101 protein-coding genes, 1 other RNA gene and 1 pseudogene are annotated in these 115,343 nt (G+C 69.2%); 62 read left to right on the plus strand and 41 right to left on the minus strand.

The window, feature by feature from the left end:
* The first annotated feature begins 27 nt into the window (after nucleotides 1-27).
* The 11 genes from NB3_RS11140 (at nucleotide 28) to NB3_RS11190 (ending at nucleotide 11,045) form a co-directional block, all read left to right on the plus strand.
* Nucleotides 28-1,155 (plus strand): glycosyltransferase family 4 protein, encoded by a 1,128-nt coding sequence (locus NB3_RS11140; RefSeq protein ID WP_067800638.1) that lies wholly within the window; start codon nucleotides 28-30, stop codon nucleotides 1,153-1,155.
* Between the two features lie 29 nt (nucleotides 1,156-1,184).
* The gene (locus NB3_RS11145) at nucleotides 1,185-1,568 is read left to right on the plus strand and encodes a polyketide cyclase / dehydrase and lipid transport (protein WP_067800641.1); all 384 of its coding nucleotides are present in this window, start codon (nucleotides 1,185-1,187) and stop codon (nucleotides 1,566-1,568) included.
* 37 nt (nucleotides 1,569-1,605) lie between these two features.
* A complete protein-coding gene (locus tag NB3_RS11150; protein ID WP_067800644.1) occupies nucleotides 1,606-2,040 on the plus strand; it encodes an SRPBCC family protein in 435 nt (144 codons plus the stop codon).
* A 23-nt stretch (nucleotides 2,041-2,063) separates the two neighbouring features.
* Nucleotides 2,064-3,338, plus strand: a complete 1,275-nt coding sequence (locus NB3_RS11155) for an ArsA family ATPase (RefSeq protein ID WP_084486166.1) — start codon at nucleotides 2,064-2,066, stop codon at nucleotides 3,336-3,338.
* A complete protein-coding gene (locus tag NB3_RS11160; RefSeq protein WP_067800649.1) occupies nucleotides 3,328-3,744 on the plus strand; it encodes a hypothetical protein in 417 nt (138 codons plus the stop codon). Before NB3_RS11155 ends, NB3_RS11160 begins: the two co-directional genes overlap by 11 nt.
* The gene (locus tag NB3_RS11165) at nucleotides 3,741-4,751 is read left to right on the plus strand and encodes an ROK family protein (RefSeq protein ID WP_067800651.1); all 1,011 of its coding nucleotides are present in this window, start codon (nucleotides 3,741-3,743) and stop codon (nucleotides 4,749-4,751) included. The genes NB3_RS11160 and NB3_RS11165 overlap by 4 nt, the downstream gene beginning before the upstream one ends.
* Nucleotides 4,752-4,929: 178 nt before the next feature.
* Nucleotides 4,930-5,661, plus strand: coding sequence for a lysophospholipid acyltransferase family protein (locus NB3_RS11170; RefSeq protein WP_067800654.1), 732 nt, complete (start codon nucleotides 4,930-4,932; stop codon nucleotides 5,659-5,661).
* 316 nt (nucleotides 5,662-5,977) lie between these two features.
* Nucleotides 5,978-6,742, plus strand: coding sequence for a sporulation protein (locus NB3_RS11175; RefSeq protein ID WP_067800657.1), 765 nt, complete (start codon nucleotides 5,978-5,980; stop codon nucleotides 6,740-6,742).
* Nucleotides 6,743-6,812: 70 nt separating this feature from the next.
* Nucleotides 6,813-8,378 carry an alkaline phosphatase D family protein gene (locus tag NB3_RS11180; protein ID WP_067800660.1) on the plus strand — a complete coding sequence of 522 codons (1,566 nt, stop codon included), beginning with the start codon at nucleotides 6,813-6,815 and terminating at the stop codon, nucleotides 8,376-8,378.
* A gap of 52 nt (nucleotides 8,379-8,430) precedes the next feature.
* On the plus strand, nucleotides 8,431-9,708 hold the full coding sequence (locus NB3_RS11185; protein WP_067800664.1) for an FAD-binding oxidoreductase: 1,278 nt from the start codon (nucleotides 8,431-8,433) through the stop codon (nucleotides 9,706-9,708).
* Between the two features lie 239 nt (nucleotides 9,709-9,947).
* Complete coding sequence (locus NB3_RS11190) at nucleotides 9,948-11,045, plus strand: CSLREA domain-containing protein (protein ID WP_067800667.1); 1,098 nt, start codon at nucleotides 9,948-9,950, stop codon at nucleotides 11,043-11,045.
* Here NB3_RS11190 and NB3_RS11195 read toward each other — a convergent pair.
* The 3 genes from NB3_RS11195 to ctaC all read right to left on the minus strand — a co-directional run bounded on the left by NB3_RS11195 (nucleotide 11,042) and on the right by ctaC (nucleotide 13,383).
* The gene (locus NB3_RS11195; protein ID WP_169810673.1) at nucleotides 11,042-11,698 is read right to left on the minus strand and encodes a TetR/AcrR family transcriptional regulator; all 657 of its coding nucleotides are present in this window, start codon (nucleotides 11,696-11,698) and stop codon (nucleotides 11,042-11,044) included. The genes NB3_RS11190 and NB3_RS11195 overlap by 4 nt on opposite strands.
* Before the next feature lie 121 nt (nucleotides 11,699-11,819).
* Nucleotides 11,820-12,236 carry a cytochrome c oxidase subunit 4 gene (locus tag NB3_RS11200; protein ID WP_067800673.1) on the minus strand — a complete coding sequence of 139 codons (417 nt, stop codon included), beginning with the start codon at nucleotides 12,234-12,236 and terminating at the stop codon, nucleotides 11,820-11,822.
* Between the two features lie 13 nt (nucleotides 12,237-12,249).
* Nucleotides 12,250-13,383, minus strand: coding sequence for an aa3-type cytochrome oxidase subunit II (ctaC, locus tag NB3_RS11205; RefSeq protein WP_244891877.1), 1,134 nt, complete (start codon nucleotides 13,381-13,383; stop codon nucleotides 12,250-12,252).
* A gap of 363 nt (nucleotides 13,384-13,746) precedes the next feature.
* Here ctaC and asnB point away from each other — a divergent pair, with 363 nt between their 5' ends.
* The gene (gene asnB, locus NB3_RS11210) at nucleotides 13,747-15,690 is read left to right on the plus strand and encodes an asparagine synthase (glutamine-hydrolyzing) (RefSeq protein WP_067800675.1); all 1,944 of its coding nucleotides are present in this window, start codon (nucleotides 13,747-13,749) and stop codon (nucleotides 15,688-15,690) included.
* A gap of 51 nt (nucleotides 15,691-15,741) precedes the next feature.
* Here asnB and NB3_RS11215 read toward each other — a convergent pair whose 3' ends face one another.
* Nucleotides 15,742-16,710 carry a carbohydrate kinase family protein gene (locus tag NB3_RS11215; protein WP_067800677.1) on the minus strand — a complete coding sequence of 323 codons (969 nt, stop codon included), beginning with the start codon at nucleotides 16,708-16,710 and terminating at the stop codon, nucleotides 15,742-15,744.
* 250 nt (nucleotides 16,711-16,960) lie between these two features.
* Entirely contained in the window at nucleotides 16,961-17,311 is a 351-nt protein-coding gene (locus NB3_RS11220; protein WP_039797033.1) for a HesB/IscA family protein, read from the minus strand.
* A 197-nt stretch (nucleotides 17,312-17,508) separates the two neighbouring features.
* Between NB3_RS11220 and NB3_RS11225 the strand changes: the two genes are divergently transcribed.
* Nucleotides 17,509-18,180, plus strand: a complete 672-nt coding sequence (locus tag NB3_RS11225) for a DUF3043 domain-containing protein (protein ID WP_067800679.1) — start codon at nucleotides 17,509-17,511, stop codon at nucleotides 18,178-18,180.
* A 392-nt stretch (nucleotides 18,181-18,572) separates the two neighbouring features.
* Here the strand turns inward: NB3_RS11225 and NB3_RS34965 are convergent, their stop codons facing one another.
* The gene (locus tag NB3_RS34965) at nucleotides 18,573-18,734 is read right to left on the minus strand and encodes a hypothetical protein (RefSeq protein WP_157111724.1); all 162 of its coding nucleotides are present in this window, start codon (nucleotides 18,732-18,734) and stop codon (nucleotides 18,573-18,575) included.
* Nucleotides 18,735-18,819: 85 nt separating this feature from the next.
* Here NB3_RS34965 and NB3_RS11230 point away from each other — a divergent pair, with 85 nt between their 5' ends.
* The 5 genes from NB3_RS11230 (at nucleotide 18,820) to NB3_RS11250 (ending at nucleotide 23,800) form a co-directional block, all read left to right on the plus strand.
* Nucleotides 18,820-19,788, plus strand: a complete 969-nt coding sequence (locus tag NB3_RS11230) for a helix-turn-helix domain-containing protein (RefSeq protein ID WP_067800682.1) — start codon at nucleotides 18,820-18,822, stop codon at nucleotides 19,786-19,788.
* Between the two features lie 435 nt (nucleotides 19,789-20,223).
* The gene (gene cobU / locus NB3_RS11235) at nucleotides 20,224-20,775 is read left to right on the plus strand and encodes a bifunctional adenosylcobinamide kinase/adenosylcobinamide-phosphate guanylyltransferase (RefSeq protein WP_067800686.1); all 552 of its coding nucleotides are present in this window, start codon (nucleotides 20,224-20,226) and stop codon (nucleotides 20,773-20,775) included.
* Nucleotides 20,776-20,867: 92 nt separating this feature from the next.
* A complete protein-coding gene (cobT, locus tag NB3_RS11240) occupies nucleotides 20,868-21,947 on the plus strand; it encodes a nicotinate-nucleotide--dimethylbenzimidazole phosphoribosyltransferase (RefSeq protein WP_067800689.1) in 1,080 nt (359 codons plus the stop codon).
* Between the two features lie 262 nt (nucleotides 21,948-22,209).
* Entirely contained in the window at nucleotides 22,210-22,965 is a 756-nt protein-coding gene (locus NB3_RS11245; protein WP_067800692.1) for an adenosylcobinamide-GDP ribazoletransferase, read from the plus strand.
* Between the two features lie 121 nt (nucleotides 22,966-23,086).
* Nucleotides 23,087-23,800: an MBL fold metallo-hydrolase gene (locus NB3_RS11250; protein ID WP_067800695.1), complete on the plus strand. Its 714-nt coding sequence runs from the start codon at nucleotides 23,087-23,089 to the stop codon at nucleotides 23,798-23,800.
* Nucleotide 23,801: 1 nt separating this feature from the next.
* Here the strand turns inward: NB3_RS11250 and NB3_RS11255 are convergent, their stop codons facing one another.
* From NB3_RS11255 to NB3_RS11265, 3 genes are all read right to left on the minus strand, one after another.
* Nucleotides 23,802-24,899, minus strand: coding sequence for a branched-chain amino acid aminotransferase (locus NB3_RS11255; protein ID WP_067800698.1), 1,098 nt, complete (start codon nucleotides 24,897-24,899; stop codon nucleotides 23,802-23,804).
* 82 nt (nucleotides 24,900-24,981) lie between these two features.
* Entirely contained in the window at nucleotides 24,982-26,082 is a 1,101-nt protein-coding gene (gcvT, locus tag NB3_RS11260; RefSeq protein WP_067800700.1) for a glycine cleavage system aminomethyltransferase GcvT, read from the minus strand.
* Nucleotides 26,079-26,732 (minus strand): GNAT family N-acetyltransferase, encoded by a 654-nt coding sequence (locus NB3_RS11265; RefSeq protein ID WP_067800703.1) that lies wholly within the window; start codon nucleotides 26,730-26,732, stop codon nucleotides 26,079-26,081. Before NB3_RS11265 ends, gcvT begins: the two co-directional genes overlap by 4 nt.
* A 111-nt stretch (nucleotides 26,733-26,843) precedes the next feature.
* Between NB3_RS11265 and NB3_RS11270 the strand changes: the two genes are divergently transcribed.
* Together NB3_RS11270 and NB3_RS11275 are read left to right on the plus strand one after the other, a co-directional pair.
* Entirely contained in the window at nucleotides 26,844-27,638 is a 795-nt protein-coding gene (locus tag NB3_RS11270) for a TetR/AcrR family transcriptional regulator (protein WP_067800706.1), read from the plus strand.
* A 9-nt stretch (nucleotides 27,639-27,647) separates the two neighbouring features.
* On the plus strand, nucleotides 27,648-29,159 hold the full coding sequence (locus NB3_RS11275) for a leucyl aminopeptidase (protein WP_067800709.1): 1,512 nt from the start codon (nucleotides 27,648-27,650) through the stop codon (nucleotides 29,157-29,159).
* Between the two features lie 196 nt (nucleotides 29,160-29,355).
* On the opposite strand, the gene NB3_RS11280 is transcribed toward NB3_RS11275, so the two are convergent.
* Complete coding sequence (locus NB3_RS11280) at nucleotides 29,356-29,718, minus strand: oxidoreductase (protein ID WP_067800712.1); 363 nt, start codon at nucleotides 29,716-29,718, stop codon at nucleotides 29,356-29,358.
* 260 nt (nucleotides 29,719-29,978) lie between these two features.
* On the opposite strand from NB3_RS11280, the gene sucB reads away from it, so the two are divergent.
* From sucB to NB3_RS11325, 9 genes are all read left to right on the plus strand, one after another.
* Complete coding sequence (gene sucB, locus NB3_RS11285; protein WP_067800714.1) at nucleotides 29,979-31,748, plus strand: 2-oxoglutarate dehydrogenase, E2 component, dihydrolipoamide succinyltransferase; 1,770 nt, start codon at nucleotides 29,979-29,981, stop codon at nucleotides 31,746-31,748.
* Between the two features lie 19 nt (nucleotides 31,749-31,767).
* Entirely contained in the window at nucleotides 31,768-32,676 is a 909-nt protein-coding gene (locus tag NB3_RS11290) for a TIGR01777 family oxidoreductase (RefSeq protein ID WP_067800718.1), read from the plus strand.
* Nucleotides 32,673-33,209 (plus strand): GNAT family N-acetyltransferase, encoded by a 537-nt coding sequence (locus NB3_RS11295; RefSeq protein ID WP_067800721.1) that lies wholly within the window; start codon nucleotides 32,673-32,675, stop codon nucleotides 33,207-33,209. The genes NB3_RS11290 and NB3_RS11295 overlap by 4 nt, the downstream gene beginning before the upstream one ends.
* 566 nt (nucleotides 33,210-33,775) lie before the next feature.
* Nucleotides 33,776-34,522, plus strand: coding sequence for a lipoyl(octanoyl) transferase LipB (gene lipB / locus NB3_RS11300; RefSeq protein ID WP_067800725.1), 747 nt, complete (start codon nucleotides 33,776-33,778; stop codon nucleotides 34,520-34,522).
* Nucleotides 34,523-34,532: 10 nt separating this feature from the next.
* The gene (gene lipA / locus NB3_RS11305; RefSeq protein WP_067800728.1) at nucleotides 34,533-35,573 is read left to right on the plus strand and encodes a lipoyl synthase; all 1,041 of its coding nucleotides are present in this window, start codon (nucleotides 34,533-34,535) and stop codon (nucleotides 35,571-35,573) included.
* A gap of 156 nt (nucleotides 35,574-35,729) precedes the next feature.
* Nucleotides 35,730-36,917: a Fic family protein gene (locus NB3_RS11310; protein WP_067800731.1), complete on the plus strand. Its 1,188-nt coding sequence runs from the start codon at nucleotides 35,730-35,732 to the stop codon at nucleotides 36,915-36,917.
* A gap of 329 nt (nucleotides 36,918-37,246) precedes the next feature.
* Entirely contained in the window at nucleotides 37,247-37,726 is a 480-nt protein-coding gene (locus NB3_RS11315; protein ID WP_084486144.1) for a DUF4365 domain-containing protein, read from the plus strand.
* The gene (locus NB3_RS11320) at nucleotides 37,723-38,904 is read left to right on the plus strand and encodes a hypothetical protein (protein ID WP_067800735.1); all 1,182 of its coding nucleotides are present in this window, start codon (nucleotides 37,723-37,725) and stop codon (nucleotides 38,902-38,904) included. The genes NB3_RS11315 and NB3_RS11320 overlap by 4 nt, the downstream gene beginning before the upstream one ends.
* 736 nt (nucleotides 38,905-39,640) lie before the next feature.
* Entirely contained in the window at nucleotides 39,641-40,216 is a 576-nt protein-coding gene (locus NB3_RS11325) for a transglycosylase SLT domain-containing protein (protein WP_067801322.1), read from the plus strand.
* An 87-nt stretch (nucleotides 40,217-40,303) separates the two neighbouring features.
* Here the strand turns inward: NB3_RS11325 and NB3_RS11330 are convergent, their stop codons facing one another.
* Nucleotides 40,304-40,993, minus strand: a complete 690-nt coding sequence (locus tag NB3_RS11330) for an esterase/lipase family protein (RefSeq protein ID WP_067800738.1) — start codon at nucleotides 40,991-40,993, stop codon at nucleotides 40,304-40,306.
* 403 nt (nucleotides 40,994-41,396) lie between these two features.
* Complete coding sequence (locus NB3_RS11335) at nucleotides 41,397-42,617, minus strand: helix-turn-helix domain-containing protein (protein WP_067800741.1); 1,221 nt, start codon at nucleotides 42,615-42,617, stop codon at nucleotides 41,397-41,399.
* A gap of 277 nt (nucleotides 42,618-42,894) precedes the next feature.
* Between NB3_RS11335 and NB3_RS11340 the strand changes: the two genes are divergently transcribed.
* The 8 genes from NB3_RS11340 to NB3_RS11365 all read left to right on the plus strand — a co-directional run bounded on the left by NB3_RS11340 (nucleotide 42,895) and on the right by NB3_RS11365 (nucleotide 48,134).
* Nucleotides 42,895-43,110, plus strand: a complete 216-nt coding sequence (locus NB3_RS11340) for a hypothetical protein (RefSeq protein WP_067800745.1) — start codon at nucleotides 42,895-42,897, stop codon at nucleotides 43,108-43,110.
* Nucleotides 43,107-43,307: a hypothetical protein gene (locus tag NB3_RS34970; protein WP_157111728.1), complete on the plus strand. Its 201-nt coding sequence runs from the start codon at nucleotides 43,107-43,109 to the stop codon at nucleotides 43,305-43,307. Before NB3_RS11340 ends, NB3_RS34970 begins: the two co-directional genes overlap by 4 nt.
* A gap of 108 nt (nucleotides 43,308-43,415) precedes the next feature.
* A complete protein-coding gene (locus tag NB3_RS11345) occupies nucleotides 43,416-43,925 on the plus strand; it encodes a hypothetical protein (protein ID WP_067800748.1) in 510 nt (169 codons plus the stop codon).
* Between the two features lie 135 nt (nucleotides 43,926-44,060).
* Entirely contained in the window at nucleotides 44,061-44,612 is a 552-nt protein-coding gene (locus NB3_RS34055; RefSeq protein ID WP_084486147.1) for a DUF3558 domain-containing protein, read from the plus strand.
* Nucleotides 44,613-44,628: 16 nt separating this feature from the next.
* A complete protein-coding gene (locus NB3_RS11350) occupies nucleotides 44,629-45,003 on the plus strand; it encodes a hypothetical protein (protein WP_067800752.1) in 375 nt (124 codons plus the stop codon).
* A 13-nt stretch (nucleotides 45,004-45,016) separates the two neighbouring features.
* Nucleotides 45,017-46,303, plus strand: a complete 1,287-nt coding sequence (locus tag NB3_RS36555) for a hypothetical protein (protein ID WP_067800755.1) — start codon at nucleotides 45,017-45,019, stop codon at nucleotides 46,301-46,303.
* A gap of 70 nt (nucleotides 46,304-46,373) precedes the next feature.
* On the plus strand, nucleotides 46,374-47,135 hold the full coding sequence (locus tag NB3_RS11360) for an ESX secretion-associated protein EspG (RefSeq protein WP_157111730.1): 762 nt from the start codon (nucleotides 46,374-46,376) through the stop codon (nucleotides 47,133-47,135).
* Between the two features lie 618 nt (nucleotides 47,136-47,753).
* On the plus strand, nucleotides 47,754-48,134 hold the full coding sequence (locus NB3_RS11365; RefSeq protein WP_157111732.1) for a DUF5666 domain-containing protein: 381 nt from the start codon (nucleotides 47,754-47,756) through the stop codon (nucleotides 48,132-48,134).
* Nucleotides 48,135-48,158: 24 nt separating this feature from the next.
* Here NB3_RS11365 and NB3_RS11370 read toward each other — a convergent pair whose 3' ends face one another.
* Complete coding sequence (locus NB3_RS11370) at nucleotides 48,159-51,605, minus strand: AAA family ATPase (RefSeq protein ID WP_067800764.1); 3,447 nt, start codon at nucleotides 51,603-51,605, stop codon at nucleotides 48,159-48,161.
* Nucleotides 51,606-51,741: 136 nt separating this feature from the next.
* Between NB3_RS11370 and NB3_RS11375 the strand changes: the two genes are divergently transcribed.
* The 3 genes from NB3_RS11375 (at nucleotide 51,742) to NB3_RS11385 (ending at nucleotide 57,075) form a co-directional block, all read left to right on the plus strand.
* A complete protein-coding gene (locus NB3_RS11375; protein ID WP_067800766.1) occupies nucleotides 51,742-53,166 on the plus strand; it encodes a WGR domain-containing protein in 1,425 nt (474 codons plus the stop codon).
* A gap of 127 nt (nucleotides 53,167-53,293) precedes the next feature.
* Complete coding sequence (locus tag NB3_RS11380; protein ID WP_067800769.1) at nucleotides 53,294-54,784, plus strand: serine hydrolase domain-containing protein; 1,491 nt, start codon at nucleotides 53,294-53,296, stop codon at nucleotides 54,782-54,784.
* Nucleotides 54,785-54,879: 95 nt separating this feature from the next.
* Nucleotides 54,880-57,075 (plus strand): elongation factor G-like protein EF-G2, encoded by a 2,196-nt coding sequence (locus NB3_RS11385; RefSeq protein WP_067800774.1) that lies wholly within the window; start codon nucleotides 54,880-54,882, stop codon nucleotides 57,073-57,075.
* 291 nt (nucleotides 57,076-57,366) lie between these two features.
* Here NB3_RS11385 and NB3_RS34975 read toward each other — a convergent pair whose 3' ends face one another.
* The 3 genes from NB3_RS34975 to NB3_RS11400 are packed head-to-tail and all read right to left on the minus strand — an operon-like array spanning nucleotide 57,367 to nucleotide 61,929.
* Nucleotides 57,367-59,550: a hypothetical protein gene (locus tag NB3_RS34975; RefSeq protein ID WP_067800777.1), complete on the minus strand. Its 2,184-nt coding sequence runs from the start codon at nucleotides 59,548-59,550 to the stop codon at nucleotides 57,367-57,369.
* The gene (locus NB3_RS11395; RefSeq protein WP_067800781.1) at nucleotides 59,547-61,553 is read right to left on the minus strand and encodes a type VII secretion target; all 2,007 of its coding nucleotides are present in this window, start codon (nucleotides 61,551-61,553) and stop codon (nucleotides 59,547-59,549) included. The genes NB3_RS34975 and NB3_RS11395 overlap by 4 nt, the downstream gene beginning before the upstream one ends.
* 34 nt (nucleotides 61,554-61,587) lie before the next feature.
* Nucleotides 61,588-61,929 (minus strand): hypothetical protein, encoded by a 342-nt coding sequence (locus NB3_RS11400; protein ID WP_067800784.1) that lies wholly within the window; start codon nucleotides 61,927-61,929, stop codon nucleotides 61,588-61,590.
* A 193-nt stretch (nucleotides 61,930-62,122) separates the two neighbouring features.
* Between NB3_RS11400 and NB3_RS11405 the strand changes: the two genes are divergently transcribed.
* Nucleotides 62,123-63,460, plus strand: a complete 1,338-nt coding sequence (locus tag NB3_RS11405; RefSeq protein WP_067800787.1) for an FAD-binding protein — start codon at nucleotides 62,123-62,125, stop codon at nucleotides 63,458-63,460.
* Between the two features lie 136 nt (nucleotides 63,461-63,596).
* Nucleotides 63,597-64,622 carry a hypothetical protein gene (locus NB3_RS11410; RefSeq protein ID WP_067800790.1) on the plus strand — a complete coding sequence of 342 codons (1,026 nt, stop codon included), beginning with the start codon at nucleotides 63,597-63,599 and terminating at the stop codon, nucleotides 64,620-64,622.
* A 141-nt stretch (nucleotides 64,623-64,763) separates the two neighbouring features.
* Here NB3_RS11410 and glnA (NB3_RS11415) read toward each other — a convergent pair whose 3' ends face one another.
* On the minus strand, nucleotides 64,764-66,200 hold the full coding sequence (gene glnA, locus NB3_RS11415; RefSeq protein WP_067800793.1) for a type I glutamate--ammonia ligase: 1,437 nt from the start codon (nucleotides 66,198-66,200) through the stop codon (nucleotides 64,764-64,766).
* Nucleotides 66,201-66,452: 252 nt separating this feature from the next.
* Between glnA (NB3_RS11415) and NB3_RS11420 the strand changes: the two genes are divergently transcribed.
* Entirely contained in the window at nucleotides 66,453-66,908 is a 456-nt protein-coding gene (locus tag NB3_RS11420; RefSeq protein ID WP_067800795.1) for an RDD family protein, read from the plus strand.
* Nucleotides 66,909-67,040: 132 nt separating this feature from the next.
* Here NB3_RS11420 and NB3_RS11425 read toward each other — a convergent pair whose 3' ends face one another.
* The gene (locus NB3_RS11425; protein WP_067800798.1) at nucleotides 67,041-67,775 is read right to left on the minus strand and encodes a DUF4191 domain-containing protein; all 735 of its coding nucleotides are present in this window, start codon (nucleotides 67,773-67,775) and stop codon (nucleotides 67,041-67,043) included.
* 63 nt (nucleotides 67,776-67,838) lie between these two features.
* Complete coding sequence (locus NB3_RS11430; RefSeq protein WP_067800801.1) at nucleotides 67,839-68,282, minus strand: TY-Chap domain-containing protein; 444 nt, start codon at nucleotides 68,280-68,282, stop codon at nucleotides 67,839-67,841.
* A 261-nt stretch (nucleotides 68,283-68,543) separates the two neighbouring features.
* On the opposite strand from NB3_RS11430, the gene NB3_RS11435 reads away from it, so the two are divergent.
* From NB3_RS11435 to NB3_RS11450, 4 genes are read left to right on the plus strand one after another with little or no spacing between them, the layout of a single operon-like run.
* Complete coding sequence (locus NB3_RS11435; protein ID WP_244891862.1) at nucleotides 68,544-70,334, plus strand: CocE/NonD family hydrolase; 1,791 nt, start codon at nucleotides 68,544-68,546, stop codon at nucleotides 70,332-70,334.
* Nucleotides 70,331-71,701 carry a M20/M25/M40 family metallo-hydrolase gene (locus NB3_RS11440; protein WP_067800804.1) on the plus strand — a complete coding sequence of 457 codons (1,371 nt, stop codon included), beginning with the start codon at nucleotides 70,331-70,333 and terminating at the stop codon, nucleotides 71,699-71,701. The genes NB3_RS11435 and NB3_RS11440 overlap by 4 nt, the downstream gene beginning before the upstream one ends.
* Nucleotides 71,698-72,573, plus strand: a complete 876-nt coding sequence (locus NB3_RS11445) for an alpha/beta hydrolase (protein ID WP_067800806.1) — start codon at nucleotides 71,698-71,700, stop codon at nucleotides 72,571-72,573. Before NB3_RS11440 ends, NB3_RS11445 begins: the two co-directional genes overlap by 4 nt.
* A gap of 9 nt (nucleotides 72,574-72,582) precedes the next feature.
* Complete coding sequence (locus tag NB3_RS11450; protein WP_067800809.1) at nucleotides 72,583-73,035, plus strand: 6,7-dimethyl-8-ribityllumazine synthase; 453 nt, start codon at nucleotides 72,583-72,585, stop codon at nucleotides 73,033-73,035.
* A gap of 4 nt (nucleotides 73,036-73,039) precedes the next feature.
* Here NB3_RS11450 and NB3_RS11455 read toward each other — a convergent pair whose 3' ends face one another.
* The 3 genes from NB3_RS11455 to NB3_RS11465 all read right to left on the minus strand — a co-directional run bounded on the left by NB3_RS11455 (nucleotide 73,040) and on the right by NB3_RS11465 (nucleotide 76,348).
* Nucleotides 73,040-74,476 carry a neutral zinc metallopeptidase gene (locus NB3_RS11455; protein WP_067800813.1) on the minus strand — a complete coding sequence of 479 codons (1,437 nt, stop codon included), beginning with the start codon at nucleotides 74,474-74,476 and terminating at the stop codon, nucleotides 73,040-73,042.
* A gap of 132 nt (nucleotides 74,477-74,608) precedes the next feature.
* A complete protein-coding gene (locus tag NB3_RS11460; protein WP_067800816.1) occupies nucleotides 74,609-75,553 on the minus strand; it encodes an endonuclease/exonuclease/phosphatase family protein in 945 nt (314 codons plus the stop codon).
* 102 nt (nucleotides 75,554-75,655) lie between these two features.
* Nucleotides 75,656-76,348, minus strand: coding sequence for a class I SAM-dependent methyltransferase (locus NB3_RS11465; RefSeq protein ID WP_067800819.1), 693 nt, complete (start codon nucleotides 76,346-76,348; stop codon nucleotides 75,656-75,658).
* 127 nt (nucleotides 76,349-76,475) lie between these two features.
* On the opposite strand from NB3_RS11465, the gene NB3_RS11470 reads away from it, so the two are divergent.
* Nucleotides 76,476-76,787 carry a hypothetical protein gene (locus tag NB3_RS11470; protein WP_067800821.1) on the plus strand — a complete coding sequence of 104 codons (312 nt, stop codon included), beginning with the start codon at nucleotides 76,476-76,478 and terminating at the stop codon, nucleotides 76,785-76,787.
* Nucleotides 76,788-76,956: 169 nt separating this feature from the next.
* Here the strand turns inward: NB3_RS11470 and NB3_RS11475 are convergent, their stop codons facing one another.
* Nucleotides 76,957-77,610, minus strand: a complete 654-nt coding sequence (locus NB3_RS11475; protein WP_067800824.1) for a cysteine hydrolase family protein — start codon at nucleotides 77,608-77,610, stop codon at nucleotides 76,957-76,959.
* A gap of 2 nt (nucleotides 77,611-77,612) precedes the next feature.
* Complete coding sequence (locus NB3_RS11480; RefSeq protein ID WP_067801329.1) at nucleotides 77,613-77,939, minus strand: YciI family protein; 327 nt, start codon at nucleotides 77,937-77,939, stop codon at nucleotides 77,613-77,615.
* 106 nt (nucleotides 77,940-78,045) lie between these two features.
* Here NB3_RS11480 and NB3_RS11485 point away from each other — a divergent pair, with 106 nt between their 5' ends.
* On the plus strand, nucleotides 78,046-78,381 hold the full coding sequence (locus NB3_RS11485; protein WP_067800826.1) for a winged helix-turn-helix transcriptional regulator: 336 nt from the start codon (nucleotides 78,046-78,048) through the stop codon (nucleotides 78,379-78,381).
* 55 nt (nucleotides 78,382-78,436) lie between these two features.
* Here the strand turns inward: NB3_RS11485 and NB3_RS11490 are convergent, their stop codons facing one another.
* The 3 genes from NB3_RS11490 to NB3_RS11500 form a co-directional block, all read right to left on the minus strand.
* Nucleotides 78,437-81,448, minus strand: a complete 3,012-nt coding sequence (locus NB3_RS11490; protein WP_067800829.1) for a bifunctional [glutamine synthetase] adenylyltransferase/[glutamine synthetase]-adenylyl-L-tyrosine phosphorylase — start codon at nucleotides 81,446-81,448, stop codon at nucleotides 78,437-78,439.
* 57 nt (nucleotides 81,449-81,505) lie between these two features.
* Nucleotides 81,506-82,843 carry a type I glutamate--ammonia ligase gene (gene glnA, locus NB3_RS11495; protein ID WP_067800832.1) on the minus strand — a complete coding sequence of 446 codons (1,338 nt, stop codon included), beginning with the start codon at nucleotides 82,841-82,843 and terminating at the stop codon, nucleotides 81,506-81,508.
* Nucleotides 82,844-83,008: 165 nt separating this feature from the next.
* Nucleotides 83,009-84,547: an alpha/beta hydrolase gene (locus NB3_RS11500; protein ID WP_084486169.1), complete on the minus strand. Its 1,539-nt coding sequence runs from the start codon at nucleotides 84,545-84,547 to the stop codon at nucleotides 83,009-83,011.
* A 187-nt stretch (nucleotides 84,548-84,734) separates the two neighbouring features.
* Between NB3_RS11500 and panB the strand changes: the two genes are divergently transcribed.
* The 7 genes and pseudogenes from panB to NB3_RS36145 all read left to right on the plus strand — a co-directional run bounded on the left by panB (nucleotide 84,735) and on the right by NB3_RS36145 (nucleotide 89,612).
* Nucleotides 84,735-85,589, plus strand: coding sequence for a 3-methyl-2-oxobutanoate hydroxymethyltransferase (gene panB / locus NB3_RS11505; protein WP_067801334.1), 855 nt, complete (start codon nucleotides 84,735-84,737; stop codon nucleotides 85,587-85,589).
* A gap of 74 nt (nucleotides 85,590-85,663) precedes the next feature.
* Nucleotides 85,664-86,461 carry a phosphotransferase gene (locus NB3_RS11510; RefSeq protein WP_067800836.1) on the plus strand — a complete coding sequence of 266 codons (798 nt, stop codon included), beginning with the start codon at nucleotides 85,664-85,666 and terminating at the stop codon, nucleotides 86,459-86,461.
* A 50-nt stretch (nucleotides 86,462-86,511) separates the two neighbouring features.
* Entirely contained in the window at nucleotides 86,512-86,730 is a 219-nt protein-coding gene (locus NB3_RS11515; RefSeq protein ID WP_067800839.1) for a hypothetical protein, read from the plus strand.
* On the plus strand, nucleotides 86,727-87,134 hold the full coding sequence (locus tag NB3_RS11520) for a PIN domain nuclease (RefSeq protein ID WP_067800842.1): 408 nt from the start codon (nucleotides 86,727-86,729) through the stop codon (nucleotides 87,132-87,134). Before NB3_RS11515 ends, NB3_RS11520 begins: the two co-directional genes overlap by 4 nt.
* A 161-nt stretch (nucleotides 87,135-87,295) precedes the next feature.
* Nucleotides 87,296-87,745: a hypothetical protein gene (locus tag NB3_RS11525; protein WP_067800845.1), complete on the plus strand. Its 450-nt coding sequence runs from the start codon at nucleotides 87,296-87,298 to the stop codon at nucleotides 87,743-87,745.
* Between the two features lie 13 nt (nucleotides 87,746-87,758).
* Nucleotides 87,759-88,706, plus strand: a pseudogene (gene pip, locus NB3_RS36140) (prolyl aminopeptidase); the annotation flags it as partial.
* A 45-nt stretch (nucleotides 88,707-88,751) separates the two neighbouring features.
* Nucleotides 88,752-89,612 (plus strand): CHAD domain-containing protein, encoded by an 861-nt coding sequence (locus NB3_RS36145; RefSeq protein WP_244891879.1) that lies wholly within the window; start codon nucleotides 88,752-88,754, stop codon nucleotides 89,610-89,612.
* A gap of 195 nt (nucleotides 89,613-89,807) precedes the next feature.
* On the opposite strand, the gene NB3_RS11535 is transcribed toward NB3_RS36145, so the two are convergent.
* Both NB3_RS11535 and NB3_RS11540 read right to left on the minus strand, forming a co-directional pair.
* Nucleotides 89,808-91,259 carry an RNB domain-containing ribonuclease gene (locus NB3_RS11535; RefSeq protein WP_067800848.1) on the minus strand — a complete coding sequence of 484 codons (1,452 nt, stop codon included), beginning with the start codon at nucleotides 91,257-91,259 and terminating at the stop codon, nucleotides 89,808-89,810.
* Between the two features lie 16 nt (nucleotides 91,260-91,275).
* The gene (locus tag NB3_RS11540) at nucleotides 91,276-91,608 is read right to left on the minus strand and encodes a hypothetical protein (RefSeq protein WP_067800851.1); all 333 of its coding nucleotides are present in this window, start codon (nucleotides 91,606-91,608) and stop codon (nucleotides 91,276-91,278) included.
* Nucleotides 91,609-92,043: 435 nt separating this feature from the next.
* Between NB3_RS11540 and NB3_RS11545 the strand changes: the two genes are divergently transcribed.
* Entirely contained in the window at nucleotides 92,044-92,436 is a 393-nt protein-coding gene (locus NB3_RS11545; RefSeq protein WP_067800854.1) for a hypothetical protein, read from the plus strand.
* Nucleotides 92,437-92,455: 19 nt separating this feature from the next.
* Here the strand turns inward: NB3_RS11545 and rnpB are convergent.
* Nucleotides 92,456-92,870: RNase P RNA component class A (gene rnpB, locus NB3_RS11550), an RNA gene on the minus strand.
* 36 nt (nucleotides 92,871-92,906) lie between these two features.
* Between rnpB and NB3_RS11555 the strand changes: the two genes are divergently transcribed.
* A complete protein-coding gene (locus NB3_RS11555; RefSeq protein WP_067800857.1) occupies nucleotides 92,907-93,794 on the plus strand; it encodes an alpha/beta hydrolase in 888 nt (295 codons plus the stop codon).
* Nucleotides 93,795-93,918: 124 nt separating this feature from the next.
* Complete coding sequence (locus tag NB3_RS11560; protein WP_067800858.1) at nucleotides 93,919-94,380, plus strand: GNAT family N-acetyltransferase; 462 nt, start codon at nucleotides 93,919-93,921, stop codon at nucleotides 94,378-94,380.
* A 6-nt stretch (nucleotides 94,381-94,386) separates the two neighbouring features.
* Here the strand turns inward: NB3_RS11560 and NB3_RS11565 are convergent, their stop codons facing one another.
* The 3 genes from NB3_RS11565 to NB3_RS11575 form a co-directional block, all read right to left on the minus strand.
* A complete protein-coding gene (locus NB3_RS11565; protein WP_067800861.1) occupies nucleotides 94,387-95,409 on the minus strand; it encodes a hypothetical protein in 1,023 nt (340 codons plus the stop codon).
* Nucleotides 95,410-95,436: 27 nt separating this feature from the next.
* Nucleotides 95,437-95,985, minus strand: coding sequence for a GNAT family N-acetyltransferase (locus tag NB3_RS11570; protein ID WP_067800864.1), 549 nt, complete (start codon nucleotides 95,983-95,985; stop codon nucleotides 95,437-95,439).
* 235 nt (nucleotides 95,986-96,220) lie between these two features.
* Nucleotides 96,221-96,634: a hypothetical protein gene (locus tag NB3_RS11575; protein ID WP_067800866.1), complete on the minus strand. Its 414-nt coding sequence runs from the start codon at nucleotides 96,632-96,634 to the stop codon at nucleotides 96,221-96,223.
* 129 nt (nucleotides 96,635-96,763) lie between these two features.
* On the opposite strand from NB3_RS11575, the gene NB3_RS11580 reads away from it, so the two are divergent.
* Complete coding sequence (locus NB3_RS11580) at nucleotides 96,764-97,579, plus strand: helix-turn-helix domain-containing protein (RefSeq protein WP_067800869.1); 816 nt, start codon at nucleotides 96,764-96,766, stop codon at nucleotides 97,577-97,579.
* Between the two features lie 7 nt (nucleotides 97,580-97,586).
* Here NB3_RS11580 and NB3_RS11585 read toward each other — a convergent pair whose 3' ends face one another.
* From NB3_RS11585 to cobC, 7 genes are all read right to left on the minus strand, one after another.
* Nucleotides 97,587-104,822, minus strand: coding sequence for a non-ribosomal peptide synthetase (locus NB3_RS11585; protein WP_067800872.1), 7,236 nt, complete (start codon nucleotides 104,820-104,822; stop codon nucleotides 97,587-97,589).
* A gap of 178 nt (nucleotides 104,823-105,000) precedes the next feature.
* A complete protein-coding gene (locus NB3_RS11590; RefSeq protein ID WP_084486149.1) occupies nucleotides 105,001-107,472 on the minus strand; it encodes an FAD-dependent monooxygenase in 2,472 nt (823 codons plus the stop codon).
* A 314-nt stretch (nucleotides 107,473-107,786) separates the two neighbouring features.
* Complete coding sequence (locus NB3_RS11595; RefSeq protein ID WP_067800875.1) at nucleotides 107,787-108,968, minus strand: bifunctional RNase H/acid phosphatase; 1,182 nt, start codon at nucleotides 108,966-108,968, stop codon at nucleotides 107,787-107,789.
* A gap of 31 nt (nucleotides 108,969-108,999) precedes the next feature.
* Nucleotides 109,000-109,737 (minus strand): zinc ribbon domain-containing protein, encoded by a 738-nt coding sequence (locus NB3_RS11600; protein WP_067801336.1) that lies wholly within the window; start codon nucleotides 109,735-109,737, stop codon nucleotides 109,000-109,002.
* A 72-nt stretch (nucleotides 109,738-109,809) separates the two neighbouring features.
* Nucleotides 109,810-110,454, minus strand: coding sequence for a hypothetical protein (locus tag NB3_RS11605; RefSeq protein ID WP_067800878.1), 645 nt, complete (start codon nucleotides 110,452-110,454; stop codon nucleotides 109,810-109,812).
* A 123-nt stretch (nucleotides 110,455-110,577) separates the two neighbouring features.
* Complete coding sequence (locus tag NB3_RS11610) at nucleotides 110,578-111,699, minus strand: Nif3-like dinuclear metal center hexameric protein (protein ID WP_067800881.1); 1,122 nt, start codon at nucleotides 111,697-111,699, stop codon at nucleotides 110,578-110,580.
* A 367-nt stretch (nucleotides 111,700-112,066) separates the two neighbouring features.
* Nucleotides 112,067-113,107 carry an Rv2231c family histidinol phosphate aminotransferase CobC gene (gene cobC / locus NB3_RS11615; RefSeq protein WP_067800884.1) on the minus strand — a complete coding sequence of 347 codons (1,041 nt, stop codon included), beginning with the start codon at nucleotides 113,105-113,107 and terminating at the stop codon, nucleotides 112,067-112,069.
* Nucleotides 113,108-113,151: 44 nt separating this feature from the next.
* On the opposite strand from cobC, the gene NB3_RS11620 reads away from it, so the two are divergent.
* Nucleotides 113,152-113,673 (plus strand): low molecular weight protein-tyrosine-phosphatase, encoded by a 522-nt coding sequence (locus tag NB3_RS11620; protein WP_067800887.1) that lies wholly within the window; start codon nucleotides 113,152-113,154, stop codon nucleotides 113,671-113,673.
* Nucleotides 113,673-114,566 (plus strand): SURF1 family cytochrome oxidase biogenesis protein, encoded by an 894-nt coding sequence (locus NB3_RS11625; protein WP_067800889.1) that lies wholly within the window; start codon nucleotides 113,673-113,675, stop codon nucleotides 114,564-114,566. The genes NB3_RS11620 and NB3_RS11625 overlap by 1 nt, the downstream gene beginning before the upstream one ends.
* A 54-nt stretch (nucleotides 114,567-114,620) precedes the next feature.
* Here the strand turns inward: NB3_RS11625 and NB3_RS11630 are convergent, their stop codons facing one another.
* Nucleotides 114,621-115,010, minus strand: coding sequence for a VOC family protein (locus tag NB3_RS11630; protein ID WP_067800892.1), 390 nt, complete (start codon nucleotides 115,008-115,010; stop codon nucleotides 114,621-114,623).
* Between the last annotated feature and the right edge of the window lie 333 nt (nucleotides 115,011-115,343).

The following is a 115,343-nucleotide window of genomic DNA, read 5'->3' on the forward strand; positions in this document are numbered from 1 at the left end:
CAAATCCAACCCAGTATTTTGTTGCGCATGGCCCGAACTTTGCTGGTTACCAATGATTTCCCGCCGCGGCCGGGAGGTATCCAGTCGTATCTGCAGGCGCTGGCCGGTGAACTGCCGCCGGATGACCTGGTGGTCTACGCGCCGCGCTGGCGCGGCGACAGCCATCTGAAGTTCGATGCCGGGCAGAAGTTCCAGGTCGTTCGTCATCCCACCACGCTGATGCTGCCGACTCCGCTCGTGCTGCGCCGCGCCGCGCGGCTGTTGCGCAGCGAGCAGTGCGACACGGTGTGGTTCGGGGCGGCGGCGCCGTTGGCGCTGATGTCGCCCGCGCTGCGCCGTGCGGGCGCCGATCGCGTTCTGGCCAGCACCCACGGCCACGAGGTCGGCTGGTCGATGCTGCCCGGCGCCAGGCAGGCGCTGCGGGCCATCGGCGAGCACACCGATGTGGTCACCTATGTCAGCCGCTACACCCGCCGCCGGTTCGCGTCCGCGTTCGGCCCGAACGCGGCGCTCGAGTATCTGCCGCCCGGCGTCGACTCCGAGGTCTTCCGCCCGGATCCCGCCGCGCGCGCGGAGCTGCGCGCCCGGTACGGCTTGGGCGATCGGCCGACCATCCTGTGCCTGTCCCGGCTGGTGCCGCGCAAGGGCCAGGACGCGCTGATCCTGGCGATGCGCGATATCCGTGAGCGAGTGCGGGGCGCGGTCCTGGTGATCGCGGGTGGCGGCCCGTTCGAGGACAAGCTGCGTGCCCTCGCGGTCGCCGCGGGCGTCACCGAGGACGTGGTGTTCACCGGCCGCGTCCCGTCCGGCGAGCTGGCCGCGCATCACACGCTGGCGGACGTCTTCGCCATGCCGTGCCGGACCAGGGGCGCGGGGCTGGACGTGGAGGGGCTCGGCATCGTCTACCTGGAGGCGTCGGCGTCCGGCGTCCCGGTGGTCGCGGGCAATTCCGGCGGCGCGCCGGAGACGGTGATCGAGGGCGAGACCGGTCGCGTGGTGGACGGCCGTTCGGTGCAGCAGATCGCCGACGCCCTGGTGGAGATCCTGTCCGACCGGGACGCCGCCGCGCGGATGGGCGCGGCGGGACGCGCGTTCGTCGAGCGGCAGTGGCGGTGGGACGTGCTGGGCGCGCGCCTGCGACAGCTGCTGCGGTGATCCGCGTCGCATCTACTACGCTCAGCGGAGTGAGCAGTATCCAGGTCGCAGACCAGACCTTCGTCGCCGCATCGGGTGCCGCCGTGGCCGAGCTGCTGGCGGGACCGACCAATTGGCGCCGCTGGTGGCCGGACCTGGCCCTGGAGGTCAGGGAGGATCGGGGCGAGAAGGGTATCCGCTGGTCGGTGACGGGTGCGCTGACCGGGACCATGGAAGTGTGGCTGGAACCTTCGCTCGACGGGGTGATCCTGCACTACTTCTTGCACGCCGAGCCGCAGCCCGCGCTGCCCGGGGGCAAGCTGGCCGCCGCCAACCGGGCGCGCCGGGTCGCGGGCAGGAACATGTCGTTCGAGTTGAAGTCCCGGTTGGAGGCGGGCCGTCCCGCCGGTGTCACTCCCGCGCCCCAGCCTTGATCCACCGGCAACGACGCTGAAAGGAACCGCTGTCCGCATGGCCGACAGGACCCAGAGATCGATTGTCATCGAGGCCCCGTCGCAGCAGGTGATGTCCGTCATCGCCGATCTGGAGTCCTACCCGGAGTGGGTGTCCGCGGCGAAGTCGGTGGAGGTGCTGGAGACGGGGCCGGACGGTATGGCAAAGACCGCGCGATTCGTGCTGGACGCCGGGGTGGTCAAGGACACCTACGTGCTGTCCTACGACTGGCGCGCCGACCGCAAGGCGGTCAGCTGGCGGCTGCTCAGCGGCGAGTTGCAGAAGGCGCAGAACGGCACCTACGAGCTGATCGAGCGGCCCGGCGGCACGGAGGTCGTCTACACGCTGACCGTCGATCTGAACATTCCGATGATCGGCATGTTCAAGCGGAAGGCCGAGAAAGTGATCACCGATACCGCGCTGAAGGAACTGAAGAAACGGGTCGAAGGCTGACCGCGCACACGACCCGGGTCGAACTGTTCGTCGGCAAGGGCGGAGTCGGCAAGACCACGCTCGCGTGCGCCACCGCGATGGCCGAGGCGGCGGCGGGCCGTCGCGTGCTGATCGCCTCGCTGGATCAGGCGCATTCGCTGGGCGACGCGCTCGGTTTCCGCTTCCCGCACGATCCCGGCACCGTCACCGGTATCGCCACCGTGCTGCCCGGCCTGGACGTGATCGAGATCGATTCGCTCGCGCTGCTGGAGGACCGGTTCCGCGACGTGGTGCGTCTGGTCTCCACCGGCCGCGGGCACGAGCACGGTTTCGACCTCGCCGCGCTGGATCCGGCGGAGCTGACCGGCTTGCCCGGCGTGCAGGAACTGCTGATGCTGGTGGAGATCGCGCAGTTCGCCGCGGAGGACGACTGGGATCTGATCGTCGTCGACTGCCCGCCCTCGGCGGACATGCTGCGCATCGTCACCGCGCCCGGCACCCTGCTCGGCTACGTGGAACGGATCTGGCCGCCGCACGCGCGGGCGATGAGCGCCGCGGGCACCGACCTGCGGCGCGCCGTGCTCGCGGCCACGGTGGAGCGAATCGTCAAGGCGGTCACCGAAGTTCGCGATCTGCTCGCCGACCACCGGCGCACCGGCGCGCGGCTGGTCACCCTCGCCGAGCGGGTCGCGGTGGCCGAATCGCGGCGGGTGCGTTCCGCCGCGGCGCTGCTGGGCCTGCGGCTGGATGCCGTGGTGGTGAACAAGGTGCTGCCCGATCTCGCCGCGCCCGACGGAGCCGAACATCCGGCGGCGCGGTGGTATTCGGACCGGCGCGGCGAGCAATCGGCCGTCATCGCCGAGTTGCGGAGCATGATGCGGGGTATTCCGGTGGTGATCGCGCAGCACACCGGCGCCGAGCCGATCGGGCTGAATTCGCTGGCCGCGCTGTCACAGGCGATGGACTCGGCGGGCGACACCGGAGACGCTGCGCTTATGCTGAGCGACAATCAGACGGAGGTCGACGCGAGTTCCGGCGAACCGCTGGTTCTCCTGGAATCCGGCACCGGATCGCGGTCGGTGTACGCGCTGCGCATGCACCTGCCGGTGGTCGACGCCGCCACGTTGCGCCTTGGCCGAGTGGAGGACGATTTGATCGTGGGAGCGGACGGTGTCCGGCGCCGGGTACGCCTGGCGCCGGTGTTGCGGCGGTGCACGGTCGACGGCGCCGAACTCGAGGACGGATATCTGGTGGTCCGCTTCCGGCCCGATCCGCGGGTCTGGGCGCACGCGTCCGAAAGTCACGGCCATGAGCGCTGATCCGCACTCGCCCAGGGGCGAGCGAGCAGGCGGCCCGACCGCGCCCGACGGTGTCGCCGAGTTCGCCGAGGAGCTGAAACTGCTGGCCGAAGCGGTGCTGGAGCGGGTCGAGCCGGTGCTGCGGCGCGCGGCCGACGGACAGGTCGAGTGGTCGAGCTGTAGCTGGTGCCCGGTGTGCGCGGCCGCGGCGCTGGTGCGCGGTGAGCATCACGAGGTGCTGGCCGCGATCGCCGATCACGGCACCGCGATCGTCACCGTGCTGCGCGAAGCGCTGGCGGGAGTGCCGGTCGAGCCCGTCATGCCCACCGACGCCGACCCGAAGACCGGCGCGCCGCATCACCACGATCGACGCGGGGACGACGACGGCCCCCGTTACGTCGACATTCCCGTGACGATCAAGGTATGACGCAGCAGATGGCCGGTACGCGATCGCTGACCGTCGGAATAGACGTCGGCGGCACCAACATTCGGGCGTCGGTGATCGACGACAGCGGCGAGGTGCTCGACACGGTCCAGGCGCCGACGCCGCATTCCGCGCGAGCGCTGGAGGACGCGCTGGACCGGGCGGTGCGCGAGCTGTCCGGCAGGCATCCCATCGGCGCGGTCGGCTTGGCGGTCGCCGGGTTCATCAACGGCGACCGCTCCACCGTCCGGTTCGCCCCGCACCTGCCCTGGCAGGACGCCCCGGTCGCCCAGCGCCTCACCGAACGACTGGAACTGCCGGTGATCCTCGAGCACGACGCCAACGCGGCGATGTGGGCCGAGTACCAATTCGGCGCGGCCGCGGGCGGGCACAACGTGGTGCTCGTCGCCATCGGCACCGGTATCGGCGCGGCCCTGCTCATCGACGGCCAGCTGTACCGCGGCTCGCACGGCGTTGCGCCGGAACTGGGTCATCTGCAGGTCGTTCCGCAGGGGCGGGCCTGCCCGTGCGGCAAGCGCGGATGCTGGGAGCGCTACTGCAGCGGAACCGCTTTGGCCGAGACCGCGATCGAGATGCTGGCCAGCGACACCGTGCGCTCCGTGCTGGCCAGGGACGTGGCACGCGATCCAGGCTCGCTGACCGGGCGGCGGGTCGCCGGCGCGGCGCAGGACGGCGACCCACTCGCTGTCCGGGTGATGGCCGACTTCGCGCGCTGGCTCGGGCTTGGGCTGGCGTTCGTCAGCGACATCTTCGATCCGGACCTGGTGGTGATCGCGGGCGGGGTGAGCAGTTCGGCGCCGCTGTTCCTGGACGAGGCGCGCGAGGAGTACGCGCGGGCGATCACGGGCGCGGGGCACCGGCCGCTGGCCCGCATCAGGACCACCCAGCTCGGCGAGGCCGCCGGCATGATCGGCGCCGCCGATCTCGCCAGGGCGGCGCTGCCCTCGGACGCGCGCAAGTCCGCGCGCGTCGCGCGGACCAGCGGTTGACTCCGCCGCCGCGAGCCATCGCGGACCGCCGCGACACGCCGGTGCGCACCATCGGTCGGCGTCGGGGCCGAAGTGTGGTGAGATTCGCCGCTGCGGTTGGATGTGATCTTGCACCAGCGGTAAAGTCGGCAATTGACGCAGGTGCCCGCTACTATCCCGGTCCCGGGGGAAGGACGTCATGTTCTACTGGCTGCTGAAGTTCGTGCTGCTGGGACCGTTCATTCATCTCTACAACCGGCCTACGGTCGAAGGTGTGGAGAACATTCCGGCGGACGGGCCGGCCATCATGGCGGGTAACCACCTCTCCTTCGCCGACTGGCTGTTCGCGCCGCTGCTGAGCCCGCGGCGGATCAACTACCTCGCCAAGGCCGAGTACTTCAACACCCCTGGCATCAAGGGCCGGTTCCAGAAGTTCTTCTTCAGCGCGTCGGGGCAGTATCCCATCGACCGCAGCGGCGCCGACGCCGCCGAGGACGCGCTGAACGCCGCCCGCAAGCTGCTCGACCAGGGCCGTCTGGTCGGCCTCTATCCCGAGGGCACCCGCTCCCCCGACGGCCGCCTGTACAAGGGCAAGACCGGCTTGGCCCGCCTGGCGCTGGAGACCGGCGTCCCCGTCATCCCGGTCGCGGTCATCGGCACCGACGAGGTCAGCCCGCCCGGACCGTTCCGCTGGCGCCGCAGGAAGGTGACCGTCAAGTTCGGCGAGCCCATCGACTTCTCCCGCTACGAAGGCATGGGCGGCAACCGCTTCGTCGAGCGCGCCGTCACCGACGAGGTCATGTACGAGCTGATGCGGCTCACCGGCCAGGAGTACGTCGACGTCTACGCCCACAGCCTGAAGAAGGGCGTCCCCAGCGGCAGCCGCCCGGCGTCCGTCTCCGTCCGCATCCCGGACACCGCCGCGGGCTGACCCGAAGCCTCGCAACGGCCCCGAGACAGTTCTCGGGGCCGTTTTCGTATCGGCTGAATGCCTGCCCAGCGCGGCTCCGCTACCGCGGCACCTCAGGGTGGGCCGCCGCGCCGTCGGGAAGTCCGCCGCCGCTCGAGCCGTGGCGGCCTTCCGTGTACGTCTCGGAACTTGTTGCGACGTCGAGTATTCCGAGTTCGGCAGCGTGACCGACTCCGGACGCGCAAGACGCACCGGAGGAGAGGGGCCGAGATGGCGTTGCCCACAACGTAAGGAAACGCCAAGGTTTTATTCGGCGGAGAAGGGGAGACTGCGGAGCATGTTCAAGAAGTTGCTGGCGGCGGCCGGGGTCGGTGGGGCCGAAGTGGAGACCGAGTTGTTCACGCCGGGGGTGCAGCCCGGGGGCACCGTGGAGGGGGTGATCCGGTTGCGGGGCGGGGCGGTCGCGCAGGACATCACCCAGGTGGCCGTCGAGTTCGTGACCAGGGCCGAGCAGGAGTACGAGGATCACGAAGGCGTGCGCGACATCGCGTTCGGCCGTGCCGGGGTCCACGGGCCGTCGCATCTGCCCGCGGGTGCGCCGCTGGAGTTCCGGTTCGCGGCCCGCGCGCCCATGGAAACACCGATCACGTTCTACAACGGACGGCACCTGCCCGGCACGGTGGTCTCGCTGCGCACGATCGTGGAGATCCACGGCGCGGTGGACGCCGCCGACACCGACCCGATCGGCATCGGCGCGCTGCCCGCCCAGCACGTGCTGCTGGAGGCGGTGGAGCGCTTGGGTTTTCACCTGCGCAGCGCGGACGTCGAATCGGGCCGGGTGCACAACACGCCGCAGACGCTGCCGTTCTACCAGGAGATCGAGTTCACCGGCGCACCGAACTACCCCCGCTTGAACCAGCTCGAGGTGACTTTCGTCCCGACCGACACCGGCATGAGCGTGGTCCTGGAGGCGGACAAACGCGGCGGCTGGCTCTCCGAGGGCCGCGACGTCTTCGACGCCCTGTGGGTGGACTACCAGCAGCTCGGCGGCGTGGACTGGGCGGGCGAACTGCACCACCGTATCGCGCGCCTGGCGCACTGAGCCCTGGTTGTTGTCCGCCCGGACCCGGCCCGTTCACGCGCCGTTGAGGTAGTCGCGGCAAGGTTGCCTCATGACCGGCTCGGACTCGAGACCATCCCGGCGAACCGTACTGCGCGCCTCCGCACTCGGACTGGTGGCGGCCCCCGCGCTGGCGGCATGCGCACGGGACGACGGCCCGGCGCTGGTGCGGCAGCGTCCGGCGCTCACCCACGGAGTCGCGGTGGGCGATCCACGCACGGACGGTGCGCTGATCTGGGCTCGCGCCGATCGCCCCGCCACGTTGCTGGTGGAAACCGCGGCTACCGAATCGTTCCGCGACCCGAAGCGTTTCACCGGGCCGCTGCTCACGCCGGAGTCCGACGGCACCGGCCGGGTACGCGTCAACGGCCTGCCCGCCGGGGAGCAGGTGCACTACCGGGTGACGCTGCGCGGCGAGGACGGCGCCACCTCCGAACCGGTCACCGGCGTCTTCCGCACCGCGCCAACGGCCGCGTCGGATATCCGGCTGCAGTGGTCCGGTGACGTCGCGGGCCAGGGGTACGGCATCAACCCGGAGCTGGGTGGCATGAAGATCTTCGCCGCCATGGCCGCCCGCGACCCGCACCTGTTCCTGCATTCCGGCGACTCGATCTATGCCGACGGACCGCTGCGGGAATCGATCACCCTTCCCGACGGCCGGATCTGGCGCAACGTCGTGAGCGAGGCGAAAAGCGCTGTCGCGCAGACTTTGGACCAGTTCCGCGGCAACTACGCCTACAACCTGACCGACGAGAACTACCGCCGCTTCAACAGTTCGGTCGCGCAGGTGGTGCAGTGGGACGACCACGAGACGGTGAACAACTGGTACCCCGGTGGCTTGGTCGCCGAATCCAAGGGCTACACCGAACGCGCCATGGACACCCTGGCCACCCGCTCCTGGCAGGCCTTCCACGAGTGGATGCCATTGGAACCGAGGGAAGCGGTGGACGGCCGCCTGTACCGCAAGATCGCCTACGGCCCGCTGCTCGACGTCTTCGTGCTGGACATGCGCACGAACAAGGACGCGAACACCGCGAACACCGGACCCGACGGACGCATCTTCGGTCCGGCACAGACGAAGTGGCTCGTCGACAGCCTGCGCGAGTCCACCGCCACCTGGAAGATCATCGCCAACGACCTGCCGCTCGGCCTGGTCGTCGCGGACGGTGAGCAGAAGAACGCCACCGCATTCGAAGGACCAGCCAACGGCGATCCAGGCGCACCGTCGGGCCGGGAGCGCGAGATCGCCCAGGTGCTGTCATCGATCAAGGCGAACAAGGTGACCGGCGTCGTCTGGCTCACCGCCGACGTGCACTACACGGCGGCGCACCGCTATTCGCCCGAGCGCGCGGCCTTCACCGACTTCGACGAGTTCTGGGAGTTCGTCTCCGGCCCGCTCAACGCGGGCGCGTTCGGCCCGAACCAGCTCGACGGGACGTTCGGTCCGGAGGCGGTCTACGTCCACGCTCCGCCGGTGCAGAACAGCTCACCGCTGGACGCCTTCCAGCATTTCGGCGAGGTGCGCATCGACGGAAGATCAAGGGAACTGACCGTCGATCTGTGCGACGCCGCCGGATCCGTCCTGTTCAGCAAGAGCCTTGCGCCCGCGTCGCGATGACACCCGACTTCGGGGAAGCGGCGCGGGCCGCGCTGTGGTTAGCTTTTCTGCCATGAGCACGCCGCACATTGTCTCCAACGCCGAGGAATACCTCCCCCGCGATACCGCCGATGTCGTTCGCACGGTGCGGGATTCACGCGGGCGAACGGAACGGTTGATGGTGCGCGGCGGCGAGCTGATCGACGAGGGGCTCACGCTGCCCGCCCAGCCGACCGTGGTGTCGCTGCGCCGGATGAACCAGGTGCTGGACATCAACCTGGGCCGGCGCACCGTCCGGGTGCAGGCGGGCGCGAAACTGTCCGATGTCGACCGCAGGCTCGGCGCGCACGGACTCGGCCTGCCCATCGTCGGCGACCACCGCGACATCACCGCCGGCGGCTTCGCCTCGGTCGGCGGCGTCAGCGCGGCCTCGCACAAACACGGTCTGTTCATCGACCAGATCGTCGATCTGGAGTACGTCGACACCGACGGGCGCATCGGCACCTGCGGGCGCACCCACCACACCGAGCGGTTCCAGCGCATCCTCGGCGCTGGCGGCCGGGCGGGCATCATCACCGCGCTCACCCTGGACGCCATCGAGATCGACAAGGAACGCACCTGGCTGACCACGCACGCGGACCGGTTCCTCGACTTCGACTCCTTCGTCGAGCACGCCCACGCGGAGATCCTGCGCCCCGGCAACGCCGAACTGCAGGTCGGCCGCTGGGTCGACACGGCGCCGCTGAAGGTCGCGCGCCCGGTGGGCACCGGCCACGTGCAGCTGGGCACCGTGCGCTTCGGGCAGTGGTCGAGCCTGTACCCCACCGCGCCGACCAGAGGACTGCGCGCCCGGCGTGAGGTCGGGTCGCGGGCGCGGAAATCGCTGGGCGCCATCGCCTCCGCCGCGCCGGGCAAAGCGGGCATGCCCGTGCGCAACGCGGCCGCGGGCGCGGTGCTGTTCGCGCCGAAGGTGCAGACCCTCCGCGATGCCGAGTATCTGGCCGACACGGCGCTCAGCTCGTCCGAGCGTGGTCCCGCCTACCGGGTGGGCGTTTTCGCGCCCCTGTCGAGCTACACGTCGGTGTTCTACCGCCTGCACGACCTGTTCTCCGGCCACCGCGAGCGCACCGGCTGCTTCACCGTCATCTCCGCGATGACCTACGGCGTCCGCTCCCGCTACCTGCGCGCCGAATCCGCCGCCCGCGGCCTGCCCGCCGAGGACCACGGCCTGATCACCTTCACCTGCCGCCTGCGCCCCGCCGCGCTCCCGTCGGAGCAGCTGCGCGACATCGTCTCCGGCATCGAGGAGATCTGCCGCTCGGAGAACTCGCTTCGGTACGAAGCGGAGTAGGCGCCGTCCCCCACCGTCCCGTGGATCCGGTGCGCCCGGACCACGGTCGGTGGCTGGAGCAACTCGTCTGTTCGCGGCCATTCACACAACAGCGCCGTGAGCCGAACCAGTAACCATCGGCGGAATTCCGGAAACGCCACCGGTAGCGAGTCCCCGTGCGACATAGTTGTAAACGCTCGCGTTCCCTACTTATACGCGGGCGTACCCTACTCCATGTTCGTGATCGGATCAGAGACTTCATGAGGACGAGCACATCTGCCGCGGCGATCAGCGCATTCGCCATTTCAGCCCTGGTCGCGGGGACCGCGGCCTGCTTTCCGGCAACGGCCTACGCCGACGACGCACCCGCCGCAGACGCACCGGGCGTGATCACGGTGGACACCACCGGCGACGAGGCAGTGGCCGATCCCCGAAGCGGGCAATGCCGCACGGTCTCCGGCGCCTGCACATTGCGCGCCGCGGTGCAGACGGCCAATGCCCATCCCGGTAGCACCATCGCGCTTCCGGCCGGTCGATATGTTCTGACGATAGCCCCCGACCAGCGAAAAGTGCAGGGGCGCAACCCCGATGCGACGACAGGAGACCTGAACCTCACCGCGCCGACGACGGTGCGCGGCGCCGGTCGCGATCGAACGGTGCTGGACGCCGACGGGATCGACCGGGTGCTCAGCGTCTCCGCGCCCGTGACATTGACAGGTTTGACCGTCACCGGCGGAGTCGCCGCCCAGCACGAGATCCCGTTCTACGACACCGGCGGGGGCGGCATCGCGAATTCCTCGGATCTCGTCCTCGATGACGTCGTAGTCCAGGGCAACAGCGCCGGATACGGCGGCGGCATCTTCAACGTGCCGGGCTCGGACCTGAAGACGCGGAACACGGTCATCACCGGCAACTCCGCGGGCGAGGCGGGCGGCGTGCGGTGCGACAACACCTGCGCCTTCACCGACACCACGATCACCGGCAATCGCGTGGTCGACCCCGGGGTCTGGTACCGCCCTGGCGGATTCGCCGGTCGTGGCGGCGGCGTCGACGTCCGAGGCAGGGGCGTGGTGACGTTCGATCGCGCGACGATCACCGGGAACACCGCTTCCGACGGCGGCAGCGGCATCAACGTGGCGCCCGCCTACCTCGACACCCTTCCGCGCCGGCTGACCGACCTGGTCGGCGTCCCGCTCGGCACGGTCGTCCTGCGGGACTCCACCGTTCTCGGGAACAGGTCCGGCGCCGCCGTGGTCAACTGCGTCGAGGTGTTCGCGAGAATCGTCTCCGAAGGCGGCAATACCAGCGACGATGCGTCCTGCAACCTCACCGGGGCCGGCGACAGAGTCCTGCCCTAGCCTGCGGGCGTCGCCGGACCGAGCAAGGCGCGATGGATGTACACGACGGCTTCCTCGAGCTCGAGCAAGTCTCCTCCGGCCCGGAGGGTTCGTCGGATGGCCTCGTTGGTCGCATCGGTCACCGCGAGGTACGCGTGGTCCGGAACGGAGGGATCGACCGGGCCCGCCGTCGCACGCCACGATCGGATGAAACCGGCGAACCAGTGCTGGCACCGTTCGAACGACTCGATCGCGCGCGGTCCGGCCACGGCGGTCTCCAGATAGAAGGCACGGGCGAACGACGGCTCGTCCCGCAGCAGAGTGAGGTATTCGCGTATGCCGCGGTGAAGCGCTTCGAGCGGCTCGACGGGTTCGGCCCGGATCTGTTTCATCACTTGCCGCAGATGATCGATCATCAGATCGCGGCCGGTCTCGGCCGCCGCGAGGAAGCAGGCTTCCTTGTCCGGGAAGTGCTGGTAGAAGGTCCGGCGCGAAACCTTCGCCGTCGCGGCGATGTCCGCGACCGTCGCATCGAGGTAGCCGCGCTCGGCGACCACGACCGTCACGCCGAACAGCAGACGCTGACGTTGCGACCCCGTCACCAGCTCGCGAGCCAGTCCGTGCGGCCCGTGCGGTAGGGCCTTCAGGGTCGGCTCCAGCAACTTCTCTCCCACCCACACCTTCATATCAGGTGCGGGCCGCGCAGCCATACGAACTCCACTGCTGCGGCAGCTCATCACACACGAAAACGGCCCCACCGGATAACCGGTGAGGCCGTTTCGGTGCGATATCGGCTCAGTGCTTCTCGGGCCCGAGGTAGTACTCGAACACCAGGCCCGCGGCGGCGGTCAGGATGCACACGACGCCGATGCCGATCAACCAGAACTGGAAGAAGGCCAGGCCGAGGGCGGTCACCGAACCGGCGGCGGCCAGGGTGATCGGCCAGAAGCTGCCGGGCGAGAAGAAGCCGAGGTCACCGGCGCCGTCCACGATCTCGGCATCTTCGTAGTCCTCCGGGCGCAGGTCGAGACGACGGGCGACGAACCGGAAGTAGGTGCCGATGATCAGCGACAGACCCGCGGTCAGCACCATGGCCGTGGTGCCCGCCCACTCGACACCCGTGCGCGACTGACCGGTGAAGAAGCCGTAGACGCCCGCGATGATGACGAAGAACACCGTGAGCAGTTCGAAAATCCGCGCTTCGATCTTCATGTCAGATCAATCCTCACTTGCTCTCGGCCGAGGCGGCGCTCTTGGTGTCGCGCCTGGTGTTGAACGGCGCGGTGGACGTGGCGACCGGGGACTCCCCGATGGACTCGAGCGCCTCGGCGTTGGTCTTGCCCGCCTGGCGCGCGTCCAGGTACTTGGTGAACTTCTCCGGCGTGACCGCGCGGACCTCGAAGTTCATCATCGAGTGGAAGGTGCCGCACATCTCGGCGCAGCGACCGACGAACGCGCCTTCCTTCTCGATCTTGGTGATCTGGAAGACGTTGTCGGAGTTGTTCTCCTTCGGGTTCGGCATCACGTCGCGCTTGAACAGGAACTCCGGCACCCAGAAGGCGTGGATCACGTCGGCGGCGGCGAGCTGGAACTCGATGACCTTGCCGGTCGGCAGCACCAGGACCGGGATCTCGTTGCTCGAGCCGATCGTCTCGACCTTGTCGTAGTGCAGGTAGGACAGGATGTCGTTCTCCGGCTTGCCGTGCACCGGGCCCGGCTGCGGGTGACCGTCCTTGGTCCGCTCCTCGTATCCCTCGAGCTGTTCCTGGTTCAGCGCCTCACGCGAAGCGTCGATGCCGTCGAACCGGTAGCCGTCCTTGAAGTCGACGTTGCGGTAGCCGAACTTCCAGTTCCACTGGAAGGCGGTCACGTCCACCGTGACATCGGGGTTGTCCACCTTCTCCTGCACGTAGCCCTGCACGACCACGGTGAAGTAGAACAGCACGGCGATGATGACGAACGGGATCGCCGTGTAGGTCAGCTCCAGCGGCACGTTGTAACCGGTCTGGCGGGGGAACTCCGGGGAGTCGGCCTTCTTGCGGTGGAACGCGACGGTCCAGAAGGTCAGGCCCCAGACCAGCACGCCCATCGCCAGCGCGGCGACGACCGACCAGGTCCACAGTTCCCGCATCCGGGTGGCCTGCGGCGTGATGCCCGACGGCCAGCCGAACCGCAGCCAAACATTGTCGATCGAGCAGCCCGAGACGAGCAGCGCGGTGATCCCCAAGGACACCGCCAGCCCGGCCCGCCGAAGGATGCGGCCTGGGGGACGGTTGGCCGGCGGAGCCGGCGGGGCGGGTGAGTACAGCCCAGCCCGGGCGGATCGTGCCCCGATCTCTTCGCTCGCCTTGTGCGCCACGCTCACGCCTTCCTGGTCGCCACACATTCCGACAGTGCATCGTCGGGGCTGCGATCTACCCCGGCGATACGTCCTAAGCTCGTTTCAGGCACCCTCTCGACCAGCGCTTGACGCGCGGGTCGCCTGAGAGAGACCTGAGTACTACGCAGCGTAGACCAAACGCACCCCTCGGTCGTCGTCGGGTCGGCTTCGACACCTCGGGGAGCGCAGCGCGATCAGCGTCACCAGCGATTCCGCCCGCGACGTGATGCGCACGACGCGCGAAGGCCACGGGTGCGGCATACTCGGACACTAGATTTCGTTCCCCTGCGCCCCATCCGGTGCGCGCGTATCCCGACTGCGAGAAATGAGGTTGCCGACGCCGTGTGTGGACTGCTCGGATTCCTGGCATCTGACGAGGCGGCACCTGGCACGGTGGAGCAGGTCTACGAGGCCTTGCACTGCGTGCGTCATCGCGGCCCCGACGAGCGCGGCACCTGGCACGACGACCATGTGATCTTCGGCTTCAACCGCCTGTCGATCATCGACATCGAGCACTCGCACCAGCCGCTGCGCTGGGGCCCGCCCGAGCAGCCCGACCGCTACGCGCTGACCTTCAACGGCGAGATCTACAACTACCTCGAGCTGCGCGCCGAACTCGCCGAGGCGCACGCCGCCGAATTCCCGGACGGCGAGATCTTCCGGACCGAGGGCGACAGCGAGGCCATCGTCGCGGCATTCCACTACTGGGGTCCCGAGGCGGTGCGGCGGCTGCGCGGCATGTTCGCCTTCGCGATCTGGGACACCGAGACCGAAGAGCTGTTCCTGGCCCGCGACCCGTTCGGCATCAAGCCGCTGTTCCTGGCCACCGGGCCGGGCGGCACCGCGTTCGGCAGCGAGAAGAAGAGCCTGCTGGAACTGCTGCCCGCGCTCGGGTTGAGCGACACGCTGGACCCGAGGGCGCTGGAGCACTACACGGTGCTGCAGTACGTGCCGGAGCCGGAGACGCTGCACAAGGACATCCGCAGGCTGGAATCGGGCAGCTACGCCACCGTGCGGCCCGGTGCGGCGCCGGTCGTCACCCGGTACTTCACCCCGAAGTTCCCGGTGCGCCCGTTCACGCCCGGTTCGGCGGCGGCGCGCTACCGGGAGATCGCCGCGGCGCTCGAGGACTCCGTCGCCAAACACATGCGCGCCGACGTGACGGTCGGCTCGTTCCTCTCCGGCGGCATCGACTCCACCGCGGTCGCGGCGCTGGCCATGCGGCACAACCCGAAGCTGATCACCTTCACCACCGGGTTCGAACGCGAGGGCTACTCGGAGGTGGACGTGGCCGCCGAGAGCGCCGAGGCGATCGGCGCGCGCCACGTCGTGAAGGTGGTCTCCCCCGCCGAGTTCGCACAGGCCATCCCGGAGATCGTCTGGTACCTCGACGACCCGGTGGCCGACCCGGCGCTGGTGCCGCTGTACTTCGTCGCGAAGGAGGCGCGCAAGCACGTCAAGGTGGTGCTCTCCGGTGAGGGCGCCGACGAGCTGTTCGGCGGGTACACCATCTACCGCGAGCCGCTGTCGCTGAAGCCGTTCGAGAAGCTGCCCCGCGGTCTGCGCAGGCTGGCGGGCAAGCTGTCGGACCGGATTCCGGACGGCACCAGGGGCAAGAGCCTGCTGCACCGCGGCTCGCTCACCCTCGAGGAGCGTTACTACGGCAACGCGCGCAGCTTCAACGACGCCCAGCTGCGCGCCGTGCTGCGCGAGTTCCGGCCGGAGTGGACCCACCAGGACGTCACCGCGCCGCTGTACGCGCAGTCGCGCGGCTGGGACCCGGTGGCCCGGATGCAGCACCTGGATCTGTTCACCTGGCTGCGCGGCGACATCCTGGTCAAGGCCGACAAGATGACCATGGCCAACTCGCTGGAACTGCGCGTGCCGTTCCTGGACACCGAGGTGCTGAAGGCGGCGGAGGGGCTGCCGTTCGATCAGAAGATCACCAAGGAGACGACGAAGTACGCGCTGCGTCAGGCGCTGGAGGGCATCGTGCCGCCGCACGTGCTGCACCGCGCCAAGCTCGGCTTCCCGGTCCCGCTGCGGCACTGGCTGCGCGGCACGGAACTCTACGACTGGGCGCAGCAGCAGATCGCCGAATCGCAGACCGACCATCTGCTGAACAAGGCCGCGATCAGCGAGATGCTGGTCGCGCACCGGGCGGGGACCGCGGATCACAGCCGCAGGCTGTGGACCCTGCTGGTGTTCATGGTGTGGCACGGCATCTTCGTCGAGGACCGGATCAAGCCGGAGATCCAGGAGCCGGTCTACCCGGTCTCGCTCTGAGATACCCGAAAGGCGCGCACCCGGGCGGGTGCGCGCCTTTCGTCTTCAGGATCAGAGCAAAGTCTTGATGTCCGCCGCGGCCTCGGGGCCGTAGGCCTGAGTGAGGCGCTCGAGCGCGGCCTCCTTGTTCAGCGTCCACTCCTGCGTGCCCATGGTCTCCAGCACGAGCACGGCGATCAGCGAGCCCAGCTGCGCGGAACGCTCCAGGCTCAGCCCGGCGGTGTGCGCGGTGAGGAAGCCGGCGCGGAACGCGTCACCGACGCCGGTCGGCTCCACCTTCTCGACCTCGGGCACGACGCCGACGGTCACCTCGGTGCCGTCGCGGTCGACGATCCGCACGCCTTCCGCGCCCAAAGTGGTGACGCGGACGCCGACCTTCTGGGCGACCTCTTCCTCGCTCAGGCCGGTCTTCTGCAGCAGCAGCGCCCACTCGTACTTGTTCGTGAACAGGTACGCGGCGCCGTCGATCAGCTGCACGGACTGGTCACCGTCCAGGCGGGCCAGCTGCTGCGACGGGTCGGCGGCGAACGGGATGCCGAGCTCACGGCATTCGGCGGTGTGCCGCAGCATCGCCTCCGGGTCGTTGGCGCCGATCAGGACGAGGTCGAGCTCCCTGGACTCGGACAGCTCGGCGATGGAGATGTCGCGCGCCTCGCTCATCGCACCGGGGTAGAACGACGCGATCTGGGCCATGTCGTCGTCGGTGGTGCAGACGAAACGCGCGGTGTGCGCGCGATCGGACACCAGCACGGTAGAGGTGTCGACCCCGTGCTTCTCCAGCCAGGCGCGGTACTCGCCGAAATCGGCGCCGACGGCGCCGACCAGCAGGGGCGTGCGATTGAGCAGGCCCATGGCGTAGGCGATGTTGCCGCCGACGCCGCCGCGCCGGATCTGCAGATCATCGACGAGGAAGCTCAGCGACACGTGGTCGAGCTGATCGGCCAGCAGTACGTCGGCGAACCGTCCGGGAAAACGCATGAGGTGGTCGGTCGCAATGGACGCGGAAACGGCGATGGACACGTGGCTGAGCCCCTTCAACGGTAGGCGGCAGGCGGTGCAGACCGGGACGCGAGTCCCGATCTCACCGTAGCTGATGCCGCCTGTCCGGGTCTTCAGGCCGTACTAGTTGAGCGGCACCGGATTTGCGTTCAGGTCCTGTGTGCGTGCCGCTCGGGTCCTGGGCGTTCCCGACGAGTTACCGATGTCCGCACAAGATCGGTTGTTCCGATCGAACGCGGCCGATCCACGCGACCGCGCCGGGATCACTGCCTCAGTTGAAGGAGTCGCCGCAGGCGCAGGAGCCGGTGGCGTTCGGGTTGTCGATGGTGAAGCCCTGCTTCTCGATGGTGTCGACGAAGTCGATCGAGGCGCCCTGCACGTACGGCGCGCTCATCCGGTCGACAGCCAGCGTGACCCCGCCGAAGTCGACGGTCAGGTCGCCGTCGAGCGAGCGGTCGTCGAAGAACAGCTGGTAACGCAGGCCGGCACAACCACCCGGCTGCACCGCGATCCGCAGCGCCAGGTCGTCGCGACCCTCCTGGTCCAGCAGGGCCTTCGCCTTCGCGGCGGCGGCGTCGGTCAGAGTCACACCGTGGGTGGCGGTCTCGTTCTGCACAGTCATGAACTCTCCTCGAGGAACCTGTGGTCAACCCGTGAACAGCGCACGGGTCGTGTCGGTCAACACCACTCGGCAGGCTGCTATTCCTCCATCTTGCCACCACCCCCGCCGCGGTGGCGCGCAACCTCCGTGACCCCGCACACTCCCGGCGAATCGGACCGCATTTCTCGCCGCGCTACCCATCGAATAGCCTGGTCGATGTGAAATTGTTCCGTCGCGGCGAGTCCAGCACCACCGACGCGACCGCCGAATCGACGGTGGTCACGGACGGTGACTCGGCCGCGGGCACCACCCGCGCGGCGGCAACCGCCACCGCGGGCAAGGGCCGTCCCACCCCGAAACGCCGTGACGCGCAAGGCAAGCGCCGCGGCCCGATAGCACCCGCTCCGCTCACCGCCAAGGAGGCCCGCGCCCGGCGCAAGGCCGCGCGAGGCACCAGAGAGGACCGCAAGGCCGCTGCCGCGAAACGGCGCGAGGCCGCCGCGGACCGGCGCGAGCGCATGCTCGCGGGCGAGGACAAATACTTGCCGCCCCGCGACCAGGGCCCGGTCCGGGCCTTCGTCCGCGACATCGTCGACGCCCGGCGCAACCTGGTCGGCCTGTTCATGCCGATGGCGCTGGTGCTGATCTTCTCGATGTTCCTCGCCCCCGCGCTGCAGACCGTCGTCACGTTGGCCATGCTGGTGATGATGCTGTTCATGGGCATCGAGGGCGTCCTGCTCGGCCGGGTGGTGAACAACCGGGTGAGGGAGCGTTTCCCCGAGACCACCGACGGCGGATACCGCCTCGGCTGGTACGCCTTCGTCCGCGCATCGCAGATCCGCAAGATGCGCGCCCCGAAACCACGAGTCGGCCCGGGCGACGCTGTGTGATTTTGGCCGCGACTTCGTCGCGGCGTGTTCGCGGCCCCTTTGTGGCTCGCGTGTGCGCGACCGCCGCTTGCTCCTTCGTCGCGGACGCGGCGGCCGCGCACACGCGAGCCGGGCCGCGAACGGAACAGGCTCGGTCTCGCTTCGCTCGAAACCTGTGGTTGCGGTGTGCTGGGCGCGTCGGTAGCGGAATCCGCTGCCCGGTGCACGCGGTCCGGAAATGGCTGGTCGACAAGCCGCCCGAGTCAGGTCGCGACGGTTGCCGCAGGGAGCACTGGTCGGCAAAAACTGTTGTTTGCTCCGTCGCGTATGCGGCGGTCAGCCGACGGGGAGCCGGGACGCGAACGGCAGATTCTCGTTTCCGGCGCGTGACGCGACCGGAGAGATCCGGCTGGTCAGCGGTGGTGGGTGTTGCGGCCGAGCATGGCGGTCAATTCGGAGTGCAGCCGTTGCGCGTCGCGGTCGATCACCTGGGTGGAGCCCGCGCGGTCGGTGCCGCGGGCGACGAGTGTGGCGAACGCCACGATGACTGCCAAGGTGATGAGGAAAGTAACCATGGCAGTAATTTTGCGGTCAGTGATTTACCGCCGAAAGTGGCGGTACCGACATTGTTCGTAAAAATCCGGCCACTAGACTGACGGCATGCTGTCGAAGGTCGCCGTGGTGCTGTCCGAACGCATGGCCATGTTCGAATTCGGGGTCATCTGTGAGGTTTTCGGCCTCGACCGCACCGCCGACGGGCTGCCCGCCTTCGATTTCCGGGTGTGCGGGGCCGAGCCGGGCGTCCCGCTGCGCTCCACCAGCCCGGGTATCACCGTCACACCGGAGTACGGGCTGGAAGAGCTGGCGGCGGCGGATCTGGTGGCCATCCCGGCGGCCGCAGCCGACCAGGGATTCGATCCGCGGGTCGTCAGCGCCGTCCGCGAGGCGGCGGCAGCCGGGGCGACCGTGCTCACCGTGTGTTCCGGAGTGTTCCTGGCGGGGGCCGCCGGGCTGCTCGACGGCCGCAAATGCACCACGCACTGGAGGCATGTGGAGCAGCTCGCCGCCGAGTATCCCGAGGCGACCGTCGATCCGGATGTGCTGTTCGTCGACGAGGGCGACCTGATCACCAGCGCGGGCACCGCCGCGGGCATCGACGCCTGCCTGCACCTGGTGCGCCGCGAGCTCGGCAGCGGCGTGGCCAACGCGATCGCGCGGCGGATGGTGGTCCCGCCGCAGCGCGACGGCGGGCAGCGCCAGTTCATCGAGCGCCCCGTCGCTGCCTGCACTTCCGACAGTCTCATTCCCACCCTGGAGTGGATGAGCGAGCACCTCGACCTGCCGTACACGGTGGAAGACCTGGCCACGCGCGCCAACATGTCCACCCGGACCTTCGCGCGCCGATTCGCCGCCGAGACCGGAACCACCCCGGTGAAATGGCTCACCAACCAGCGCGTGCTGCTGGCCAAGCAGTTGCTCGAGGAAACCGACCTCGGACTGGAACAGATCGCCGCCCGCTCCGGCTTCGGCTCCGGCGCCCTCCTGCGCCACCACTTCCAGCGCCTCGTCGGCATCGCCCCCACCGAGTACCGCCGCCGCTTCGGGCCCAGCTCGGACGCCTCCGCCTGATCACGGAGCCAGTCAGCCGACCGGCCTCCTGCGCACGTCCGACATGCTTCCCGGTTCAGCGAGCACAGCACGGACACTTCCGCCTGATCACGGATTCGGAACATCCGTCCGACCTCCTGCGCACCTTCGACACCCATCGACACGCCTCGACTCCCGTCCAGCGAGCCCAACGCGAACGCCTCCGCCTGATCACCGCACGCACCCGTCCGACGCCTGTCGGCATCTCAACCCCGCCCACCGGTCTGATCGCTCGCACCATCTTGGGCGGCGGGCATCGGCATGCACCCCGCCCCACCCGGACCCACCCGGTCGGTCCGGCCTACCGTCCCGGACTCACCGCGGCTGGGCCTGCCCCGCCTTCGACGTTCCCGGCCCGCACCGGGCATGCTGCGGGAGCCACACGGCCACCCGCCGCTCGGTTGATACCGTGCACTCGTGTCCGAAACTCCCGCGCCACGCAGCGTCCTCGTTCTGGGTGGCGCGCGGTCGGGGAAGTCCGCGTTCGCGGAGGACCTGGCCGTGCGGGCGGGCGGCCGAGTGCGCTATCTCGCCACCGCCGTGCCCGACCCCGCCGATCATGATTTCGCCGAGCGCATCGCCGCACACCGAGGCCGACGCCCGGCGGGCTGGTCGACGATCGAAAGCGCCGACCCGACAGCGGTTCTCCTCGCAGCCATGCCGAGCCCGCCGCCGGTCACCTTGATCGACGACATGGGCACCTGGCTGACCGCCCGCATCGACGCGCGCGAAGCGTGGGACGCGCCGCGCGGCACGGTCGCTCCCGACACCGACGCGCTGGTCGCCGCCGTCGCCGCCTACACCGGCGACCTCGTGATCGTCAGCCCGGAGGTGGGTATGGGCGTCATCCCGGCCACGCGTTCGGGCCGTCTCTTCCGCGACGAGATCGGCACCCTCAATCAGCGCTTGGCCCAGGTCTGCGACGAGGCTTTCCTGGTCGTCGCGGGCCTTCCCCTCCGTCTCAAGTAGCCGCCGTTCTCGTTGCGAGCAACCGCGCGGAAGGGCAATGGCAAGATTGGGCGGCGTAGTCGGCGGAACCGCCATGACCGAAAGGCTCGATAGTGACGCACGGATTCGGACCGGTAGCGCCTCCGGACACACAGTCTCGTGCGGCGGCCGAGCAGCGGCAAGCGCAGCTGACCAAACCCGCTGGGGCACTGGGCCGATTGGAGCATCTCGGCAACTGGGTGGCGGCCTGCCAGGGCACCTGCCCGCCGAAGCAGTTCGAGCGCGCCAGGGTCGTGGTCTTCGCGGGGGATCACGGCATCGCGCGGCACGGGGTGTCGGCGTATCCGAGCGAGGTCACCGCGCAGATGGTCGCGAACTTCCTCGGTGGCGGCGCCGCGGTGAACGCGCTGGCGGCGGTGGCCGGCGCGACGGTCAGGGTGGCGGACATCTCGGTCGACGCCGACACCGACCCGCAGGTGTCCAAGCACAAGGTGCGCCGCTCCAGCGGGACGATCGATCGCGAGGACGCGCTCACCGCCGAAGAGGTCCAGGCGGCGATCGAGGCGGGCCGCGCCATCGCCGACGAGGAGATCGACGCGGGCGCGGATCTGCTGATCGCCGGTGACATGGGCATCGGCAACACCACACCGGCCACCGTGCTCATCGCCAGCCTGACCAATACCGAACCCGTCGCCGCCGTGGGGCGCGGCACCGGCATCGACGATGCCGGTTGGATCCGCAAGGTCGCCGCGATCCGCGATGCGATGCGGCGCGCGCGCCCGGTGGTGAAGGACCCGGTGGAACTGCTTCGCGTGGCCGGGGGCGCCGATTTCGCCGCGATGGCCGCGTTCCTCGCCCAGGCCGCCACCCGGCGCACGCCCGTCGTCCTGGACGGCGTGGTCGTGACGGCGGCGGCGATGGTCGCCGAGGATCTCGCCGCGGGCGCGAGCGCCTGGTGGCTGGCCGGTCACCGTTCCACCGAACCGGCGCACGACCTCGCGCTGCGGCACCTGCGCCTCGACCCGCTGCTCGACCTGACCATGCGCCTCGGCGAGGGCTCCGGCGCGCTGACCGCCCTTCCGATCCTCCGCTCGGCGGTGGCCGCTCTCGCGGAAATGTCCACCTTCGCCGAAGCGGGCGTCAGCACCGCCGACGACGAACCGGCGAGCGCCCCGCCGAACCTGCGCAAGTGAAGTCCCCCGGCTTTGGCCTCACCTCTTCACCTCCGTCGACGGCGAGAGGGGCGAAGCCGCCTCGGGGAGATTCCAGCCCCGCTGGCAGCGTGCCCACCGGGGACGAGCTCCGTCGGGGCAGCCCGTTCCGACCGACTCGACACGGCCGCCGTGACGTGCTCCCTGCCGGGCAGTTCCCGGTTTCGAGCCGCGATCCTCAGGCGTCGGCTGAGCGGCGACAGCCGGTTCCCGGCGCAGCACAGCCCATCCCGCGGGGGCCTGCGTGAACGGGGCCCGGCTGGCGATTTCCTGGCTCACGGTGCTTCCGGTGCGCGGGCCGGATGCCGTCGACCGCGCCGCGGCGGGCCGCGCGATCCTGTTGGCTCCGCTGGTCGGCGCGCTGCTCGGAACCGGGGCGTCCGGCCTGCTCTGGGCGCTGACCCGGGCGGGAGCGAGCGCCGCGCTGGCCGGGTTGCTGGTGGTCGGCACGCTGGCGTTGCTCACCAGGGGCATGCACCTCGACGGCCTGGCCGACACCTTGGACGGTCTCGGCAGCTACGGGCCGCCGGAGCGGGCCAGACAGATCATGAAGAGCGGCGGGGCCGGACCGTTCGGCGTCGCCGGGCTCGCGTTCGCGATCGGCATACAGGCGTTCTCGTTCGCGTCCCTGGCCGACTCCGGCCGATGGTTCGCCGTCGCCCTCGCCGTGGCCACCGGCCGCGTAGCGGTGATCCTCGCCTGCCGTGGCGTGCCGGCCGCGCCGGGCACCGGGTTCGGCATCCTGGTCGCGGGCACGCAGTCGGCCACCGCCGCGGCCTTGTGGTCGGTGACCACGGTGGGCCTCGCCGTGTTCGCCGTCCCCCACTCTCCGTGGCTCGGCCCGCTGGCCGTCATCCTCGGACTGACCGCATCGACGATCCTGGTCCGGCACTGCGCGCGCCGCTTCGGTGGACTCTCGGGTGACGTCCTCGGCGCCGCGGTCGAGACCACCGTGGCACTCACCGCAGCCGTCCTGTCACTCACCGTCCAGCCCGTCTGACCGTCCCCCAGACGCCGGATCGAACGTTGTCCAGGGCGATTCAGCGGCGAGAGTCTGAGTCACTGGAATTTTTCCGGCCGTGGTGCGCGGATCGTCTGGGTCGGGCAATAAGGTGGGCGGTATGTCTTCTGAGCGCCTGTATTTTCGCCAGCTGTTGTCGGGACGCGACTACGCCGTGGGCGATCCGATCGCGACGCAGATGCGCAACTTCGCGTATCTGATCGGCGATCGGGAAACAGGCGAGTGCGTGGTGATCGATCCGGCCTACGCCGCGGGTGACCTGGTCGACATCGCCGAGGGCGACGGTCTGCGCTTGATCGGGGTGCTCGCCACCCACCACCACCCCGATCACGTGGGCGGCACGATGCTCGGCTTCACCCTGCGCGGGGTGCGCGAGCTGCTCGAAAAGACAACCGTCCCAGTGCATGTCAACGCCAAAGAGCTGCCGTGGGTGGCCAATGTCACCGGGATCGCCGAGAGCGAGCTCACCGGCCACGAGCACGGCGACAAGGTCACCGTCGGAGCCTTCGACATCGAATTACTACACACGCCCGGCCACACCCCGGGCAGCCAATGCTTCCTGTTCGACAACCGTCTCATCGCGGGCGACACCCTCTTCGTCGACGGATGCGGCCGCACCGACTTCCCCGGCGGCGATTCGGACGAGATGTTCCGCAGCCTGCGCTACCTGGCCGGACTCGCGGGCGACCCGGTCGTCTACCCGGGCCACTGGTACTCGCAGGAACCCAGCGCGGCACTGTCCACTGTCCGGGACAAAAACTACGTCATGCGTCCGCAGACGCTGGAGCAGTGGCACATGCTGATGCCGGGCTGAGTCACATCCGCCGCATCCACCCGTGCTTGTCGGCGAAGGTGCCGCGCTGGATGCCGGTGAGGGTGTCGCGCAGTGCCATGGTGACCGCGCCGGGCTCGCCTCCGCCAATGGTGAATTCGCCCTCGCCGGAACGGACCCAGCCGACCGGCGTGATCACCGCAGCGGTTCCGCAGGCGAAAACCTCGGTGATCTCGCCGGATTCGGCGCCCTTGCGCCATTCCTCGACCGAGATCTTGCGTTCCTCGACCGGGAAGCCGGAATCCGCGGCGAGGGTGAGCAGCGAGTCACGCGTGATGCCGGGCAGCAGCGAACCGGACAGTTCCGGCGTGACCAGCCGTGCGTCGGAGCCGGAACCGAAGACGAAGAACAGGTTGTTGGTGCCCATCTCCTCGACGTAGCGGCGCTCGCACGCGTCCAGCCACACCACCTGGTCGCATCCCTTGGCCGAAGCCTCCGCCTGCGCCAGCAGCGAAGCCGCGTAGTTACCCGCGACCTTCGCCTCACCGGTGCCGCCCGGCGCGGCGCGCACGTATTCGGTGGACAGCCACACCCGCACCGGCTTCACGCCACGCGGGAAGTACGCTCCCGCCGGGGAGCCGAGCAGCAGGTACTTGTACGCCGCGGCGGGCTTCACGCCCAGCCCGGCCTCGGTGGCGAACATGAACGGCCGCAGGTACAGCGATTCCTCGCCGCCCGCCGCGGGCACCCAGTCGCGGTCCACTTCGAGCAACTGGCGCACCGACTCGATGAACAGCTCGTCGGGCAGCTCCGCCATCGCCATCCGGCGAGCCGACCGGCGGAAACGCGCGGCGTTGGCGTCGATGCGGAAACAGGAGACGCTGCCGTCGCTGTGCCGGTAGGCCTTCAGTCCTTCGAAGATGGCCTGGCCGTAGTGGAACACCATGGTCGCGGGGTCGAGCGCCAGCGGCCCGTAAGGCTCCACCCGCGCGTTCGTCCACGTGCCGCCGACGTAGTCGATCGAGACCATGTGATCGGTGAAGTACCGCCCGAACCCCGGTTCCGTCAGTACCTCCTGTCTCCGCTGCGCCGGAAGCGGCGCAGGATGCGGAATACGGGTGAACTGTGCGGCAGCGGTCATGCCGACGATCCTATCCGGCCCCGTTGCGGGCATTTCGCCACGGTCCGGCGCAGCCGATGGCCGCCGGGCCTGGACAAAGAGGCTACTTGGTGCTGGTCCGGACGAACGGCGGGCGAACGATCTCGCAGCGCAGGCGACGGCCGCGCACGTCGACCTCGACCTCGGCGCCGGGTTGCAGGTCCGCCGCGGTGTCCAGCAGGGCCAGCGCGATGCCGAGCTTGAGGGTGGGCGAGAAGGTGCCGGAGGTGGTTTCGCCGACCGGCTCGCCGTCGCGCAGCACGGTTTGCCCTTGCCGCAGCACACCGCGGTCGAGTGCCTTCAGTCCCAGCAGGATTCGGCGCGGACCAGCCGACTTCTCCTGTTCCAGCGCGGCCTTGCCCCAGAACCGCGGCTTCTGCCAGCCGACCGCCCACCCGCAGCGCGCCTGCACCGGAGAGATGTCGAGGGAGAGTTCGTGCCCGTGCAGCGGATAGCCCATCTCCGTGCGCAAGGTGTCGCGGGCGCCGAGCCCGGCCACCTGACCGTCGGCGGCGCGCACCTGCTCGACCGCGGCGCGGAACAGCGGTTCGGCGTCGTCCCAGCGAGGCAGCAACTCGTAGCCGTGCTCGCCGGTGTACCCGGTGCGGCAGACCCGGACCGGGCGGCCGTCCCACTCGGCGTCGGCGTAGGCCATGTACTCGAGGTCGGTGGGCAGCCCGAGCGCGCTCAGCACCTCCCCCGAGCGCGGGCCCTGCACGGCGAACACGGCGTAGTCGCGGTGCTGGTCGGTCACCGTGACGCCCTCGGGCGCGGCCGCGCGCAGTTCCGCGACCACCGCCGCGGTGTTCGCGGCGTTCGGCACCAGGAAGATGTCGTCGTCGGCGACGTAGTAGGCGATCAGGTCGTCGATCACTCCCCCGTCCGGGGCACAGCACAGCGTGTACTGCGCCTTGCCCGGCCGGATCCGGCCCAGATCGTTCGTCAGCGCCGAGTTCACGAACGCCACCGCGCCGTGGCCGCGCACCGTCGCCTTGCCGAGGTGGCTGACGTCGAACAGCCCCACCGTCGTGCGCACCGCCTGGTGCTCGGTCACCGTGCCCGCGTAGGACACCGGCATCTCCCAGCCGCCGAACGGCGCGAAGGTCGCCCCCAGCTCGACGTGCACGGCGTGGATGGGTCCTTGCAGGAGGTTCGTCTCGGTCACCAGCCGAGCTTATCCGGGCCCGCGGCGGCCGAGTCCCGCACGCGCTGCGGCCGGAACCACATCGGGATGAGCGTGGGGCCGTTCTCCGGCAAGGTGTGCGTCGTTCCGGTCGGCTCGAATCCGCAGCGGCGGTACAGCCGGGCGGATCGTTCGGTGCTGGCCTCCAGGAACGCCGGGACGCCTGCCTCGGACGCCGCGCGCAATCGATCGGCGAGGATCGCCGCACCGGCTCCCTTACCGCGATGCTCCGGCACCGTGACGATCACTTGCAGGTAGCGGTGCGGGAACTCGCGGGGATGTTCGCGGGCCAGCAGGTCGGTGACGATCACCAGCCGCTGCGCCACGCGCAGATCGGGAGCCTGTTCGAGCATGGTCCGCGCCTCGGCGGCTTCGTCGGCGAATCGTTCCACCGAGGTGATGTGCTGCCAGATCGATATCGACCAGATCTCCGCACCGGCCCCCGCGACCCAGATCTCGTCCTCGCGCAACGCCCGGTCGACCAGGCCGGGCACGAACGCGGTGCGGAAACCCGCGTCCGACTGCCCTTCGAGCACCCACGCCGTCACCACCTCGTCGGCGCTGGCGATGCCGAAGGCCTCGATCAGCGCGTCGCGGTCCGCGACACCGGCCTGGCGAGCGGTGATCTCCATTCCCCGTCCCCTTCCCTCGTGAACACCGTTTTCCGTGCTCGAATCTAGGCAGCTGCGAGCTGTGTCAGTAGCATTTCGTCACACCTGTTCGTGTGTCGAAACGGATCCGGGATGACCTGCGCGACCTGCCGCGACGAACTCCTCCAGCCCAGCCGGGGCCGACGGCGCAAGTACTGCTCGCGCTCCTGCCAGGCCCGCGCCTACCGCGCCCGCCGCGCGGCGGTTCCGGTACGCGGCCCCGCTCGTCCCACGCGGCTGACCACCGTCGGCATCGCCCGCGCGGCGGTGGAGCTGGCCGACCGCGACGGGATCGACGGCCTCACCATGCGCCGCCTGGCCAGTGCGCTCGGCGTCGCCACCGCCACGCTCTACCGTCACTTCCCCGACCGGGAAGCGCTCCTGGCGAGCATGGCGGAGCTGGTGCTCGCCGAGATCCCGCCGCCTGGGCCTGCGTGCACCGGCTGGCGTCACCGCCTGCGCCACGAGGCGCACGAGGAGTGGCGCCTCTACCGCGGGCATCCGTGGATGCTGCCCCTGCTGGCGCGGGTGCGCCCGCCGCTGGGCCCGGCACTGCTGGACGTCCTGGAACGGAACTTCGCCGCCCTCGACCATCCGGGCCTGACCAGGCAGACCGGATTCGCCATCTACCTCGCCTTGTCGGGCCTGGTCCAAGGGCTCGCGCTGCTGTGGAGTTCCGAGCGCGCCGACCGCTTCGGCGATCCGCGCGACGCCGAGACGCCGCCCGAGTTCGCCGAGTTGCTCGACCCGGCGCTGCGCCCGGTCCTGCACCGTTACTTCACCGACCTCGACTCCGGCTTCGCGATGGACTTCGACGACCTGCTGACGAGCGCGGTGGAACTCCTGCTCGACGGCGTCGCGCTGCGCCATCCGGAACGAACCGAATAGCCTGTGCCAATGACCGCTGTTGCAGATCGCTCGCTCGGACCGGAACTGGCACGCACCGAGACCATCGGCGCGGACACCGATGTGCTCGTCATCGGCTTGACCTCCTCGGAGGACGGCCCCGCCATCGTGCCCGAGGACCTGTTCGGCGACGTGCTCACCGCCGACGTGCGCGCGGAACTGCTCGATCAGCTCGGCGCGGTGGGCGCCAAGGGCAAGGCCGAGGAACTCACCCGCATCCCGGCGCCGGCCGGGCTGGACGGAGTGACCAGCGTCCTGGCCGTCGGGCTCGGCTCCGCCGAGAAGCTCGACGCCGAGCAGATCCGCCGCTCGGCCGGTGTCGCCGCCCGCGCGCTGTCGGGCACCGAACTGGTGGTGACCACGCTGTCCGGACTGGATATCGGCGCCGCCGCCGAGGGCTTCTACCTGGGCGCCTATTCGTTCACGCCGTTCCGCTCGGACAAGTCCGCGCCCAAGCCGGACGAGCAGCCCGTGGCCCGCGTCGAGTTGCTCGTGCCGGAGCCGGGATTCGGCGAGGAAGCCTTGTTCCGCGCGCAGCTCACCGCCGAGGCCGTCGCCACCGCACGGGATTTCGTCAACACCCCGCCCAGCCACCTGTACCCGGCCGAGTTCGCCTCGCGCGCCAAGGAACTCGCCGAGGCCGCGGGCCTCACCGTCGAGGTGCTCGACGAGAAGGCGCTGGAAGCGGGCGGTTACGGTGGCGTGCTCGGCGTCGGCAAGGGTTCCTCGCGCCCGCCGCGGCTGATCCGGATCACCTACGCGGGCGGCCCGAAGAAGGTGGCGCTGGTCGGCAAGGGCATCACCTTCGACACCGGCGGCATCTCCATCAAGCCCGCGCAGAACATGGAGAACATGACCTCCGACATGGCGGGCGCCGCCGCCGTGATCGCCACGACGCTGCTGGCGGCGCGGCTGAGCCTGCCGATCACCGTCACCGCCACGGTGCCGATGGCGGAGAACATGCCGTCGGCGACCGCGCAGCGCCCCGGCGACGTGCTCACCCAGTACGGCGGCACCACCGTCGAGGTGCTCAACACCGACGCCGAGGGCCGGTTGATCCTCGCCGACGCGATCGTGCGCGCGAGCGAGGACGAGCCGGAGTACCTGATCGACGTGGCCACCCTGACCGGCGCGCAGATGGTCGCGCTCGGCACCCGCACGCCCGGCGTGATGGGCACCGAGGAGTTCCGCGACCGGGTGGCCCGCATCTCGCGCGAGGTCGGGGAGAACGGCTGGGCCATGCCGCTTCCCGCCGAACTGCGGGCGGACCTGAACTCCAAGATCGCCGACCTGGCCAATGTCGCGCCGCACCGCTGGGGCGGCATGCTCTCGGCCGGGCTGTTCCTCAAGGAGTTCGTCCCGGAGAACGTGCAGTGGGCCCACCTCGACGTGGCGGGCCCGGCCTACAACACCGGCGGTCCGTTCGGCTACATCGGCAAGGGCGGCACCGGCGTCCCGGTCCGCACGCTGATCGCCGTGCTGCAGGACATCGCCGCGGAGTGAGTGCCACGCGCGTCGTCCGGGGTCGCTCCCGGACGACGCGCCTCGTCCACCGGGCCGCGAGGGCGTACACGTTCCACGCTTTCCGGCCCACCGAAAACCGGCGGGTCCGACCAGCGTTCACGACGCCCCGGGAAGCGGCTCACCACAGCCCTCAGGACCCACCGGGAAATCGGGCGCAACGGACAAACCGACAGCGTCAGAGGTCGTACAGATCGCGCTCCAACTCGCGCTGCCGCTCGATCCGCTTGCGCGCGTCGTAGTCGCGCATCCGCTGAGGATATCCGGTCTTGCCGACGTCGTAGACGGGGATGTGCAAATCCTTGGCAAGCCTTCGCGCCCCGCGCTCGCCGACGATCCGTCGCGTCCATTCACCATCCGCGGCAACAAGGACGACTGTGACATCTGTCACCGTGGTCTTCGGTTCGATGTAGCCCTCGACGCCCACATGCGTGCGCACCCAGTCGGCCAGATAGCGAGCGTCCTGCCCGGACATCGAATCCCCACGTAGAGTGCCGCCACCCCGGGCGACGCCGCCGCGGAAACGATCCAGCAAACCCAACGACGCCGACCTCCTTTCCTGCACCGGAGAATGTTCACCGCCGGTCTTCCCATACTGCCAGCTCCGCACAGTTGGCCGCCCTGTGCTACATGGCTTGCGAACGAGTGCAAGGATGGACCGCGGTACAAGAACCACACGGATCTCCGGTGCCACGCACAATGATCGGTGGCTTCCGGACTCCCGTCGCGACCCGCGGCGGGCGCCCGCAGCGAGATCAACTGTTGTAGAACCCCGTCGAGCAGTCAGAGGAGTCAACGGACATGGCCTTCTCCGTCCAGATGCCCGCTCTTGGTGAGAGCGTCACCGAGGGAACGGTGACCAGGTGGCTGAAGCAGGAAGGAGACACGGTCGAGGTCGACGAGCCGCTGCTCGAAGTCTCCACCGACAAGGTCGACACCGAGATCCCGTCCCCCGCGGCGGGTGTGCTGTCGAAGATCGTCGCAGGCGAAGACGACGTGGTCGAGGTCGGTGGCGAGCTCGGCGTGATCAGCGAGCCCGGTGAGGCGGAGTCCTCCGCTCCCGCGCCCGCTCCGGAAGCCGCGGCGCCCGCGCAGGAGACCCCTGTCCCCGCGGAGGAAGCGCCCGCCGCAGAGCCGCAGGCCGAGCAGGCCGCTCCCGCCGCCGAGGCCGCTCCCGCGTCGTCCGGTGACGGCACGCCGGTGAAGATGCCGGAACTCGGCGAGTCGGTCACCGAGGGCACCGTCACCCGCTGGCTGAAGTCCGTCGGTGACGAGGTCGCCGTCGACGAGCCGCTGCTCGAGGTCTCCACCGACAAGGTCGACACCGAGATCCCCTCCCCCGTCGCGGGCACCCTGCTGGAGATCTCCGCCCAGGAAGACGACGTCGTTCCCGTCGGCGGGCAGCTCGGCGTCATCGGCAGCGGAGCACCTGCGGCCGCCGCCCCGGCTCCCGCGCCCGCCCCGGCCCCAGCGCCCGAGCCCGCTCCGAAGCCCGCCCCGGCACCGAAGCCCGAACCGGCCCCGGCCGCCGCAGCTCCGGCACCGAAGCCCGCGCCCGCTCCGGCTCCCAAGCCCGAACCGGCTCCCGCGCCCGCCGCCACCGCGACCGCCGAATCCTCCAACGGCGCAACCCCGTACGTCACTCCGCTGGTCCGCAAGCTGGCCGAGGAGCACAACGTCGACCTCGCCGCGATCACCGGTTCCGGTGTCGGCGGCCGCATCCGCAAGCAGGACGTGCTCGCCGCCGCCGAGGCCAAGAAGGCGCCTGCTCCGGCCGCCGCCGCGGCTCCCGCTCCGGCCGCGCAGGCGCCCGCGGCGCCCGCCACCGCCCGTTCGCAGCTGGCCCACCTGGTCGGCACGGTGCAGAAGGCCAACCGCATCCGCCAGATCACCGCGACCAAGACCCGTGAGTCGTTGCAGACCACCGCGCAGCTGACCCAGGTGCACGAGGCCGACGTCACCAAGATCGCGGCGCTGCGCAATCAGGCCAAGGCGGCGTTCAAGGAGCGCGAAGGCGTCAACCTGACCTTCCTGCCGTTCTTCGCCAAGGCCGTGGTCGAGGCGCTCGGCGTGCACCCGAACGTCAACGCCAGCTACGACGAGTCCAGCAAGGAGATCACCTACCACGCCTCGGTGCACCTCGGCATCGCCGTCGACACCGAGCAGGGCCTGCTGTCCCCGGTGATCCACAACGCCAGCGACCTGTCGCTGGCCGGGCTCGCGCGCGCCATCGCCGATATCGCCAACCGGGCCCGCAACGGCGGCCTGAAGCCCGACGAGCTGGCCGGCGGCACCTTCACCATCACCAACATCGGCAGCCAGGGCGCGCTGTTCGACACCCCGATCCTGCTTCCGCCGCAGGCGGGCATGCTGGGCACCGGCGCGATCGTCAAGCGTCCGGTCGTGGTGACCGACGAGACCGGCAACGAGTCCATCGGCGTCCGCTCGATGTGCTACCTGCCGCTCACCTACGACCACCGCCTGATCGACGGCGCCGACGCAGGGCGCTTCCTGACCACGATCCGGCACCGGCTCGAGGAAGCGGCGTTCGAGGCCGATCTCGGCCTGTGAGGAAGGTCCCGCGGCACGTATGAAGGTCGTGATCGCCGGCTCGTCCGGGTTGATCGGGACGGCGCTCGTCGCGGCTCTGCGCCGCGACGGGCACGAGGTCGCCAGGCTGGTGCGCAGGAAACCGGCGGGCCAGGACGAATTCGCCTGGAACCCCGCCCGCGCCCAGCTGGACGAGCGGGCACTTCGCGGGGCCGACGCCGTGGTCAATCTGTGCGGGGCCGGTGTCGGGCGACGGCGCTGGAACGGCAGCTTCAAACAGGAGTTGCGCGACAGCAGGATCACACCGACCGACGTGCTGGCCGGGGCCGTGGCCGCCGCGGGCGTGCCCGTGCTGCTCAACGCCAGCGGGGTGCACTACTACGGCGGCGACACCGGCGATCGGGTGGTGGACGAGACCTCCCCGGCCGGTTCGGGATTCCTCGCCACGTTGTGCCGGGACTGGGAGAAGGCGACCGAGCCCGCCGTGGCGGCCGGTGCGCGCACGGTGCTGTTGCGCAGCGCCGTGGTGTTGTCCCGGGCCGGCGGCCTGCTCGGGATGCTGCACCCGCTGTACGCGATCGGCTTGGGCGGGCGACTGGGCAACGGCCGCCAGTACACGCCGTGGATCTCCATGGCCGACGAGATCGGCGCGATCGTCTTCGCGCTCACCCACGACACGGTGTCCGGTCCGATCAACGTGGTCGGCCCCGCCCCGGTCACCAACGCCGAGTTCAGCCGCGCGCTGGGCCGGGCGCTGCATCGCCCCACTCCGCTCGTCGTCCCCGCGTTCGCGCTGCACGCGCTGGTCGGTGAGCTGGCGCGGGAGGCGATCCTGCGCGGCCCGAGAGCGATTCCCACCGCCCTCGAGGAAGCGGGCTACCAGTTCCACCATCCCACCATCGGCGCCGCGCTGGCGGCCACGGTGGGACGACCCGGAGACGCTCGATGACCGACCGAATCGACACCAGGCCCGCCACCGTCATCCGCGACGCCACCACCGACGATCTTCCGGCGATCCTCGACATCCACAACACGAACATCGCCACCTCCACCGCGATCTGGGACACCGAGCGCGTCGGCCTGGACGAGCGCCTCGGCTGGTTCCGCACCCGCACGGGCGCCGGGCTGCCCGTGCTGGCCGCCGAGATCGACGGGCAACTGGCCGGTTACGCGAGCTACGGGCCGTGGCGCGCCAAGTCGGGATACCGCTACACGGTGGAGAACTCCGTGTACGTCGACGAACGTTTCCAGCGTCGCGGCATCGCCACCGCCCTGCTCACCGAACTCATCGACCGTGCGCGCCGCGCGGAGAACGTGCACGCCATGATCGCCGCCATCGAATCCTCCAACACCGGTTCGATCCTGCTGCACGAGCGCTTCGGCTTCCGCACCGTCGGCGTGCTGCCCGAGGTGGGCCACAAGTTCGGCCGCTGGATGGATCTGACGCTCATGCAGCTGACCTTGCCGGTCGAGGTCGACTGACCCGCGGCTGCACACCGGGCCTGCCGAATGCGCCAGCAGCGTTGGGCGTGCGTTCGTTGAATCCACGCCGGGCACCGAGCCATTCGGCGCCGCTGCGAGCGCGCGGGGTATTGCACTCGCCCACCGGGCAGGTGTCAGTGACGAAATGTGTTTCCGCCAGTTCGTCGCGGCGAGCTCGGGCACCACCACAGTCGGCCGTGCACTGGACCACCCGGTGCGCCCGCGCTGACCACGCGCGGTCGGCGCAGTAATCTGCCGCCGACCACAACGACCCCACCGAGCTGCCGCCGATGGCCGGTCACGGCGTAGCCGAGGGTTTCGCGGATGCGGCCGCCGCTGAGTCCTCGCGACACCCGGCCGCAAGCGACTCCGCCCGCCGCACGGCCGCTCGCCTACCTGGGACGCGGGCCGTCATCGCCTGCTCGAGGCGCAGGCCGGTAGCGACCGCGAGCCTCGTTCACGTCAGCAACCTTGTCAGCTCTCCCCCGGCAACCCCGATTCAGCTGTGGGGGCTCTCACCTCCCGGTGCTGGAAACGGCTGACCCCCTGGGCGTACCGTCATCGCTGTGACCAAGCCGCGCACCACCGTGTCCGCCCGCTTCGATACGACCCCGATCGTGGTCGACGACCTCGGGCTGATCGACTACCACGCCGCCTGGGACCTGCAACGCGACATCGCCGAGCAGCGCGCCGACGGCACCGGATCCGATCATCTCCTGCTGCTCGAGCACCCCTCCGTGTACACCGCGGGCCGCCGCACCGAGACCGACGATCTGCCGATCGACGGCAGCCCGGTGGTGCAGGTCGATCGCGGCGGCAAGATCACCTGGCACGGTCCCGGCCAACTGGTCGGCTATCCCATCGTGCGGCTCGCCGAGCCGGTCGACGTCGTCGGCTATGTGCGCCGCCTCGAGCAGGCGTTGATCACGGTGTGCACCGGCCTCGGCCTGGTCTGCGGCCGCGTCGAGGGCCGTTCCGGCGTCTGGCTGCCCGCCACCGAGTGGCACGCCGAACGCAAGATCGCCGCGATCGGCGTGCGCGTGCAGCGCGGCGTGGCCCTGCACGGCGTCTCGTTGAACTGCAACGCCGCCCTCGACGGGTTCCAGGCCATCGTCCCGTGCGGCATCCGCGACGCGGGCGTCACCACGCTGACCCGCGAACTCGGCCGCGAAGTCACCGTCGCCGAGATCAAGCCGCTGGTGGCCGACGCGGTCATCCGCGCGCTGGACGGCGACCTGCCGGTCACCGACCACGACATAACCCGCGTCACCCCTGGTGACACCACCCCGCGGTCCGCGATCACGACGGCGTAAGGTCGATCAAGTGACCTCAGTCGACACCCCGACACCACACGGCGCGGCCGCACCCAACGGCCGCAAGCTCCTGCGCATCGAAGCCCGCAACGCGGAAACCCCGATCGAGCGCAAACCCAAGTGGATCCGCACCCGCGCCACCATGGGCCCCGAGTACTCCGAACTCAAGGGCTTGGTGAAGCGCGAAGGCCTGCACACCGTCTGTGAGGAAGCGGGCTGCCCCAACATCTTCGAATGCTGGGAGGACCGCGAGGCCACCTTCTTGATCGGCGGCGAACAGTGCACCCGCCGCTGCGATTTCTGCCAGATCGACACCGGCAAGCCCGCCGCCCTCGACCGCGACGAACCCCGCCGCGTCGCCGAAAGCGTCCAGGCCATGGGCCTGCGCTACTCCACCATCACCGGCGTCGCCCGCGACGACCTGGAAGACGGCGGCGCGTGGCTCTACGCCGAAACCGTCCGCGCCATCAAGCGTTTGAACCCGCACACCGGCGTGGAACTGTTGATCCCCGACTTCAACGCGAACCCCGACCAGCTCGCCGAGGTCTTCTCCGCGCGCCCGGAAGTGCTGGCGCACAACCTCGAGACGGTCCCCCGCATCTTCAAGCGCATCCGCCCGGCCTTCCGCTACGAGCGCTCCCTCGCGGTCCTGACCGCCGCCCGCGAAGCCGGTCTGGTCACCAAGTCGAACCTCATCCTCGGCATGGGCGAAACCCCCGAGGAAGTCACCCAGGCCATGCGCGACCTGCACGAGGCAGGCTGCGACATCCTCACCATCACCCAATACCTGCGCCCCTCCCCCCGCCACCACCCCGTGGACCGCTGGGTGAAGCCGGAGGAGTTCGTCGAGCACTCCAAGACGGCCGAGGAGATCGGCTTCGCAGGAGTCATGGCCGGCCCCCTGGTCCGCTCCTCCTACCGGGCCGGACGGCTCTACGCCCAGGCGATGGCCCACCACGGCCGCGAGATCGCCCCGGAAATGGCGCATCTCGCCGAGGAAGGCACGGCCTCCCAGGAAGCCAGTTCCGTGTTGGCCCGCTTCGGCAGCTGACTTTACCTGCCTGCGCAGAGCAGCACATCGCATCACCCGCCACCCGCTCTGCACTCTGGTAGGGGACTGAAAGTAGAGCAACAACCTTTTTATTATACTTTTCGATATCTCGGATATAGTTACGCCAGGCTTGGTTGACCTTTCGAAGGAGACGCCATGAGCTGGCCACCGCATCACATCGAAAGCCGCGCCTGGCTGCCCCGCCATCGCCAGGGGTCACGCGCCGACCGAACCCTCACCGAAATCGAGGTCTCGATCCCACCCCGGATCGCCGATCTCCCCTACTCGGTGGGGGGTACCGCTGCACGCGCGCACGAGGATGCCGTGATCGCGGTCGTTCGGCTCGAAGCAGGATATGGCCAACATCTGGCGCCGTTGGCGGACTTTTTGCTCCGTAGCGAATCCGTGGCGTCTTCAAAAATCGAGCACATCGATGCGGGCTGGCGAGCATTCGGCCGAGCGATCGCCGGCGGAAAGGCGAGCGAGGAGGCGAAGTCACAGCTGGCCGCGGTACGGACGTTGGCCGCACTGGTCACCGCGGCCGGCGACGGTCCGATCACGCTTGCCTCTCTGCTCGAGGCACACCGTCTGCTGATGGCGCCCGATTACTACACCGCACAGGACTCGGGCAGGCTGCGGACGGTGCAGAACTGGATCGGGGGCAGTGACTACACGCCGATCGACGCGCTGTTCGTTCCGCCTCCGCCGGAACTGGTCACGGAACTGATGGACGATTTGCTCACCTTTGTCGGCCGTAGCGATCTGCCGATCCTCGCGCAAGCCGCCATCGCGCACGCCCAGTTCGAATCCATCCATCCGTTCACCGACGGCAACGGGCGGATCGGGCGGGCCCTCATCAGCGCGATCCTCCGTCGTCGCGGGTTGACCCAGCGGGTTACAGTTCCGTTGGCCTCAGCGATGCTCGCCGACACCGGCCGCTACTTCGCTCAGCTGAACGGCTACCGCCAAGGCCGCGTGGACGAGTTCGTCGAGTACGTCTCCACGGCGACGATCCATTCCTGTGAGGCTGCCCAGGAGTCGGCCCGAACACTCGCCGATCTTCCAGCCCGGTGGCGCGCGATCGCCAGACCACGAGCGAACTCCGCCGACGAATCAGTACTGGCTGCGTTGCTCGACACACCGATATTCAACGCAGATACCGCGCAGAAGATGACCGGCACCACCGAAGCCAGCGTCTATCGGGCCCTTAGCAGGTTGACGGAAGCTGGTGTCCTCGAAGTGCTTTCGGAGAACAAACGCAATCGCATCTGGGCGGCAACCGACGTGCTGGCCGAACTCGACGCCCTCTCCGCCGCCATCGGCAAACGAACCACGCGGATGTAGTCGCCGCATCCCACGAGAGGAGCGCTGTCCTCACCCGCATCAGCTCATCAGCTCCTGGCTCCCCGCGACCGGGCGTTGCTTACCGGCGTCGGATCGTGCGGACGGCCCGCCGAACCCGTCGCCTATGAGATCGACCTGCTGAGAGCGCAACTGCTCTTGCGAAAACTGATGCAACTCAACGTCGCTCCTGGTTCCATAGATACGCGGTAGATTGTGCCGAGGTGGGGGTTTTCGTGGCTGAGGATGGATCGCAGGCCGAACTGGTGATCGATGGACCGGTCCGTCCTGCGTCAGTCCTGCGTGGCTCTCCCTCCCGGAGAACAGACTTGATGGAGGCATTCCAGGAGGCTTACGTGCGCGCTGTCGCCGCCGCGGCGGGTTGTGTCGTCGTCGGACGTCCGGAGATAGACGAGGGCGTCGACATCGTTCTGAGCCATACTTCGAATCGGCATCGCGCGGGCAGAGCCCGGCTCGAGATCCAGATGAAGGCGACGGCGACGGCGCTGGCGGCCGACGGCGCGAGCATCAGCGCCCGGATCACCCGGAACCGCTACGACTATTTCAGGACCGATGACCCAGCGGTGGCCAAGATCGTCGTAATCATGCATGTGCCCAAGCTGCAGGACGATTGGGTGTACCTCTCCGAAGACGCCCTCGTGGTCCGGCACCGCGCCTACTGGGTGAGTCTGCGCGGCTTCCCGGCGACCGCATCTGCGGATATCACCGTCTCCGCACCGTGTTCGAATACGTTCGACGATATCGCCCTCTGCACGATAATGAAGAGAGTGGGCAAAGGGGATCGGCCATGAGCTCGGCGGCCGATCGGGCGATGGATGACTACGATCAAGCCACCGTCGCCTACTTGCTGCGCAGATTCGGGTGGCATTTCTCGTATTCGATTCCGGAGTCCTACGAAGTCTGGTCGAATGAGACGGTCCCCGAGCAGGAAATCCTGCTTCCGATCAATGCGACCAAAGGGGACTACGCGCAACTACTGCGGCGTGCATTCAAGACGCTGGTCTATGAGCACGGCGCAGAGGTCGAGCGGACGAGCCGTCTGCTGATGTTCCAGCGACGATCCGACTTGGAATCGACGAAGTGGGCCAAGGAGACCCCGGTCGACGCGGGGATGATCGCTTGGGAGGAGGGCGAGCGTCTGCTCGCGGCGGCGAGGCTGTGTCTGGTGGCCGCCGCGAAGGCGACCAAGGAATCGCGGCGCTACTTCGGGAACACCGCCGCCTACGTCGCCCGCAGATTCCTCGAAAGTACCTTTATGGGACAAACGGAATTGGGCAGCTTCGTGGTCACCGCCTACACCCCGGCCGATCGGTACTTCTACTTCAGCAAAGCCATCGAGGACGCGGCTCCCGGAAAGCTTTTCGAGACCCGAAATCGATGCCGCACAGGGGCCGAGATACTCGACAAGTTCGACGAGATAACGGCCGCTACGCGCTCGGCCTTGGATGAGTACCAAAGCAGGCCACGTGTCGAGATATTCGACGAACTGGTACAGACAGGAATGTCCTATGAGATGTCCAGCGCGCTGTCCTCGCTGTGCATGAACGGAGACGGCGCGGTGACCATCATTCGCAAACCCAACCTCTCCGGGCGCGAATTGCGGTGCGAATACCGCTTCGACGCGGTGGAGTCCCCCATCCTGCGCCGGGTCGCCGACCGGTTCGCCGAGACCCGCGAACCGGAACCAGTGAACTTGACCGGCGAGGTCACCTTGCTCGCCCATGAGTCGGCCACGGAGAGACGCCTGATCCGATTGCATGTCGACAACCGCCCCGATATCCGGATCGTCCGAGTCGAACTGTCCGAGGGACAATACGAACTCGCCCTCGAGGCCCATCGTCAAGACAAACCACTCAAGCTATCCGGCACCGTCCACAGAGTCGGCCGATACCAGTGGCTGACCGATCCCGTCGACGTCGAATTGCTCCCCGACGGCAGCAATGACGACCCGTTATGGGGACAGCATTGATGACGTTGCCGGGAAGCGCGGTCGTTCTGTCGGTGCACGGGCATTTGCTCTGCATGATCCCTGCACGCGGGTGGCAGACTCTCGGACGGAGACAAGCGGTACTTCACTACACCGGCTTGCGCGGCAATGGTGCCGCAGCCTCTTCCCCACCGCCGATAGCACCCAGGCACGCACGCGAGCGCATCTTTTTCCGGAAACTCACCGACGACCCCCGCCGTCTGCGACGCGTCTTCGCACTCCCCATCGGTATCTCATCGATGGCCGCGATACAGCCGGATTCCACCACGCTCCAGTGATCGGATCGAGACATACTCGGTCCCGTTACCGCGTACCTGTTATTTGTGGCGCAAATCACGTTTACCTCCAAAATCGCTGGTCAGCGCCCTGTGCCCACCGCACGGAACAGCACTCCAAGATCAGTGATCACTGCCATTAATTTTCAGTTTGCCCAATGTTCACTGACCGTGATCAAGCTGATATCAGGTCCGGAAGAGACCTGAGAAACCAGCTCCGCAACTCCGACGGCTTGTTTCTCTCCGGGTACGGCAGCGGCACCGTCGGGCACCGCCTCGATCGCGCACGCGTCGCACCGCCAGGGATTCGAACTCTGGCTTTCACAACGAAATCCGAAAACCGCACACGAGCCGAGAAGGCGAACACCGCACTGGTGCCCGCCGTGGATCCCGCGCTGGTTTTTCCGGCCGGATCGCCGCACGAACAAGGAACTGATTTCTCGATGTCTGACGCACGCCTTTTCTTTCTCCGCCGCCCGTCTCTTCGTAAGGGCGCTGCCATCGCCGCCACCGTCGGCGTGATCGCCGTCGGTTTCTCCACCGGTGTCGCGGTGGCCGACGAGCACGCTCCGGCCCCGGCCGCCGCCGCGCCGATCGACCTGCCTGGCTTGCCCGGCCTGCCCGCGCTACCCGAGCTGCCTGCGCTGCCGGGCCTGCCCGCGCCCGAGGGTTTCCTGCCCGCGCCGCCCCCCGTCTACGAGAACAACCTCGACGGCTGGATTCGCCAGTCTCTCGACGTCATGCGGATTCACGGCATTCCGGGAAGCTACGAGGGCATCCACCGCAACATCATGCGCGAATCCGGCGGCAATCCGAAGGCCATCAACCTGTCGGACTCCAACGCCGCCAAAGGAACTCCCTCCAAGGGCCTGCTCCAGGTGATCGACCCGACGTTCAACGCCTACCACGTCGACGGCACCGCCTTCGACATCTGGGACCCGGTCGCCAACATCACCGCCGCCTGCAACTACGCGGCCCACCGGTACGGCTCGATGGACAACGTCAACGGAGCCTACTGAGCCTCGAACCCGGATCCGAGCAAGCGCCTCCTCGTCTCTCGACGCGGAGGCGCTGCCGTTTCCGGACCCGGGTTCGGGCTCAGCCGACTACTTCACGAAGTCGCGCACGCCCTCGAAAACCGTCGACGACGACAACAGCGCGACATGGCCCAGACACGGCGTCTGGGTGTTGGTCGCGCCGCTGAGAACGGTGCTCTGATCGGGGTTGATGATCTCGTCGCACGGTGACCACCAGGTGCCGTAATTCACCCGGCCGGGAGTCTCGTCGGTGCTGTTGAGTTCGGCGAGGAAAGCAGAACCGGGCCGCATCTCGGTGCAGGAGACGTCGAAGCATCCGTTGGCGACGTCGGTGCCGTGGTTGGGACCGGCGATGGAGACCCAGTCGTCGACGACGTTCAGGCCGTCGAGCTTCTTCAGGTACCAGCGACTGTTGAGGCCGCCCATCGAGTGGGAGACGATATCCACCTTGGCGGCGCCGGTTTTCGCGCGCAAGGCATCGGCCTGCGCTTTCACCTCCAGTGCGATGTCCTTGTTGGACTGGGTGGTGTCGTAGCTGAATCGTGCCATCTCTCCCTCGGAGTATCCCGCCTCCAGGAATCGGCCCCACATGTAATTCCAGTCCGCCGCCGATCCTTGCCAGCCATGGACGAAGAGGATCGGATCTCGCGCCGGCGCGGCGGCCGCGTGTGGAGTGGCGATGCCGAGCGAAGCGGCAGCCGTCGCGACCAGGGTGAACAGTGCCGTCCCGATGCGGCGCGTGATCGATGTGATGCCCATGATTGACTCCGATCTGCTCGCTGCACTGCGAGCAGACCGAAGATAGCGTCCAGCGGCTCGTGCGGAGAGTTGTGAGACTTCACTGTTTCAACTTGCCGCCGACTTCTCGGAATCCCGGCGCGCGAGACAATCGCGGGAGAAGCCGTGCCAGGCCACGCCCGCAAGGCCAATGCGTGGGGCCTCGTCGATCTCACTCCACTGACCAGATGGGCGTCAGCGCCGCACATCGATCCGAAACATGAGGAAACTCCTTCATCCGGCAACTTCGGCACCCTCAATCGCCGTGTGCACCCCGGCAATTCGACCGGCGACCTTTCCCACAAGCTCCGCGACGGTCAGGGATACGGCGAGTGCTTGTTCGCGAGTTCTTCGAGCCGTTGGCGCTGCGAACAGAGACGAGTTGTCAGACCTGCGCCGCGCGCCGAGCCAGGAACTCTCGCACCTCGGGAACGCGAGCGTGGCTGCGCACCGTATTCGCGATGGCATCGATGCGTTGATGCAAGCGGGTGGATGCGAGTCCGGCGATGGTGTCGTAGTTGTCGGCAAGCAGCGAGCAGGCTCGTGCGACGTCACCCGCGCTGACGAAGTTGCGTGCCAGGCTGAGCTGCCACGCCGCGCGCTCTCTGGGCCAAGCCGATGAGCCGTCGATGGCAGCTTGCATGTGTGTCGTTGCCGCCGCGTGCTCGCCGACCCACATCTGGGCTTTGCCGGTGATGAAGTTCAGTTCGGCCTCAGGCAGGAATACCCACTCCGGGTCATGCCCCCGAGTGGATTCATACGCTCGGAAGGCTCGGCTGATCGCCGACGTCATCGCGGTCTTGTCTCCACGGGCACCGTGGGCCTCGGCCTCGCGAACGGCCATCAGCGCGCGCAGTTTCGGCCCGCCTTGACGAAGGGAAGCCTGTGAGGCGGCCTGCGCGTACTGCACCGCCAAAGGGTTCTTTCGCATGTCTCCGGGAAGGCTGATCATCAGACAGCTGGCATTCCCCAGCGCATGCGCCGCGGCGATCCCGTCACCGGCCGCGTTCGCGGCGTTCGCGGCGTCCGCGTAATACCGCCGCGCCTCATCGAGACGCCCGGCGTCGTAGTGCACCCACCCGGCGGCGGTCATCATCTCGGCGGCGGCGCTGGTGAGCGCACGCCCGACCGCCTCGGCGTAACTGCCCTGGTCGAGAAGCTGCTCGACATAGCGGACCTGGTTGGCCGCCACGCGGCACAATCGGTCGCCGCCGACCACCAGATCCAGTTCGTGGATCTGGTTCACGCTGTCGATGATGGCTTCCACGTCGCTCGCGCCGACTTTCCCGGCGGACGCCGACGCGGCGCTCGCGGGGGCGGAAACCGACATCATGGCAGCCCCGGCGCTTCCTAATGCCCCTGCTTTGAAGAAATTGCGACGGTCCACATCTGCCTCCTGGTCCGACTCCACTACCAGTATGGCAAGGGGAACTCCCAGTGCGCGGGCTATGAGCCGCAAGACCCGAACGTCGTGCGAGGCAGGGCCGCCGCGCTCCAGACCCGAGACGGCGGGCTGTGAGAAGTTGATGAGCGCGCCCAATTCCGTCTGCGTCATGCCGACGGATTTCCTGATGCGCCGGATCACTTCGCCCGTGGTCATGTACATGGCCGAGCGTCCCCCTGATCGTTGGTCGAATTTCCCCACAGCTTTTACCCCGAAAGCGGTTGCCTCGGCAGGATATACGGCTCTTCGCATAGCCGGAACGGAAACCGGGATCGACGCTCCCGATTGGCGGAATGCCGCGCTTACGTTCGGTCGCGGGTGCCCGGTACCGGGGTGACGCCGCGCCCTCAGCGGCGCATCAGCCCGTCAGTGTGGCGGGCCGGTGGCGAGAGCCCCCGGTGCCGGGCGCCGGTCGATCCGCGAGACAGAGAGGTTTCCCGTGTCCACCCATTCCCTCGCCATCTACCAGCTCATCGCCCTGTGCGACGCGGCCGCCCACCAAGCGCCGATGCGGCCGTTCAGCATCGGCCAGGCCCATGACGTGATGCAGATCCATGTGGCCTGCCGCGCGAAGTACTGCGCACGCAAGGCGGCGGCACGGCAGGTGCTGATCGACAGCGGACGAATGGTGCCCGACCCGGGCAGGCCGCATTGACAGCCCCCGGGCCGCCGCACCGCCGCCACATCCACATCGAATCGGGTCCCTTGCGCCTCGACTACCAGGCGAGCGCCGAACACGCCGAAAGCGTCGCACAGGCTCTGGCGCAACGGTTCCCGGACGTCGAGGTCACCATCGACGACGACGTGGACGACGATCTCCCGCACCTCCCCTGCGCCCGGCTCTGGGACTGACCGCCGCGCCCTCATCCATCATCGAATGCCAACGGAGACTTCATCGATGCGATTCACCCGTCCCGGACAAGGCCGACCGCTCCCCGCTGCGCGCTGACGGAGCGGGCCATGCACACGGATTCCGCTTCCGATCCCACCCTTACTCGCTGCCTGCGCTACCGGCACGTCTACGGGCTGCCGTGCTATGTCCACGAGGAAACTCGGCGAATCACGTTGCGCGCAGGGACCGTAGGCGCGGTCACGGTACCCGAGCAGCTCGGCAGAATGGTCCACGCCGACCTCGCCAGGCAATACCTGCTCGGCCCCGTCATCGCACACGGCTCCGGGCGCTGGACGATTCTGGTCCGTCCCGACGACACCCACCAGCTCGCCGACGACACCGGCATCTTCATCGCCCTGCTACGCGCCTCCGCGACCATCGTCCCCGACGGCGGGGAGATCCTGCTGCCCTCCCCTACCGACGAACGGACCGGCTACCGGTGGTGGGCCGTCGCGCCACGCGACGCGTTCCGCCCACACATCACCACCGTCGTCCGGTCGATCATCATCTGCGCCGACCGAACTACGCACCATCCCTCCGGCTTTCACCCCTCCGACCGGCCGCGAGACCACTCGTAGAAACGAACACCGCTCCCGTCGATCGCATGCGCGAAGTACGCCGAACCGCCTGAGCGAATCCGATGGAACCGAGAGCCACCGGAGCGCGTCATAGACTTCAGGGACGACTTCGACGGCCCGGATCGGGAGGCTTCGGTGGGACGACGGACGACGGCGACGGTTGCGGCGATCGCCGGTGCGATGCTGGTCGCTGCGGGGTGCGATTCCGGCACGAACGGGACTGCCACCCCAAGCACGACAACCGACACATCGGCGGCCACAGCGGCACTGTGGGATCCGTGCACGCAGGTTTCGGATCAGCAACTGCAACGGATCGGCGTGCTTTCGTCCACGAAAAAGTCAGGCATCGCTGGTGTCGAGCAACCCGGATGGAAGGTCTGCTCCTGGCATGATGCGGCTTCTCAGTGGAGTTACTCGCTGGGAGTGTGGTCGACGATCTACTCCATTGATGATCTCAGGAAGAAGCCGGAGAATACCGACTTCGTGGGCATCAATGTCGGTGGACGCGATGGATTTCGTTTTCGAAACACTTCCGATGTCGATGGCGAAGATTGCGATCTGGCGTTTCCTGCTGGGCATGGCGCCCTACAGATCACAGTCTTCAATACATCGCCTAAGAGCACCACTGCGCCATGCGATCGAGCCATGAACGCTGCGGAAGTGCTTGTACCGACGTTTCCGCGCTGATCAGGGAGATCTTGCTATGTCGATGAGCGAGGAGGTATCGCGCTGGCGATACCTTGCCGACGAGGCCAATGCTGGCAGGCTTTATCTCGACCGCGCGGTCGCGGAGAGTTGCCGCGATGCATGTAACCGTCAGATCGATCTGTATGTCACGCTCCTGGAAGACCTGAAGATGATGGCCCGTGTCACCGGACTCGGCGACTTCCAGTGCGCCGACGATCTGGCGAAGATGCTGGGCGCCAAGGCTATCGGTGGGGACGGCGATGTCGACTCCGCTCTCAAAGAGCACATCGACGTCCTGACCTTGATGCGTGATACCATCCAGATTTCCGTGGACCGCATCGGCGCACAGGACGACTCCAACGCGCAAGACACGAGCAATCTGCTGAACTGACCGGGGGAAGATCATGGGTCTGCCGCTGTTGGTAGCGATCGGCGCCGCCCTGTACGAGCAGTCGAAATCCGGTCCGCCGGACAGTGGTTCGCGCGACGAGAGCCCGGATGCGGCCATCGCACGCAACCGCATCGCCGAAATCATGCGCTCGGGGACGGATCTGCAATCCCAGGCACCGAAAGTTCCGGAGAGCGCGTACAAGAACCCCGACGGCATCGATGATCTCTACCAACGCGTGCAGGCTATGTCGATCACCGATGTCGTCGCGCTGCATCAGCGGTGGGAGTCCATTCGCAACCGGCTCGAGGAGGGATTGCGGAGTTTCGGCCCGGAAATCGGCAAGGCCATGGAGGGAAAATGGGAGGGGGCGGCGGCGAAGGCAGCGGCGGACGGGATCAAGGAATACGTCGACAAGTCCAGCGGACTGATCGGTTCGGTGCAGATCGTCGCCGAGAAGGTCAAGATCATCCGTTCCGGCATCGAGGTCACCCGGCCCGCCGTGCAAGAAGCGCCCGCGCACACCTGGACCAGCGACGTCGCGAGTTGGGTGCCGGGCCCGACCTGGAAGTTGAACCGGCATCGCGACGACGCCGCGCACGATGCGTCGGTGAACGTCGTCAAGAACGTCTTCTATCCTGCCGTCCGGGAAGCCGACACCGGCGTTCCGCTGGTTCCCAAGCCGTACAACCCCGTGCACGAATCCGGCGGTCAGCCGTCCGCGCCGAACAACGGCTGGCAGCCGTCGCCGTCCGGTAACGACACCGCCGCCAAAGCCACCACGGCGGACCCAGCGCAGGAATCAGGTACCCAGAACACGCCGGAGAGCACCGTTCCGGCCGGCGCGAATCCTGCCGCGGAGGCGGCGAATACGCCCGACCAGACCACGACCGCGCCCGCGAGCACGAACCCGTCGACTCAACCGGCGAGCACGAATCCCGGCACCGACCCGGCATCGCCCCGTCCCGGAACACCGAGCCCCGGCTCACCCAGCACGCCCCGCCCGGGCACGCTCAGCCCGGGTGTGCCGGGCCTCGGCACTCCCGCGCCGGGCCGCAGCAGCAACGGCGTGCTCGGCGTTCCTGGCGGCGTTCCCGCAGCCGCGTCCGCGCGTCCCGGCGCTGGTCGGCCGGGAGCGAGCGGCACGCCGGGCATGATGGCGCCGGGTGCTCGCGGCAAGGGCGACGACGACAAGGAACACCAGACGAAGGACTACCTGGTGAACCAGCGCAACGGCGAGGAACTCACCGGACTCGGTCCGGAGAACAGAGTGAAGTCGGTCCCGCCGGTGATCGGTGAATGAGCGACACAGGTCTCGACGCCACGCGACCACCCAGCACGCGCCCGTGGCGCACGACGAGGGAACCAGCTTCATGAGCCGGCGGGACTGGTCTTTCACCGCGCTCGGCTTCACGGTGCTGTGGCGGGCCGTCGACCGAGACGTGCTGCCCTATCCGTTGCAGTACCGGTCCACCGCGGAGACCGTCGCCGACTATGAGTCGGAGTGGAAGTCCGAAGCCGCCGGGTTGCATCGCCGCCTCGACGAGTCCCTGTACAGCGCACTGCGGGTGCTGGCCGAACCCGAGGCGCGCATAGAGATGGCGGGATTCCACGGGGAAGACAAACTCCGCGTCCACGCGGCCGTGCATTACCGGCATGCCGTGCTGCTGGTACAGGAGCCCACGTCGTCGCCGGACCGCGGCGGTGCTGTGCACATGTCACTGATAGACGCGCAGAGCGTCAGCCGCCGGGTCATCGACCTGCTGCCCGACGGCGCACGCGGCAGCGGCCCCGGCATCGAGATCTCCCGGCACGACCTCGACGCCGAGGAGGAGGAACCGTATCGCGTGGGCGCACCGGCCCCGCCCCGCGTCCGAGCCCAGCAGTTCTTCGAACGCCCTCGCACGCTCATCGCCCATGTCGCGGTGTACGCGGGTCCGGCGTGGGACAACCGCCCGGCGCCCGCCCGCGGGTTCCATGTGATGGACTATCCCGACGGCCGCTATCTCGTCCGCAGCGGAACCACCATCAAGGCCGTCCCCGCCGACACCGCGGAAGCACGATCCCAACTCGACCGCGCCATACACGCAACGGTCGCGGCCTTCCGCGAGGAAAACGATCCCAGCTACAGCTGACGCATCGGAACCGCCGCTTCCCAGCCGCAACCTCTTCCCCTCTGTGCAGCGCACATACGGAAGGCTGCTTGGCTCAGCACCGGCGCGCGGCGGTTCGATACGTGAAAGCACTGTGCCGCAGCGGATTCGGACATCAAAGGCGCGACCGACAGTCGCCGCGAGCCGCCTATCAAGCCGACGCCCCCTATCGAAGCAGGTCAGGCCGGTACTCCCGCCAGTGACAACAGATTCGGCTACGGGGACACCTAACCTTGCCCTATGCCTCGCTGGAGTACGCACCGTCGAAAGCCGGCGGAGGTGGGCAGGCTGGCACGGGTCGGTGGCGATCCCGAATCATTCTCGGCCGCAACTCTTTCCAGATCGATAACCCGATCGATCACCGCTGCGGCGAGTGGGCCGGGCGGGTGGTCGAACACGCACAGCGAAGCGACACCACCGCCGCGAGTGCATCCGGGCTCGGTCGCGCCGAAGAGCGGACCCGTCGCGCAGGCGACGGCGATACCGCCGCCACCCGAACCTCAGGACGACGAGCCGCACCGGACGTACCACTCCGGGGCGGCCGCTTTCGTCGGACTCTGCGTCGGTGTGGTGCTCCTGCTCGTGTCGGGATGTCTACTGGTGAACAACCACCCGACCGGAACATCGTCCTCGGCCACGACGGCACTGCGCACCAGCACACCGAGCGCCCCTGCGACGACGTCCACCGTCCGAACGACACCGCAGGCAGCCGCTGCCCCTCCCGTCAAGACAGGCATCGGGGTCACCTTCGGAAAAGTCACCGCCAACGACGGCACCACCATGGTGGTCAGGAACGCGTTCACCAGCAGCAGCGTGAAGGTCCGCGCGGACGCCAACACCAAGGTGAACGTCCTGGCCGCCAAACGGGCAACGGACATCCACGTCGGCGCCATCATCGCCGTCTACGGGCGGCAATATCCCGACCACACGATCCTCGCAGAGTTCATCACCGGCATCTCGATCGGGGCCCCCGGCAGATGAGCGCGGACGGGCGGGATCGCCGCGTCAATCCCTCCCACGCAAAGCCGCCTCCACCGCCGCGTCATCGACCGGCCCGCTCTGCCCCCACACGTCACGCGCCAGGCGCAGCTTCCCGGACATGCTCGCTACCAACGCCGCCTCCGCCACCTCGCCTGCTTCGCCCTGTCGAAGCGCTTTGCTGTAGCGAACCGCATCGACGATGACCGATTTGACCCGCTCATGATCCAGGTAGGTTTGCAGGTCACGACGCCACTGCCCGACCGCGGCCTCGGGCTCCGCGGCGACCCATGCGGCGAGAAACGCATCCTGCTCGTCCGGCAGGTAACCCATCTTGTGGAGATGCGTGGCCACGTCGTAGACGGGGTCGCCGAACAGCGCGAATTCCCAATCCAAGAAGACGGCCCGGCCGTTTCGCACAATCATGTTCTTCCGGTGCACGTCGGCATGCAGCATCCGGAAAGGCCGGGGCTCGAGGGTGTCCCACGCCGCGACGATGTGCTCCAGCGGCTCGTGGGGCACGCCCAAGCGCCGGTACACCTCGCCGAAATCGGCGCTGCTGTCGCGGTGCACGCGCGCGGTGACGCCGGACAATCGGCGGGCGAACCCAGCCGGTTCCTCACCCCAATCGGGCTCCACCGGCGGCAGCAGATCTCGTGGGATACGCCGGAGTTCACCGAACAACGCCGCGACGTCCTGCGGTACGTGAGCCGGAACCCGGACGCCGCGCGGCGCGATGCGATCCAGTAGGTCGCCGTCGATGTAGTCGTGGATCTGGTACGCGGGGTGGACCGATTCCCAGCGCAGCCTCGGCGCCGAGGTGACGAAGGGTTCGATCGCGATCAGCACGGCTGGTTCCGGCCACTGCCGCAGGTCCATCACATCGGCGCCGTCGACGGGAATTCGCACGTTCACCGTACCGGCGACGCCGTCGACGCGAACGTTGTGGTTGTAGTACCCGGCGGCGGACTGCGATCGGGAAAGCGCCTCGTCGTACATCGCCTCGGCGTCGACACCGATCACCCGCGCGATCACTCGTGCGGCGTCGCGGTCCAAAGCCGATCCCGGCGTCGGCGGCTGGATGCGCGACCGCGCGACCGCGGCGGCTTTCGAGATATCGGGTTCGGTCCAGCCGTAGAGCGCCAGCACCGCTCGCGCGACGAGGACCAGCCCTGGGTAGACGTTCGCGCCTTCGAATTCCGCGATGGCCCAGCGCGCACTGCGTACGGCATCGTCGCGCTGCCCGCGGCGCGCGAAGACGCCCGCGCGAAACAGTTCGGCTCTCGCGCGCCCGGAGCGGTACCCGGCCTGCTCGAGAATCTCGCACGCTTCGGCGAGCGCGTGCTCGGCGGCATCCAGTTCACCGAGCGACAACCGCGCCAGACCCAATGCGGTGTAGGCCTTTCCGAGCTCGTGCAGCGCACCGAGCTCACGCTGCCGCAGGATCGCCGCTCCGGCGGCCTCGATCGCCCGAGCCGGGTCGGTGAGCGCCAAGAGTTCGGCCAGGTTCGTCGCGATATTGGCCTGTCCGACGACGCTGCCGGCGGCTCGGTAGTGGGTGTCGGCCTCCGTCAGATACCGGGCGGCGCGCTCGGTGTCGAACGCCAACCGGTAGGCGAGATGACGCAAACGGGCGACATCGCCGAGGAACTCACGGTCGTCGTGGTCCGCCATCGCGACGAGTTCGTCGCACATGGTCAGTGCCTGATCGAATCGGCCCTGGCACATATGTAGATCGGCGGCCCACTGCCCCGCTACGAGCCGGGCCCGCCCCGATCCGCGCGACCACACGTCGTGATAGATGGCGAGGGCGTCGTCGGTGTCGCCGAGTATGCGACGTGCGTTCGCCGCGGCGACGGCCAACCGCTCCCCGATCGGGCCGGTCAGGTCCAACGCGACGTCCCGAGTGAGCCGATCGGCTTGCTTGGCGTCGCCGAGCAGCACCGCCGCTTCCGCTTCCAGGCACCGCGTGAGTTCCGACAGTTCGGCCATACTTGTCAGGTTCTCATGCGGATCGCTCAGGTAGCGGTCCAGATCGCTGATGACTCCACCGATGCCCTGGCTGCCGCCCGCCGCTTCGATCCGATCGACGTATCCCAGCAACGTCACCGCGGACAACAGCCCGGACCGAACCCCGTGATATCCCGCCTCCCGCAAGGCCGCGACCCGGCCGACCGACCGTTCGGCGCGGGCGAACCACAGATTGTGCAGCACCCCGTGCAGAGTGCGCCGGACGTCCGGATCCAAACGCCGCTGCAACGCGTCCACCATCAATTGGTGCAGCTGGAAGCGCTCGCCCTCGTCGTTCTCGTCCGCCACGTAGACGAACGAGTACGCGATTAGGGACTTCCACGCGGCGATGTGGTGCGGTAGCTCGAACTGCCGGGCGACCACGGTGAAGATCTCTCGATCGAAGGTGCGCGGCAGCCCCAGCAGTTCCAGCATGCGGACTTCCTCGGGGCGCACGTACTGGAGGAAACGTTCGAGAATTGTTTCCGGAGAGACCAATTCGGACGGCGGCACCCAACCCGCCCGGGTGCGTGCATCGAGGGCCAGATGCAGATAGAACGGGACGCCCGCACTCGAAGCGGCGATCGCCGCGCGCTCGGCGGGATCCTCGATGCCGGAGGAGTCGAGCAATTCGAAGCGGGCGTCCATCGGCAGGTCGTCGACCGGCACGTTCCGGATCCGGGCCGACCACTCCGGGTCGTGCCGCTCCCATCCCATCGGCTCGCGGCTGGCGATCACCACCAGCCCGGTGTCCAGCTGCGCAACCACATCACGTAGCCAGGCGTCCGACGCCGCCGCGCGGCCTTCCCGATCGGCGCCGCCCATCAGCGCTTCGTAGGCGTCCAGAAAGACCACATAGGGCTTGCCCTCCGTCCCGTTCTTCAGATCTTCCGCGAACAGATAGGAGACGGCTGCTTCCAGACCCGCGAGACTCAACCGGTCGAGTTCCTGGAGGACGGGATCGTGGCGGATCCGATGGGTGCGGATGACCTTGCGTGCGCCGAGATCGAGCAGCCGTGTCGCCGTGCCGAAGACCGGGATGCCGGTGGCGTCGTTGAGGATCTCCGTCAAGATCTCGCTGTGCTCGGCGAGCGCCAGCGAATCCGAGGTCAGGCGTAGATGTGGGTGCATGCGCTGCCACAACACCGCGCGAGCGATGTCGAAGCGGTGGAACTTGATCTTCTGCGCGCCGAATTGCATGCGCAGTACGGCGAGTCCGTCCGCGGCCTGGCGATGACTCGGAACCTGCAGATCGAGCACCGCCGCCGGATGCTTCTTGCCCACCCGCGCTCGCAGTTCGGTGACCAGCCGGGACTTGCCGATCCCGCCCACACCGCCGAGCAGCATCACCTGGGGGCGCTCGGCGGCCTCGGCCAGCAGTTCGTCGAACCGCGTCAGCACCGGCTCGCGGTCGACGAACGGGCGGCTGGTCGAGCCCGGCTGGAATCGCGCGGTCAGCACCATGATGTATCCCCCTCCTCACGAGCCCGGCCTGATTGTGCCAGACCCGTACCCGGCGCTGTCCGGACGTGCCGTCGAATGTCGGTGCCTCTTGCTAACTTTCGTCCCGTTCTGATCTGACGAAAACAGGCGAGGCGCTATGACTATCGGGGGAACCACCTATCTCGAACTGTCCGAGGACAGTGGTACCGCGCACAAGTTCTATGAGGTGATCGTCGCGGGCACGCAGGTGAGCGTTCGCTTCGGTCGCATCGGCGAACAAGGGCAGACGAAGGTGAGTTCGTTCGCCTCCGAGGAGAAGGCGCGGGCGGCCGCGGCGAAGAAGATCGGCGAGAAGGTGCGCAAGGGATACGCGCCCGCCGTGCTGGGCGCGCGGACCAGGCGTCCGGTGACCAGGCGCGCGATCAGCAGTGGCCGTTCCACCGCGAAGGCGGCGCCGGTGCTGTGGAGTTTCGACTCCGGCGCGGCGGCCTTCGGCATCTTCGTCGACGAGCGCCGCTGCTGGGTGGGCAACGAGAGCGGCGACGTGTTCACCCTGACTCCCGACGGCGCGGTCACCGGCCGCTACCGCCTGCCGGATTCGGTCAAATGCATCGTGGCGGATGATTTCTGGATCTACGCGGGATGCGACGACGGGCGCGTCTACGACCTGTCCGGCAAGGTGCCGCGGGCGGCCTACGACATCGCGGCCGATGTCGACATCTACTGGCTCGACATCCACGACGGCATCCTCGGCGTCTCCGACCGCCAAGGCGGGATCACCGTGATCGACTACGAGGAGGAGTCGCTGTGGACCCGGCGCAGCACCGGCGATTCCGGCTGGTTGGTGCGCATCGACGCGAACGGCGTCTACCACGGGCATTCCGCCGGCGTCACCAAGTACGACCTGGACAGCGGAAGCACCGTGTGGCAGGTGGGCACCGGCGGCGACGTCCTGTTCGGCTGGCAGGAATCCGACGCCGTCTACGCGGGCACCTCCCGTAACCAGGTCCGCACGGTCTCCAAAGGCGGCCGGGCCGAGCGCACCTACCAGTGCGACGCCGCGGTCTTCTCCTGCGCCACTTCACCCGACGGCCGCTACGTCTTCGCCGGTGACAACTACTCCTCGGTGTACTGCTTCGACGCCGCGGGCAACCGCGTGTGGAAGCTGGCCACCGGCTGCGGCTCGGCGTACTCCATGCAGTACCACGACGAGAAGCTGTACTTGGTCACCACGACCGGCACGCTGGCCTGCCTCGATGTCGCCGAGGCCGCCATCAGCGCTGCCGAGCAGGGTGTGCTGCCGCAGACGGTGTCGGTGAAGGCCCCCGAGATCTCGGCGGTGCTGCCGAGCGACACCGTCGAGATCGCCTCCGAAGCGGGCGACGGCATCGTCGTGGAGTGCGTGAGCCATGGCGCTTCCCTGCGCGTGCGAGTCGTGTCGCCGGGATATCACCGCGGATGGAACGTTCAGTTCCCCAAGGACATTCGCCATGCGGGGGCTCGTTACGTGGTCGACGGCATAGCCGAGTCGGCGCGCGGAGGTTTCTACCGCGTGCGCGGGGACATCCGCCGGCTGTCCTGAGACAGACGTTCGGAAAGAACGCGTTCCTCGCAGATCTAGCAGATGTGCGAGGAAGGCTGACAGCATCCCGGCCGCTCCGGGTCCTGGCACACTGACAGAAGCACTTTCGGATAGGGGGGACGAATCGATGGGTGGACGATTCACATCGCTGCGTGCGCTCGTCGCGGCGCTGATGATCACTGCGGCGCTGCTGGCCGGGTGCGCGTCGAACGAGCGCCATGACCGTAGTTTTCCAGCCGAGGCAGCCGAGCAGATCGACCGCGTGGTGCAACCGCAAAGGGAAGCGCGGCTGGCCCCCGGAGCGCTGGTCGCAGTGCACGACCCGAAACGGGGTGTCTTCATGAGGGCATACGGCACGGCGGATCTCGCGACCGGTCGTCCGATGGACGTGGCGGATCAGGTCCGGATCGGGAGCATCACCAAGACCTTCACCGCGACCGCCGTGTTGCGCGCGGCCGACGAGGGAAAACTCTCTCTGGACGACGTGCTGGAACGGTACGTGCCGGGCGTGCCGAACGGAGACGCCATCACCCTCCGGGATCTGCTCGGGATGCGAGGCGGCGTCTGGGATCTTCGCCAAGAGCAGGCTTTCGCCGAGCAGATAGTCGCGAAGACCCCGGCGTCCGAATGGCACGAAGGCGACCGCCTGCGCGCCATCATCGCGCATCCCGAGAAGGCGATGCCGCCCCGCGAACGGGTTGAGTACTCCAACTCCGAGTACTACCTACTGGGGCTGGTGCTCGAGAAGGTCCTGGGAAAACCGGTGCACCAAGTGATCGGCGAAGTCGCCGCCGCGCACGGACTGCGCGCTACGACATATCCCACCGACACCACCATCCCCGCACCCGAAGGTCACGGATATTCCTACTTCGACGAAACGCCCACCGACGTCACCGCCCGCACCACCCCCGCACTCTTCGGAGCGGCGGGCAGCATGGTGTCCACCATCTCCGACCTCGCCGAGTACGCCCGCCTGCTCGGCCGGGGCGACCTGCTGAAACCGGAGACCTTCCGCGCCAGGACCCAGTTCGCCGGAGACCTGCGCTACGGCCTCGGCATGGTGGAGTTCGGCCGCTGGATCGGCCACAACGGCGCGGTGCCCGGCTACACCACCCACATGGCCTATCTCCCCGAGCAGGATGTCAGCGTCACCGTCGCGGTCAGCGAATTCACGTCTCCGCCCCTGCTCGGGGTGACCGCATCGGTCATCTGGTTCGGCATCGTCCGTCAGCTGTATCCGGGCACGGTGCCCGGCGCACCTGCGACCACCGAGCCGGCCCCACCGGTGCCCGCGGTCGCCGATCTCGACAACCGACTACGACAGACGCTGGACCCGGCGGTTCCCGTCGCGCGGAAGCCACTGCGGATCGCGGACGACGACAAGGACCCGGAGTTGGTCACTCGGCTCGCCCAGGCCCTCGCACCGACCACCACGACGGTCGGCAAAGCGACCGACGCCGGCGGTCACCTCCTCGCGACCGTCGTCTTCGCCGGGCCGGGCGGCCGCCGTCCGGCTGTCGTGCCGTTCGTCCCGCGCGACGGCTCCTGGCGTCTCGACCCGCACTGGGCCTGCGAGAACATCGCCGGAATCGGCTCGCCCTCACCCGCCTGCGAATGACGCGCTCCGCACCTTGATCTGCCGATTCGTCGGCGGAACGCAACGCCCGGTGGGAAGGTGGATGTACGGCAGGTGTCGGCAGAGGAGCGAGACACATGGTGGACAAGACCAACGGAGCTGCCGCGGGCGACGGCGGCGTGATGACAGCGGAGCGGCCCGAGCAGATTCGCAACGTGGTCCTGGTCGGGCACAGCGGGTCGGGAAAGACCACGCTGGTCGACGCCATGGCGCTCACCGCGCGGGCGGTCAATCGCGCCGGGCGGGTGGAGGACGGCACGTCGCTGTCGGACTACGACGAGATCGAGCACCGTCAGCACCGATCGGTGCAGCTGTCGGTGGTGCCGGTGACGTGGGCCGGTATGAAGGTCAATCTGGTCGACACGCCCGGATACGCGGACTTCGTCTGCGAGCTGCGGGCGGGATTGCGCGCGGCCGACGCGGCGCTGTTCGTCATCTCGGCAGCCGAGGGCGTGGACGGGATCGCGGGAGCGACCAGGGCGCTGTGGGAGGAGTGCGCCGCGGTCGGGATGCCGCGCGCGATCGTGATCACCCATCTGGACACCGCGCGCGACGAGTACGACGTGATGACCGAAGCCTGCCGCACCGTGCTCGGCGGCGGATCGACGGAGAGCATCCTCCCGCTGCACCTGCCGGTGTACGGCCCGAAGAACCCGGACGGTCACCGGCCGGTCACCGGCATGGTGGAGCTGCTGCCGCACTGCGTGGGCGACTACTCATCCGGAGAGGAGGTCCAGGGCGACCCTTCGCCCGATGAGCGGCCCGCGCTGGAGGAGGCGCGCAATCGCCTCATCGAGGGCATCATCGCCGAGAGCGAGGACGAGAGCCTGATGGAGCGCTACCTCGACGGCGAGGAGATCAGCCTGGCGACGCTGGTCGCCGATCTGGAGCGCGCGGTCGCGCGGGGCAGCTTCCATCCGGTGCTGTTCGCCGCGCCCGCGCCGGAAGGGGCCAAGCAGGGCCTCGGCACGGTGGAACTGCTCGACCTGATCACCGGTGGTTTTCCGACGCCGGCCGAGCACCCGATCACCGCCAGCAACGGCGCAGAGCCGCATCCGCTGCGTTGCGACCCGGACGGTGAGCTGGCCGCGGAGGTCATCCGCACCGCGTCCGACCCGTACGTCGGGCGGGTCTGCATGGTCCGCGTCTTCTCCGGCACCTTGCACGCCGACGACACGGTGCACATCAGCGGCCACGGCCTCGAGGACCGCGGCCATGAGAGCCACGAGCTGGACGAGCGGGTCGGCGCGATCTCGGCTCCGTTCGGCAAACAGCAACGCCCGCTGCGCCAGGCGATCGCGGGCGACATCGCCTACGTCACCAAACTCGGTCACGCCGAGACCGGCGACACGCTGTCGTCCACGGACAGCCCCTTGCGGATCGAGCCGTGGCCGATGCCCGATCCGCTGCTGCCCGTCGCCATCCGCGCGCACAGCAAGACCGATGAGGACAAGCTCTCGCAGAGCCTCGCCCGGCTCGCCGCCGAGGACCCGGCACTGCGGCTCGAGCACAACGCGCAGACCCACCAGCTGGTGCTCTGGTGTCTCGGCGAGGCGCATCGCGACGTCGCGCTGGAACGATTGCGGACCCGGTTCGGCGTGCAGGTCGACCTTACCGACTACCAGGTGGCCCTGCGGGAGACGTTCGCGGGCAAGGCGACCGGGCGCGGCAGGCATGTGAAGCAGTCCGGCGGGCACGGGCAGTACGCCGTGTGCGAGATCGAGGTCGAGCCGCTACCAGAAGGGTCAGGGATCGAGTTCGTGGACAAAGTTGTCGGCGGAGTAGTTCCGCGCCAGTTCATTCCGTCGGTGGAGAAGGGCGTGCGCGCGCAAGCCACCCGTGGCTTGACCGCCGGATATCCGCTCGTGGACGTGCGCGTCACCCTGTTCGACGGCAAGGCCCATTCGGTCGACTCCTCCGACGCAGCGTTCCAGACGGCGGGTGCGCTCGCCCTCCGTGAGGCCGCGGCGGCCGCGGGAATCAGGGTGCTGGAGCCGCTGGCCGAAGTCTGGGTGCTGGTCTCCGACGACTACGTCGGACCGGTGCTGAGCGACCTGTCCAGCCGCCGCGGCCGAGTCCTCGGCACCGAGCCGCACGGCGCAGGGCGCACGCGGATCCACGCCGAGGTCCCCGAACTCGAACTCGGCCGCTACGCCATCGACCTGCGCTCGATCTCCCACGGCACCGGCGATTTCACCCGCGCGTACGCGCGCCACGAACCGATGCCGAACCAGATCGCCGCCGCGGTGCGCGGGGAGAAGGCACGCGCGTAGTCCGCTTCTGCCGAGCCGCCACGGACCCGGAGGTCAAGGCGGTGAGTACTGAGGTCCTGCCCGACTTCGGGGATACAGGGGCTGTCCGGCCAGGGTTCAGCCGAGCAGCCGCGCGCGATGCTCAGCGGCACATCAACCTGTGTGAGGCATCGGCGTGCCTGACCGGAGTGCGCTACTGCGTCGGATCTGCGGCAGGGCAGGCGCAGCCGAACGCCTGACCGCGCGCCCGGCGGGCGAGCATCGCGGCCGATCCACTTCCGCCAGGGATTCGGTCGCGATGCTTCGAGTCGCTCAGACCTGCGGCGGGTTGATGGCCGGTGGACCGGCGGGTTGCGGAGCGGCAGGCGGTGCCGTGCTCAGGGTGGGCGTAGGCGGTGTCGCGGCCGTCGGATCGGTAGCGGAACCGACGTTCAGACCCGTCGGATGCGCGTAGCCCGTGAAACCGCCGTACTTGTCCGTCAGCGGCGGGTTGTTGGGATCCAGCGGAATCAGCTGCCCGCCGTCCACGATGGTCAGCCCGGTGTCGGTCTTGACGATCAGCGCGCTGTGCTTCTCCCACTGCACGACATCGCCCGACTGCAACTGGGCGACATCGTTGACCGTTGCCCAGGGATGCTCCGCCGTCGACTCGCCGGGAGTCCCGGCGTACGCGGCCGCCGCGTCCATGGCGGTGTTCTGCGCCTGCCGCTGCAAAGGTTCCGAGAGCTCCGGGGGCACCTGCACGGTCTGGTTGCCGATCTGGAGGGGCACCGTCGCGCCCGGCGTCGTCACGGCAGGCGGCGTACCCGCGTACGTCGGCGCCGTCACACCGGAAGGACTTCCAGGCTGGGGCTGACCAGCTTGATTCGCGGCGGCCGTTTGAGCCTCGCGCTGGCGCCGCCGTTCCTCACGCCGCTCTTCGCGCTCCTCGCGCTCCCGCCGGTCCTCTTCGTCTTGGTAACCGTTGTGCTGGTTGCCCTGGTTCATCATCCCCGCCATGGCAGCCATCATGGCGAGGTTCTGCATCATGCCTGCGCCGCCGTCGCCACTGCTGCCGCCGGTCGGCGCAGGGGAAGCGGGGACACTCGGAGAGCCGGTGCCGCCGCCGGAACCGGATCCGGAACCATTGCCCCCCGTCGAGGAGCCGCCGGTGGAACCGTCGTCGCCCGTACCGCTACCGGAATCGTCGTTGCCGGTGCCGTTTTTGTCGTCGCCGTCCTTGTTGCCGTCGCCGTCCTTGTTGCCGTCGCCGTCCTTGTTGCTGTCGCCGTCCTTGTTTCCGTTGCCGTCGTTGCCGTTGTTTCCGTTGCCGCCGTTGCCGTTGTTTCCGTTGCCGTTGTTTCCGTTGCCGTTGTTTCCGTTGCCGTTGTTTCCGTTGCCGTCGTTACCGTTGTCGCCGCCTTTCTGATCCCCGTTGTCGCCTTTGTCTCCCTTATCTCCCTTATCCCCTTTGTCTCCCTTGTCACCTTTATCGCCGCTGTGATCGTCGGCATTCTTGCCGTCGACATCCTCGGCTTGATGCTGATACTTCTTCGTCGCCTCCCCGTAAACTTTGTCCCACTCGGCGGTGCGATCGTCGATTGCCCGGACGTAGTACCGTTGCTCCGCCTCGGCGGTCAGGAAATATTGACCATAACCATCGGTGCCCTCTTTTGTATTCTTCTCGTACACCGGTATCTGCATAGCGGAAGTGACAGGACCGCCCGAGCTTTCCGTGAGCTGATTCCCGTTACGCTGAAGACTCGACACCGGGGGCGCGTACTCGAGGTCCTTGTTGAGGTCGTCCATGATTCGTTTGAGCTCTTTGAACGTATCGGAGCCGGTGATCTTCGCATCGTATGTGGAGTTGACAACGGACTTGTGGTCGCCGCTGTATTTGTCCTGCCGTTCCTTCAACTTGCCGCTGAGTTCACCATGCGCGTCCCTCACCTTGGACCAACCGTCCGCGGACTCCACCTTCTTGTCGTCGAGTAGCGCGGAGAAGTCAGGGTTCTCCTTCGGATTGCCGACACCGAGTGTGTCGAAATCCCACTGCATCGTGAACTCGGTGTCCGCGATCAGCAACTTCAGCGCCTCACTGGCTCCCTTGGGAACATAGAGGTCCACGTACTGCGCGTGCTTGTCTTCATCCTGGAAGTTGTCCTTGCCGTACTTGCCGAACTTCGTATATTCGGCCTCCAGTTCCTCCTTCTGCTTGGATTTGATGTAATCCGTCGGATCGCCGGAGCTCAGCGCACCCACAACGCCCCGATACTTGGGGTCCTTCACCAGGTCGCCGGCGTCCTTGAGGAGCTGTTCAGGCAAGGTGTACAAGTACGCGGGGTCGTGCGTGTAATGAAAAAGCTGGTCGTAGGCTTCCTTGAACTCGGTCGAGTTCAATCCGGCCAGCTTGTCCAACGACCTCTTGGCCTGATCGTCCTGGAAGCCGACAGAGTCCCAGCCACCCGACTCGTAATCCTTTTTGATCTCACTGACGACGTCGTCTACCTTGCTCATCGGGCTCTCCTCTGCTCACCGGAGCTCTCCGACCCTGCCGGACCGCTCAGCAATCCGGCGACGGATGGGGGAGCCTCGCCGTGACTCATCGAACTCACGCCACGAGAACCGGCCCGCACGCCCGGGGCGATCGCGACGTCGGAAACCGCCGACCCAGGGCGGATCGCAGGCGCCGCCGATACCCGCACTGCCGCAGGGAACAACGGATGCTCGGTTATCTGGCCGTATGTATAGAGCGCATCACGCAGTGTCTGCCGGTCCGGCTCCCCTTCGGCGAGCAACAGCAGCAGTTCATCGACGCGACGCTCGAAAACCATGGCGCGCAGGACTTCCATTCCGGTCACATTCGGTGGGACGCCTCCGACCGGTATATGGGAGATGTCGATTCGTCGCGACCGCGCCGAGGCTGCTGCCAACGCATCGACAGTCCGTATCTGATGCCACCAACTCTCCGGGACGGGCAGACCCGCTTGCAGAGCATCGAGGATACGAGCACGATGCGGTGAGCCCCCCGCGTTGCCTACCGAGAACGCCGTGCGCACCTGAGCATCCGCGGCGCGCGCCAATTCGACGCAACGCGCTCCTATTTCGGCGTCCGGCACCGTCGAAGCCTCCCGCAGCAGGTCATCCGACCCGGCCAGCGTGAGCCGGTCGGCCAGCCCGGCGCCCGGGGAGGTGAGATCGACAGCGGACTCGGCGGCGGACACGCGATCCTCGATGGCCACATCGTCGCCGAGTGCCCTACGCAGGTCGTCCGCAATCGCCGCCGACGACACCAGGGCGCTGATCCGGGCCCGCCTGCGCTCGCCTACCAGCATGCAGAATTCGGCCAGCATCCGAGCGGGATCGGTCGTCCCTTCCAAGGCGGCAATGGACTGCCGGCCCGCGGCGCGCAATATCGAGTCCCACCTCCACGGGATGACGACTTCCGATGGCAGGAACAGCCGGGGAGGCAACCAACCACGTCCCTCGGTGGACGTCAGCAGAACCAGAGGGCCACCGACAGTCCGCAACACCGCCACCCCCCAGTCGAGACCGGGCGCCGAATCGGCTACCGCGGACAGAGTCGCGGCAAGCAGAGTGCGAGCGAGCGCCAAGTCGTCTTCGGACCCCTCACCCACCACCAACGACGGCAGCGCCCGCCGATCCTCGGCCGGATGCAGCGCCGCCGCAAGCGGGCCTGTCGCCAGGGGGGCGGGAGGCCGGACGGCCGTACCCGCGCCCCCACCACCAGCGGAAACCGTCGCCGGGGCAGTGCCTCCCGCCATCGGTGCGGGCAATCCGTCGGCGACGCCCGCGTGACCGTTCATGTCGATCGGCACGTCCGCGACGCCGTTCAAGGCCCCGAGGGGGCCGACGGATACGCCGGCAGAACCGGAATCCGGCATGCCGCCCCAACCGGGCTGGGGCACGCCGAACGTGCCGGGCATCGTCGCCTGCGGCGCGGCAACCCCCGCAGGCCCGGGATCGTTGAGCTGTGGTGCCGATGCTGCCGGCAGCACCGGGGCGGAATCCGAGTAAGTCGCGCCTTCCGGCATCCGAGGGTCGACTGATGTGGCCGGAGGGTACCCAGGCTGTGCGACATTCGGCTGGGGGCCGTCCGCGGTCGGTGTGTGCGGACCTGCGCCGACCGGCGTCGGATGACCAGGGGGCGCGCCGAAAGCGGGGCCGCCCCGAGGCGCGCCGCCAGCGAGGTCGCCCGCATGGCTGATGTTCTGCCCACCGGAGTGGTCAGCGTTTTCGAGGGCGGCGGCGGCGGCGAGCAATTCGTCTCGCGTCCGCTCATGCCTGGCGGCGAGGCGCTCAGCGGACTGATGACGCCTGTTGTAGTAGTCCACCAGCGCTCCCCGCATCGGGTCGGCGATCACACCGTAGGTGGACTGGAACTCGGCAAGCCAGTCATGCGGGATCTCGCCCCACTTCCGGATGTCCGCTGCGAGCGAATCGTGTTGCTGGGCCATGCGGCGCAGCTGATCCGGCTCAACATCCAGGTAATTGGGCATGCTCGGTCGATCCCTCCCGCCAGCTATCTCGGGTTCATTGTTCCGCCTTCCCAAAGTTGGGGACCGGATCGCTTCCGGTTTTCCACTCCCGCATCACCTCGGCGAAGGGACGCGGCAAATTCTCGGCGTTGTTCATGACGAAGTGGTATTGCCGCCGGGCATCCGCTGTGCTTTCGGTGATAGCGGCCATGATTTCGGCGGCGAGTTCTTGATTGCCGAATCGGGCACAGGTCCCGGGCGCGAGATAGAGATCCCGCAGCCGTCCCATCACGTCGACCTCGGGAATGACCAGGCCGCTGGGGGAGGGTCGGCGCGCCACGATGGCGTCGGACCGTTCCCGCATCTCAGCGATGCGGTGCCGCAACTCCCGGGCCATGCTCAGTCCGGCGCGTACGTAAGGATGTACTTCTCTCACAGATCCTCACTTATCCGCGGCCGCCCAACGCCGCCTATGGGCAACCGGCGCGCCCGCACTCGTCCATGTCGGCAACGCCGCCGAGCGCCCGGCTCTGCCGAGCGCAGGGCGCCCTTCAGGATGCGACACCTCCGAAAGAGTTCGCTTCCCAATAGTGGGAAGCGAGCATACTCGGGCCAGAGCCGGTTTCCCGCATGGAGATCACGAGTTCCGCGAGGCCCCTATCGACGAGTTCAGCACCGACTTCGGCGGCCTGCGGTACGCCGTCAGCCGCGCGGTACACCGGATGCCATCGGCGTTTCCTGCCGCGCTACTCGGTTCCGGTCGACAGTTGACGCTGCGCGGCGCGGGTCATTCTTCTGACGGGCAGACCGTCACCGAGGGAGAACTGCTGGTCACCTACGCGCCGGAGGCCGCGGCCCCGCAAGTGCGAGACCTCGGTGACGGCCTGATCGAGGTCCCCGCCGGGATGAGCTGGTACGGCCTGGAGCGTTACCTGAATCGCCGCAGCGCGGCATTTCCCGTGCTGCCCGACTATTTGCAGCTGTCGGTGGGTGGCACACTCTCGATGGGCGGCATCGGAATCGACTCCGTGCGCTCCGGCATGCAGGTCGATCACGTGGAGCGGATCCAGCTGATCGACGGCACGGGGGCCAGCCGTTGGTGCTCCCGTACCGACCACTCGGAGCTGTTCCGGTTCGCCCTCGGCGGATCGGGCACCGTCGGACTGATCGAACGGGCAGTGCTGCGCACCGTGCCGTACCGCCGCGACACCCACCTTCACCGCACCCGGCACGACTCGCAGGCCGACCTGGTAGAGCACACCGAGCGGATGGCGGAGCGCGACGACATCGACATCTTCTACGCGTCCATCCGACACGGCGTGTGCCAGACCGTTATCGGATGGCGCGGAAGCGGTCCGGAGCAATGTCGCGACGAAGGCTGTGCGATCGTCGCCGATCTTTCGTTTCAGGGAAACCACGCCGCAGCGCGCACCGCTGCCCCGCCCCCGGGCCATGCGCGCTTGTGCACCGACTACATCGTGCCCGCCGGGCAACTGGCGCCGATGCTCGCGGCCGTGGACGCGCTACGGCACCTGGATTCACTGAACCGTGGACTCGAACTGTTGTGGCTTCTGATCGTGCGCCGTTCCCCGGAGGCGACCGCGTTCCCTTTCACTCCGGCGGGCAGTGCTCCCGTCTCGATCGGCGTGGGCTTCTGTACCTCGCTACGCCGCGAGCTCGCGGCCGTCGCCGCTACCCGGACCGCGTTACGCGGCGTGCTGGAGCGTTGTCTCGAGCTGGGCGGACGTCCCTACCTCTACGGCTTCGACGTCCTCGACGCCGCTGCGGCCGAACAACTCTACGGAACGGACCTGCCTCGACTCGCGCAGCTGCGCTCGGCCCACCGCCTGGAACACGTCAACGCCCACCACCCGCTTGTACGCGCCGCCCTGGGGCATCAGTTCTCGGACGATCCCTGGTCCCGATAGGGTTCACTCCCTGCTGTCACCAGCGATGGGAATCCGAATGGCAGGACGTCTCAGCCCGAATGAGAGAGTTTGGCGATATGGGTAGAAGTGTCGATCCGCCACTCGTCGCTCACGTCATCGGCAAACAGTCCTGACGATGGTGTCGTCCGAAGCGGCCGGAGACTTCCTGGTCGACTTGGCCGAGCGGTTGGCTGTCTCGTGTGATCCCGCCACTGTTCGCGCGATGATGGAGCGCGCCTGCGGTGGACAACTGTCCGAGCGAGGGCCGGATGGATACCGCGCCAGTCTGCTGACCGTCTCCGGCCTTCCGTTCGAAGCGAGTGTGTCCGGCGGCGGCGGCGACGTGGCGCCCGTGGTTCGTTACGCCACGGAGACCGCGACTCAGGAAACGCGATTCGACTCGCGCGTCACGGCCCAGATCGCCGCGATCCGTGCTCTCGTCCCGTGGCTGCCGGACGGAGACGAGACGGTCGCCGATATGTTCGAGTCTTTCATCGCGACGCTGTATCCCGATCCGGCGAGTGTGTCTTCACGGTATCGCTCGGCCTCGTGGATAGGTGTCGTCCACCACTCCGCAGTGCCGGACCACGCGGCCCGGCTCAAGGTGTACGGCTATCCGGATGTCGTGCCCGGAGGGCTGCGCCGGTTGTGTGACGTGTGGCCTGGATTCGCCGATCTGACTCCGGTCCCCGACGACCCGAAGCTCATCAAACCGGTCATCGTTGCGCTCGAAGTGGATGCCCGCGGCGAGTTGAACCACAAGATCTACCTGCGCGCCAGATATGACGACGCCGCCGTGCCGATGAAACTGGTCCGCGACTTCGGCCATCCGGCGTGGGAGGTCCTGTCCGAACTCGTCCGGTGCGGTATCGACGCGGCCGAACTGCACAGGTACGACTACTTCGTCTGCTGTGCACGCGGTTCCGGCGCCCCGACCTACGCCTTCACCTTGGCCGCCCGCCGCAACGACGACCTGACCGGCCTCGTCCGCGAACTCGCGTCCCGGCACCATGGCAGCACCGTGGCCGTGGACGCACTCACCCAGTCGGCAGCGTCATCCGGCGCGAGCTGGCGCTACTCGGCGGTCGGACTGGGCACCTCCGCCGACCACGGCATCGACAAACTGAATGTCTACGGCGTGCCCACCTGGAGCGACGCCTAGCACTCACCCACGCCTGCGGGTGCCGAACGCGACGAGTCCACCCGCTTCGCGAAGTGGTCGCGAAACGAATGGACTCGGGCGAACCTACTGCGGCAGAGGACCCGATGGATCCACCGCCGCAGCTCACAAGCCTGAGAAGGCTTACACGTCGAAGTACAGCTCGAACTCGTACGGGTGCGGCCGCAGGTTGACCGGGGCGATCTCGCCCTCGCGCTTGAGGGTGATCCAGGTCTCGATCAGGTCCTCGGTGAAGACGTTGCCTTCGGTGAGGTAGTCGTGGTCCTGCTCGAGGCGGTCGATGACCGACGCCAGGCTGGTGGGGGCCTGCGGGATGTTCTTGGCCTCCTCCGGCGGGAGCTCGTAGAGGTCCTTGTCGACCGGGGCCAGCGGCTCGATCTTCTTCTTGATGCCGTCCAGGCCGGCCATCATCATGGCGGCGAAGGCCAGGTACGGGTTGCCCGAGGAGTCCGGCGCGCGGAACTCGAGGCGCTTGGCCTTCGGGTTGTTGCCAGTGACCGGGATGCGGACCGCGGCGGAGCGGTTGCGCTGCGAGTACACCAGGTTGATCGGGGCCTCGTAACCGGGGACCAGGCGGTGGTAGGAGTTCACCGTCGGGTTGGTGAACGCCAGCAGCGACGGCGCGTGGTGCAGGATGCCGCCGATGTAGTGGCGGGCCAGGTCGGACAGGCCACCGTAGCCGGCCTCGTCGTGGAACAGCGGCTTGCCGTCCTTCCACAGCGACTGGTGCACGTGCATGCCCGAGCCGTTGTCACCGAAGAGCGGCTTCGGCATGAAGGTGACGGTCTTGCCTTCCTGCCACGCGGTGTTCTTGACGATGTACTTGAACAGCTGCAGGTCGTCGGCCGCGGCGAGCAGGGTGTTGAACTTGTAGTTGATCTCGGCCTGACCGGCGGTGCCGACCTCGTGGTGGCCGCGCTCCAGCTCGAAGCCGGAGTTCTGCAGGTTGGTCGAGATCTTGTCGCGCAGGTCGACGTAGTGGTCGTACGGCGCGACCGGGAAGTAGCCACCCTTGTTGCGGACCTTGTAACCGCGGTTGCGGGTGCCGTCCGGGTTGAACTCCGCGCCGGTGTTCCACGAGCCGGAGACCGACTCGATCTCGTAGAAGGCGCCGTTCATGGCCGAGTCGTAGCGGATCGAGTCGAAGATGTAGAACTCCGCCTCGGGGCCGAAGTACGCGGTGTCGGCGATGCCGGTGGAGCGCAGGTACTCCTCCGCCTTGCGGGCGACGTTACGCGGGTCGCGGCTGTAGGCCTCGCGGGTGAACGGGTCGTGCACGAAGAAGTTCAGGTTCAGCGTCTTGGCGGCGCGGAACGGGTCGACACGCGCGGTGGAGAAGTCGGGCAGCAGCAGCATGTCCGACTCGTCGATGGACTGGAACCCACGAACGGAGGAGCCGTCGAACGCTAGCCCTTCCTCGGCGAGGTCGGTGGTGAAGGCCTTCCCGGGGATCGAGAAGTGCTGCTGCACACCGGGCAGGTCGCTGAAGCGGATGTCGACGTACTCGATGTCCTCGTCAGCGATGTATTTGATGACCTCGTCGGCCGTGCTGAACGTCACTTGTTCTCCTTACGGATCGGTTCCCAGCCAGTGTCGCTTGCATGGGTTCGTCGCGACCAGACGCTATGGATGCCGTGTTTCCCTGCAGTCAAGGATGTGTTTCGCCGGTGTTACACGTGCGTCCGGCGGCGTGGTGCTGCCCACCATGACTCGAAATGCATGGTAGTCCTGCCCGCGCCGTGGCGCGCGACGACGCTGAACTCCGCATATGCGATGCCCGGAGCCGGTTCCCTCGCGCCTATTGTGGGGTGCATGGCACGCATCACCGGCTCCTGGCTTTCCGGACCTCCGGCCGACTCCGGCGGTCCGGCAACCCCCGAGTTCCCCGGTGCGCAACTCGGCCTGCCGCAGGCCGGGGCGGGCTCGCTGGCCGGTATGGGCCGCCGCATCGCCGCCCTGTTCGTGGACTGGCTGATCGCCCTCGGCATCGCGGCGCTGATCAGCCGCAGCGGCTCGGCGTCGAGTCTGACGCTGCTGATCTGGTTCGTCATCGGCGTGGGGGCCGTGACGCTGTTCGGGTTCACCCCCGGGCAGTATTTCCTGCGGCTGCGCACGGTGCGCATCGACGCGGCGGCGCCGGTCGGCTTCGTCCGGGCGCTGGCCAGGCAGGTGCTGCTGCTGTTCGTGGTGCCCGCGCTGTTCACCGACGCCGACGGGCGCGGCATGCACGACCGGGCGACCGGCACGGCGCTGGTGCACTCACGCTGACTTTCCGCGTCGACGACGCCGACCGAAAGGCCCGCCTCCGGGACAGCGAGGCGGGCCTTTCGAGTTCGAGGAACAGCGCGACCGGGTGCTCGCCCGGGAGGCCACCGAGCGCGCCCGTGCGAACAAGCGGGATCAGCGGCGGCGGATCGTGCGCTGCACGCCGCGCATCTTGGCGCCCGCGGGCATCGGCCCCTTCGGCAGGGCGGGCCCGCTGCGCGCGCTGAGGGCCGAGAGCCTGCCTTCGATGAGGTCCATGCGCTTGGTGTCGATGTTGCGCGGCAGCTTGGTGAGGTAACGCTGGAGGTCCTTGAGCGGGACCTGGCCTTCGTCGTTGCCGATGACCACGTCGTAGATCGGAGTGTCGCCGATCAGCCTGGCGGTGCGCTTCTTCTCCTGGGCGAGCAGCGACTTGACCCGCTGCGGGGCGCCCTCGGCGACCAGCACCACACCGGGCAGGCCGATCACCCGGTGCACCGCGTCCAGTTGCGTGGTGGCGGCGACGCCGTTGCTCACCCGCCATTTGCCTTGCAGGTTGTCCAGCACCCAGGCCGCGGCGCCCGCTTGGCCCTCGGCCTTGCGGTAGACGCTCTTCTGCACCCGCCTGCCGAAGATGATGAACGCCAGCAGCGCGCCGAGCACGACGCCCAGCGGGATCAGGAACCAGGTCAGCCCGAAGATCAGGCCGATGACGGCGAAGACGGCGGTGCTGCCGACCAGGGCGCCGATCATCAGCGGCAGCAGCAGCTTGTCTTCCTTACGCTGCATCTGGAACGCCTGCCACAACTGCTTGCGGCGTTCCCTCGACTGCTGCTTGCGGGCCGCCTTCGCCGCGGCCTTCGCTTCCTTGGTGGGCTTACCTGCTGCCATGACTCTCAGGATAGTGCCCAGGTAGTCGCGCCTCCGCCGTGGGACAGCGGCCCGACCGGGCGCTCACCCGCGGCGCGCGATCGATCCGAGCACCGTGAGATCCAGGTCACCCGATGCCTCGGTCCAGCCCATCGCTCGTAACTCGCCCGGGGTCGGCACACCGAGGGCGTCGCGCAGGCCGACGGCGACCGAGCGCGCGAACTCCAGCAGACCGTTCGGCGCTATGGGCCAGAACAGCACCCTGGTCCAGTTGTCCGCGTCGTGCCCGCCCACGGGCGCGTGCCAGCCGAGTGCGCGCAACTCCCGCGCGGCGGTCTCCGGTATCGGGTTGCTCAGATAATTGTTCCCGGCCAGTTCGGCGGATAATTTGATGTCGTATTGGACAAATTGGACATAGCGATTTCCAGGGGCGGCGATGACGAGGGTTGCCCGTGACGGCAACTCCGAGAGGCAGTGCGCCAGCGCTTGCACGAACCGTTCCCAGTCCGTTGTCGCCGGCTCGCTCATTCTTCCCCCGGGTATTCGCACTGGGGTGATCATACGCCGCCGCGGCCGGGACACCAGACGAATCCCATTGCGAGGTCACGTAGTTCATCGGGGCTATAGCCGTTTGCCATATCGGATACCGCCTCCACGCCGAACACCACCAGGACCTGCGACATCCGCGCCGCGGGACACCGGGCGGATCACGCGGCGGAAAGTCGGGCGCAATCGAGGTTTTCGATTACCTCCGGCGTTTTCCGCTGGCGCAGAATGGCTTCCGCGGAAATGCTTTCGGAATCGCACGGTGGATTCGTCTCGGTCCGCGCGAAGACCGGCGTGCGTCAGTACTACGGACGACCACCCCGGTTCCAGGGGCTGGACGACCGTGCGGCCACACTCGATAGTCCTATGGTGATCGAACGAGCCGTCCTGTCTCGTGCCCTCTGCGGCCTGGTGTTGCTGCTGGCCGCGTTCACTCCGACGCGAGCGGCCGCCGAACCGCTGCCGGTGCCCTATCAGTGGAAGCAAGCGTTCATCGACGGCACGGACGGCACCCGGCTGCACGCGGACATCCTGCGCCCGGCCGGTGTCTCCGACGACGCTCGCACGCCCGTCATCCTCACCGTCAGCCCGTATCGCGCGCACCTGGCGTACCTGAGCGAGCCGCGCGTGACCGGCGGCCCGTCCACCGACAATCTCACCGCCGAGTTGTTCCTGAACGCCGGGTACACCTACGTCATCGTCGACCTGCGCGGGTTCGGCGGCTCCAGCGGCTGCCCCGACTTCGGCGGCCCCGGGGAACGAGCCGACGTCGCCGCGGCCGTGGAGTGGGCGGCGAGCCAGCCGTGGTCCACCGGCCGGGTCGGACTGTTCGGCACGTCGTACGAGGCGTGGACCGGCCTGATGGGCCTGGCCGCCGCCCCGAAGGGCCTCGCGGCGGTGGGCGCGTTCGAGCCGGTCGTCGATCCGTACTCCTACCTGTACATGCAGGGCGTCTCGTGGAAGTTCTCCGGCAAGCCGGTCACCGAGAGCGGGGTGCGCCCCGCCGACTTCGCGGGACTGGAGCACCTGCTCATCGCCTCGACGCCGCCGCGGCCGGAGGACTCCGGCGAATACCAGGCGAACGCGACGCAGTTGCCGTGGCAGTGCTATCAGCGCTACCTCGCCGAGATCGGCGACCACGACCCCGGCACCGCCTTCTGGCGGGATCGCGATCTGGTCGCGCGGCTGCGCGGCGCCACGATCCCGCTGTTCCTCGGTCAGGGTTTCGTCGACTACAACACCCGGGCCTACCGGGTGTTCGATCTGTGGAACGGCCTCGGGCCCGGCGAGCACCGTGCCTGGTTCGGCCAGTGGGGACACCGCACCTGCCACGACAAATGCGGCACGCCCCACTTCGACACCGAACTGCTCGCGTTCTTCGACAAGCACGTCGCGGGCCGCGACGTGCAGGTGCCCGGCCCGCGGATCACGGTCGGCCAGTTCGACGGCCGCTGGCGCGCGGAGACGGCGTGGCCGCCCGCCGACGCCGGGCGCGTCCCGGTCGAGCTGCGGACCGGCGAGTACACCGACCGCGGGCTGATCGCCGGGCCCGATCGCGAGATCTGGTCGGTCTCCGCGCCGCTGACCGGTGACCAGCACCTGTCCGGCATCCCCACCGCGACCCTCCGGCTCAGCGGCCCGCCGAGCGCGACGGTCGCGGTCGAGCTCTACGACATCGGGCCCGACCTGCGCGCGACCGTCATCACCCGCGGCATCGCCCCGGTTCGCGACACCGCGGAGGTCCGGCTGCTCGCGCAGGACTGGCCGATCGCCGCGGGCCACCGGATCGGCGTGCGGATCACGGACGTGGTCGACGACGTGTGGTCGCACTCCCCCGCCTTCGCGGCGGTCACGGTGACCTCCGCGCGCGTCGAGTTGCCCCTGCTGACCGGAACGCGTCGTCCCGATCTGCCCGGCGAGCTCACCGAAGGCATCGTGAAGTGGCGAAACGAGAAGACGATCGCCTTGGATCCGAGTGTGTTGAACAATGCAACGGTGTCCATGAATCTGCCCGACCGCACCGGTGACCGATGACGGAGCCGGTCGACGATCCGACCGCCGAACGCCTCGCCGCCGCGCTGCGGTGTGCGACCGTGTCCACCGACGACCCGCGCGAAGCCGACAGCGCGGCGTTCGACAGCCTCGACGCGCACCTGCTCGCGTCGTTCCCCCGGGTGCACGCCGAGCTCGAGTTGCGGAAGTTCGCGCACAGCAGGCTCTATCGCTGGCCGGGCGCCGAACCGGACGGGGTGTCCGCGATCCTGCTCGCGCATCAGGACGTGGTGCCGGTGGACGACGCCGAGCGCTGGACGCATCCGCCGTTCGCCGGCGTGGTCGACGACGAGTTCATCTGGGGTCGCGGCGCGATCGATGACAAGAGCCGCGTGCTGGCCATCCTGGAGGCGGTCGAATCGGCGCTCGCCGCGGGCCTGCGGCCCCGGCACAGCGTGTACCTGGCTTTTGGGCACGACGAGGAGGTCTTCGGCGGCGAGGGCGCCGAGCGGATGGCCGAGCACCTGCGCGCGGCGGGCGTGCGCGCGGATCTGCTGCTGGACGAGGGCGGGGTGATCACCGCGGGCGTCGTCGAGGGCGTGCGGCAGCCGGTGGCGACGATCATGCTCGGCGAGAAGGGCTACGCGACGGTCCGGGTGTCGGTCACCGAGGTCGGCGGGCATTCGTCCATGCCGGGCAGGCAGACGGCGGTCGGCCGGATCGCGCGGGCGGTGAGCCGCATCCAGGACCATCCGATGCCGCTGCGCCTGACCCCGGTGATCGCGGACATGCTGAGCAGGATCCGCGAGGTCATGCCCGCGCCGCGGCGGCGGCTGCTCGGTCTGGCGAAGCTGGCCGCGCCGGTGGTCACCCGGGTGATGGCCACCCAGCCGCAGACCGAGGCCATGGTGCGCACCACCACGGCGCCGACGGTGATCCGCGGCGGCGTGCGGGCGAACGTGCTGCCCCAGCGGGCCGAGGCCATGGTGAACTTTCGCATCCTGCCCGGCGACACGGTCGAATCGGTGCTGGCGCACTGCCGGAAAGTGGTGCGCGACAGCGGAATCCGGCTCGAACTCGTCGGCATGTCGTCGGAGCCGTCGCGGATCACCGGACCTGGCCCCGCCTTCGATCTGATCGCCGATCTCGCCCGCGCCGTGGTCCCCGGCATCGCGGTGACCACCGGCATCGTCCCCGGCGCCACCGACTCCAGGCACTACGACGACCTGGCGGGCACCCGGTGCAATTTCGCCCCCATCGTGCTGGACGAGCGCGACCTGGGCTCGATCCACGGAACCGACGAGCGCATCTCCCGAGTCAACTACGCTCGACTCATCGAGTTCAACCGGCGACTGATCGAGCATTTCGCGACGGTCGGCCCGCCATCGACGTCAGGAGCTGATGGATGACGACCGAGCCGACGGCGGGCGACGCCACGCCCGCGATCCGTACCGAGTCCGGTGAGTTCGACGGCGTCGGTAGCGGAGTCGCCTGGCGGGCGTGGCTGCCCGAGGGCGCGGCACGAGGCGTGATCGTCCTGGTCCACGGCGTGGCCGAACATTCCGGCCGCTATGCGCACGTGGGGCAGCGTCTGGTCGCCGCCGGTTTCGCGGTCTACGCGCTCGACCACATCGGCCACGGGAAGTCCGCGGGCGGCAAGGCCAACATCGGCTCCATGGCGGGCGCCGCGGACAACGTCGCCGCGATGCTGGACATCGCGAGCCGGGAACAGCCCGGCGTGCCGCGCTTCCTGGTCGCGCACTCGATGGGCAGCCTGATCACCCTGTATCTGGCCTCCCGCGCGCCGATCGATGTGGCGGGCATCGTGCTGTCCGCTCCGCCGCTGGACATCCCGGTGGGCAATCCGGTGCAGCGCGCGCTCGCTCCGGTGCTGAGCAGGTTCACCCCGAATCTCGGTGTGCTGAAACTCGATTCGTCGCAGATCAGCCGCGACCCAGCGGTCGTCACCGCCTACGACAACGATCCGCTGGTGTACCGAGGCAAGCTGCCGGCGCGCACCGGAGCCGAGATGCTGAGCGCCACGACCACGGTCAAGCAGCGCTTGGCGGAGGTCACCGTGCCGCTGCTGGTGCTGCACGGCACGGCCGACGCGATCGCCGCGCCGTCCAGTTCCGATCTCATCGAGCGGGGCGCCGGGTCGAAAGACCTCACGGTGATCCGCTACGAAGGCCTCTACCACGAGGTGTTCAACGAGCCCGAACAGGAGAAGGTGCTCGATGATGTGGTCGGATGGCTGGAAGCGCACCTTACCGAACAGTAGTATCCCTGCATGAGTACCACCGGATCCATCGCGTTCATTCGTGCCAGCTGGCACGCCTCGATCGTCGGCAAGGCGTACGAGGGCTTCCGCGCCGAATACGCCGACCTCGGTTTCGATCCCGCGAACATCGACGTCTTCGAGGTGCCCGGCGCCTTCGAGATCCCGCTGCACGCCAAGCGCTTGGCGCATTCCGGCCGTTACGCGGCGATCGTCGCCTCCGCGCTGGTCGTGGACGGCGGCATCTACCGGCACGATTTCGTCGCCTCGGCGGTGATCGACGGGCTGATGCGGGTGCAGCTGGACACCGATGTGCCGGTCTTCTCGGTCGTGCTCACCCCGCACCACTTCCACGAGCACAGCGAGCACGTCACGTTTTTCACCGACCACTTCGTGACCAAGGGCGCCGAGGCGGCACGCGCGCTGGCGGGCACGCTCAGCTCGCTGCGGTCCCTGCCGGTGTAGCGGACTACCGGAACTTGGCCAGGCAGGCGCTCTCGCCGTCCAGGACGCCGGTGCGGAACGCTTCCAACCGCTGGTAGCCGCTCGGCACCACCTTGCCGTTCACGTCGGCGGCCGCGAGGCCGTCGGCGAGCAGGCCGGAGACCGCTTCGTCCAGATCGCCCGCGGACAGGTGCGGGTCGCTGCCCGGCTCGCTCAATCTGGTGGTCACCACGCCGCTGAGGCAGGCGGTGCGCAGACCGGCCGTCTCCGCGCCGGTCAGCGACAGCTTGCGATCCTGTTGCACCGCGAGCACATAGCGCGAGACGAACACGACGAACGCGTTGTAGTCGCCGTCCACGACCGCCGACAGCGGGTCGTCGTCCGCCATCGTTCCGCCGCGGCGGGCCAGAGCGGGCACGTCCGTGCCGATCCGGTTCGCGCTCGGGCAGTACGACACCGGCCGGGTGAGAGCGCCGTCCGAGCAGCCGCGGCCGACTCCGGAGTAGTCGAATTGCGGGGTGCGGGTGACCGGGAAGATCTTGGTCAGCGCCGTGCTCAGGCTGGTCAGCGCGGCGGTGTCCACCGGAAGCTGCGCCTGTTCCTCACCGGGCTCGAAGGTGGTCGGGAGATTGCCACGGCGCTGGGCGATCTCCTTCCTGGTGATCTTCTTACAACCGTCGGCGCCGTCGGTGTAGCCGATCTGCACCGCGGTCACCCGCTCGAAGGCCGAGCCGTGCACGCTGTCCGGATCGTTCGGGTCCCGGTCGCGCACGGCCACCGTCGCGCCGAGCACGGCGTTGAGGCCGTCGGTGGTGTTGAGCGTGAAGTGCGCCGAATCCCCTTCGGCCACATGCCGCAGGAAGACACCGGCTAGGCAGTCGGCCTGCTGCTCCTGCACCAGCGGCGGGGTCAGCAGGCCCGCGAGTCTGGCCTGCCCTTGGATGGCGTGCCCGTACTCGTGGGCCAGCACCATCACCACGGCCATCTCGCCGTACTTCTGCACCAGTTTCGGCAGCAGGACGCCCCGGTCCCAGCCGATGGTGTGATCACCGCCGCAGTAGGCGGCGTTCACCACCTGGTAGGTGTCGGATTTGCAGAACTTGACCGACTGGGTTCTCGGCGCCTTGGCGTCCCAGGAGATGAACCTGGTCACCGGCTTGAAGGTGCCGGGGAAGTGCTCGGGATACTCGGTGGTCCAGAAATCCTGCACGTCGGCGATGGTGTTGAGAGCGAGCTTGTCGACGACGCCGCCGTCGCCGTTCTCCGCGGTGAGCGGCGCGTCCGGCACGCCTTTGCGGGGACCGTTCGGGCCGGAAGCCGTCATCGATCCGGCCAGCTCCCAGGTGTCGGCAGGCGGCGAGACGTGCTGGAGGGCGGAGTCGTTCGCCCCTTGCGCGCATCCGGCCGACAACGCCGCGACCACCGCGAGCACGGCAACACCGAATCGTCCGTTCCTCGTCATGAACTCGCCTCCCCGAGTACCGCGTCTCGGGCCCGCCGAGCGCTCACATCGTAATCGCCGCGAGTACGGTGCGCGCATCACAGCGCCACGATCGCCTCCGAATGGGCAAGGCGCGCAGCGTTTTCACGCCCGTCACCGCAGGCGGACGCGGGACAGCAGCGCTCGGTGGTCGGAGCCGGGGATGGAGAGGGTGTCTACCTGTTCGGCGGTGGCGTCGGCGAGCAAGATGTGGTCGATGCCGATGACCGGTCCCCAGGTGCGATCGGCCGGGAAGGTGGGCAGCAGGCCCGCTCCCGCTTGGTCGGCCGCCGAGGCGAAGCGTCCACGCAGCAGGTCGCGGAAGGCCGTGTGGTCGCGGGTCGCGTTGAAGTCGGCGCCCACGATGGCCGGACCACGCTGGGCGTCGAGGATCTCCCGGGTTCTGCGCATCTCCGCCTGCCAGGCGGGGAAATCGAACGGCGGCGGGACCGGATGGAACGCGAAGACCGTGATCGGCCCCCGTTCGGGGTGATCCATCGTCGCGGAGATGTTGTTGAGGATGTATCCGTCGTACTTCACGGTGTCCCGCAGGGGGTAACGGCTGTAGATGCCGGTGCCGCCACCGCCGTCGCGGGTGGGCTCGGTGTAGTGATACGGCAATTCGCCGGGCAGGCCCGCGCTCGCCAACCGATCCAGCGCTGCCTCGGTCAGTTCGTCCACCGTCAGCACGTCGACCCGGTTGTCCCGCACCGCGCGCACCACGGCGGCCGGATCGGCGCCACCGAAAAGCAGATTCGACTGCATGACGGTGAGCTCCGGGCCGCTCGCGGCGCGGCTCTCCGAGACGAATGCGGGCAGCACCGTCCACAGCGTCGCGACGGCCAGCACCCCGGCGACAGCCGCGCTGCGCCACCCGCGCGCGATCAGCAACAACACCAGGCCGACGATCGCGCCGATCATGAAATACGACGCCCCCGACGCGAGCAACACCAGCCCGCGTCGCTGCCACGCCCCGAAGTGCAGCACTATCCCGATGGCGCCCACGGCTACTGCGCACCACCCCGCACCGAGCAATGCCCGGTCCATCCATCTACGCATGCGGTCGAGCCTAGGCAATGCCGGTGAAGCCCTTGATATGTGCAGCTCGAGACCAGCACAGAGGAAGCCCGGGCACCTCGATGCGACTTCGCTGCCGGAGAATCAGCCCAGGTGGGCCGACAGCAGCCAGGCCGGAACCGACTTGCGGCCGCCGGGCTCGTCGCGTATCCCTTCGAACCGGACCGGCGCGCCCTCGGGCAACTCCGCGGGCAAGTCGGCGTGAATTCGCGCCGGCCTGATCTCATCGATCGTCCAATACTTCGACACCACCTCCCCGAGCTCATCGGCGGTGACCGGCGACGGCCCCGGCTGGGGCACTTCGGGCAAGCCTGCCCGGTCGAACACGAGCGCGAAGTACGACGCGCCCGGCGCGGCAGCGCGGACGATCGCCTGCTGGTAACCATCCCGCGACTCGACCGGGATCGAATGGAACAGCGTGCTGTCGACGATGGTGCCGAAGCGGCCGTCGTAGCCGGTGAACGAGGTGATGTCGGCGACCTCGAACGAAGCGTTCGGCAAGCCACGCCGGGTCGCCTCGGCACGAGCCAGCTCGATCGCGGTCGGCGACAGATCCAATCCCACGGTCCGGTAACCCCGCTCGGCCAGATACAGCGAGATCGCCGCCTCCCCGCATCCGACGTCGAGCACGTCACCGTGGAATTTGCCCTGCTCGATCAGGGCCGCGAGCTCCGGCTGCGGTTCGCCGATACTCCACGGCGGTTTGACACCCGGCCCGAACGGGCCGCCCGCGCCCCGATAGATGGCATCGAAATCCAGATCATCCGGTGTCGTCATAGCAAACGAATATCAGTGCACCGGCCCCAGGCCGGGGACCTTCGCACGCGACGCGCCTGATCCGCTCAGTGGGTGCCGGGAGGCGCGACCTCCGGCCTACACTGGCGGCGTCGCGAAAGGGGGAGGAATGTACGTCGAGCAGTTTCGCGCGGCGGGACCGTTGACGGCCGAGATCGCCGAAGACCTGGCACTCGTTCCGGGTAGGTACCGTTCGTCCATCACGATCAGCGGCAACGGGCGCAGCGTGCACGCGCCCGTGCTGCCGGTGGCCTGGGACGTCCTGCGGATCCGCTCCGGCACCGAGGTCACCGTCACCACCGCGAACGGGCTCGGCGACGAAGACCGGCTCGCGCTGCGCCGGTTCGTCGATCGCTTCCAGAGCTTGACCGGCGGCGCGAACATCCCACCGCGCGGCGACTCGCCTCGCCGGAGTCGGTGACCCGGCTCGGCACCCGAGCAGCGCCTCGTCCGGCCGGTCGTCGACTCGGGCAGCCCAGGAAACCGTGCGACCGGACGGCGGTTCGCTGCCTGGATATGGCTGCCCGTTCGGCCGCGCGGACAAGGCGGTGACCATGACACCGGCACGCCGCGCGCACCGGTTCGGACCGTCAACGTCGGTCGGCGTGCCGACTCATGGCCGCGGTCAGCGTGGCGGTGTCCGTCGTCAGCGATCCACCGGTGAACTCGAGCGTCGCGTAGGACCTCTCGGCCGCCGCCGGATGACCGGCGCCGCACGCGTCGGTGACGATGATCGGCAGGTAGCCCAGATCCAGACTGTGCCGCACGGTGGGCTCGATACCCACCTCCATGGCGATGCCCGCCACGGCGTAGGTGTCGATCCCGCAGTCGCGCAGCGCGAAGTCCAGCGGCGTGGCCGCGAACGCCGACATGGTGATCTTGTCGAACACCACCTCGTCCGGACCCGGCGTCAACTCGGGCACCAGGTGGAATTGCGGCGACCCCTGCGGGAAACTCGAACGCACGGCCGCCGGGTCGTCCACCCGCTGCCAGGACATCGCGCCGCGCAGCTGAGCGACACCCGAGGCCGCGACCGGCAAGGACATGTGCCGGGTGTAGAACACCCGGAAGCCCGCCGCCCGCGCGGCGTCGCGCAGCCGGACGCACGCCCGCACGATCTCCTCGCCGCCGGGAATCTGCCGCACGATGCCTACCTGCATGTCGTAGATGAGCAACGCCATCCGCGCGGGATCGCAGGCTTCCGGCACGGTCTGCGGAATGCTCAGGCCGAATGCGTGCCGCATGCTCACGCGGTCCGGTCGTAGGGCTCGGCGACGTCGACGGCCGGATCCATCAGCGCCTCCAGCGGCAGCGGCGCCTGCACGGGGACGAAAGTCCATTCCAGGTATCCGGCCTTGGTCAGCGGGAAGTCCGCGACGTACTTCCGCGCCTCCTCGACGCTGCCGACCTCGAACACGATCACCACGCCTGGCTCGTCGGCGCGGGCGTAGTTCTCCCGGACGATGCCCGCCTTCCACAGCCGCCACACATTGGCGACCTCCTCGGGCAGGTACGGGTTGATCGTCTCCAGGGTGACGCCTGGCTTGAAGCGGTCGAAAACGATGACTTTCACGATGTTTCGCTCCATGTCTGCGGTGGTCGATCCGAACGGCATTCATGGAATCGCGATGCTTACAGTGTTACAAGAACGCACTTTTCAGTGAGTACCCGGAGGACAGGTGCCCGACAAGCGCTACAACTGCGCCGTGGAGGTGACCGTCGACCTGATCGGCGGCAAGTGGAAGCCGGTGATCCTGGCCCACTTGAAGGAGGGCGTGCACCGCTACGGCGAGTTGCGCAGGCGGATGCCGTCCACCAGCGAGAAGATGCTGGTCCAGCAGTTGCGGGAGCTGGAGTCCGACGGCTTGGTCCGGCGCACCGTCTTCGACACGGTGCCTCCGCAGGTCGAATACACCCTCACCGACGAGGGCCGCACGCTCGTCCCGGTGCTCACCGCGCTCTACGACTGGGGCGAACAGCGCGCGGCCCGTACCGGCCTCACCGTCGGCACCTGAGTCCGGGCGCGCCCGAGTCCACCAGCGGGAGCAGGACCCGCACCGAGCAGCGACCTCAGGCGCCGAAGACCCGTTCGACGACCGCTTTGGCGCGCCGGGTGACGCGCATGTAGTGGTCGAGGAATTCGCTGCCGTCGTCGTTGGGCCATCCCGCGACGCGGGCGACGGCGGAAAGCAGCCGTCCCGGACCGGGGAGCTGATCGCTCGGCTTGCCGCGCACCAGCACCAAGGCGTTGCGCGCGTTGGTGGCGGTCAGCCACGCGTCGCGCAGCAGTGCCACGTCCTGCGCGTCCAGCAGCTCGGTGCGTTCGATCACGTCCAGCGCCTCGAGCGTGGAGGTGTTGTGCAAGCCGGGCACCTCGTGGGCGTGCCGCAGCTGCATCAGCTGAACCGTCCACTCGATGTCGGCCAGCCCGCCGCGGCCCAGCTTGGTGTGCGTGGCCGGATCGGCGCCGCGGGGCAGCCGCTCGGCGTCCACCCTGGCCTTGATCCGCCGGATCTCGCGCACCGCCTCGGCCGACACACCGCCCTCCGGGTAGCGCACCTTGTCGATGACGTGCAGGAAGCGCACCCCGAGCTCCTCGTCACCGGCCACCTGGTGGGCGCGCAGCAACGCCTGCACCTCCCACGGCTGCGCCCACTGCTGGTAGTACGCGGCGTAGGCGGCCAGTGTGCGCACCAGCGCGCCGTTGCGGCCCTCCGGTCGCAGCCCGGCGTCCACGTGCAGCGGCGGGTCGGTGCTCGGCGCGCCGAGCAGCTGCTGCACCCGGTCGGCCACTCCGATCGCCCACTTCACGGCCTTGGTCTCGTCCTCGCCTGGCCGCGGGTCGCAGACGAACAGTACGTCCGCGTCCGAGCCGTAGCCGAGTTCCATGCCGCCGAGCCTGCCCATGCCGATCACCGCGATGTCGGCGGGCGCACGGCAGCCGAGGTCCGCTTCGCTCGCGCGGATCACCGCGCGCAACGACGCCTCGAGCACCGCGACCCACACCGACGACAACGCCAGGCACACCTGCGGCACGTCGAGCATGCCGAGCAGGTCGGCCGACGCCACCCGCGCGAGTTCGTGCCTGCGCAGCGAACGCGCCGCGGCCACGGCGCGTTTCGGGTCCTCGTAGCGCGCGGCGGCGGTGAGGATGCCGCGGGCCACCTCGTCGGGCTGCGGGCCGAGCAGCAGGGGGCCGCTGGGACCGTCGGCGTACATCCGGATCGTCTCCGGCGCGTTGATCAGCAGATCGGGCAGGTACTCCGAGGAACCGAGCACGATCATCAGCCGTTGCGCGATCGCCCCCTCGTCGCGCAGTTCGCGCAGGAACCAGATCTGGTCGGCGAGCCCCTCCGACACGCGGCGATAGGCCAGCAGGCCCGCGTCGGGATTCGGTGTCTCCCCGAGCCATTCGAGCAGCGTCGGCAGCAGCAAGGCTTGGATGCGCCCTTTGCGGGACACGCCGCCGGTGAGGGCTTTCAGGTGGCCGAGCGCGTTTTCCGGCGCCGCGTAGCCGAGCGCGGCCAGCTGCCGGATGGCTGCCTCGGGGCTCAGGCGCAGCGCGTCGGGTTCCATGCGCACCACCGATTCCAGCAGCGGCCGGTAGAACAGCTTGGCGTGCAAACGCCGCACCCGCACCGCGTTGCGGCGGATCTCGTTGCCGAGCACGCCCACCGCGTCCTGCCTGCCGTCGGGCCGGATGTGCGCCGCGCGAGCCAGCCAGCGCATGCCCTCCTCGTCGTCGGCGGCGGGCAGGGTATGGGTGCGCCGCAGCCGCTGGAGCTGGAGCCGGTGCTCCAGCAACCGCAGGAACTCGTAGGACGCCGTGAGATTGGCCGCGTCGTCGCGACCGACGTAACCGCCGGCGGCCAGCGCGGTCAACGCCTCGACGGTGCCCTGCACATGCAGCGTCTCGTCCACCCGCCCGTGCACCAATTGCAGGAGCTGCACCGCGAATTCGACGTCGCGCAGACTGCCGCGCCCCAGCTTGAGTTCGCGTTCGCGCAGATCGGCGGGCACCAGATCCTCCACGCGGCGGCGCATCGCCTGCACGTCGGCGACGAAGTCGGGCCGCTCCGACGCCGCCCACACCATCGGCATGAGCGCGTCGCGGTACTGCTCGCCGAGCGCGATGTCACCGGTCGCGGGGCGATTCTTCAACAGCGCCTGGAACTCCCAGGTCCGTGCCCAGCGCTTGTAGTAGGCGATGTGCGACTCCAGCGTCCGCACCAGCGCACCGGCCTTGCCCTCCGGCCGCAGCGCCGCGTCCACCTCGAAGAACGCCTGGCTCGCCACGCTCATCATCTCCGCGGCCAGACGCGTGGCGGTGGCGTCGGCGGGTTCGGCGACGAACACCACGTCGACGTCGCTGACATAGTTCAGCTCGCACGCGCCGCACTTGCCCATCGCGATCACGGCCAGCCGCGCCGGCACCGGCTCGTCCTTGCAGACCCGCGCCACCGCGACCGCCAGCGCCGCGGTCATGGCGGCGTCGGCCAGGTCGGTGAGCTGCCTGCCGACCACCTGGTAGGGCAGCACGGGCTCGTTCTCCACCGTGGCCGCCAGATCCAGCGCGGCCAGCAGCATCAAGTGATCGCGGTACCGCTTGCGCAGCGTCGCCACCACTTCCGGCCCCGAAATGCCCGCGCGGAACAGCATGGGTGTCGCGTTCGGCCCCTCCTCTGGCGCCGCGTCGACCACGGCGAGCAGGTCGGCGATCAGCTCGTCGCGTCCGGGTAACTCCTTGCGGCGCAACCGTTCCCACGCCTCCGGCGCCGCGACGAGATGATCGCCGAACGCGCTGGAGGAGCCGAGCAGCGCGAACAGCCTGCCCCGCAGCGACGTGTCCGTCCTGATCGCCGAATCGACGGCGTCCCAACCGTCCCCGATGCTCTCCCGCAGCCGCATGAGCGTGTTCAACGCGAGATCGGCGTCGGGCGCGCGGGACAACGACCACAGCACGGGGATGCTCTCGACGTTGTCCCAGCCGAGATCACGCAACGACGCGGCGGCGGAGGGCTCGAGCAATCCGAGCCGACCGACGCCGGGGACGGCGGAGCGCGCGGAGGGGGGCCGGACCATGGTTCTCAAATTACCCGGCCGCGATCGGGGGCACGCCGCCCCGGGGCATCGCTCGGACTACAACCCCAGATATTCCTTCAGCTCGAACGGCGTGACCTGGCTGCGGTAGTCCGCCCACTCCCTGCGCTTGTTGCGCAGGAAGAAGTCGAACACGTGCTCGCCGAGGGTCTCGGCGACCAGTTCCGAGCGCTCCATGGCCTGCAGCGCCTCGTCCAGCGTGCCGGGCAGCTCACGGAAGCCCATCGCGCGGCGTTCCGCGACGGTCAGCGACCATACGTCGTCCTCGGCCTCGGGAGGCAGCGTGTAGCCCTTCTCGATGCCACGCAGACCGGCCGCGAGCAGCACGGCGAAGGCCAGGTAGGGGTTGCACGCGGAATCGGGGCTGCGGATCTCGACGCGCCGCGAGGACGACTTGTTCGGCGTGTACATCGGCACGCGCACCAGCGCGGAGCGGTTGGACCGGCCCCACGAGGCCGCCGTCGGCGCCTCGCCGCCGTGGATGAGGCGCTTGTAGGAGTTCACCCACTGGTTGGTGACCGCGCTGATCTCCGGGGCGTGCTCGAGGATGCCCGCGATGAACGCGCGCGCGGTCTCCGACAGGTTGATCGGGTCGTCGGGGTCGTGGAAGGCGTTGGTCTCGCCCTCGAACAGGCTCATGTGCGTGTGCATCGCCGAGCCCGGGTACTGGGCGAACGGCTTGGGCATGAAGGTCGCGCGCACGCCCTCGTCGATGGCCACTTCTTTGATCAGGTAGCGGAAGGTCATCACGTTGTCGGCCATGGACAGCGCGTCGGCGTAGCGCAGGTCGATCTCCTGCTGGCCCGGAGCGCCCTCGTGGTGGCTGAACTCCACGGAGATGCCCATGGACTCCAGCGCGTCGATGGCGTGGCGGCGAAAGTTCGGCGCCGAATCGTGCACGGCCTGGTCGAAGAAGCCGCCGGAGTCGGCGGGGACCGGGACGCCGTCCCTGGCGCCGTTCTCCAGCAGGAAGAACTCGATCTCGGGGTGCACGTAGCAGCTGAAGCCGACGTCGCCCGCCTTGTTCAGCTGGCGGCGCAGCACATGGCGCGGGTCGGCCCAGGACGGCGAGCCGTCCGGCATGGTGATGTCGCAGAACATGCGCGCGGAGTGCTGGTGGCCCTTGCTCGTGGCCCACGGCAGCACCTGGAAGGTCGACGGATCCGGCCGGGCGACCATGTCGGCCTCGGAGACGCGGGCGAAGCCCTCGATGGCCGAGCCGTCGAAACCGATACCCTCTTCGAACGCGCCCTCCAACTCGGCGGGCGCGATCGCGACGGACTTCAGGTAGCCCAAGACGTCGGTGAACCAGAGACGTACGAAGCGGATGTCCCGCTCTTCGAGCGTCCGCAGCACGAATTCCTTCTGGCGATCCATGCCCGCGAGCGTAAGCATCCGGCGTTAAATCTGTGTTACATACACGCTTAAGATTGCTGACCTGGATTTTTTCGGAAGACTCCGCACAGTCGGATCGTCCGGTTTGTGAGTTTTTTCCGTACCGGGCCGCCGCGCGTGATCGAACAGCAACCCGGCCGGCCCGGCTCAGCAGGTGAGGCCGGGGGCGGGTTCGGTGAGGTCGACCAGATAGGCGATGACCGCGTCGTCGACGCAAGGAACACCGCCCGCCAGCGCCACCGTGTGCCGGTTGCCCTGATAGGTGATCAGCGCGGCGCCCAGCTGGCCGGCCAGGTCGACCCCGGCCTGGTACGGCGTCGCCGGGTCCTCGGTCGTCGAGACCACCACCGTCTTCGGCAGGCCGGTCACCGAGATGCGATGCGGTTCACTCGAGTTCGGCACCGGCCAGGCGGTGCACAGCTCCAGCGGCGCCGCGCCGGTGCCACGCCCGTCGTCCAGGAAGGGGGCGGCCTTGCGGTATTCCGCGTCCTGGCGTCCGGCGACCGCGCGGTCGGTGATGCGCGGATCGTCCACACAGCGGATCGCGTTGAACGCGTCGGTGGTGTTGGCGTAGGTGCCGTCGTCGCGGCGGCCGTCGTACAGGTCGGCCAGCGTGAGCAGCGTGTCGCCGCGTCCGTCGCGCAGTTCGGACAGCCCGAGCGTGAGCACGCTCCAGAACTCGTCGGTGTAGAGCGCTTGACGCACGCCGGTGATCGCGTCGCCGTAGGTCAGCCCGCGCGGGTCGGTGGTCGCGGCGGGCTTGTCCCACAGCGGGTTCACCAAGGCGCGGAACCGCGGCACCGCCTGCGCCGGATCGGCGCCGAGCGGGCAGTCCGGCTGCCGCGCGCAGTCGGCGGCGTAGGCGTCGAACACCTTCTGGAAGCCCGCCGCCTGGCGCAGCGACTCCTGCACCGGATCCTGGGATGAGTCGATGGCGCCGTCGAGCACCATGGCGCGCACGTGGTCGGGGAACCGCTCCGCGTACGCCGAGCCGATCTTGGTGCCGTAGGAGTAGCCGACGTAGGTCAGCTTCGCGTCGCCGAGCGCGGCGCGCATGATGTCGAGGTCCTGCACGACCTCGCGGGTGCCGACATGGGCGAGGAACTCCTTCCCGGTCCGCTCGGCGCAGCGGCCCGCGTACCGGCGGTTGTCGGCCTCGGCGTCGGCGATGCCGGCCGGGGTGTAGTCGTCCTCCGGCTCGGCGCGCTCGGCGTCCTGCTCCTGTGGTGTCTGGCAGACGATCGACGGGGTGGAGGACCCGACGCCGCGCGGGTCGAAACCGATCCGGTCGAAGCGCTCCGCCAGCGCCGTCTTGTTGCCGAGCGACGACAGGCCGAGGCCGGACTCCCCCGGCCCGCCCGGGTTCATCACCAGCGAACCGATTCGCCGACCGGTCGCCCGCGTGCGGGATATCGCGATCTGGGCGGTCGGCCCGTCGGGCGCGGCGTAGTCCACCGGAACGGTGATCCGCGCGCATTCGGTGCTCGGCGGCAACCGGTCGTCCTGACCGCCGAATCCGGTGCAGTCACCCCACTGCACCGCCTGGCCGTAGAACTTCTCCAGCCCGGTGGGCGGCGCCGGCAGCGGCTGCCCCGTTTCGGTGCGGGTGACGCCGCATCCCGAAACCAGCACAGCGAGCGACGCCAGCACCGCCACCGGGAGCGCACCGCGCCTACTCCGCACCATCGACATGCTGTCGATATTGCCATCGGGCAAACGCGGCGTCCGCCCCGGGCGAACCCCGCGGCGCTGTGACCAATCGCACCGCTCATCGACCTTAATCCGCCTCCGTGGCGGGTGGCACACTGAATCTCGTCAGACAAACCCGGGGACCCGGACGGGCCCCGAGGCGACACAGACGAAAGGGACGATGATGTCCGTATCCGATTCGGAAACCCCTGCCTACGGTGCGGCGCCCGCGGAGCCCAAGAAGGTGCGCAAGACGAGGGTGCAGCACCTGCAGCAGATGAAGGCCGACGGTGAACGCTGGGCGATGCTGACCGCCTACGACTATTCCTCGGCGCGACTGTTCGAAGAAGCGGGCATTCCCGTGCTGCTGGTCGGCGATTCCGCGGCCAACGTGGTGTACGGCTACGACACCACCGTGCCGATCACCGTGGACGAACTCATCCCGCTGGTGCGCGGGGTGGTGCGCGGCGCTCCGCACGCGCTGGTGGTGGCCGACCTGCCGTTCGGCACCTACGAGTCCTCCCCGCAGCAGGCGCTGGCGACGGCCACCCGGTTCATGAAGGAGGGCGGGGCGCACGCGGTGAAGCTGGAGGGCGGCGAGCGGGTCGCCGAGCAGATCGCGGTGATCACGGCGGCGGGCATCCCGGTCATGGCGCACATCGGCTTCACCCCGCAGAGCGTCAACACCCTCGGCGGATTCCGGGTGCAAGGCCGTGGCGACGGCGCCGAGCAGCTGATCGCCGACGCCATCGCGGTGCAGGAGGCGGGCGCGTTCTCCGTGGTCATGGAGATGGTCCCGGCCGAACTGGCGGGGCAGGTCACCCGCAAGCTGACCATCCCGACCGTCGGCATCGGCGCCGGCGCCGACACCGACGCGCAGGTGCTGGTCTGGCAGGACATGGCGGGCTACACCAGCGGCAAGACCGCGAAGTTCGTCAAGCGGTTCGGCAACGTCGGCGACGAATTGCGCACCGCCGCGGCGGCCTACGCCGAGGAAGTGCGCCGGGGCACCTTCCCCGGGCCGGAGCACAGCTTCTGACCGGCGATTCCGCGACGACCGGCCGGGCGGCGCGCGCCCCTGTCACGCTGCTCGGCCAACCGCTGGAGCCGCTGGTGCGCTGGGCGCGCACGGCGCTGCACGCCAGGAACATCGAGATCACCGGCGCGGCGGTCGAAAGGAAACGGCGAGCGTGGTCGCTGCTGGCCCGCATCCCCACCGACGCGGGAAGCATGTGGGTGAAGGCCAACGCACGCGCCTTCGCGCACGAGGGCCCGCTGTTGCGCCTGCTGGCCCGCCTGCGTCCCGGCAGCGTGCTGGAGCCGCTCGCGGTGCACGCGGACAACGGCTGGCTACTCAGTCCCGACGGCGGCGCCACCGCAGGTGATTCCGGCGACGGATGGGCCGCCCTCGTCCGTCACTACGCCGATCTCCAGCACTCGCTCATCACCCACGTGGCGGATCTGCGAGCCACCGGCACCCCTTACCTTCCACCAAGCGAATTACTCGGCGTCTACCGGCATTTCGAGTCGCGGGCGCCCGGCCTGGGCGCCCGCATCGAAGCGGCCGCCGCGGCACTGACCGAGTCCGGCAGACTCAGCATCGAACACAACGACCTGCACCCGGGCAACGTCTTCGCGCGCGATCCCGGCCCAGGCCTGCTGTTCGACTGGGGTGACGCGGTGATCACCCATCCATTCCTGTCCCACCGCCTGCTGCACAGCCCCCATCGCGCGGAGTACTTCGCCCGCTGGCGGCAACTGGAGCGAATACCCGAAGCCGAGATCGCCGCAGCCGAACGCCTGGCCCCTCTGGTCGCGCTGCACCCGTGGCGAACCGTGGAGAACGCCGAGCCCGCCTTCGACCGCGTCCGCCGAGACCTGCTCGATGAGCTACGCGCACACTTCGGCTGACCCACGTTGATACACTGGCATATATCCGTATATCAAGGGAGGTGCGGAGCATGACGCGGACCATAGTCGATCTCGACGACGGCGCGCTGGCGCTCGCTCAGCAGCAGCTGGGCACGCGAACCAAGCGCGACACGATCAATCGGGCACTGGCCATCGCGGCGGGCCTGACGGCGGACGATCGCGCCCGCGGACTGGCCTGGTTGCAGGCCAATGCCGAGGACATCCTGGACTTCGATGTGCTGGCAGCCGAAGAGCAGTCCCAGCGGTGACCTATCTCGCCGACACCTCGGCCGTGTGGCGACTGCTTCGCGGCCAGGTGGACGATCCATGGCCCCGCCGGGTGGCGCAAGGACTCGTCGCGATCTGCCCGCCGGTCGAAGCCGAGCTCATGGTATCCGTCCGATCGGGCAAGGATTTCGAACCGTTCTTCGCGGTTCTCGGACGCACGTTCGCGTGGTACCCCGCGCCGGACGATCCCTGGCGTCACGTGCTGGCGGTGCAGCGTGATCTGGTCCGCATCGGCCATCATCGCGGGCCGTCACCGATGGACATCGTCATCGCGCTCACCGCGCTCGAGCACCGCCTGACGCTGCTGCACGCGGACGCGGACTACGACTCGATCGCGAAAGTACGGCCGGAACTCCCGCTGATCCGCGTCGACCGAGAGACCTGAGGCCCGACGAACGTTGTGGCCCGGCGAGTGTGGCGACCCGCTCGACGAGCTACGCGCGCACTTCGGCTGACCTATTCCCACCGGCAACGGCCGGTTCGGGCCGGGCGGCGGAATCAATGGCAGACTCGATGCCGACAATCCCGACACGACCAGAGGTACCCATGCCGTACAGCCGTTGGATTTCACGCAGCACCCTGCTGGTGGCGGGCGCTCTCGCCGCCGCGGCGTTGACCGCTTGCGGCAGCGACTCGGGTCCGGCGCCGACCGGGAGCTCGAGCTCCACCACGGTGTCGGCCACCGCCGCGCCCGGGACGACGTCCGGCCGCGTCACGACGACGAGCCCGGAGATCTCCGACGCGGCCGCGACCCAGCTGTGCGACATGATCCGGCCCGAGCTGTCCAATTGGCGGATCCAGGGCGGCACCCTCGGCAAGATCGGGCTGAACGCCTTGGTGCACGAGTGGGCGCTGCGCAACGGCGGCATCAACGGCGCGGTGCTGGCCGACAAGCCGATCGTCGACCGCGTCACCATCAAGGCCTGTCCGGACGTGCGCCAGCAGGCCGTGGAGGCGCTCGGTATCCCCGACCTGGCCTCTGGCCTGGCGTTCTGAGCCGGGCGGCCGGATGCGTACCCTCTATCCCGAGATCGAGCCGCACGTGTCCGGCATGCTGGCGGTCGGCGACGGCCAGTCGGTCTACTGGGAAGTCAGCGGCAATCCGGCAGGCAAGCCGGTGGTGTTCCTGCACGGCGGCCCCGGCGGCGGCACCGCCCCGTTCCATCGGCGCTTCTTCGATCCGGCCGCCTACCGGATCGTGCTGTTCGACCAGCGTGGGTGCGGCCGCTCCACCCCGCACCTGGCCGACGGCGCGAGCCTGGAGCACAACACCACCGATCACCTGATCTCCGACATCGAGGCGCTGCGCGAACATCTCGGCATCGATCGCTGGCAGGTGTTCGGCGGCTCCTGGGGTTCCACGCTCGCGCTGGCCTACGCGCAGCGCTACCCCGGCCGCGTCACCGAACTGGTGCTGCGCGGCATCTTCCTGTTGCGCCGCAAGGAAATCGACTGGTACTACAACGGCGCCGCCGGCTACGTCTATCCGGACGAGTGGGAGAAGTTCCTCGCGCCGGTGCCGGAGCAGGAGCGCGATCAGGATCTGGTCGAGGTCTACCACCGCCTGCTGCACTCGGCCGACGAACAGATCGCCCGCGCGGCGGCGATCGCCTGGTCCAGCTGGGAGGGCGCGACGAGTTCGCTGCTGCCGCATCCGGATCGGGTGGCCGAGACATCGGAGCCGCGATTCGCGCTGGCGTTCGCCAGGATCGAGAATCACTATTTCCGCCACGGCGGATTCCTCGAAGAGGGTCAGCTGCTGCGTGACATCGGCGCCATCGCGCACATCCCGGCCGTGATCGTGCAGGGCCGCCACGACATCGTCTGCCCCGCGGTGAGCGCGTGGGAACTGCACCGGGCCTGGCCCGGCTCGGTCCTGCACATCGTCGACGACGCGGGGCACGCCGCGAACGAGCCGGGCATCACCCATCGCTTGGTCGAGGCCACCGACCGATTCGCGAGAGCGGAAGCGGGCACGGTGATCACGGCCGGGGGCGCTTTCGTGGCGGCGTTGCGCGAGGACATCGACCGGCTCCTGGCCGCGGAGCCCGAGGTCCGCGCCGACGCGGAGGACTCGGTTCATCAGATGCGGGTGGCCACCCGCAGGCTGCGCAGCGTGCTGCGGTCCTACCGCAAACTGCTCGCAGGCAAGCCCGCCGCCGCGATGCGCGCGGAGCTGAAGTGGCTGGCCGGATTGCTCGGCGAAGCGCGCGACGCGGAGGTGCGCGCCGACCGGTTCGCCACGCTGCTGGCCGATCACGCCGAGCGGGCCGATCCGGCGGAGTTCGACGCCGTCACCGCACGTCTGGTGGAGGCCGAACGACAGCACTATCGCACGGCGCACGACGAGGTGCTGGCCGCGTTGGACAGCACCCGCTACCGCGAGCTGCGCGAAGAACTGGCCGGATGGCGCACCGACCCGCCGCTGCGCCCCGCCCGCGCCGAGGCGGCGGCCCCTGACGTCTTCCGGGAAGTGCTGCGACGCGACCTCGACCGCGTGGAATCCCTGATCCGCGCCGAAGCCACCGTCGACCCGCGCGAACGGGTGGAACTGCTGCACGAGATCCGCAAGAGCGCCAAGCGGCTGCGCTACGCGTCCGAGGCGGCCGAGCAGGTGCTCGGCGACGAGGCCGCCGATCGCGGCGACCGCGCCAAGAAGCTACAGACCGTGCTCGGCGACCACCGCGACGCGGTGGAATCGCACCACGCGATCCTGGACCGGGCGAGCGAAGCCGTGACGGCGGGCGAGAACGCCGATCTGTACGAACTCCTCGCGGCGGCGGAGGAGGCGGCGGCCGGGCGCGAGCTGAGCCGCTACCCGGCCACCGCCGCCGCGCTGTTCGGGACGGCCGTCACGGAGTGATCCGTCCCGCGGGGCGTTGACGACCACACTTCCCCTCGGCACGACGACCTGGTCCCTGTCGGCAGGACGACCAGACTCCCGCGGAGGCCGGGGAGCAGGTGCCCCTGCGGCATCCACTCATCGGCACGCTTACGAAGCGGGGTCGTGAACCGCGAGTAGGTGCCACTGAGCGTGAGGGCGTGTCGCCGCGCCCGTTCACGCGGGGTAGGTGAAGGACACCTTCCGCTCCCTCGGGTCGGCGGACAACAGCCGCACCCGTACGGTCTCGCCTTCCGGCGGTTCTCCCACGCACGGGCCGAGCACCGGCGGGTCGGCGACGAAGACCACGGCGGGCCGGTCGCCGTTGGCCTCGCGCACCACGACGGCGTCGAACACGGTGCCGATACGCGGCGCGAGCAGGGTCGATTCGGTGAGATCGATGCAGGCGCGCTCGATCTTGCCCGCGACGCTGTCGCTGCGCCGCATGGCCTCGGCCGCGCTCACCAGCCCCTCGCGCACCCAGCGCGGCACCTCGGCTCCCGCACAGGCGGCCAGGCAGATCTCGGTCGCGAACCGGTCCGACAACCGCCGCAGCGGGGCGGTGACGTGCGCGTACGGCGCGCCGATGGCGCTGTGCCGCAGCGCTTCCGGCGCGTACGGCGCCGTTGCCGAGCCGTCGAGGACGGTGTAGCTCGCGCCGCGCAGCAGCGTCGTCGCCTCGGACATCAGCACCAGCGCCGCGGGCGTGCCGGTGTCCAGCCGGGCCAGCATCTGCCCGACCGCTTCGTTCTCGGGCCAGTCCACGCCCAGCGCCTGCGCGGTCCTGCGCATCGATTCGATCGCGGATTCCGACGGCGGCGGCATGGTGCGCAGCAGCGCGATCCGCTCCTGCCCCGCCGCCGCGCCGTCGAGCATGATCCGCGCCGCGCACATGCCGGTCAGCAGCGAGACCTGCTCGTTCCAGTCGTCGGCGGCGGTGCGCGGTTCCACCACCAGTCGCCAGTGCCCGTCGGCGTGCTCGTCCCCGACCACGTTCTGCGCGGGCAACCGAAGCCCGATCGCACCGCGCGCCAGCCCCGCCTCGATGCGCCGCGTGCCGAACTCCGGCAGGGCCGCGATCGAGGGATGCAGCCGACCGGCGTCCGCGTCGGCCTGCACGCGGGAGTAGTCGAGCCGGGCGCGGGAGCGCACCAGGGCGCGGACCACCGAGAACCGTACCGGTTCGGCGTTCTCGTCGAGTTCGATCGTCCACAGCGCGGCCGGACGCGTCCGGTCCGGAAGCAGGCTGGCGGACCCTTCCGACAAAGCGAGCGGGTGCAGCGGCACGGAGCCGTCGGGAAGGTAGAAGGTCTGGCCCCTGGCGCCGGACTCTTTGGCGAGCGCGCCGTCGGGAGAGATCACAGCGCCCACGTCGGCGATGGCGTAGTGCACCGTGAAGCCGCCGTGGGTGCGTTCGATGTGCAGGGCCTGGTCCAGATCCATGGCCCCGGGCGGGTCGATCGTCACGAACGGGATGTCCGTGCGATCGACCCGGTCGCCCGCGAACGCGTCCACCGCGTCGCGGGCTTCGGCGCTGGCCTCGGCGGGGTACGCCGAGGCCAGGCCGAACTCGGACCGGATGGCGCCGAAATCGACCGGCGCCGACACGATCCGCTGGTGGAGTTCCACGCTTCGGCGCCGCGTCCTACTGCAGCGCCAGCATGGAGCCGTTCAACTGGTCGAACGGCCCGTACACGGTGAAGGTGACCCGGCCGTTCGGCACCGAGGACGACACCTGGGCCGCCGCGTCCAGCGCCTCGCCGAAGGAGGCGGCGGACGGATGCGGCAACCCGGCGATAGCCAGTCCGACATGATTCTGGTGCACCCATACCGTGTCGGCGGGACTCAGGTCGACCTGAACCCCACCCGGCAGCGGGGTCACCGCGACCGCGCCGGCGGACCCCGCACCCAGCACCGCGAAAACCGAAGCGGCGCCTGCGACCAATGCGCCGGCGACCATGGAGCGAACTACTCGCATATGTGTTGAGACCTGCTTTCCCGCGATCGAAGTATGAATAGCCCGGTGCTGCCCCGCACCGGGCCTAGCCAACGGCGACTACTTTATGACGTCGATCACCATCTGGGCCAGTTCCGCACGAATCGGACGGCGGAAAGTCCCGCCACGAGACACGACCGCGGCGGCGCTGCTAACGTGGCCCGCCGTGACGGGCGTGGTTCCGCCCGCGCATTTGGAAAATGTCCCGCACGTCGACAATTTGGGAGCTCCATACCTATGTCATCGATTTTGTTCGACTACCTGCTGCCGGTGCTGGGCCCCGAGCAGGCCGCGTACTGGGCGCAGGTTTTCGTGATCAACCCGATCTGACCGCCCGATTCTTTCTCCCACTGCTCGTCGCCTCCCGTTAACCTGACGGGAGGCGACGGTGGTCCCAGGCGGCTAGCATCCCGCTGCGTGACCAGAACTTCCGCCGCGCTCGCGGCCAGAACCACCGCCGCGCTCGCGGCAGGCGCCACCCTCTTCGCCCTGCTCCTCACCGGTTGCGGGGACGACAAGACCAGCGATGCCACCCCGTCGACCACCACGGCGGCACAGGCCGCCGCCCACGTCGACAGCGTGAAGGCGGGCGCGTTCCTCGTCAGCTTCCGCGGCGCGTTCCCCAAGCTGGCCGAAGGCAAGGACGACGCGAAGATCGCGAGCATCCTGACCGAGACCTGCGGGGACATCAAAGCGGGCAAATCCGAGGACGACGTCGTCAAGAACATCGTCAAGCGGGCGGGCGGCGCCACCCAGCCCAGTACCGAGGAAGCCAAGGCGATCTACCAAATGGCCAAACTGATGTGCTGACGGCTCCGCCGGGGGCGGGCGGACGAGTTGGTCTGTAAGCCGGATCCTGTCCCCGGCGCGGGGCCGGGGGGCGGCCATCCATCTGGGCACACCGTCACCGGGTGCCTCGAGCGGTCCACCCGCAGGCTCGGGCGAGCAGCCCTCGAACACCTGCGCAGCCGCACCGGCTACGGTGCGGCCTTCGACCTTGCTCCGGGCGGGGTTTACCGAGCCGCCCCGGTCACCCGGGGCGCTGGTGCGCTCTTACCGCACCGTTTCACCCTCACCGCACGACCCTCGGGCCGTGGGCGGTCTGTTTTCTGTGGCACTGTCCCGCGAGTCACCCCGGGTTGCCGTTAGCAACCGCCCTGCTCTGTGGAGTCCGGACTTTCCTCGGCGCCGGGCGGCGGCACAACCGTGCCCGTTCCCGATGCCGCGGCCGCCCGACCAACTCGTCCGCCAGAACAGGATACTGGGTACGGTTGATGGCCATGGAACGTGTCGAGGTCGGCTTCCCCTCCGGAAGCGAACAGTGCGCGGCGTGGCTATACCGCCCGGACGGCGCACCCAAACCCCGCCCGCTAGTGGTGATGGGACACGGCCTGGGGGCCAATCGGGAAATGGGACTGGATCGGTACGCGCGGCGCTTCGCGGCCGCGGGAATGGCGGTCCTGGTATTCGACTATCGGCATTTCGGCGCAAGTCAGGGCACACCGCGCCAGTTGCTGAACATCGCGCGCCAGCGCGCGGACTGGCATGCCGCCATCGCCTACGCCCGCACGTTGCGCGGTATCGACGCGACCCGGATCGCGTTGTGGGGCACGTCGTTCGGCGGGGGGCACGTGCTTTCGGTCGCACCGGACGACGCCTACATCGCGGCGGTGGTCGCGCAGGTCCCGTTCACCAGCGGCTTGTCATCGGCCTTGGCGAAGGGGCCGATCAGCCTGATCAAGGTCAGCACCATCGCGGCCACCGACCTGGTGCTCGGAACGCTGCGGCGCAAGCCGGTCGGCATCCGGCTGGCCGGACGCCGCGGCGCCGCGGCGCTGATGAGCGCGCCCGACGTGCCGGACGGCTTCCGCAGGCTGACCGACGAGAGCGAGACATATGAGCCGAAAGTGGCCGCGCGCGTGGCTTTCTCGACCCTTTTCGACGCGCCGTGGCGACGGGCGAAGGCCCTGAAGATGCCGGTGCTGTACGCGCTGTGCGACGACGATTCCGTCGCGCCGGTGAAATCGGCGCTGCGCGCGGCCGAACGCACCAAGCACGCGGTGGTGAAACGGTATCCGGCGGGGCATTTCGACATCTATTTCGACGAGGTCTTCGAGAAGACCGTGTACGACCAGACCGAATTCCTGGTGTCGGTGCTGCGGCCGTAAGGCGTTTCGCGGCCCGGCCCGGCGGCCGGGCCGCCCATATCGAACTCGCGGCGCGTTGCGCTCCGCCGCCGGTTGAGGCCCGTTCGAGTCGACGGAATCGGCCGATGCTGTCACGATGACGCGGATGATTGTCAGGCTTGCGCGAGAGGACGACCTCGCCGGTTTTCTCGAACTGGCGGGGCAGGTCGAGCACTGGTTCGGCGCGGGGGCCGACGATGCCGGCTTTCGCGCCTCGGTGCTGCGGCACGTGCAGCGCGGTACGGCGCTCGTCGCCCGGTCGGCGGGGGCGGAGATACTCGGCGGCATCCTGTTCGGCTCCGACCCGCCGATCTACCGGGTGCACTGGCTGGTCGTCGCGGAACAGGCTCGCGGGCACGGGATCGGCCGGGCGCTGACCACGGACGCGATCCGCCGGTACGTGCCCGCCCCCGGCACGCTCGAGGTGGTGACCTTCGGAGCCGACCATCCCGGCGCGGTCACCAGTGGTGCCCGCGCGTTCTACGAGAACCTGGGCTTCCATCCCGCGGAAGAAACCGATCCCGGGCCGGAGGGCGGGTCGCGGCAGATCTACCGGCGCCGCGTGTGAGGCTGGTCAGCCTCGGCGGAACGCGCGCCAGAAGATGAAAGCCAGCACCGAGGCGGGAATCGCGGCGAGCACGGGCTTGTCGCGGAGCGTCTCCAGAAGCGTGCGGCCCGTGTGGGCAACCGGTCCTGGGATCCCCGCCGCGCCACGCTCGGCGGCGGTGGCGGCTTCCGCCTCCACCTGCTCGGCACGCTCGGTGGCGCGTCGAACCGACTCCGCTATCGGCGTCTCCTGCTCACTCCCGGCTTCGGCGGCATGCCCCGTGGATTCCGGCTCCGCATCTCCCGCCGCGCGCGCGGCGTCACCCGCCTTCTTCTCGCTCCGCGCCGAGCTCACCGTTTCCGTCCCCTCGTTCCCGGCGGCACTGTGCGCCTGCGCCACGGTATCGGCGGTCGTCGGACGCTGCGAGCCACCAGGCGTGCTGCTCGTCTGCGCACCCGATTCCGGAATCCGCTCCGAGGACGACGTTTCCGCCGCACCAGCGGCCCCACCTGCCTGCGGGGCCGCGCCGGTCGAAGTCTGTGCCGAAGACACCTTCTCCCCCGTATCAGGCGCAGCGCCCGCCTGAGCGGTCGCGCCGGTCTCCGCCGCATCGGGCGCGCTGCCCGCCTGCGGGGCCGTACCGGTCGGAACCCTGCCCGAAGACACCGTCTCGGCCGCACCAGCCGCACCGCCCGCCTGGGGGGCCGCGCCGGTCGCAGTATCCGCCGAAGACACCGTCTCCGCCGCATCGGGCGCGCTGCCCGCCTGCGGGGCCGTACCGGTCGGAACCTTCCCCGAAGACACCGTCTCCGCCGCGTCGGCGATGCCGCCCGCCTGCACGGACGCGTCTTGCGATGCCCGCGCCGCGCTCGGCGGTTCGGTTGCTCCCGCGCCGCCGCCGCTGGACGTACCCGCCGCGCGCTGGTCGGCTGCCGGTTTCCCGTTGGCCCCGTGCTCCGCGCCCTCCGACGGCTGCCCGGTTCCGGCCGAGACGTCGGTGGCGCCGGGCAGGTCGTCGGTCCCCTTGTCCGTCGGTTTGCGCTGGTTCATGGCTTTCTCCTGTGCTGGGCCTCGCGGTTACGGAACGGATGTCTCGGATGCCGTCGCGGCCCGGATACCCTGCGGATCAGCAGGCAAACCGGGCCGCCATGCCATCTCGAATTCCCGGCGCGGGTCGCCGGGGCCCATCGGCCCGCTCACCCCGGTCCGCACGAACCCGTTGCGCAGATACAGTCGCTCGGCGAAGGCATTGTGCTCGGCGACTTCCAAACGGACGACCGCGTGCCCACGCTCGACCGCCCAGTCGAGCACCGCGGCGACCAGCCGGTCCGACACGCCCGTCCCCCGCGCCCGCGGCGCCACCCACATCGAGATGAGGTGTACGCCACCGCGTTCCGGGTCCGGCATGCCCGCGACGGTCCCCACTGCGGTCCCGTCCGCCTCGGCCAGGAACTGGGCCCGGTCCGACAGCGCGCGCCGCCAGTCGCTTTCGGTGCGGGCCCGCGCCTCGGCCAGGGTGGTGCCGAAGAACTCCGGCGCGTCGGTCAGCGCGGCGAGGCGGACCCGGCGGAACACCGCCCAGTCATCGGGCACGAGCAACCTGATCCCGGGCATGGAGACGTCCATCCGCATGTTCCTACGCGGTCGACGACTCCGGCACAACGTATTTCGGGTGTCGCGGTCGAGGGCGGGAGGCCTGCCCACCCACCCGCGACTGATCCCCATGTCCTGGAACGCGCCGTTCTGCCAGCCGCATCACCACCCACGGCGACACCAGCACGGGACCCCGCTGATTCACCATCACCCTCCACATCGGCTCAGCGGAACCGGATCGTCGTGATCCCGGGCTGGGGGCGGGTCGTCATCGAGCACGCTGCTCACCGAGCCCGCGCAGCCCGGCGAACTCCAGCCCGGCGAAGGTCGCCACCGCCGCCGCGCCTGCGAGCAGGAACGCGACGCCCGGCCCCGTCAACGCGAAGAACCCCGAACCGGCCAGACCGATCATCCCGGCCGCCGAGAGCGCGTTGACGACGACCACCACGCCCGCGTAGCGCGCTGCGGCCGCCGGACGCCGGGCGATCGACAGCAACACGAGCGCACCGCCGAGCATGACGACGCCGAACGCGACGCTCCACCCTGTCGGCACCCCCAGCGGCTCACGCAGCAGCCGGGCCCCGCCGAGCAGTACCGCGCCGAAGACGCCGGTGCTCCAGCCGTCGACGCGCAACGCGGAACGCAGGAACGTGGCGCGGCGGGCCGAGGTGGTGGATGTCATGAGTACTCCAGTCGGTCGATCCGGCGGGGCCGGTCGGCTCCCGGCAACAACCCTGCTGGCCGGAGGTGCGTGTCTCAATAACCTCGGAGGTCATGGCCGCACCGCACTGCGGGATGCTTCACTGGCCGGGTGACATCGGTGCGAACACCGTCGAGAGCGGGCATCCTGCTGCGGGAATGGCGGCAACGGCGCAGGTTGAGCCAACTCGACTTGGCGCTGGCGGCGGACACCTCGGCGCGGCACCTGTCCTATGTGGAGACCGGCCGCGCCGCGCCGAGCCGGGCGATGGTGCTGCGGTTGTGCGACACGCTGGAGGTGCCGCTGCGCGAACGCAACACGCTGCTCGTCGCGGCGGGTTTCGCCCCGGCCTACCGGGAGAGCAGCCTCGACGACGCCCATCTCGCATCGGTGCGCACCGCGCTGGAGACCATGCTCACCGCGCACGAACCGTACCCTGCGGTGGTCATCGACCGGCTGTGGAACGTCGTCGTGGGCAACGCGGCGATGAGCGTGCTGATGGACGGCGTCCCCGGGCACGTGCGCGCGCCCCGGCCCAACGTCTACCGGCTGGTGCTGCATCCGGACGGCCTCTCGGCCCGATTGGCCAACCTCGCCCAGGTGCGCGAATTGTTCCTGGAGCGGCTGGGCAGGCAGGTCAGCGCGAGCGGGGACGCGGAACTGGCCGCGCTGTACGACGAGGTCTCCGGCTATCCCGATCCACCGGAGGCGGACGCCGCGGCGGCCGAGACCGCCACGCCGGCGGGCCCGTTCGAGGTGCCGATCCGGATCCGCACCCCGGCGGGTGAGCTGTCGATGTTCAGCACGATGGCCACCTTCGGCGCTCCGGCCGACGTGACGCTGTCGGAGCTGGCCATCGAATTGTTCTACCCCCTCGACGACTTCACCGCGGCCGCGCTGCGCTGGGCGGCCACGGCGAAGGCGTGAACGGAGCTCAGGCGTCCAGCATGGATTCGTCCCACTCGCGATCCAGATCGGGGTCGGCGGCCGAGAGCACCTCGTCCAGCCGCAACCCCAGCTCGCCGATGTTCGGCTCGGTCATCATGTTCAGGTGATCGCCCGGCACGTCGATCACCGTGAACCGGCGCGCCGCGTACTGCTTCCAGCCGTTGTCGGCGCTGTCGAACATGCTGCCCACGGTCTGATGCGCCAGATCGACGCCCGGCGGCAGGCCCTCGGTGGCGCGCAACAGCGTGATGTCGCGATCGTACGGCTCCAGCTTGTAGTCCAGCATCGCCGAGTAGTTGGCGAAGAACACCTCGTAGAGCCGCCGGATCGCCTGCGGCGAACTGTCGGCGGGCAGGATGCCCGACCGCACCGACTCCGCCAGCATCGCCGCGAACAGATCCTCGGAATTGTGCACGTCGGGCTCGAAATCGACCAGCGCCGAACGGCTTCCCCGCGCGTACCACAGCAGCTCGAGGAAGAACCACCGGATGAGTTTCTCCTCCGGAATCGGGCTCCGGGTGCGAGCGCGCAGCGCCATCGTGTCCAGCAGCGTCACGCTGGAGACCTCGTGCTCGGGCAGCTGGCGGGCCATTTCCAAGGCCACGTAGCCGCCGAACGACCAACCCGCCAAGTGATACGGCCCCTTCGGACGCACCCGCCGCACCGCCCGCAGGTACGACTCCGTCATCGCGGGGATGGTCTTCTCCGGGGCGCTGCCGGGATCAGCGCCCGCGGCCTGCAATCCGTAGATCGGGCGATCCGGGTCCAGGTACCGCGCCAGCGCCAAGTAGCACAGCACGTTGCCACCGATCGGGTGCACCAGGAACAGCGGCGGCTTGCTGCCGCCGACGCTGATCGGCACCAGCGGGTCGAACGTGCGCCGCACGTCGCCCGAGCGCACCAGCGTGGCGATCCCGGCGGCGGTGGGCGCGCCGATGAACGCGTCCAGCGGTACCTCGACGCCCCAGCGGCGCGACAGCGCCATCACCACGCGCATCGCCCCGATCGAGGTGCCGCCCGCGGCGAAGAAGTCTTCGTCGACGCCGATCGCGCGCAGTCCCGCGTACTCGGCCAGCAGTTCGACCGCCGACCGTTCGTATTCGTCGGCGGGCTCCCGCCGCGCCGACACCGTCTCCGTGGCGTCCTCGCCGAAGGCGCGCAGCGTCGCGTCGTCGCGCTTGCCGCTGGGCGTGCGGGGCAGTTCGCCGAGCCACACGAACCGCGACGGCACCATGTGCGCGGGCAGCATCGTGCGCAGGTCGTGCCGCAGCGCGGCCAGGTCGGTCTGCTCGGGCGACCCGGCCAGGAACGCGATCAGCGAACCGTCGATGCCGCCGAAACCGCGGGCCACCACGGCGGCCTCGGTGATGCCGGGGAACTTTTCCACCAGGCTCAGGATGCACAACTCGACCTCGGCGGGCTCCACCCGGAAGCCGCGGATCTTGACCTGGCTGTCGCTGCGTCCGAGGCAGACGATGTCGCCGGAGAACAGTCGGACGCCGAGGTCGCCGGTGCGGTACCGGATTCCGCCCGCGTGCGTGGCGACGAACCGCTGCGCGGTGAGCGCGGGCCTGCCCTCGTAACCGCGGGCGATGCTGCGGCCACCGAGATAGATCTCGCCGATGACGCCGTCCGGCACCGGCCGCAGGGCGCTGTCGAGCAGTTCGACGGTGTCGCCGTCGACGGCGCGGCCGATGGGCGGCAGCGCGGGGAACTCGTCGGCCGGACCCGTCAGCGTGAACTTCGTCGCGACGTGGGATTCGGTGGGGCCGTACTGGTTCTCCAGCACCAGACCGGGCACCACCTTGCACAGCGCGCGGATCTCATCGGTGATGCGCAGCTGCTCGCCGGAGGAGATCAGCACCTTCAGCTCGGTCGGGAACATCCGGTGCGCCACGGCCGCCTCCGCGAACGCCTGCAAGGCGACGTACGGCAGGAAGAGCCGTTCGATGCCCTCCTCCACCACCGTGTGCAGCAGCTGCTCGACATTCGAGCGCAGATCGGCCGAACTGACCCGCAGGGTGGACCCCGCCGCGAGGGTCGTGAAGATCTCCTGGAACGACACGTCGAAACTCAACGGCGCCAATTGCAGTGTGCTCAGCAGGCCGGTCCCGGTGGACGCGCGATTCTGCCAGTCGACGAGGGAGGTCAGGCCGCGATGCGGCATCGCGACACCCTTGGGCTCGCCCGTCGACCCCGAGGTGAACAGCACGTAGGCCACCGCGTCGGGCGAAACGTAACCGGGCAGCGTCACTTCCGCGTCGGGCGCGGAGTCGTCGAAGAGCGCGGCGGTGTCCAGCACCAAGGCGGCCTCGTCGACGATGTCGCGATAGGCGGCGTCGGCGACCACCCGGTGCGGGCGGGCGCGATCGATCATCAGATTGAGCCTGGCGCGCGGGTAGCTGACATCGAGCGGAACACACGCGGCTCCGATCCTGGTCAGCGCGAGCACCAGCAGCACCAGTTGCGGGCGGCGTCCCATCAGGATGCCGATCCGGTCGCCCGGCGAGACGCCGAGCCCGACCAGGCGCCGGGCCAGCCGGTCGGAGCGTTCGATCAGCTGGTCGTAGGTGACGGATTCGTCGTCACCGGCCAGGGCGAGGCGCGAGGGATCGAGCGCGGCGGCTTCGGCCACCAGCGTGCCCACGTCGCGGGCGGTCGCGGGGCCGACGCCGCGGTCGATGGCCGCGTCGGGGTCGGCGACGATTCCGGCCAGCATGCGCAGCTGCGTGAGGGCCACGGTCTCGCACTGCTCCGCGGTCAGGGTGTGGTCGCCGTCCACCCGCAGCCACATCCGGCCGTCGCGCGGATCGGTGGCCGCGGTGACCAGCAGTTGGAAGTTGGTCTCCTCGCGGGCCTCGAAGTCGAGCAGGCGCACGCCGTCCAGCACGAGCATGGGCTGGAAGACGTGATAGTTGACGAAGTTGAACGCCGTCTCGAAAACCGGCCCGCCGTCGGCGAGGATCGACCGCAACGGGTAGCGGCGGAACGGATACGCCTCGCGTTCGCGTCGCGCGAGCTGCTCCACCGCCGCGCGCCACGTGGTCGCGGCGCCGTCCAACCGGATCGGCAGCGTGTTCAGGAACAACCCCGCCACTCGTTCGGCTCCGGCCCGGTCCGGGCGGCCGTGGCTGACCACGCCGGTGGTGACATCCGTGCGGCCGGTGAGCGCCCGCAGCGCCAGGCAGTGCGCGGCCAGATACACCGATTTCTCCGGCACCTGGTGGCGCGTGGCGAACGCCGAGACCTGTTCGGCCAGCCTGCGCGGCACCAGCGCCCGCGCTCGCGGCACGCCGGCCACCACCGGCTGGTGCGCGCCGAGCGCGGTCAGCGCGGTGGGCTCGGCGCCTTCCAACGCGGTCAGCCAGTACGCGCGGGCCGCGCTGTCGCGGGCCGCGCCCTGCTCGGCCCGCGCGTACTCGGCGAGCACGGTCGCCGGATGCGGCGTCGCCTCGACCCGGTTCTGGGTCATGCCGAGGTGATGCAGGTAGTCCAGCAGCAGTTCCAGTACCGAGGTGGCGACGCTCCAGCCGTCCAGGATGGCGTGGTGGAAGCTCAGCACCAGGTCCACCGTGCCGACCGGCTCCTGCGGGCCGGGGCGGACGAACACGCGGATGGCGAACAGCGCGGGGACCGAGATGTCGTACTGGGCGTGGGCTCGCTCCTGGAGATGGATCTCGATCAGGTCTTCGCCGTCCGCCTCGTCCATGTCGCCGAGGTCGACGATCTGGAGGTCGTAGGGCGGCGCTGTGTGCACGATCTGCAGCGGAACCGAGTACCTGCTCAGCTCGAACGACGAGCGCAGCGCGGGTTGACGCCGCACCAGCCGGTCCACCGCGTCCCGGAATCGCGCGGCATCCCAGGGGATTTCGAGCCGATAGCGGAAGACGTCCTTGTAGGTGACCGAGTCGGCGCGCTCGATGCTGTGATACAGCATGCCCAGTTGCAGGGCGGTGGCCGGGAACGCGTCCTCGGCCTGGTGCAGCGCGGCGCGGTCGATCAGCGGCACCGTCTCCAGCGGCGCGGCGACGCGGCCGCGTTCGTCGTGGCGGTCGTCGCGCACGACGCGGGCCAGCTCGGCGATCGTCGGCGCTTGGTAGAAGGAGTCCACGTCGAAGTAGAGCCCGGCGCGTTCGGCGGCGGTGCGCACGGCCAGCGCGAGGATGGAGTCGCCGCCGTGGGTGAAGAAGTTGTCGTGCACCCCGATCGACTCGACGCCGAGGACGGTGCGCCAGACCTGCGCGAGTCCGGCCTCGACGTCGGTGCGCGGCTCGGCGCCGTCGGCCCGCTCGCCGCCGTGGCCGAGGACGAGCTGCTCGGCCAGCGCGCGCCGGTCCAGCTTCCCGTTGCGAGTCAGCGGGATGCGGTCCACCCGGATCAGCCGGGACGGCACCATGTAGCGGGGCAACCCGGCCGCGAGCTGCTCGGCGATCTCCTCGCCGGAGACGTCGGCGCCGACGAAGTAGCCGACCAGTTGCACGCCGTGCGCCTCCGAGACCTCGTCCACCACGGCCGCCGCACGGACCCCGGCGCAGCCGAGCATGGCGTTCTGCACCTCGCCGAGGGTGATCCGGTTGCCCCGGATCTTCACCTGATCGTCGAAGCGGCCGAGGTACTCGAGGTTGCCGTCGGGCAGCCAGCGCGCCAGGTCACCGGTGCGGTACCGGCGGCGCCCCGGCACCGCGCGATCGTCGACGAACGCCGCAGCGGTCAGCTCGGGCCTGCCGCGATAGCCGCGAGCCACGCCGACGCCCGCGATGTTCAGCTCCCCCGGCACGCCGACCGGCACCCGGCGGCCGATGTGATCGAGCACGAGCAGGTCGATGTTGTCGATGGGGCGCCCGATCGGCACCACCTCGAGCGGCTCGCCGGCGAGGCAGTCGAAATAGGAGACGTCGACGGTGGCCTCGGTCGGGCCGTAGAGATTCACCAGCTGCGGCGCCGCCGCCCCGGCCGCGGCGAAGACCGCGTGGAACCGGCGCACCAGCGCCGGGGGTAGCGCCTCACCGCTGCAGAAGATCCGCCGCACGCTGCCCAGCCGCGCCACCGTCGCCGGGTCGGCCGCGAGTTCGTCGACGAACGCGGCCAGCATGGAGGGCACGAAGTGCAGCACCGTCACGCCGTGCGCGGCGATCGCGTCGGCGATGCGGCGCGGATCGCGCTCCCCGCCCGGTTCCAGCAGCGCCACCCGCGCGCCGGTGATCGCCCACCAGAACAGCTCCCACACCGACACGTCGAAGGTCACCGGCGTCTTCTGCAGGATCACGTCCGACTCGTGCAGGGGGTAGCGCCGCTGCATCCAGGTCAGGCGGTTCACCACCGACCGGTGCTCGATCATCACGCCCTTGGGCACGCCCGTCGAACCGGAGGTGTAGATGAGGTAGCCGAGATCCGCTGGGTGCGAGACGCTTTCGACGCCGCGCGCCGGGGCGGTGTCGGCCACCGTCATCCTCGTGACGCCCAGTTCGTCGAACACCGCCTGATGCCGCGGCCCCGCCACGACGAAGCGCGCACCGCAGTCGGCGAGCACGGTCTCGATGCGAGCGGCCGGGAAGTCGGGATCGAGCGGCACGTAGGCGCAACCGGCCCGCAGCGCACCGAAGATCGCGACGAGCATCTCCGTCGAGCGGGGCAGCACCACCGCTACGCATTCGTTGCCGGTCGCGCCGAGCGCGTGCAGCCTGGCGGCGAAGCCGTCGGCCAGCGCGGACAATTCGGCGTAGCGCAGCGGCTGCTCCCCTGACCCCGCGACCGGCTCGATCGCGATCCGATCCGGATGCCGTGCGGCCACGTCGGCGACCAGCCGGTCGATCGTCGTGTACGGGAACTCTTCGCGCGGACCGGATTCGAACGCGGCGATGGCCGCCTGCTCCCGTCTCGGCATCAGCGGCAGGTCCGCGATCGGCGCCTCCGGCCGGTCCAGCGCCGCGACCAGCAGCGCGCCGACGCCGCGCACGACCGATTCGAACGGGAAATTCTCGTCGAAGACGTCCTTGTCGTAATAGAGCTGGAGGTTCAGCGAGCCGTCGCGCGCGTGCTCGACGCCGAGGATGTTCAGCGCCTCGAGCACCGTGCCCGGATTGACGATGTCGAGCGTGCCGAGGATCTTGTCGAGGTGATCCGAGGGCGGCATCTTGATGTAGGAGTACGCCACGTCGAACAGCGGCGGCGCCGTCGGATCACTGCTGAGGGCACGCGCCAGGTCGCCGTACGGAAAACGCTCGTAGCGCTTGAGTTCCCGGATCTGCGCGGCCACCTCGGTAGCGACCGCGGACAGCGGCTCGGTGGGATCGACCCGGATGCGCAGGGGCACCACGTTCGTCCGGTGGCCCGCGGTGCGGAAGGTCTCGGCGCTGTGCCGGTTGAGCATCGGGACGCCGATCACCACCTCCTCGGAGCGGTGAATGGTGGTCAGGTAGGCGGCCAGCGCCGAAACGGTGAACGCGAAGACGGAGAAGCCGGTGGCTCGAATGCGGTCGAGGAACTCGGGTTCGACGACCACGCGCCGACGCCCCCGATCGACGTTCGGGGTGCTCGCACGTCCGGAGAAGAGTGCGGGGACCACTCCTTCGAAGCGGCGCACCAGCGCGTCACGGTCCGCCGCCCACTGCGGCGAGGACAGATACTCCTCGTGTTCGGCGGCGATCTTGCGGTAGGTCGCCGCACTGCGGTCGGTCTGCTCGGTGAACGGCTCGGGCTCGGCGAGCTGCTCCAGCGAGAGGTCGCTGCGGCTGTAGTTGTCCACCAGGGCGCTCCACAGCGCGTTCACGCCCCAGCCGTCGATCATCGCGTGGTGCATCGCCACGTAGAGATGGAAGTGGTCGGGTCCGTCGACCAGCGCGGCGATCCGGAACGGCTGCCGCGGCGGGGACGGCGTCACGTTGGCCCGGTTCACCCAGTCCCGGCGCGCCGCGGCCGGGTCGGAGGCCCAGCTGAGATCGACCAGCTCCACCTCGGGTAGCTCGTCGGAGACCCACTGCCAGAAACGGCCTTCGGAGAACTCGAACCGCAGGCGCAGCGCCTCGTCCGACAGCAGCGCCCTGCGCACCACGGCGCGCAACCGGTCCATGTCGAAGGGCTCGTCCATGAACGCGCAGTAGGCGTTCCGGGTGACCGGCGCCGGGGCATACCGGTAGGCCACCGACAACACATCGCGCTGGTACGCGCTGACCGGCCAGGCTTCGGGGGGTCTCTCGGAAGTAGCACTCGGTTCGAATGTCACAGTCACTCCTATCGCGACAGTCGCGGCACCGGCCGTGCGCGGATCCGCTCGGGCCCACCCTGATCGCTGACACGCAAAGCTGCTACCACACTTATCCAGTTATCGATATCGCGAATCACGGCATCGGCAGTGCCGATGCCGCGACTCTGCTGTTGTTATCGCGGGGTATGCGGGCCGGTCAGCAAGCCGACAGCAGCGCACGCACGCTTTCGTCGGCCAGACGATCGGCTCGGTCGCGGGAGACCGCCGGCTCGACGTAGCCGATGTTGAGGGACAGCTGGTTGTGCGTCGCGTTGGCGGTCGCCATGATGAAGCCGCTGACGGACATGCCGGAGACGAATTGCGCGCCCTCCAGCTGCCAGGAGCCGATCTTGTCCGGGAACGGGTAGTCGCCCAGGTAGGTCATACAGAGATGACCGGGGCCGCGGGTGTCCATGAGTTTCACCGTGGACGCGCTCGCGGCCACCGATTTCGGCGCGGCCACCTTCAGCAGGTTCAACGCGGACAGGTGGTCGCGCCGGTCCATTCTGGCGCCGTACTCGCGCTCGATCTCGGCGGCGATCTCCCACAGCGATGCCCACGGCGCGTACTTGGCCGGAGTGGCGATCATGCCCTGATAGGTGCCCACTTCGGTGTCGCCGGCGGCGCCGCCGAGGTGGTCACGGAAGTTGACCGAGCTGCCGACGGTGTACCAGGCGGCCTGCTCGGTGCCCGCTTCCCTGGCCGCGGCGATCAGCAGCGCCGCGGAGAGTGCGGCCTGCAGGCCGACGCCGTGGCGGGCGCAGCCAGCGGTGAGCGCGTCCAACCGGTCGGCGTCGAGGCCGCGGTGCACGACCCGGCTGCGCCGCTGCGCTGGCGGCGCCAGCCTGGTCGGCTCCAGCCTGCGCGGCTTGCGCAGCTGCGACTTCTGGTCGCGCAAGAACGAACCCGCGGTGCGCAGCGCACCGCCAGCGCCTTGGAAGCGCGGCGGGAACAGTTCCTCCGGCCCCGGCCGGACCGGAGCGGGCGCGACATCGCCTCCTTCCCCTGCGGCCGCCTGGAGCACCTGCTTGGCGACCGAGAGCGCGCTCTCGCCGTCGGCGATGGCGTAGTGCAGCGTGACGATCAGCTCGTTGGTGCCGTCGGTCTCCTTGATCAGCACCGCCCTCGCCAGCGGGCCGGTGCGCCAGTCGAACGGCTCGCGCAGCTCCACCTCGTCGGCCTCGGCCAGCCAGTTCGTGCTGTCCTCCGATTCGATCACCCGCAGCGGAATCGGCGCTTGCACCGGCACGAAACGCGGTGCGGTGCCGTCCGGTTCGGCCGCGACGGCGACCCGCAGGAGCGGATGCCTGCGCTGCACCTCGTCGAGGCCCGCGCGGATCTGCTCGGCCTCGACGTGGCCACGGACGCGCACCCGCGACAGGATGTGCAGCGGCGCCAGCTGATCGGCGATCCAGTGCCAGCGCTCGACCGGAGAGAGCGGACGCGGCAGTCGCGCGGTCGGGCCGTCCGGTTCGGGAAAGGACATCGGCTTGCCGAGGTTACGCAGGAAGAATTCGGTGGGCGCGTGCCGGAAGTAGGTGTCGCGCACCCGCACCAGGCGCGGGTCGGTGGTCTGCTCGATCTTGGCCAGCGAGGCCGATCCGTTGACGAACATGGCGGTGCGGTCGGCGCGCAGCTTCTCGTAACGACGCAGGCCCGCAACCGGATCCAGGGAATTGCGCAGCACACCGGCCAGCACCACCGCGTCCTCGATCGCGGCGTTGGCGCCCTGGCCGAGGCTGGGCAGCATCGGGTGCGCCGCGTCGCCGAGCAGCGTCACCCGCCCGCGGCCCCACCCCGCCAGCGGCGGCCGGTCCTGCGCGGGCACGGCCAGGATCGCCGCCTCCTCGGTCTGCTCGATGCAGGCGCGCACCTCCGGCGCCCAGTCGGCGTACAGGCGCAGCAGGTCGTCCTTGCCGCCCTGCCAGTTCGCGGCCTCGTCGGCGGGCAGCGTCTTGGTGCCCCACCAGTACACCCGGCCGTGACCGATGTCGTGGATGCCGAAACGCATTCCGGTGCCCCAGAAGTGCGCTGACAACCCGCGCGCGACATTGGGGTGCTCGAACGGGATGCAGGCCAGCCAGCAGACGAAATTGCCGGGGCGCGGCGCGGCGCGGCCGTGCAACTGGGCGCGCACCACCGAGTGGATGCCGTCGGCGCCGACGAGCAGATCGCCCTCGGCGACGCGGCCGTCGGCGAATTCGACCCGCACGTGCTCGCCGTCGTCGACGAACCGGGTGGCCTGCGCGCCGGTGAAAGTCGGCGTGTCACCGATCGCGCTCAGCAGCACGTCGTGCAGATCGGTGCGGTGCAGTGCGACAGCGGGTGCGCCGAGCTGGGCGTCGAGCCGATGCACCGGAAGCACCCGGATCGGGCTGCCGTCCGGGTTGCAGAAGCGGAAGGTCTCGACCCGGCCGCCGCGCTCGAGCAATTGCTCGTCGATGCCGAGGCCGAGGGTGCGCAGTGCGTTGATTCCGTTGGCCTGCACCGAAAGCCCGAAGCCCTGTGCCCGCAGTTCGGTGCCCGATTCGTATAGTTCGACGCCGAATCCCGCATGCCGCAGGGCGGCCGCGGTGGTGAGTCCTCCGATCCCTGCCCCGAGAACGACAACCTTGATCGGACTGCTCATCGAACCTGCACTCTCATCGAACCACTCGACGGCACAGGTGCTTCGTGCCGCGACGCGGCCCGCGGGCCACACTGCCCGCGCGAAACCGTCCCGCTGAGCAGCACCGACCGAGGCCACCGTGTCGACCCCGACCAGGCAGGCAGCTAGGACGCCTGTGCCTGACCGTCCGGAAGCCTACCGCTACTCGGCGCGCAAGGCCGAGTTGAAGTGAGATTCACCGCATCATGCGATTGTGAAACGCAAATGTGTTGCAATGGTGCATAATTCGCCCTCCGCGCACCACGTTCGCCCTCGATTCCGGCTCGTCGCCGGGCTCAGAGGTAGGACGTATCGTTCACCAGCCGCACCGAAGACCCGCCGTCGGGATAGAACTCCGCTATCGACAGCGACGCCAGATCCAGATGCAAGCGATACAGCAGCGACGGGCCCGCGTCGAGGGCAAGCCGCAGCAGCGTCTTGATCGGGGTCACGTGACTGACCACCACCACATTGGCGCCGGGATACCGCTCGAGCAGATCGCGCAGCGCGGCGTCCACCCGTGCGCGGACCTCCTCGAAATTCTCCCCGCCCGGCGCGGCGACGGTGGGGTCGCCGATCCAGCGGGCGTGCAGATCCGGGTCGCGTTGCGCGGCCTCTGCGAAGGTCAGCCCCTCCCACGCGCCGAAGTCGGTCTCGATCAACCCCTCGTGGATCTCGAGCGGAACCTCGAGCGCGGCGGCGGCCGCCTCCGCGGTCTCCCTGGCCCGGCCCAGCGGCGAACTGACCACCGCGGCGATGTCGCCTTTGGCGGCCAGCATTTTCGCGGCGCGCGCTGCCTGCTCGCGGCCGAGCGGCGTGAGCGGCGGATTGCCGCGACCGGAATAACGGCGTTGCAGCGACAACTCGGTTTGGCCGTGGCGAAGCAACAGCAAACGCGTGGGCCTGCCGATGGCACTGGTCCAGCCGGGGCCGTGCCGCGCCGGCTCGGTCTGCCCGGCGTTCGCGTCCCTGACTTCGTCGATCCAGCTCGGCAGCTCGCGCTCGGTGGCCGCGAGGGCCGGGTCGGCGGCCTCCGTCGACGTGGTGGCGGCGGCGCGGCCATCGTCGGCTCCGGCGTCCATGGCCTCGTTCGCCAGCCGGTCGGCATGGGCGTTCTGCGCGCGCGGAATCCAGTCGTAGCTCACCCGGGCGAACCCGGCCGCGATCCTGCGCGCCTGGTCGGCGAGCGGAATCAGGGCCGCGTGCTTGATCTTCCATCGACCGGACATCTGCTCGACGACCAGCTTGGAATCCATGCGCACCACGACCGACTCGGCGCCCAGCTCCGCGGCCGCCGCCAATCCCGCGATCAATCCGCGGTATTCGGCGACGTTGTTGGTCGCGACGCCGAGGAACTCCCTGCGCTCGGCGAGCACCCGGACGTGGTCGGCGTCGTAGACCACCGCGCCGTACCCCGCAGGCCCCGGATTGCCCCGCGAGCCGCCGTCGGCTTCGACGATCACCTCGGGGAAACTCATCGCGCTCCCCAGGCGACCGGTCGCGGCGAACTCACAGCCCCGATTCCTTGGTCCGGACCAGGATGGCGCCGCACTCCGGGCAGCGCACGACCACGTCCGGGGCGGTCTTGGCGATGCGGGCGATCTCGCCGCGATCGAGTTCGATGCGGCACGCGCCGCAGCGGCGCGCCTGCAACAGGGCGGCGCCGACGCCGTGCTGCTGCCGCTGACGGTCGTAGATGGCCAGCAGTTCGCCGGGCAGCTTCGCGACCACGCCCGCGCGATCGGTCTCGCAGCGCGTCTGCGCCACGTCCAGATCCGCGAGCGCCTCGTCGCGCAGCCTGCGGGCATCGGCGAGTTCGTCGTCGGTCTTGCTCAACCGCGCGCCCGCGTGCTCGTGGTCGGCGGCGGAGGCTTCGCGCCGCTCCATCACCTCGAGCAGTTCGTCCTCCAGCACGGAGCGGCGGCGCTGGAGGCTGCCCAGCTCGTGCTGGATCTCCGAAAGCTGCTTGGCGTTCACCGTTCCCGCGCTGAGCAGGCCCTTGTCGCGTTCCTCTCGCTTGCGCACCGCGTCGACCTCGCCCTCCAGCTTGCGGATGTCGCGATCGAGGTCGTCCAGCACGATCTCCACGGCCACGGCGGCGTCGGAGTGCGCGTTGCGCTCGGCTTCCAGCCGCGCCACCTCCTGCTGCTCGGGCAGCACGGTGCGGCGGTGCGCGATCCGGGTCAGCTCGGCGTCGACGGCGGCGAGCCGCAGCAGCTCGGCCTGGATCGGGGGTTCGACATTCAACGCGGACAAACTCCTGGACGGGGTGGACGGGACTGGTGTTCAACCGTACCCCGCCGGACCGGCGGACCGGCGTCAGCCGCCGACGGCGCGGGTTTTGATGGCGTCGCGGGAGATGTAGACGTCGTATTCGCCCGGCACCGCGATCACCGCGTTGCCGTAGGCGGAGCGCACGAACGGCTGGGTCCACCAGCGGCCGTCGCGCATGTCGGCGAAGAAGTCGCGGTCGCCGTCGTTGAGGAAGATCTGGTTCTGCTTGGTCGCGACGCCGTCGAGGCGCTGGCCGTACAGGCGGCTGATCCGGTAGCCGGAGTGGAAGCCGAGGGCGTTGACCCACGGTTCCAGCTCGACGATGCCCGCCTGCAGCACCCACATGTCGCCTTCGACCCGGTGGGTGAAGCGCTGTTCGGAGTGGTCGTCGTCGCCGTACAGGGTGACGTCGACGTCGAGCTGGTGTTCTTCCCCCGCCACCTGCTTGGCCACCACGTGCGCCGCTTTGATTTCGCCGGTCAATCCGAGATAGGTCTGCAGCAGGGTCGCGATCCACAGCAGCACCGCGGCGACCAGCAGCAGTGCGAGCCCACCCGTTCCCCGCGCGAGCAGCGGCCGCATCCCCACCCGCCGCGCGGCGATCAGACCGGAGATGATCAGCGCGACACCGACGACCAGCAGCAGGATCAGCCCGATCTGCACGAGCCCGAAATCGACCGGGAAGTTCATGCGGTAGTTGTACCCCGCGCGAACCGGTCGATTCACCCGAACCGCCCATCCTTTCCCGGCTCGGCGCGGACACGCCCCGACACGCCGTTGCCAGTTCTGCGCCGGGACAACGGCTTCGCCGGGTCAGCCGGACGCGCGCACCGTCCATGGGTCGGTGCGCAACGTGGACACCCTGGTCTCCAGACCGGGCAGGGCGGTTCGCACGACCGCTTCCGCCTGCGCGCACCAAGGGAATTCGGTCGCCCAGTGGGCGGCGTCGACCACGGCGGGCCCGCCCTTGCGCAGGTGCTCGTCCACCGGATGGTGGCGCAGGTCGGAGGTCAGATACACGTCGACGCCCAACCCGGTGGCCCTGCTCAGGTAGGAGTCGCCCGCGCCGCCGCAGACCGCGACCGTGTAGACGGTGCGGTCCGGGTCGCCCGCGGCGCGCACGCCCCACGCGGTGGACGGCAGGGCGCGGGCCACGCGATCGGTGAAGGCGCGCAACGATTCCGGTTGCGGCAAGGTGCCGACCCGGCCGATGCCGAGCGAGGACGGCAACTCGGCGTGTTCCACGATGTGATAGACCGGGTATTCGCCCGGGTGTGACGCGCGCAGCGCGGTGAGCACCGCCGAGCGCGCTGAGCGCGGGGCGGACACCTCGATCCGGTCCTCCTCGACATACCGCAGTTCCGTCAGCGAGCCTTGGCCATGGGCGGTTTCGGCGATCGGACGGAATTGCTCGGTCGCCGGCACGCGCAGCGCACGGTCGCAACAGTGCCCGCCCGCGCCAGCGCCGGCGGCGAACAGCGCGGCGAGCACCGCATCGGTGTGCGTCCGTGGCACCTGGATCACCCAGTTGTCGACGGGAGCTTCTGGTTTCGCGTCCAGCGGTCCGGTCACCGTGAGACCGATGGTCGCGGCCAGCGCGTCGGAGACGCCGGGATCGGCGGAGTCGGCGTTGGTGTGCGCGGTGAACAGCGCGCAGCCGGAGCGGATCAGCCGGTGCAGCAGCGCGCCTTTCGGCGTGCTCGCCGCGACGGTGTCGACGCCGCGCAGCAACAGCGGGTGGTGCACCACCAGCGCCTGCGCACGCCAGTCGATCGCCTCGTCGACGACCGCGGCGGTCGCGTCGACCGCGAACAGCACCCTGGTCAGCTCCTCGGCCGGGTCACCGCAGACCAGACCGACCGAGTCCCACGGCTCGGCCAGCGCGGGCGGGTAGGCCGTGTCGAGCGCCCCGATGAGATCCGCGAGCGTGGTCATCGTCCACCTTCCTTCGCTTCGGTCCTGCACTGTGCGGCGCCGGGTGCACTGCCGGACGTGCCGTTGCGTGCGCTCGCCTCGCTCGGGCACGCGTTCTGCGTGGTCGGGCGGTTTTCCGGCCCCGCTCCCCACGACGGACGCGGTGTTCGTGGCGCTGGACTGCGCCGTTCGTACTTGTTCGGCTGGATGCCCGATGCCGCGACCACCATGCGGCAGTATTCCGGCCGACTCGACAGCAGGACCTCACCGAGTCGTGGAGATCGGCCACCAGCCACGAGACGTCCGGCACGCGAGATCCCCCTCCGGCCGGTGCGCTTGCGCGCGGGATCGAAGCATCGATCGACCTGGCACGGCCTGCGCCTCGCACTCACCGGACATCCGCCGATCGGATCGCCGCGACCAGCCGATCGACCTCCGCGGGGCCGCGGACCGCGACGCGCAGATGATCCGGTCCCAGGCCGGGGAAGGTGTCCGCGCGCCGGACCGCGATCCCCGCCGCGGCCAAGTGTTTGCGCAGCAATTCGCCGTCCGCCACGCGCAGCAGCAGGAACGGGCCTTCCGCCGGAGTATGGACCGCCACGCCGAGGTCGCTCAGGCGCTCGATCATCGCGGCACGGTGCACGGCGAGCGTCTCGGCACGGCGCTCGGACTCGGCCACGGCGGCCGGGCTCGCGGTGGCCGTGATCGCCTCCAGTTGCAGCGTGCCCAGCGGCCAGTGCGGACGCCCGTGGCCCAGACGCGCCAGCACCTCGGGCGCGCCGAGGAAATAGCCGCAGCGCAGCCCCGCCAGCGCCCACGTCTTGGTGAGGCTGCGCAGGACGAGCAGGTCGGGCGCGGGGTCGGCGGCGAGGGATTCCGGCTCACCGCCCACCGCGTCGGCGAAGGCCTCGTCGACCACGACGACGCGACCTGGCCTGCGCAGGGCGCGGATGGTGCCGGCCGGGTGCAGCACCGAGGTCGGATTGGTCGGGTTCCCGAGCACCACCAAATCGGCTTCGGCGGGCACCGCGGCCGGGTCCAGCCGGTAGGGCGGTTCCAGGACCACCCTGATGACGGGGATGCCTGACTCCCGCAGCGCGAGTTCGGGTTCGGTGAACGACGGATGCACCACCGCGGCCGACCGCGGCGCGAGACGGGGCAGCATGGCGAAGCCTTCCGCGGCGCCGGCCAGCAGCAACACCTCCTCGGGAGCGCGGCCGTGCCGGGCCGCCACCGCGCGGCGGGCCGCTTCGGCGTCCTCGGCGCTCGGATAGCGCCCCAGATCGGACAGGCGCGCGGCCAGACGCCGCCGCAGCCATTCCGGCGGCGCGTCACCCTGCACGTTCACCGCGAAATCGAGCATGCCGGGCCGGGCGTCCACGTCGCCGTGGTGACGCAGTTTCGCTCGATCGACGGTGTCCTCGGCCACGAGACCACACCCTACGTGGCGGTCACGCGGCCGGACCGGCCAGAATGGCAGGCGTGGGCCAGCTGCACGTCTCGTTCGTCTGTACCGGCAACATCTGCCGCTCTCCGATGGCGGAGAAGATCTTCGCCTCGCACCTGTACCGGGCCGGACTGGCCAATCGGGTGCGGGTGAGCAGCGCGGGCACCGGTTCCTGGCACGTCGGCGACGACGCCGACCCGCGCACCAGCGCCACCCTGCGCAAATACGGCTACCCGACCGGGCACGTCGCCGCCGTGTTCGGCGCCGACCACAGCGACGCGGACCTGGTGGTCGCCTTGGACCGCTCCCACCAGCGCGATTTGGCCCGCCTCGGCGTCCCCGCCGAGCGGCTGCGGTTGCTGCGCGCCTTCGACCCCGACGCCGACGGTCAGGACGTGGCCGACCCCTACTACGGCGACGCGGCGGACTTCGAACTCGTGCGCGCCCAGATCGAGGCCGCCGTCCCCGGCCTGCTCGACTGGGTGCGCGCCGAGCTGGCGGCCGCCGACCCACCGGGTCTGCGACCCGTCCCCGACGAGCGACCGTGATGCGCAGGCTCACCTTCCTGTTGCGCCCCAGCTGGCTGATCCTGGCGGTGCTGGTCGCCGCGTTCGCCTACCTGTGCTTCACCGTGCTCGCGCCGTGGCAACTCGGCAAGAACACGGCCACCTCGCACCGCAACCAGCTGATCGCCGACTCGGTGCGGGCCGACCCCGTCGACGTCACCACCGTGCTGTCCGGCACCGCGAGCGAGCGCACCGAGTGGCGGCGTGTCACCGCTTCCGGCAGTTATGTGCCCGACTCGACGGTCCTGGTGCGGCTGCGCCACCTCGACGGCGCTCCGGGCTACGCGGTGCTCGCCGCATTCCGCTTGGACGACGGGCGGGTGCTGCTCGTCGACCGCGGACTGGTGTCGGCGGTCGACGGGTCGCGCCCGCCGCAGGTCCCCGAGCCCCCTGCCGGGCCGCAGCGCATCGAGGCCAGGGTCCGGATGTCCGAGGGCGTCACGCCCGGCAAGGACCCGAGCGTCCAGGACGGCTATCGCCAGGTGTACTCCATCGACACCACCCAGGAGACGGCGGTCCTGCAACAGCCCCTGACGCCTCTGCCCACCGGCGGCGAACGCGGCGGCTATCTGCAGTTGAGCGAGAACCAGCCGGGCGCGTTCACGCCCACTCCGCTCCCCCAGCTCGATGCGGGCCCCTACCTCTCCTACGGCCTGCAATGGCTCGCCTTCGGCATCATGGCTCCCCTCGGCCTCGGCTATTTCATCTACGCCGAGATCCGGGAGAGAAGGAAGGAAAAGGGCGCCGCCGCCGAACCCGCCCGCGTGAACTCTCCCCCCGACCCGGCACGGTCAGAGCAGGTCACCCCGGCCACGCCCGCCGCACCGACCACGGAAGCCCGCCTCGCCGACCGCTACGGCCGCGGCCGCGGTTGACCACGGCAGCGGCCAGTTCAGCTTCGACCAGACACCGCACGGCCGCTGAGGCTGTCACGGGCCGAGCAGATCCCACCGGTTCCCCGCGATGTCGAGGAAGACGGCCACCTGCCCGTATGGCTCGCTGCGTGGCGCGCTGACGAACTCCACACCACGCGAGACCATTCGGTCATACGCCGACTGAAAGTCATCCACCTGCAAGAAGAACCCGACACGGCCCGCGACCTGCTGCCCGACCACCGCCGCTTGCTTCTCACCGTCGGCCCGGGCGAGCAGGATGCCCGTTTCCGCCCCGGGCGGCCGCACGACCACCCACCGTTTCGCGCGCCCGTCGTTCGTGCGGGCCGCCGAATCCTCGACCAACTCGAATCCCAGCGCGTGGACGAAGAAGTCGATCGCGGCGTCGTACTCCGCCACCACGATGGTCATGAGCGCGATTCGCACCCGCCGACCCTAGCCGAGCCGGATCGCGGGTTCGCGCGGTCGGCGGCGCTCGCCGATAGGGGTGATCCGCACGTCGCGGCCGGTGACCCACGGTCGCAGGGCGATCGCAAGCGGCTGGGGTCGCCGGTGCGCCCCGTTGACTCGGTTCTGTAGCTGGCGTTCGCCATGGCTTGCCAGGGCGGCGAACCCGCACGACGCGCTGGCCCCGGCTGCGGCGGCACGCGGCTATGCACGGCGCGGCTTGCGTCCGCCGGTGCGGTCGATGAGTCGCGGTGCGGCGAGCTGCGGCGGCACGCGGCTATGCACGGCGCGGCTTGCCGCGCAGACTCCGAC

It is taken from the genome of Nocardia beijingensis NBRC 16342 (genome assembly GCF_001612785.1).
Taxonomy (GTDB): Bacteria; Actinomycetota; Actinomycetes; order Mycobacteriales; family Mycobacteriaceae; genus Nocardia; species Nocardia beijingensis.

Coding starts and splice junctions, on each gene's coding strand:
- NB3_RS11140 (WP_067800638.1), top strand. CDS start 28: ATGGCCCGAACTTTGCTGGTTACCAATGATTTCCCGCCGCGGCCGGGA.
- NB3_RS11150 (WP_067800644.1), top strand. CDS start 1,606: ATGGCCGACAGGACCCAGAGATCGATTGTCATCGAGGCCCCGTCGCAG.
- NB3_RS11160 (WP_067800649.1), top strand. CDS start 3,328: ATGAGCGCTGATCCGCACTCGCCCAGGGGCGAGCGAGCAGGCGGCCCG.
- NB3_RS11165 (WP_067800651.1), top strand. CDS start 3,741: ATGACGCAGCAGATGGCCGGTACGCGATCGCTGACCGTCGGAATAGAC.
- NB3_RS11170 (WP_067800654.1), top strand. CDS start 4,930: ATGTTCTACTGGCTGCTGAAGTTCGTGCTGCTGGGACCGTTCATTCAT.
- NB3_RS11175 (WP_067800657.1), top strand. CDS start 5,978: ATGTTCAAGAAGTTGCTGGCGGCGGCCGGGGTCGGTGGGGCCGAAGTG.
- NB3_RS11180 (WP_067800660.1), top strand. CDS start 6,813: ATGACCGGCTCGGACTCGAGACCATCCCGGCGAACCGTACTGCGCGCC.
- NB3_RS11185 (WP_067800664.1), top strand. CDS start 8,431: ATGAGCACGCCGCACATTGTCTCCAACGCCGAGGAATACCTCCCCCGC.
- NB3_RS11190 (WP_067800667.1), top strand. CDS start 9,948: ATGAGGACGAGCACATCTGCCGCGGCGATCAGCGCATTCGCCATTTCA.
- NB3_RS11200 (WP_067800673.1), bottom strand. CDS start 12,236: ATGAAGATCGAAGCGCGGATTTTCGAACTGCTCACGGTGTTCTTCGTC.
- NB3_RS11220 (WP_039797033.1), bottom strand. CDS start 17,311: ATGACTGTGCAGAACGAGACCGCCACCCACGGTGTGACTCTGACCGAC.
- NB3_RS34965 (WP_157111724.1), bottom strand. CDS start 18,734: ATGGTTACTTTCCTCATCACCTTGGCAGTCATCGTGGCGTTCGCCACA.
- NB3_RS11230 (WP_067800682.1), top strand. CDS start 18,820: ATGCTGTCGAAGGTCGCCGTGGTGCTGTCCGAACGCATGGCCATGTTC.
- NB3_RS11250 (WP_067800695.1), top strand. CDS start 23,087: ATGTCTTCTGAGCGCCTGTATTTTCGCCAGCTGTTGTCGGGACGCGAC.
- NB3_RS11255 (WP_067800698.1), bottom strand. CDS start 24,899: ATGACCGCTGCCGCACAGTTCACCCGTATTCCGCATCCTGCGCCGCTT.
- NB3_RS11265 (WP_067800703.1), bottom strand. CDS start 26,732: ATGGAGATCACCGCTCGCCAGGCCGGTGTCGCGGACCGCGACGCGCTG.
- NB3_RS11270 (WP_067800706.1), top strand. CDS start 26,844: ATGACCTGCGCGACCTGCCGCGACGAACTCCTCCAGCCCAGCCGGGGC.
- NB3_RS11275 (WP_067800709.1), top strand. CDS start 27,648: ATGACCGCTGTTGCAGATCGCTCGCTCGGACCGGAACTGGCACGCACC.
- sucB (WP_067800714.1), top strand. CDS start 29,979: ATGGCCTTCTCCGTCCAGATGCCCGCTCTTGGTGAGAGCGTCACCGAG.
- NB3_RS11290 (WP_067800718.1), top strand. CDS start 31,768: ATGAAGGTCGTGATCGCCGGCTCGTCCGGGTTGATCGGGACGGCGCTC.
- NB3_RS11295 (WP_067800721.1), top strand. CDS start 32,673: ATGACCGACCGAATCGACACCAGGCCCGCCACCGTCATCCGCGACGCC.
- NB3_RS11310 (WP_067800731.1), top strand. CDS start 35,730: ATGAGCTGGCCACCGCATCACATCGAAAGCCGCGCCTGGCTGCCCCGC.
- NB3_RS11315 (WP_084486144.1), top strand. CDS start 37,247: ATGGAGGCATTCCAGGAGGCTTACGTGCGCGCTGTCGCCGCCGCGGCG.
- NB3_RS11320 (WP_067800735.1), top strand. CDS start 37,723: ATGAGCTCGGCGGCCGATCGGGCGATGGATGACTACGATCAAGCCACC.
- NB3_RS11325 (WP_067801322.1), top strand. CDS start 39,641: ATGTCTGACGCACGCCTTTTCTTTCTCCGCCGCCCGTCTCTTCGTAAG.
- NB3_RS11330 (WP_067800738.1), bottom strand. CDS start 40,993: ATGGGCATCACATCGATCACGCGCCGCATCGGGACGGCACTGTTCACC.
- NB3_RS11335 (WP_067800741.1), bottom strand. CDS start 42,617: ATGTACATGACCACGGGCGAAGTGATCCGGCGCATCAGGAAATCCGTC.
- NB3_RS11345 (WP_067800748.1), top strand. CDS start 43,416: ATGCACACGGATTCCGCTTCCGATCCCACCCTTACTCGCTGCCTGCGC.
- NB3_RS11350 (WP_067800752.1), top strand. CDS start 44,629: ATGTCGATGAGCGAGGAGGTATCGCGCTGGCGATACCTTGCCGACGAG.
- NB3_RS36555 (WP_067800755.1), top strand. CDS start 45,017: ATGGGTCTGCCGCTGTTGGTAGCGATCGGCGCCGCCCTGTACGAGCAG.
- NB3_RS11360 (WP_157111730.1), top strand. CDS start 46,374: ATGAGCCGGCGGGACTGGTCTTTCACCGCGCTCGGCTTCACGGTGCTG.
- NB3_RS11370 (WP_067800764.1), bottom strand. CDS start 51,605: ATGGTGCTGACCGCGCGATTCCAGCCGGGCTCGACCAGCCGCCCGTTC.
- NB3_RS11375 (WP_067800766.1), top strand. CDS start 51,742: ATGACTATCGGGGGAACCACCTATCTCGAACTGTCCGAGGACAGTGGT.
- NB3_RS11380 (WP_067800769.1), top strand. CDS start 53,294: ATGGGTGGACGATTCACATCGCTGCGTGCGCTCGTCGCGGCGCTGATG.
- NB3_RS11385 (WP_067800774.1), top strand. CDS start 54,880: ATGGTGGACAAGACCAACGGAGCTGCCGCGGGCGACGGCGGCGTGATG.
- NB3_RS34975 (WP_067800777.1), bottom strand. CDS start 59,550: ATGAGCAAGGTAGACGACGTCGTCAGTGAGATCAAAAAGGATTACGAG.
- NB3_RS11395 (WP_067800781.1), bottom strand. CDS start 61,553: ATGCCCAATTACCTGGATGTTGAGCCGGATCAGCTGCGCCGCATGGCC.
- NB3_RS11400 (WP_067800784.1), bottom strand. CDS start 61,929: ATGGCCCGGGAGTTGCGGCACCGCATCGCTGAGATGCGGGAACGGTCC.
- NB3_RS11410 (WP_067800790.1), top strand. CDS start 63,597: ATGGTGTCGTCCGAAGCGGCCGGAGACTTCCTGGTCGACTTGGCCGAG.
- NB3_RS11420 (WP_067800795.1), top strand. CDS start 66,453: ATGGCACGCATCACCGGCTCCTGGCTTTCCGGACCTCCGGCCGACTCC.
- NB3_RS11425 (WP_067800798.1), bottom strand. CDS start 67,775: ATGGCAGCAGGTAAGCCCACCAAGGAAGCGAAGGCCGCGGCGAAGGCG.
- NB3_RS11430 (WP_067800801.1), bottom strand. CDS start 68,282: ATGAGCGAGCCGGCGACAACGGACTGGGAACGGTTCGTGCAAGCGCTG.
- NB3_RS11435 (WP_244891862.1), top strand. CDS start 68,544: ATGCTTTCGGAATCGCACGGTGGATTCGTCTCGGTCCGCGCGAAGACC.
- NB3_RS11440 (WP_067800804.1), top strand. CDS start 70,331: ATGACGGAGCCGGTCGACGATCCGACCGCCGAACGCCTCGCCGCCGCG.
- NB3_RS11445 (WP_067800806.1), top strand. CDS start 71,698: ATGACGACCGAGCCGACGGCGGGCGACGCCACGCCCGCGATCCGTACC.
- NB3_RS11450 (WP_067800809.1), top strand. CDS start 72,583: ATGAGTACCACCGGATCCATCGCGTTCATTCGTGCCAGCTGGCACGCC.
- NB3_RS11455 (WP_067800813.1), bottom strand. CDS start 74,476: ATGACGAGGAACGGACGATTCGGTGTTGCCGTGCTCGCGGTGGTCGCG.
- NB3_RS11460 (WP_067800816.1), bottom strand. CDS start 75,553: ATGCGTAGATGGATGGACCGGGCATTGCTCGGTGCGGGGTGGTGCGCA.
- NB3_RS11465 (WP_067800819.1), bottom strand. CDS start 76,348: ATGACGACACCGGATGATCTGGATTTCGATGCCATCTATCGGGGCGCG.
- NB3_RS11470 (WP_067800821.1), top strand. CDS start 76,476: ATGTACGTCGAGCAGTTTCGCGCGGCGGGACCGTTGACGGCCGAGATC.
- NB3_RS11475 (WP_067800824.1), bottom strand. CDS start 77,610: ATGCGGCACGCATTCGGCCTGAGCATTCCGCAGACCGTGCCGGAAGCC.
- NB3_RS11490 (WP_067800829.1), bottom strand. CDS start 81,448: ATGGTCCGGCCCCCCTCCGCGCGCTCCGCCGTCCCCGGCGTCGGTCGG.
- glnA (WP_067800832.1), bottom strand. CDS start 82,843: ATGGATCGCCAGAAGGAATTCGTGCTGCGGACGCTCGAAGAGCGGGAC.
- NB3_RS11500 (WP_084486169.1), bottom strand. CDS start 84,547: ATGGTGCGGAGTAGGCGCGGTGCGCTCCCGGTGGCGGTGCTGGCGTCG.
- panB (WP_067801334.1), top strand. CDS start 84,735: ATGTCCGTATCCGATTCGGAAACCCCTGCCTACGGTGCGGCGCCCGCG.
- NB3_RS11515 (WP_067800839.1), top strand. CDS start 86,512: ATGACGCGGACCATAGTCGATCTCGACGACGGCGCGCTGGCGCTCGCT.
- NB3_RS11525 (WP_067800845.1), top strand. CDS start 87,296: ATGCCGTACAGCCGTTGGATTTCACGCAGCACCCTGCTGGTGGCGGGC.
- NB3_RS11540 (WP_067800851.1), bottom strand. CDS start 91,608: ATGCGAGTAGTTCGCTCCATGGTCGCCGGCGCATTGGTCGCAGGCGCC.
- NB3_RS11555 (WP_067800857.1), top strand. CDS start 92,907: ATGGAACGTGTCGAGGTCGGCTTCCCCTCCGGAAGCGAACAGTGCGCG.
- NB3_RS11560 (WP_067800858.1), top strand. CDS start 93,919: ATGATTGTCAGGCTTGCGCGAGAGGACGACCTCGCCGGTTTTCTCGAA.
- NB3_RS11565 (WP_067800861.1), bottom strand. CDS start 95,409: ATGAACCAGCGCAAACCGACGGACAAGGGGACCGACGACCTGCCCGGC.
- NB3_RS11570 (WP_067800864.1), bottom strand. CDS start 95,985: ATGGACGTCTCCATGCCCGGGATCAGGTTGCTCGTGCCCGATGACTGG.
- NB3_RS11575 (WP_067800866.1), bottom strand. CDS start 96,634: ATGACATCCACCACCTCGGCCCGCCGCGCCACGTTCCTGCGTTCCGCG.
- NB3_RS11590 (WP_084486149.1), bottom strand. CDS start 107,472: ATGAGCAGTCCGATCAAGGTTGTCGTTCTCGGGGCAGGGATCGGAGGA.
- NB3_RS11595 (WP_067800875.1), bottom strand. CDS start 108,968: ATGAGTTTCCCCGAGGTGATCGTCGAAGCCGACGGCGGCTCGCGGGGC.
- NB3_RS11605 (WP_067800878.1), bottom strand. CDS start 110,454: ATGAACTTCCCGGTCGATTTCGGGCTCGTGCAGATCGGGCTGATCCTG.
- NB3_RS11610 (WP_067800881.1), bottom strand. CDS start 111,699: ATGACCACGCTCGCGGATCTCATCGGGGCGCTCGACACGGCCTACCCG.
- NB3_RS11620 (WP_067800887.1), top strand. CDS start 113,152: ATGGCAGGCGTGGGCCAGCTGCACGTCTCGTTCGTCTGTACCGGCAAC.
- NB3_RS11625 (WP_067800889.1), top strand. CDS start 113,673: ATGCGCAGGCTCACCTTCCTGTTGCGCCCCAGCTGGCTGATCCTGGCG.